Source organism: Paraburkholderia sediminicola, assembly GCF_046026675.1.
GTDB lineage: Bacteria > Pseudomonadota > Gammaproteobacteria > Burkholderiales > Burkholderiaceae > Paraburkholderia > Paraburkholderia sediminicola_F.
In genome coordinates this window covers 1-115,343 of record NZ_JAQQEY010000001.1, presented here as the reverse complement: position 1 = coordinate 115,343, position 115,343 = coordinate 1, and the positions used below count along the sequence as shown (strand labels likewise).

The window sequence follows — 115,343 nt, the reverse complement described above, 5'->3', positions numbered from 1 at the left end:
GGCTGCATCGGCTTCGGCTGCTGCGTCGGCACCCACGGCTATGACATCGCCGGCTGCGGCTGCTGCTTCCGCATCCGGTGCAACCAGCGCGTCGGCGGCCGCCACCGCCAAGATTCCGGCGCCGCGTAAATCCGGCGTCCCGCACAAACCCCGCCCGAGCAGCGAGTCGGTACCGACTGCCGCCGCTCCGTCGCGGGATGACAAGCCTACGTCGCCACGCCAGCCGGTTTCCGGCGGCATCGACGAGTAAGGAGAAAGGCATGCAATTCGACAAGCGCGCCTGGCTCGACCGCATCAAGCGGATGTTCGTGGGCTTCGACCGTCCGCTCGCTCTGATCGTGTTTCTGCTGCTGTGCGTCGGCATCATCACGCTATACAGCGCGACGCTGGACATGCCCGGCCGCGTGGAAGATCAACTTCGCAACATCATGCTGACGTTCGTGCTGATGTGGGCGCTGGCCAATGTGCCAGCCACCACACTGATGCGCTTCGCGGTTCCGCTCTACACGTTCGGGATCGCGTTACTGGTGGCCGTGGCGCTGTTCGGCCTCACGCGCAAGGGCGCGAAGCGCTGGATCAACGTCGGCGTGGTGATCCAGCCATCGGAAATTCTGAAGATCGCCACCCCGCTGATGCTCGCCTGGTACTACCAGCGCCGCGAAGGCGTGATGCGCTGGTACGACTTTCTGGTCGGCTTCCTGATCCTGATTGTGCCGGTCGGTTTGATCGCCAAGCAGCCTGACCTCGGCACGGCCGTGCTGGTGTTCGCGGCCGGCTTCTTCGTGATTTACTTCGCGGGGCTGAGTTTCAAGCTGATCGTGCCGGTGCTGATTGCCGGCGTGATCGCCGTCGGCTCGATCGCGGCGTTCCAGGACAAGATCTGTCAGCCGGAAGTGCAGTGGCCGCTGATGCACGATTATCAGAAGCACCGTATCTGTACGCTGCTGGATCCGACTTCCGATCCGCTCGGCAAGGGTTTCCACACAATCCAGGCGGTGATTGCAATCGGCTCGGGCGGCCCGCTCGGCAAGGGCTGGCTGAAGGGTACCCAGGCGCACCTGGAGTTCATCCCCGAGAAGCACACCGACTTCATCTTCGCGGTGTTTTCCGAAGAGTTCGGGCTGGCGGGCGGGATCGTGCTGCTCACGCTTTATATGCTGCTGATCGCGCGCGGTCTGTATATCGCCGCCAATGGGGCGACGCTGTTTGGGCGGCTGCTGGCCGGATCGCTGACGATGGCGTTCTTCACCTATGCGTTCGTCAACATCGGCATGGTGAGCGGGATCTTGCCGGTGGTGGGCGTGCCCTTGCCGTTCATGAGCTACGGCGGCACTGCGCTGACTACACTGGGGGTCGCGATCGGCCTGATCATGAACGTCGCGCGGCAGAAGCGGTTGATGCAGAGTTAGAGCGGGGCTGCGCATAGGACTCAAGGTGCAGACTGCGGAGCCGAAGGACGCAGAGCCAAACGAGGCAAAGTCGAAGCAGACCACAGCGGACCCGATAAAGAAAAAGGGCGCACCGTCAGGAGCGCCCCTTTTTCATTTAATGCGGTCTCGTTTACTGCGGTTTCACTTCCTTCTGATCCCGCAGCTGCGCGCTCAGTTGCTGATACTTGAGCTTCGCCGCCGGATCGCCCTGTGCCGCCGCAGCCGCATAGTATGCGCGTGCCACGTTCAAGTTCTTGTCCACGCCGTCACCGCCACGTTCGTAGAACGAGCCGGTCACGTACTGCGCAGTCATGTCGCCACCTTGCGCGGCCTTCTTGTACCAGACGAACGCCTGCTGGTTATCGCGAGTCGTGCCGCGGCCATCGAGGAACTGATTGGCCAACGCAAGCTCTGCCTGCACGTGCCCCTGCTGCGCGGCCTTCAGGAACCACCGGTGCGCCTCGACCGGATCACGCCCGACGAATTCGCCGTCGTCGTACATCTTGCCGTACACGTACTGCGCGTGCGACATGTTGGCATCGGCGGCTTTGCGCAGCCACTTCTTGCCTTCGTCGACATTGGCAGTGGTGCCTTCACCGTTGAGCAACATCATCGCGTAGTTGAACTCGGCAAGCCGGCTGCCGCGCTCCGCGGCTTTACGGAACTCCGCAAGCGCCGCACCCAGATTGCCGGCGTTGTAATCGGCGACCGCAGTTTGCGTCTCCGGATCGTTCGACTTCGCGACGCGGTTGTCCTGCGCATACGCCGTCACATTCGCCATCAACGCCGCTGTAACCGCCAGACGCACCACGACGCACTGCACCATCCCCTTCATGTCCTCACCTCCTGCAACGCCTGGCGGGTTGCGCGCAACATCCACATGACGTCGGCGGCCAGGGCGATAAAACGAAAACCAGCATCGCGATGCTGCTTTGCGCTCGCGACATCCATAGCGAAAATTCCCGCGGCGATACCGGCCTTGTCGGCGGCGCTGACAATACGCGCCATCGCCGCCTGCACGTCGGTATGCTTCGAATCGCCGAGGTGGCCGAGACTCGCGGCCAGATCTGCCGGTCCGACGAACAGACAATCGACGCCCGGCGTCGCCGCAATCTTCTCCACCTCCTGCAGGCCGCGCGCCGACTCGATCTGCACAATGGTCGCGATCTGCGCGTTGGCGGATTGCACGTAGTCGCGCCGCATGCCGTACGCAGCCGCCCGCACCGCACCGGCCACACCGCGCTGACCGTCGAGTGCATCGGCGGTCGGATACTGCGTCAGGCGCACGGCCTGTGCCGCCTCTTCCGCGGTTTCGATATTCGGGAACATCAGCGTGCGGGCGCCGGCGTCGAGCACGCGCTTGACGAGCCACGCCTCGCTGGCAGGCACGCGTACGACCGGCTCGCTCGGCAGATGCGCCGCGGCGATCGCGCGCAATTGCGATGTGACGTCGCCGCTATCGTTCGGCGCATGCTCCATGTCGATCAGCAGCCAGTCGAAACCGGCGTGCGCGAGCGCCTCGGCCGCTGAATCGCTACCGAGCGAAAGCCACAGCCCGAACAGCGTATCGGCTTCTTTCAGACGTTGCTTGAGGGGATTTGTGAAGGTGCTCATTGCCGCGCTCCCTGGCGACGGGATATATCGCCTGAAACACGGGTGAGGATGGCGCAACCGAACAGGCCAACGCCCGGGCCGTGACGGCCTGAATGCCTGCTGCGACGCAATGCGGTGACCGGCATGTCTCGCTCCATGTGGTTATCGGAGCGATCATACCGTGACAATAACGCGGGGGTTGGGCCGCGGGCTCGAGTCGCGCGGCCCTGAACTTAATCGCGGACCACGTCGGCCCAGCAGTTCGGCGTCTCGAACAGACGCACCTTATGCAAACGCAGATTAACGCCGTAATGCGCGTCATAGACGTTCGCGAGGATATCGAACGCAACGGCAGCGAGATTTTCAACGGTCGGGATGCGATCGAGCACGACCGTCTTGTGTCCCGCCATAGTTTCCAGAAAACCGCGCACCTGCGTGTCGCCTTCGTAGACGAGGAACGCATGGTCCCACTTGTCGACCAGATGCTCGACCGCGAGCGACTTCACGTCGGCGAAGTCCATCACCATGCCGCGATCCGGCGCGCCTTCGGTATCGACCAGGTCGCCTTGCAGCGTGATTTCGAGCACATAGCGATGGCCGTGCAGATTACGGCACTGGCTGCGGTGATCGGGGATGCGGTGGCCCGCGTCGAATTCGAGTTTTCGTGTAATCGTCAGCACGGCAAATCAGGGAATGTTCAGATACTTGTGGGTCTGCATCGACAGGCGCCATTGCGGATGGCGTTTGCACCAGTCGATCGCGAGCTTGGTATTGAGGTCGCGCGACGGACCGTCCATCGGTTGGACGAGGAAATACTCGAAGTCGAGCTTCGCATACTCGGACAAACGCTGGTTGTCCTGCGGAATTACGACCTTCAGTTCGTTGCCCTTGGTAACGACGAGCGGCGCGTCGGCCTTCGGACTCACGCAGATCCAGTCGATCGTCTCGAGCACCGGCAGCGAACCGTTGGTTTCAATGGCGATTTCGAAACCGGCGGCATGCAGCGCGTCGACAAACGGCTGATCGATCTGCAACATCGGTTCACCGCCCGTGCAAACCACGAAGCGTTCGCCCTCACCTTCCGGCCATTGCGACGCGATCATCTGCACCAGCTCTTCGGCGCTGCGGTACTTGCCGCCGTTCTCGCCGTCAGTGCCGACAAAGTCCGTATCGCAGAAACGGCACACCGCATCCGCGCGATCTTCTTCACGGCCCGACCACAGATTGCAGCCGGCGAACCGGCAAAACACGGCCGGACGCCCGGCATTCGCGCCCTCGCCCTGCAATGTGTAGAAGATTTCCTTGACCGCGTAAGTCATGCTGCTTTCTGCCTTGTGTTCCTGAAAATAATTGCCTGCGCGGCGCCCGTTCGCACGGTGCGCCAGCGTAAAACTTTGGCGAGAGCGTCAGACCGGCTCGGTCACCTTCTCGCCGGCCAGATACGCTTCGTAACCGCGCTTGCGCAAGCGGCACGCCGGGCATTCGCCGCAGCCGAAACCCCATGCATGCAACTCGGCACGCTCGCCAACATAGCAGGTGTGCGTTTCGACGCGCACCAGTTCGACCAGTTCGTCACCGCCCAACTCGTGTGCGAGACGCCACGTATCGGCCTTATCGAGCCACATCAACGGCGTTTCGAGCAGAAAGCGCGTATCCATGCCGAGGTTCAGCGCGACCTGCAATGCCTTCATCGTGTCGTCGCGGCAATCGGGGTAGCCCGAGAAGTCCGTCTCGCACATTCCGCCGACCAGCACCTGCAAACCGCGCCGATAGGCGATGGCCGCGGCGATCGTCATGAACATCAGATTGCGGCCCGGCACGAACGTATTCGGCAAACCGTTCGCAGTGGCGTGAATCTCGATTTCGCGCGTCATCGCGGTATCGCTGATCGAGCCGAGCACCGACAGATCGATCATGTGATCTTCGCCGAGGCGGTCGGCCCACGCCGGAAATGCTCGCGTCACCGCGTTACGAAACCCTTCGCGGCATTCGAGTTCGACTCGGTGCCGCTGGCCATAATCGAAGCCCAGCGTCTCGACCGTTTCATAATGTTCGAGGGCCCAGGCGAGGCATGTGGCGGAATCCTGGCCGCCGGAAAACAGCACCAGAGCGCTACGTTTAGCGTCTTTGCGGATCACCGTGAAACTCCGTGAATGATGAGTGCCACGTCGCGCTGCGCGAGGTGCGCCATGCAAGCAACGCGGCGCGACGCGTGCCGGCACTGCTGCCGGCCCAAAGCAGTATAGGCCGCGCCTTCCGCATGCAGAGTCGCTGGGCGCTTATACCGTTAATCGTCGGGCGAAGGGTTCGGCACCTGTCGCGGCCTTGCCGTGTTGCGGCAGAGTGCGCAAAAGGCGCCGCTTCAGGGTACGAAAAGACGCATTTGGTGCGGTGGCGCGCCAGTGGAACGCCGGCAGCACCCTCGCATGCAAGTCCTTGAACTGGCGCGATTTTATCACGCGACGCCCAATGCCGCCGAGCACACGCACCATGGTGGCAAGCAAGCCATACCGCCACACATGCCCATCAGAAAAGGAAAAGCCCCAGGAATCTTGCGATTTCCTGGGGCTGAATCCTGGTGGCCTGGGACGGAATCGAACCATCGACACGCGGATTTTCAATCCGCTGCTCTACCAACTGAGCTACCGGGCCAACGAAGAACGAAATGATATCAAAGGGCCAGCAGCACGGCAAGCCCCCTCTCGAAAAAATCTGCCGGGCCCGAACCTGCGCGCTTTGCGCGGCCGTTCATTCCCCTTTGTTCTTACCGAGATCGACACCGAGCTGTTTGAGTTTGCGATACAAGTGCGTGCGCTCGAGACCGGTCTTTTCCGCGACGCGCGTCATGCTGCCATTCTCGCGCGCGAGGTGATACTCGAAGTAAGCACGCTCGAACGCATCGCGCGCATCGCGCAACGGGATGTCGAACGAAATCGACGCCGTTTGCGCAGCCAACGCGCCGCTGCCCATGCCATCCGACGACAGCATCGGCAACGCAGCCGCCGATGCCACGGCCGAAGCGCTGACCGGCAACACCGGCTTGGCGACCGCGCCGCCCGGCGCACCTGCCGCATTGCCACGGGCGAGGCCTTGCTCAACCGCCTTCAGCAGCTTCTGCAACGCAATCGGCTTCTCGAGGAAATTGAGTGCGCCGATCTTGGTCGCTTCGACCGCCGTATCGATAGTTGCGTGACCGGACATCATGATCACCGGCATGGTCAGCTGCCCCTGCGCGGCCCATTCTTTGAGCAAGGTCACGCCGTCCGTATCGGGCATCCAGATGTCGAGCAGCACCAGGTCCGGCGCCTGGCGCAAGCGGAATTCGCGCGCTTCCTGCGCGTTTTCCGCGGCCTCCACGACATGCCCCTCGTCGCTCAGGATCTCCGAGAGCAATTCCCGGATGCCCATTTCATCATCTACCACCAGGATGGTTGCCATTTACGCTGCCCTTGTCTGCACTGTTGCTTTTGTCGTTCCCTGCGACGCATTGCCATGCGCCGGCCGCGACCCTACTCCAGGTGCCGCGGCATCGTCTGCCAGTTGAAGGAAGAGGATCGATATCTGCGCGCCTTCAATCACATCGCCCGCTTTCATGCGGTTGCGAATGTCGATGCGCGCACCGTGTTCGTCGACAATCTTCTTGACCATCGCAAGACCGAGACCCGTACCTTTGGCCTTGGTCGTCACGTAAGGTTCGAATGCACGTGTCAGGATACGCGCGGGGAAGCCCGGTCCGTTATCCGACACTGTCAGACGCACCGCGACGTGTACTTTGCCTTCCGCGTCGGGGTCTCCGTATTCTACTGTCCTCGTCTCGAGCAACACACGCGGTTGTTCGACGTCGGCCACGGCATCCTGTGCATTCTGCAGCAGGTTGTGAATCACCTGTCGCAATTGTGTCGCGTCGCCGCGAATCGCCGGCAAATCCGCGAGCTCTACCTGAATCGCGCCCTTGCCTTCTTCGATACCGTACAGCGTGAGCACTTCGCTGACCAGTTCGTTCAGTTGCAGATGCGCGAGCACCGCCGGGGGCGTGCGTGCATAGTCGCGGAAATTGTCGACCATTTGCTTCATCGCCGCGACCTGATTGACGATGGTGGTCGCACCGCGCTTCAGCACATCGGCGTCCGATGGCGACAGCTTGTCGGCGAGTTTCATCTGCAAACGCTCGGCGGACAGCTGGATCGGCGTGAGCGGGTTCTTGATCTCGTGCGCGAGACGCCGCGCCACCTCGCCCCAGGCGATCGAACGCTGCGCGGAGATCACATCCGAAATATCGTCGAACACGACGACGTAACCGGAAGTCTGCATGTCTTCCGCATCGCGGTCGGTGGCGGACACAAGACGCGCGCCGCGCACGAGCAAGGTGAGCGGCTCGGTTTCGCCCGGCACCTGCACCGAGAACTGCTGCTGCCAATGGCCGCGGTCGTCGTGACCGTCGCCGCTTGCGGCTTCACGATCGGCAAACGCCTTGCGCACCATGCCGCCGAATTCGCTCAACACGCCAATCTGCTCGAGCGCCGAACCCAGGACCTCCTGGAACTGCTGACGGAAAATCCGCTCGGCGCCGCGGTTTGCGGTGGTGAGACGGAACTGCCGGTCGAACACGAACACGCCCGCGGTCAGGTTCGCGAGAATGCTTTCCAGATAAGCTTTCGAATGCTCGAGCGCGATCCGGTTGTTCTCGACCGCCGCGCGCGCTTCGGACAGCTGCCGCGTCATCGCGTTGAACGACTGCGTGAGGAAGCCCAGTTCGTCACGCGATTTGATTTCGCGCTTCGGCGTGTAGTCGCCCTCGGTCACTTCCTTGGTGCCCTGCGCGAGCAGGAACAACGGCCGCGCAAGCTGATTGCCGAGCGCGAGCGCGAGCATCATCGCGATGAAGGTGGCGAGGAACAACGCGAGCGTCAGCGTGCCGATGTACATCTTGCGCAAGCCGGTGCGGCCCAGCGCCTTCTCCTGATATTCGCGATAGGCCCGCTGCACTGCGTCGGCGTTCCGCGCGAGCGACGGCGACACAGGCTGCGTGAGCTGCAGGAAGCGCTCGGTGGGCTGCAGCAGCGACGCGTTCGAATCGGGAATGCGCTGCACGACGCGCAGCCGCAATGCGCCCTTGCTGCCGTGCGCGCGCGGATCGCCGTCGACTTCCCCTTCGATCGCCGCATAGCCGCGGCCACGCGCCTGATCGATCATCAACGGCGTGGGCAAGTCATTCGACACGAGCGTCGCGTAATTGCCGGACGCCTGCGCGACCACGTGCATGTCCGGTGTCGCGCCCGACATGCTGCGCGTGGGTTCGACGATCGTCGCGTCCTGCACGCCGAACTGATCGCGCAAGCGCAGCAGCGTGAGCGTGGTGCCGGCGGCATCCGCGCTCGCCAGCTGCTCGGACATCAGGCGGCCTTTGGTCTGCAGATCGGACAGCGACGCGTCGAGCATGCCGCGGCCGAGATTCAGGCCCGAGGTCAACGCGGTTTCGACGTTCACGTCGAACCACGACTCGATACTGCGCGATACGAACTGATACGAGACCACGTAAATGATGCCGCCTGGCACCACGCCAACCAGCGCCATGAAGAACGCGAGTTTCGCTAACAGCCGGGTGCCGAACTTACCTTTTCTAAGCCGCGCAATGATGATGATGACGAGCGTCGCCACCACCAGCAAAAAGATCATCGCGACCACGAGGTTGGCCGCGTACAGCCACTGGTAATAGCGATCGAAAAATTCGGTATTCGCGCTCGCCGCTGCAAGCAGCACGAGCAGCAGCACGGCCGTCACAGCGACCGTGGACACCAGCACGCGCACGACGATGCTGCTGACGCTGGTGGCTCGGCGCACTCTATTTAGCACGTTCGGTCACCGTGAAGGTAAAGCGTTTCCACTCCGACGAGAGGCTCCAGTCGCGGTTGTTCACCGCGTCGATCTGGAACGGCTTGGGCATCAGCGCGATATCGAGTTGCATGCGCACCGACGCGTTGTACGTCTCCCCGACATGCACCTGATTGCGGTCGATCACGTGCCACGATGTGATGTGCTTGATCACCGCGAGCGCATCTTTCAGCGTCGTGAAGCCGAGCTGTAAGCCCCCCGACGACACGCTCGACACACGATATTCACGCGTGAGCGGCTGGAACGACAGGCGGATGCTCTGTGACACGCTCACCGGCTGTTCGTCAAACCAGTACCAGCGCGGCCGGCTCAGTTCGAAGTCTGTCGTGAAGTACAGCGGAATGCCTTTGTTGACGGCGTCTTCGAGATTGCTGTTCAGGTCGAAGTCGAAACGCGCGTCAATGCTCCAGCCGGTGTTGTCCGATTGCAGCGACGCGCGCTGCACCGCGATCGAATCGGCATACGCCGCGCCCGGTACGGCAAGCCACACGGCCAGCACGATCCAGAGCACGGCAGCGAGCCGAAGCGGGAAGAAGCGTTTGATGGTCACCGTTTCTGAAAGCGCGCGTAGAAAAATCCGTCGTGGTCTGAGTTCGAGCCGGCGCTATCTTCAGCGGCATGTTCGGCATGGGACCCGGCCGATGTGCCGGCGGGCGCGCGGGCAACTGAGGGTAAAAGTTGCCCCGGCGCGTCCAATCGTACCGCATCCTGGTACTTGTTTCCAAACCACTGCGCCTGCAACTCGCCTTCTTCGGGGAAGATCGAACACGTAACGTAGAGCAACTCGCCGCCTGGCTTCACAAGTGGCCATAGCGCCTCGAGAATGCGGCGCTGCTCGGCAACCAGCGCAGGAATATCCGATGCGCGACGCAGCCAGCGAATATCGGGATGACGCCGCACGATGCCCGAGGCCGAACACGGCACGTCGGCCAGAATGCGGTCGAACGGCTGGTCGATGTCGTCGTGCCATTTTGCGGGCGCACCCGCGTCGCCGATACGCACTTCCGCTTCGAGCTTGAGCCGCTGCAAGTTTTCACCGATGCGGCGCGCGCGCGACGCGTCGCTTTCGAGCGCCACGAGTTGCAGGTTGGCAAGTTCGAGCAGATGGCCGGTTTTGCCGCCAGGCGCCGCGCACGCGTCGAGCACACGCATGCCGTCACGCACGCCGAGTAGTTGCGCCGCGAGTTGCGCGCCGGCGTCCTGCACCGACACAACACCGTCGTTGAAGCCGGGGATCCGGTCGACGGACATCGCCGTGGCGAGCTTGACGGCGTATTCGCCGGCTCTGCTCGCGGGAATGTGACAGTCGTGCAGCACCTGCAGATAGGCGTCGACTGTCGAGCGGCGCGCGTTGACACGCAATGTCAGCGGACCTTGCGTGTTGCCGGAGGCGAGCACGGCTTGCCATGCGTCGGGCCACGCGCGCTTCACAGCATCGATCCACCACGCCGGGTAGTTCCAGCGCGCGACTTCGTCCGCTTGCGCTGCGCTCAGCAGTGCCTCACGCTCACGTAGGAAATTACGTAGCACGGCGTTGACCAGACCCTTTGCGAACGCGAATTCACGACGCGCGGCGATGGCGCTCACCGCCTGATCGACCACCGTGAACGGCGTGTAGGCGGCGTTCGCTTCATCGTCGACTAGCAAAGCGAATGCGCAGGCGAGCACATGACCGACGTGCGGCGGCGGCGCCTTCTTCACCAGCTTCGCGATCAGCCACTCGGCGGTCCCCAGACGCCGCATGGTGCGGTACGCGATGTCCTGCACCGCGCCGCGCGCAGCGGCGGCGCTGCCTTCAGGCGCGGATACGAATACGGATTGCAACGCGGCCGGCAAGGCCGCGCCGAGGCGCACGGCGCCGACTGCCTGGCCCGCGCAGTCGAGCGCGAAACCGAGCGATTCGGGCGCGAGATGCAGCATCGTCAAACGGGATTCGCGCGGACGCGTCCATGGGGAAGCAGAACGCGAAGAAGGCTTTGGAGTCATGAAAAAGGCAAAGGCAGGCCGTGCGGTACGCGCGGCGCAATCAGCACACATTGTAGCGTGGCGCGGGGCGGAGGCCGCCGAGGGCGGACCGGCGGTGGCGCTTGAACAAAAAAGGCGAGCCCGCAGACTCGCCTTTCGTCACGCGGGATCGCCGGGTTAATGCACCGTTACTCGAAGCGCCCCGTGCGCGCCATTTCCATCAAACGCGCGACGCGTTCCTCGGTGGCCGGGTGCGTCGAAAACAGATTCGCGATGCCGCCGCCCGACAGCGGATTCATGATCATCATTTGCGCCGTGGCCGGATGCTGCTCGGCCGTGGGGAACGGAATGCCGCTCGCGTAGCGATGGATCTTGTCGAGCGCCGAGGCGAGCGCCTGCGGATCGCCGGAAATCTGAGCGCCGCCACGGTCCGCTTCGAATTCACGCGCACGCGAAATTGCCATCTGAATCAGCGCGCCGGCGATCGGCGCGAGCAAAGCGACAGCAATGCCCGCGATCGGATTCGTCGGACGGCCGTTTTCGTCACGGCTGCCGAAGAACATCGCGAAGTTGGCCAGTGCGGAAATGGCGCCTGCCATGGTCGCCGAAACCGTGGAGATCAGAATGTCGCGGTGCTTCACGTGCGCCAGTTCGTGCGCCATCACGCCGCGCATTTCGCGCTCGGACAGCACACGCAAGATGCCGGTGGTGGCGGCGACCGCCGCATGCTCCGGATTACGGCCGGTGGCGAACGCGTTCGGCGCATCTTCGTTGATCAGGTAGACGCGCGGCATCGGCAGGCCGGCGCGCGTGGAAAGCTCGCGTACCATGCGGTAGAACTGCGGTGCACTGTTTTCGTCGACTTCCTGCGCGTTGTACATGCGCAGGACCATCTTGTCCGAGAACCAGTACGAAAAGAAATTCATCCCAAGGGCGATCACGAGCGCGATCATCATGCCGCGCGACCCGCCGATCATCCCGCCGATCACGATGAAAAGGGCCGTGATCGCGGCCATCAACATCGCGGTTTTGACCCAATTGAACATGTCTGCTACTCCTTGCCCTGACGCGGGTTCATATCTGCGCCGCGTGATCGCGGCGCCCGATTGTAAGCGAAATGTTAGATATGGGCGCGTGAGGAAAATTCAATCATCTTGATGCGGTGGCGAGCTTGATGCCCAAGCCGACGAATGCGCTGCCGACGCCGCGATCCAGCCACCGCTTCACCAAAGGCTGGCCGGAGAAGCGCTGGGTCACGCTGCCGGCAACCCACGCGACAAAACTGTTCCAGATCATGCTCATCACGACGAACACCCCGCCGAGCGTGAGGAACGCCAGCGCCTTATGGTCGCTGCCCGTTGTGACGAACTGCGGAAAAAACGATACGAAGAACAGCACGACCTTGGGATTCAGCACATTGGTCCAGAAGCCTTGCAGGAACAACTGACGCAACGATTTCGGCGCGCCGGCCGCGCGCGCTTCGCCCACCGCCTGATCTGCAGCCGGTTTGACGAAAATCAGGCGCACGCCGAGATACATCAGATAAATAGCACCGACGAACTTGATGACGGTGAACGCGGTGGCCGAAGCGGCCAGCAGCGCCGTCAAGCCAAACGCGCAGGCAAGCGAATGAACACAGCAACCGGCGGAGATGCCGAGCGCGGACATCAGACCCGCGCCACGCCCCTGCGCGACGCTGCGCCCGACGATGTAAGCCGTATCGGGGCCGGGCGTCACGTTCAGCAGAAAGACCGCGACGACGAAAAACTCGAAATGGGTGATGCCAAACATGGGGATCCTCTAAACACGGCCTGTTGCATAGAGGATTCTAACGCGCTGCAGACTTGCAGCGGGGCTCTTGAACATCGGCCGAACGGACGATGTTCAAGCTATGCACAAGGCGGTTATTTTGCTTCAGGAAGCTGGAAACGCTGACCCGCGACCAGCGTGGCGCCGGCCAGGAATTCGCGCACCGGCAAGCGCTTGCCGCCGGGTTTTTGCAATTGCGTGAGACGCAAAGCACCTTCGCCACAGGCAACTACGACGCCTTCCGGAAAGACGTCGGCGATCGTACCGGGCGCTGTGTTGCCTTGCACCTCGACCGGGACCGCTGCCCAGATCTTGATCGACGTGCCGTCTTCCAGCGTGCCCACGCCACCGGGGAACGGGTCGAAGGCGCGCACCTGACGCGCGAGGACCGCGGCCGGCTTACGCCAGTCGAGCGCGGCCTCGTGCTTGCCGATCTTTTCCGCGTAAGTCACGCCGTCGGCCGGTTGCGGTGTAGCCGCCAGCTTGCCGCTGCGTTCGAGTTCGATCAGCGCTTCGACGATCAGCTTCGCGCCGTCCTGTGCGAGGCGGTCGTGGAGGGTGGCCGTCGTGTCGTCGGCGGAAATCGGTGTGCGTGCTTCGGAGATCATCGCGCCGGTGTCGAGACCGACGTCCATCTGCATCAGCGTGATGCCGGTTTCCGCGTCGCCCGCCTCGATTGCGCGGTGGATCGGTGCGGCGCCGCGCCAGCGCGGCAACAACGATGCGTGAATGTTGATGCAGCCCAGCGGCGGAATATCGAGCACTTCCTGCGGCAGGATCAGACCATAAGCGGCCACCACCATCACGTCGTGCGGCGTGGCGCGCAGTTGATTGATCGCCTCGGTGGCTTCGGCCGGATACTTGCCGGCGCGGCGCAGCGAAGGCGGCTGCGCCACGGCAAGCCCATGCTCCTGCGCGTAGCGCTTCACCGGACTCGCCTGCAATTTCATCCCGCGTCCCGCGGGCCGGTCGGGCTGAGTCAGCACGAGCGGCACCGGAAAACCGGCGCTGTGAATCGCGGCCAGCGCGGCCGCGGCGAACTCCGGCGTACCGGCAAAGATGACGCGCAACGAATGACTCATGAAGGGGTGCGGTTGAGGATGTGGACGCGCATTACATTGCGTGGGCGAGCTTCTTCATCTTGCTCTTGATGCGCGTCTGCTTGAGCGACGAGAGGTACTCGACGAACACGCGGCCCATCAGGTGATCCATTTCGTGCTGGACGCACACGGCCAGCAACCCTTCGCAATCCAGCTCAAAGGTTTCGCCTTTCTCGTTCAGCGCACGCACGCGCACTTTCTCGGCGCGCTCGACATTGTCGTAAATGCCCGGCACCGAGAGGCAGCCCTCTTCCGACACTTCCTTCTCGTCGCTCGACCAGATGATTTCCGGGTTGATAAGCGCGAGCAGTTCGTCGTGCGTTTCCGACACGTCGATCACGATCACGCGTTCATGCACGTCCACCTGGGTCGCCGCGAGGCCGACGCCAGGCGCGGCGTACATCGTTTCGGCCATGTCGGCGACGAGCCGGCGGATGCGGTCGTTGACCACTTCGACCGGCTTCGCAATCTTGTGCAGACGCTTGTCCGGGTAATTGAGAATGTTCAGTAAAGCCATGATCTTGAGTGTGTTTTTTCGGCGCCGCTGACCGGTGGAAGGCTAGCGTTGGCCATTCGGCCAGGTTGTGGGCACATCGCGTTACGCAGAGGATAGAGGCTGTCGAACCGGTTCGATTCAACGCGCCACGTGCGCCAAACGACGAGCCCGCGCGGGTGGGCGCGGCGCTGCAGTTATTTCGGATGATGAAAATTTTAGCATGGCGCCCGCCTGCCCGCTGGCCCCGTAAGAGGATCGACCGTCAATGCATACCTTGCCCGCAACCGATATTGAACTCTCCGCCTGGCTGCGGCTTTCGCTCGCGCCTGGGCTGAAGCCCGCTGCCCTGCGTCTACTGCTGGGTGCTTTCGGACTGCCGGAAGCGATCTTCAATCAATCGCCCGAGGCGCTTGCCGAGATCGCGGGCGAGGCCGCGGCGCGCGCCGTGCTGGCGCCGTTCAGCCCGGATTTCGATGCGCGACTCGACGCGGTAATGGCATGGCGCGAGCTGCCCGGCAACCATGTGGTGACACTCGACGATCCCGCCTACCCGCCCGCGCTACTGACCATGCCCGATCCACCGCCACTACTATATATAAAGGGTCGGCTGGATCTCTTGCATACGAGGGCGGTCGCTCTGGTGGGCAGCCGCAGCGCGACACCGCAAGGCGCTGAAGACGCGGAGCGCTTTGCGCGTGAGCTTTCGCAGGCCGGTGTCACAATCGTGTCGGGACTGGCACTGGGCATCGACGGTGCCGCGCATCGGGGCGGCCTGGAAGGCGTGGGTGGTACGGTGGCCGTAATCGGCACCGGAGCGGACCTCGTGTATCCGGCCGCGCATCATGCGCTGGCGCGGCAGATTGCAACACAAGGCGCGATCCTTTCGGAATGGCCGCTCGGCACGCCGGCGCGCGCCGCCAATTTTCCGCAACGTAACCGCTTGATCGCCGGCCTCGTCAGCGGCGTTGTGATCGTCGAGGCCGCCATGCGCTCCGGCTCGCTGATCACGGCTCGGCTCGCCAATGAAATGGGGCGCGATATCTTCGCGTTGCCCGGCTCGATCCATGCACCGTTGTCGCGCGGTTGTCATCGCATCATCAAGCAGGGCGCCAAGCTGGTGGAAACGCCCGATGAGGTGCTGGAGGAATTGGGCGTCGCGAGGCCAGTGGCAACGAAGGCCGCCAGCGGGCAAGCCGTTCTTTGGGACGGCGCGGCGGACCGCCGGAATTCCTCAACGGGGCTGGCGTCAGTGGCAGATCAACCGGATTCGGTAGCCGCGTCAGCCCCAGCCGCGACCCGGCCAAAATTGTCGACGGCGCCGGCAGCCTCCGCGGCCCCGCCGGCCATGAGCGCAGAGGCGTTGCAACTCCTCGACGCACTCGGTCACGCCCCCGCCACGCTTGAAATTCTTGCCACCCGTACCGAGATGGGGGACGCGGCATTGCAAAACACGCTGCTGCAGCTCGAACTCGCCGGCCAGGTGACCGCGCTGCCCGGCGGCCGCTTCACGCGAGCCACCCACGGCTGACCCCGCACGGACCATGGGTTGACCACCATTCGGGATCGGCCATGCTACATTCGCGCCAAAGCACCTGACAAAAGTACGCAAGGAACCACAATGCCCGCGCTGAATCTCGACACCGACCAAGACCGGATCGCCGAGCGCGTCAACGAACCCGACACGCTGTTCGTGGCGTGCCTGTGCGCGGAGTGGTGCGGAACCTGTCGTGAGTATCGGGATGCCTTCGACCGGCTAGCGGACAAGCATCCGGAAATCTGTTTTGCATGGATCGACATCGAAACCCATGCGGACCGCTTCGACGATCTGGATGTCGAGAATTTCCCGACCATCCTGATCGAAGACTCCGTAACGACACGTTTTTTTGGCACGGTTTTGCCGCAGGCGGCGATTGTGGAGCGGATGTTGTCCGATCTGACGGCCGTGCCCGGCGTCAGCGGCGCGCCCAAACTGCGGCCCGCGCTCGCCGTCGCGTGAATGTGGCCGCCAGCCGCTGAACCTTGCGGCACGGGCGTTGCGAGCGACGCACAGCGCGTTTTCCGCAGCTTGCCCAGTTACTGAGCGCGCAATTATCATGGCGCGCTTTTTATGGCACTTGACACGCCGCGCTCGCGCCGTGTGCTATAAAGCGGTCGTTATTGGGTCGCAAAGGTCGCAAACGAGGGTCGCGCTAATAAATGCGCACTCAAGGCCATCAACCCGGATCTACCAACCTCACATCGAGTCATGTCCAAAGCACTGATCATCGCAGAAAAGCCTTCCGTCGCGAACGACATCGCGAAGGCTTTGGGCGGCTTTACCAAGCATGACGAATACTACGAAAGCGACGACTACGTCCTTTCCTCGGCAGTCGGCCACTTGCTGGAAATCGCCGCGCCCGAAGACTATGAAGTCAAACGCGGCAAGTGGAGTTTCGCCAACCTGCCCGTCATTCCGCCGCATTTCGATCTGAATCCGATCGCCAAGAGCGAGTCGCGCCTGAAGGTGCTGACCAAGCTGCTCAAACGTAAAGACGTCGATCGTCTGATCAACGCATGTGACGCGGGGCGCGAGGGCGAGCTGATTTTCCGCCTGATCGCGCAGCACGCGAAAGCCAAGCAACCGGTACAGCGCCTGTGGCTTCAGTCGATGACAGCCGGTTCGATTCGCGACGGCTTTGCGCGTCTGCGTAGCGACGAAGAAATGCAACCGCTCGCGGATGCGGCGCGCTGCCGCTCGGAAGCGGACTGGCTGGTCGGCATCAACGGCACGCGCGCCATGACGGCGTTCAACAGCAAGGGCGGCGGCTTCTTCCTGACCACGGTCGGGCGGGTGCAGACGCCCACGCTGTCGATCGTCGTCGAACGCGAAGAAAAGATTCGCCGCTTCGTGCCGCGCGATTACTGGGAAGTGAAGGCGGAGTTCGTCTGCGCGGCCGGTTTCTACGAAGGCCGCTGGTTCGATCCGCAATTCAAGCGCGACGAGTTCGATCCTGAAAAGCGCGATTCACGCCTGTGGGCACTGCCCGCGGCCGAAACGATCGTCGCCGCCTGCCGCGGCCAGATCGGCAAAGTAACCGAAGAATCAAAGCCGTCCACGCAACTGTCGCCGGCGCTGTTCGACCTGACCAGCTTGCAGCGTGAGGCCAACGGCCGCTTCGGCTTCTCGGCGAAGAACACGCTGGGCCTCGCTCAGGCGTTGTACGAAAAGCACAAGGTGCTGACCTATCCCCGGACCGACGCGCGCGCGTTGCCGGAAGACTATATGGATACGGTCAAGGAAACGCTTGGCATGCTCAAGGAGAGCAACAACTATCTCCCATACGCCAAGCAGGTGCTCGATAAAGGCTGGGTGAAGCCGAACAAGCGCATCTTCGATAACTCGAAGATCAGCGACCACTTCGCAATCATCCCGACAGCGCAGGCGCCGAAGAATCTGTCCGAGCCGGAACAGAAGCTCTACGACCTGGTCGTGAAGCGCTTCCTGTCCGTGTTCTTCCCGGCCGCCGAGTACAAGGTGACGACGCGGATCACGGAAGTGGTCGGCCATCACTTCAAGACCGAAGGCAAGGTGCTGGTCGAGCCGGGCTGGTTGCAGGTCTATGGCCGCGAAATCAGCGGTGAAGACGCGAACCTCGTGCCGGTGCAGAAGGACGAAAAGGTCAAGACGGACAAGATCGCCGCCCAGCAACTGGTGACGAAACCGCCCGCACGCTACAACGAAGCGACCTTGCTGTCGGCCATGGAAGGCGCGGGCAAACTGGTCGAAGACGACGAATTGCGCGAAGCCATGGCGGCCAAGGGACTCGGCACGCCGGCCACGCGCGCCGCCATCATCGAAGGGCTGCTTGGCGAAAAGTATCTGATCCGCGAAGGCCGCGATCTGATTCCGACCGCCAAGGCATTCCAGCTGATGACGCTGTTGCGCGGCCTCGGCGTGAAGGAACTGACCGCGCCGGAATTGACCGGCGAGTGGGAATACAAGCTCTCGCAGATGGAGCGTGGCAATCTGCCGCGCGACGCGTTCATGCAGGAAATCGCCCGCATGACGCAGACCATCGTCAAGCGCGCGAAAGAGTACGATTCCGACACGATCCCGGGCGATTACGCGACGTTGCAGACGCCGTGTCCGAATTGCGGCGGTCAGGTGAAGGAAAACTACCGGCGCTTCGCGTGCTCGAAATGCGAGTTTTCGATCTCGAAGATTCCGGGCGGCCGTCAGTTCGAAATCCCGGAAGTTGAAGAGCTGCTGCAGAACAAGACGATCGGACCGCTGTCGGGTTTCCGCAGCAAGATGGGCCGCCCGTTCTCCGCGATCCTCAAGCTCTCGCTCGATGACGAGATCAAGAACTACAAACTCGAGTTCGACTTCGGTCAGGATTCGGGCGGCGAAGACGGCGAACCGCCTGATTTCTCCGATCAAGAGGCGGTTGGCGCGTGCCCGAAGTGCAAGGGCCGCGTGTTCGAACACGGCATGAGCTATGTCTGCGAGAACTCGGTCGCGAATCCGAAGACTTGTGACTTCCGCTCGGGCAAGGTAATTCTGCAGCAGGAGATCGCGCGTGAGCAGATGGCGAAGTTGCTCGAGGAAGGACGCACCGACCTGTTGACGAACTTCAAGTCGTCGCGCACCGGCCGCAACTTCAAGGCGTTCCTCGTCAAACAGAACGACGGCAAAATCGGCTTCGAATTCGAGAAGAAAGAGCCGTCGGCCAAGACCGCAGCGAAGACCGCTGCGGCGAAAGCGGCAGCCAAGGCAGCGCCGGAGTCGGATGACGAAGACGCACCGGTCGCAGTAAAAGCGGTGCCCGCGAAGAAGGCCGCGGCGAAGAAAGCGCCGGCCACGAAGACTGCGGCAGCGAAGACCGCCGCTGCCAAGAAGGCGCCGGCCAAGAAAGCCGTCGCGCGCAAGACGGGCTCGTAATTCGGACGGAAGCTGGAGGGCATTCGGCTTCCCGCCTGCTTCGAACTTGCCGATAAAAAAGGCGCAGTCACTTTTGTGACTGCGCCTTTTTATTTGTCGGCCCGACTGCGCTTACCTCAAACGCTGCCGGCACCCTCGCCCGACTAGTTACAGCGGCGACAGAGCGGTGGGCCGCGGACGATTCGTTGTCTTTGCCAAAGTCTTCGGCAGCGGCGATAACTCGCTATCCAGCAGCCGTGACAGCGGCTCAGCGCCATCGAACGCTTCCGGCGGCATGGGGTCCGCGGAATCAAGCGCGGCGGACGTGGCGGGCCTGCCAAGCCCGTCCTTGATCCACTGCTCGCCGAGCAGACTGTTCGGCGTCTGGCTGAAATGCTCGACCAGATGATCGATGAACGTACGCACCTTCGCCGGCAAGTGACGGCGGCTCGGATACGCGATGTTGATCTCGACCTGAGGCAAACGGAAATCGCCGAGCAAACGCACGAGCCTGCCGCGCGTCATGTCGCGGCCAATCAGATAGCTCGGCAGAATCGCGATGCCCATGCCGAGCAGCGCGAACTGCCGCAGCATTTCCGTGTTGTTCGCCACGATGACGTTAACCGGCCGCACGCGCACTTCGCCTTCCGAGCCCGTGAAGACCCGCTCGTCGCCCCAATACTCGGACGGCAAGCTCAGGCACGGGTGCTCGAGCAGATGCTCGGGACGCGTGGGCGTGCCGTGCTTTTCCAGATACGCAGGCGTCGCGCACACCGTCATGCAACCGGTAGTCAAACGCCGCGTGACAATGCTCGCGCTGCGCATCTGCCGCGTGACCACCACACCGACGTCAAAACCTTCTTCGACCAGATCAACCTGACGGTCGACCAGCGTGACATCGGGAATGACTTTCGGATAGCGCTCAGCGTACGTCTGCAGCACGGGAGCCAAGTTATGCAACCCGAACACGACCGGTGCGACTATTCGCAACGTGCCGACGGGTTCGTGATTGCGCGCGACCACCATCTGCTCGACGTCTTCCAGTTCGTCGAGAATCTGGCGCGCACGCTCGAGATAAACCTGACCGGATTCGGTCAGAGACAAGCTGCGGGTTGTGCGATTGAGCAGCCGCGTACCAAGACGGCCTTCGAGATCGGCAACGTGACGGGTGGCAACTGCGTTGGAAATATCCATCGCGCTCGCAGCGCGGGCAAAACTGCCGAGATCCGCCACTTTGACGAAAACTCGCATCGACTGCAAATGATCCATAAGACAACTCCTGCCGTGTTACAGCTTCCTGACAATTAGTGAAAACCAGTGAAGCGAACTTGGAATTCTCCTACGACTCGCGAAATCGTGCAGAAGTTGCCCGTGAAAGACGAAATATTGTCGATATTTGTGCGACTGTGTTCCCCAGTGTGGGGCGCGACCGTCGATTGTTCCGACAAGAGCAACAATCTGCTGCACCGCAGCTTGCACTGTCTTTTTTGTTCGAACAGATGCAAAGGTCGTCTCAGTATTGTGAAATCAGGAAAAGTCGCGATGCGGGGTCGGACCTGCAAAGAAAAACCGCCCGAAGGCGGCTTCTGTGCGAAGTGAATACTCACCTTATCAGGCTGCGAGCTTTCCTTCGAGTGCGAGCTTGGTCTGCGCCAAAGCCGGTGGCAGACCTTGCTGCAATGTGTCAAACAGCTCGGTATGGAGTGTGAGTTCGGCGCGCCAGGCTGCGTCGTCGACCGAGATCACCTGCTGGAATTGCTCGCGGCTGAAATCCAGGCCGCTCCAGTCGATGTCTTCATAATGCGGCGACACACCGAACGCGTGTTCTTCACCTTGCGCCTTGCCTTCGATGCGTCCGACCATCCAGCTCAACACGCGCATGTTCTCGCCGAAGCCCGGCCAGACGAACTTGCCGTCCGCGCCCTTGCGGAACCAGTTGACGCAGAAGATCTTCGGCAGCTTCGCGTTCAGTTTCTCGAGACGCTCGCCGGTTTTCAGCCAGTGCCCGAAGTAGTCGCTCATGTTGTAGCCGCAGAACGGCAGCATTGCGAACGGGTCGCGGCGCACCACGCCCTGCTGCCCCGCCGCCGCCGCGGTCGTTTCCGAGCCCATGGTGGCCGCCATGTAGACGCCTTCGACCCAGTTGCGGGCTTCGGTGACGAGCGGCACGGTGGTCGAACGGCGGCCGCCGAAAATAAACGCATCAATCGCGACACCCGCCGGGTTCTCCCAGTCGGCATCGATCGACGGACATTGCGAAGCCGGCGCCGTGAAGCGTGCGTTCGGGTGCGCAGCCTTGCGCCCGCTCTCCTTCGCGCTCGCCGGCGTCCAGTCCTTGCCCTGCCAGTCGACCAGGTGCGCGGGCGGCTCGTCAGTCATGCCTTCCCACCAGACGTCACCGTCGTCGGTCAGCGCGACGTTCGTGAAGATGACGTTTTCCTTCAGCGTGGCCATTGCGTTGAAGTTGGTCTTTTCGCTCGTGCCCGGCGCGACGCCGAAATACCCCGCCTCCGGGTTGATCGCGTACAGGCGGCCGTCCTTACCCGGCTTGATCCATGCAATATCGTCGCCGATCGTCGAGATCTTCCAGCCGTTCAGACCTTCCGGCGGAATCAGCATGGCGAAATTGGTCTTGCCGCAAGCCGACGGAAACGCAGCCGCGACGTGATGCTTATGTCCTTGCGGCGACGTCACGCCAAGAATCAGCATGTGTTCGGCGAGCCAGCCTTCGGCACGGCCCATCGTGGACGCGATACGCAGCGCAAAGCACTTCTTGCCGAGCAATGCATTGCCTCCGTAGCCCGACCCGTAGCTCCAGATTTCGCGCGATTCAGGGAAATGAACGATGTATTTGGTGTCGTTGCACGGCCACGGCACGTCTTTCGCGCCCGCCGCGAGCGGTGCGCCGACAGAATGCACGCACGGCACGAACTCGCCGTCTTCGCCCAGCACCTCGTACACCCTGCGACCCATGCGCGTCATGATGCGCATGTTGGTCACCACGTACGGGCTGTCGCTCAACTCGACACCGATGTGCGCGATCGGCGAACCGAGCGGCCCCATCGAGAACGGCACCACGTACATGGTGCGGCCGCGCATGGCGCCATCGAAAAGGCCGTTGAGCGTCGAGCGCATCTCAGCCGGTTCAATCCAGTTGTTGGTTGGCCCGGCATCTTCACGACGCTGCGAGCAGATGTAGGTGCGGTCTTCGACACGCGCCACGTCCGATGGATCGGACCATGCGAGATAGGAATTGGGACGTTTGGCGGGATTGAGTTTCTTGAGGGTACCGGCTTCGACCATCTGGGCGCACAGCCGGTCGTACTCTTCCTGTGAGCCGTCGCACCAGACGATTCGATCGGGTTGGGTCACGGCGGCAACGCGCTGGACCCACTCGATCAGTTTTCGGTGTTTGACCCACTCGGGCGCCCCTGCGGACGCCTCGATAGTGGGCTGTCCTTCGAATGAGGGATGATTCATCGACCTGTCTCCGTTTTGAAAGCAATAGAAAAACGGTACAAGCCCAGTGACGCTGCATGCGAGAGGCGTTCAATTCATCGCGACGACATTCCTGCAAGCCGACGCGTAATTTGTGCAGGTCATCATGGGCTACACAGCGTGTTGCGCGGAGGTTTCCGCCGACGGCCTTCTGCAACCGTCTGTAAAGCGACTTGCCTCAACGTGCAACAAACTGTTAAAAACGATGTCAATCGGCCTTGCCGTGGCGCTGCCGTCTACGCGGCAGCTTCTACGGTAAGGCATTCAGCCAGACCGGCATGTGACCTAGGCCACATGGTGGGACAGTCAGCATAACACTCGGTTCCGCACCGCTATGGTGCGCCGCAAGACACATACCATGAAGATTGCCATCCTCGACGATTACCAGGACGCCGTCCGCAAGCTCGACTGCTTTCAATTGCTGGCCGACCATGAAGTCAAGGTTTTCAACAACACCGTCCGCGGTCTCGGCCAACTGGCGAGCCGTCTTTCCGAAGTCGACGCACTCGTCCTGATTCGCGAACGCACCCGCATTAGCTCGCAACTACTCGATAAATTGCCACGTTTGCGCATGATCAGCCAAACCGGCAAAGTCTCCAGCCATATCGATCTGGCAGCCTGTACCGAGCGCGGCATTGCCGTCCTGGAAGGCAGCGGCTCACCGATCGCGCCGGCCGAACTGACGTGGGCCCTCATCATGGCCGCTCAACGCCGGATTCCGCAATACGTAGCAAACCTTAAGCAAGGGGCCTGGCAGCAGTCCGGTTTGAAGACATCGGCGCTGCCGCCGAACTTCGGTTTGGGCCAGGTACTGCGCGGTCAGACGCTGGGGATTTGGGGTTACGGCAAGATCGGCCGGTTGCTTGCCGGGTACGGCAAGGCATTCGGCATGAACGTGCTGATCTGGGGTCGCGAACATTCGCGCGAAGCGGCGCGCGCGGACGGCTATGCCGTGGCCGAGAGCCGCGAGGCGTTGTTCGAACAAAGCGATGTGCTGTCGTTGCACCTGCGACTGCATGACGACACGCGCGGCATCGTCAAGCAGGAGGACCTGATGCGGATGAAGCCGACCGCGTTGCTCGTGAATACGAGCCGGGCCGAATTGCTCGACGACAACGCACTCGTCAATGCGTTGTCGCACAACCGTCCGGGGATGGTCGCGATCGACGTCTACGAAAGCGAGCCGATTCTGCAGGGCTACAGCCTGCTGCGCATGGAGAACGTGATCTGCACGCCGCACATCGGCTACGTGGAACGTGAGAGCTACGAGTTGTATTTCACCGCCGCATTCCAGAACATTCTGGCTTTCGACGCCGGCGACACGTCCAGCGTGGCGAATCCGGAAGCGTTGCAGGGCGGGCGTCGGCGCTAGGCGGTCACCTCAGCGCACTTCGTGCGCGCCGGCTTCCAGCAGATCGGGCATGCGTTCCAGAAAGGTCTCGCCGTCAGCGCGGCCGAGGTTGTACGCGTGCACCATCTGCGATGGGCTCGTGTAATCCCAACTCGAAATCGGCACCTTGCGCGACGGCTGCACGTAGAGCCGTTGCTGCACGCCGTGTGGCACGACGAACATCTGCGGCCGCGGATAAAGGCGCGTGACCATCACCAGCACGTTGCCGGGCGCATCGGCGTCCAGCGCGCCGACCGGCACGTTGTCGACCATCCCGCCGTCGAGCACCGGCCGGCCATTACGCCGTAAGACCGGCGTGAACGGCGGCGTACTCGACGATTGCAGGATCAGATCGGCGAGATCCTCGACGGTCGCGCAATCCTGCGCTCGCACGAATTCCGGATGAAAGCCGAGCGTCTGACCCAAGGTCGGATGCAGCGTTTTGCGCACGTACTTTTCGATGTTGTACGCGATCAGACCCGCGGCAACAGCGCTGCGCGCGCCAAGCCAGCGCGGCAGGTGCGACACGCCGATGCGGATTTCCGGCGCGTCGGCAAGCGTGGAAAATTTGTCGCGGTAGATATCGAGCAGCGCTTGCCGGTAGATCCGGTAATGCGGAAACACCGATTCGCCACGCAGCAGATTGCCCCAGTAGGCATTGCGGGTGTTGTGGCGCAACGCGTCTTCGTAATAGCGCATGACCCAGTCGGAATCGCGCGTGTAGAGCATGCACGCGGTGGCGGCGCCGGCCGAAATGCCAGCGATGACGCGCGGACGGATATCCAGCTCCGGCTGCACCACGTCCCAGAATCCCGCCTGCCACCAGCAGCGATTGCCGCCGCCGGCGAATACGACCTGATCGAACATCTTGGCTTTTTCCTCTAACACAGCTTGCTGGCCCGTTTCAGGTGTCAGTCGAGCAGCGCGTAGGTGGTGGTGGCGTGGACGGCCATGTTGCCGGCTTCGTCGAATAACTCGACTTCGCCGAACACGAGATTGCGACCCATGCGCAGTACGCGCGCGGTGATCAGCACGTCGCCGTTGCGGACCGCGCGCATGAAACTGATGTTGAGCGAGACGGTACTCATCGGTTTGAAGCCGCCAAGCGCGGCCGAAATCGCGACGATCATTGCCGTGTCGGCGGCCGCCATGAAGACCTGGCCGCAGATCACGCCGCCTGAATGACGTAGCCCGCCGGAAAACGGCAGGCGCAACGTCGCACTTTCTTCGTCGACCTTGACCGGGGTCAGCGTGAGCGCGCGGACCCAGGGCGCGAGGATGCGGTCGAGCAGCTCGTTAATCTCTTTGTCATCCATGGCGGTCCCCGGTCGAAAGCCGCGCGACGCTTCGCGCGGCAGGTGTCCGCGACATGATACCGGGACGGTGAGCCGCGCGCCGTCCCGGTGCGTAGCGGCCGGCAGCGCGGGTGCCGGGTCGCCGCCCTTCTCAGATTTTTTAAGAAATCTGCTAAAGGGGGTTGGCAATCTCGGAAAGTTACTGCATAATTTCGCTTCTGTTTGGGGCGTTAGCTCAGCTGGTAGAGCAGCGGACTCTTAATCCGTAGGTCGACAGTTCGAATCTGTCACGCCCCACCAAAGATTCAACAAAAAGCCCGGTCCTTGCGACTGGGCTTTTTGCTTTGCGGCGCCGGCTCAGTGTGAGCAAATCGACTCCGCATTCCCCCGACACCATCGGGACCCAAGATTCGAAGCGCCGGAGCCTCGCTATGTCCAAATCAAAACTCAACCCCGCCGATCTGGCTACGCCGCTCTCCGAAGAAGAGTTCGACGAACTCGATGAGTTCCTGATTTCCGACGTAACGTCGGAAGAGACACTGACGATCGAGGGACTCGACGGCTATCTGACCGCGCTGGCCATCGGGCCGACTACTGTGCCGCCGAGTTACTGGCTGCCGGGCGTCTGGGGCCCCAGCGAGAATGACGCGCCTGCGTTCGAAACAACGGATCAGGCGCAGCACATTCTCGGGCTGATCTTGCGGAACATGAACGGCATCATTACCTGCCTGGAAGATGACCCCGATGAGTTCGAACCGGTGTTTGGCTTCATCCGCGTTGACGAGAGCGGCCGCGAATACATCGACGGCGAAGCGTGGGCTTTCGGCTTCATGCAGGGCCTCGCGCTAGTTCGGGCAGATTGGCAACCGTTGTTCGATAGCGAGCAGGGCCGGGCATGGCTGGATCCGCTACACCTGTTGGGCTCCGAGGAGTTGACGCTGGAAGAGGCGCAGTTGAGCAACACGCCGGAAAAGCATGAAGCCCTCACCAAACAGATTCCCGCCAGTGTCGCCGCGATCTATCGTTACTGGCTTCCGCACCGCCAGGCCGTGCATGAGCGGAAGCTCGCCGCGATGCAGCGCACCGAACCCAAGGTCGGCCGCAACGACCCGTGTCCTTGCGGCAGCGGCAAGAAATTCAAGAAGTGCTGCGGCGCTGCGGCGACGCTTCACTGAAAGTCATTTCCTTCAATACGCCCCACCCCACTGCCCGATACCGTTGAGCGTCGCAAATCCTGCGCACTCACGTATCGAGGCATCAGATGACCGTCTTACTCTCCATGGCCGCCTTCGCGTTGGCCTCGTCGATTTCTCCCGGGCCGGTCAATGTCGTCGCGCTTAGCGCCGGCGCACAGCATGGGTTCGCAGCAAGCATGCGTCATGTAACCGGCGCGACCGTTGGTTTCACGCTGCTGTTGTTGCTCATCGGTCTCGGTCTGCATGCGCTGCTCGCGCATTTCCCCAATCTGATCGATATCGTTAAATGGGCCGGCGTCGGGTTCCTGCTTTACATGGCCTACAAACTCGCCGTCGATGACGGCAAGCTCGGCGCAGACAAGCCCATCCGCGGACCCTCCTTCGCCTACGGCGCAGCGATGCAATGGCTCAATCCGAAGGCGTGGCTCGCGTCGCTAGCCGGGATGGGTGCCTACGCGGCCGATGGCGATGGCCGGCTCGTCTGGCAATTCACCGTCGTGTACTTCGTGGTTTGCTATCTGTCGATTGCCAGCTGGGCGTATGCCGGCACGTTCCTGCGTCGATACTTGCAGGAGCCGAAGCGCGTGAGATTGTTCAATCGTGTGATGGCGACTTTGCTCGCAGCTAGCGCGTTGTATCTGCTGATAGCGTGACGCGAAACACGCGTCCGCAATTCAACTGCGATACTGCCCCGGCGTTGCCGCGACCAGCCGCTTGAACGTCCGCTGCAAATGCGCCTGATCGGCGAAGCCCGCATCGAGCGCGACATCCGCGATCGGGTGGCCGCGCCGGAGTTGCGCGCGGCTGAACTGGATGCGTCGGTTGATTAGATACGCGTGCGGCGTCATGCCGTAACGCTGTTTGAACGCGCGGATCAAGTGCGATGCGGAAAGCTCAGCCGCCTCGCAGACATCCTCCAGCTTCAGCGGGCGGGTGCAATTTTCGGCGATGAATTCCGCAGCTCGCGCGAGTTGACCGCTCGCGTCGTGATCCGGCAAGGGCGCCGGATTCAACTTCTGCTGGACTTCCGAGAAGAACGTGAGCGCAGCGCTTTCCTTGCGCATGGGCTCGCTGTTGTCGTCGACGAGGATCGCGTAGAGACGGTTCAAACCGTCGAACAATGCCGGGTCCATCGTCATGGTCTGTGAGAAAGCGCGAAACGCGTGGTTGTCGCTGAAACCCAGGTCGTGCTGCAGAGCCGTAAACCAATCGATATCCACATGCAGCATCCGATACGACCAGCGCTCGTCGGCAACCGGGTTGCACGCGTGCACGTCGTCCGGATTCATCATCACGACCGCACCGGCGCCGATCCATTCACTCGCTTGACGATTCACGTACACGCTACGCCCGCCGGTGACCGCGCCGATCGAGAACGTCTCGTGCGAGTGCTTGGCATAGCAGACCTCGCGGCCGTCTTCGATGGAACGCGCCTCGATGAACGGCAACGCGTCATTACGCCAGAACTTCGGCGCCGCAGCCATCACCGCTGCATCACTCCTGTCATTCGTCCCGCTCATCGTGTGCTCCTCGGTCATGCGCTTTATTCCCTCACAACTTCGTCGCCTGTGCACAGTCGGCGCGAACCCCATCGTAACGGTCCAAACCGCCACGGACCAGAGCCAGAAGCATCGCGCCCGCAGGAACCCCCGACATTCCGCGCTTGCCAATCTCAAAACACATAGTTATATTATGACTAGATCAACAAAGACTAGCCTGCAGCCACTTTAACTATGGTCCGCCACTCTCCGCTCGCTCTCGCCGTCCTCGCCATGCTTACCGAAGCGCCGATGCATCCGTACCGGATGCAGCAGCTCATCAAGGCACGCGGCAAAGACGAGGTCATCAACGTCGGCCAGCGCAACAGCCTGTACCAAACCATCGATCGCCTGCTGCGCGGCGACCTGATCGCCATCCGCGAAACGGAGCGCGACGGCGCGTTCCCCGAACGCACGGTCTATGAAATCACCGAAGCCGGTCGCGACACCGGCCGTCTGTGGCTGCGCGAGCAGCTTGCGCAGCCTGCGCGCGATTTCCCGGCCTTTCCGGCCGCGCTCTCGTTCCTGCCACTGCTCTCGCCTGACGACGTGTGCCGTCAGCTCGATACCCGCGTCGACGCGCTCGAACGGGAATTGGTCCGGCTCGATGAAACCTCCGCACAAGCCACCGAGATGCAAGTGCCGCGGTTGTTCCTGCTCGAAGGCGAACTGGTGCGTGCGCAACTGGTTGTCGAACTGGACTGGGTTCGCAGCGTGGTGGCTGATCTGAAAACCGGCACGCTGACTTGGAGCCAGGAATGGCTCGAAGAAATTGCTCAGCGTTTCACGCTGCCGGCCGGCGAATACAAGTACAGGCCGGCGCAACCAGCCACAAAGAAAGAGGCGAAGTCATGAACCGTGAACCCATGAATGTGATCGTGATCGGAGCCGGCACCGGCGGCCTCTGTCTGGCGCACGGGTTGAAGCGCGCCGGCATCAACGTGAATGTCTACGAACGCGACCGCACGCGCGCGGACGGTTTGCAGGGCTATCGCGTCGGCATCAATCCGCACGGGCTCGCGTCGCTGGAATCGTGTCTTCCGCCGGAACTCTATGCGACCTTTCTCGCGACCTGCGCGCGCACACCCGGCCGCTTCAACATCCTGACCGAGCGCATGACTGAATTGCTCACGGTGCCACTCGAAGACGAATCGATGAGCGGCGGCAAATCGGTCAGCCGGATGACGCTCAGGCAAGTCCTGCTGACCGGTCTCGAAGCGCAAGTGCACTTCGACAAGACATTCACGTCGTACGAGCAGAACGACGACGGCAGCGTCACCGCGCATTTCGCGGATGGCACGCACGTGACTGCCGATCTGCTGGTCGGTGCGGACGGCGCGCGTTCGAAGGTGCGCCGCCAACTTCTACCGCACGCGCGGCTTGAAAACACCGGCATCGTCAGCATCGGCGCGAAGGTGCCGATGGACGAAACCTCACGCGCGCTGCTGCCGCCCAAGGTGCTCGACGGCATGACGCTAATCAACGCGCCGAAGGGCTATGGCGGCATCATCCATGTGATGGAATTTCCGTGGCGCGCGGACGGCGGCGGAATGAAAGAAGGCATCGGCAGCAGCGACGGCGAGTTGCTCTCGCGCTGGCCCGGATTGCTCTACGACAACACGCGCGACTATCTGATGTGGGGCGTCTGGGGCGCACTGCACAACTTGCCGGCCGATCCCAAACCGCTCGGACCGGCCGCATTACTCGCGCTCGCAACGCAGATCACCGATGGCTGGCATCCCAATCTGCGCGCCCTGATTCGCGCATCGGATCCTTCCACCACCTTCAGCGTCGACGTGCGCACGTCGGTGCCTGTCGACGCATGGCCGACCACCAACGTCACGGTCCTGGGTGACGCAGTGCATCTGATGACGCCGGGCCGCGGCGTCGGTGCGAATACCGCGTTGCGCGATGCCGCGCTACTCGCTGCGCGTCTCGCCGACGCACAACAGGGCAAGCTGTCGAGCCACGACGCCGTAGCAGGTTACGAAGAGGAAATGCGTCGCTACGGTTTTCACGCGGTCGCGGAATCGCGCAAGCAGTTCGACGCGCGCGGCGCGTTGCATCGGCCGGTGGTCGGACGAATGGCGTTGAGCGCCATGCGCACGAGCTTGCGTGTGGTGAATAACGTGCCGATGCTCAAGCGCCGCATGATCGACGCCGAGAACGAATTTCGCGGCGCCGATCGTCAAGCGGCACCCGCCGCACACAGTCACTAATACGGTCAATAAGTTACTTCGGCGTGATGTCGATATTGCCGAGATACTTCGCGGCCAGCGTCTTCACGGTGCCGTCGGCCTGGACCTTCGCGATCGCCGCGTTCAGCTGATCACGGAGCGCGGTGTCGCCCTTGCGAATCCCGTAGGCGATGCCGCTGCCGAGAATCTTGTCATCGCGCACCGGCTGCCCGACGAACGCGTAGTCCTTGCCGGTAGGCTTCGACAGAAATCCCGTCTGGCCGGCCGGCGCAAGAACGAGCGTTGCATCGAGTCGGCCCGCCAGGAGATCCGTGTAGACCTGGTTCTGATCCTGATACGGCACGACAGTAACGCCCTCCGGTTCCCAATGCGCCTTCGCGAAGGTTTCCTGAATCGACGCCTGCAACACGCCGACGCGTTTGCCCCTCAACGATGCCGGCGTCGGCAGCAAACCGCTGTCGCGCTTCGCGATCAGTTGCGTCGGCACGCGATACACGACGGTCGTGAAATCAATCGCCTGACGGCGCTGCTCAGTGGCGTTCATGGCCGAATTGATCGCGTCGAACTTGCGGCCTTGCAGCGCGGGAATCAAACCATCGAACGAGGTTTCAACCCATTTGCATGTCATATGCGCAGCGACGCACACGGCATTGCCGACTTCAATGTCGAGACCTTGCAACTCACCGTTCGGCCCTTTCGATTCGAACGGCGGATACTGCGCCTCGAGTCCGAAACGCAGCGTCGAGGTGTCGGCGGCGATCGCGGCTGACGATGCAGCAATCGACGCGAATGCGCAGGCCAGCGCCAATAGAGGCTTGAGCAATTTCATAACGGGTCCCTTTTCCTTCGATATTGTTGTAACGCAGCATGCTGCGCGCTGATGCGTAACGACGTGACCGCGCGACGATCATACTGCTGTCAAAAATGCTGCCGGTTCACGCGGCCGTTGATCTGATCGTGTCCTTCTGCGATCAGATCAGGTCTTCATGCAGTCGACGCGACAACCTCGCGCGACCGGCGAATCAGATTTCGCACAAACGCCGCGCGCCTTCGATCAAGGTCGCGTCGTCCTTCGAGAAGCTCAAGCGGATCAAACCGGAATCCGTGCTGTCGGTGTAAAACGCCGACAGCGGAATCGTCGCGACACGCGCATCGCGAATCAGGCGCAGCACGAAGTCGCTATCGCTTTCTGCGGAGAAACCGCGGAAACGCGCGAGCATGAAGAAGCTGCCTTCGCTCGGCAACAACTCGAAGCGCGACTCGCGCAGCGCATGGGCGAGCAGATCACGCTTCTTCTGATAGAACGCGGACAGGCCGAGATAGCTCTCGCGATTGGCCAGCGCATCGACAAACGCGTACTGCATCGGCGTATCAGCAGAAAACACCATGAATTGATGGACTTTACGAATCTCGTCCATGAGCGCGGCGGGCGCGAGGCAATAGCCGACGCGCCAACCGGTCACGTGATACGACTTGCCGAACGACGACACGATCACGCTGCGTTCAGCGAGTTCAGAATCGCAGGCCATGCTTTGATGTTTAGCGCCGTCGAACACCACGTGTTCGTAGACTTCGTCGGCGAGAATCACGATGTCGGTGTTGCGCGTCACCGCCTTCAGTCGCGCAATGTCAGCCTCGCTGAACACCGTCGCGGTCGGGTTGTGTGGCGTGTTGATGATGATCATGCGCGTCTTCGGCGTGATCGCGGCGGCGACCTCGTCCCAGTCCACGCGGAAATCGGTGAGCGACAGTTTGATCGGGATCGGCGTTGCACCTTGCAGGCGAACGATCGGGCCGTAGCTATCGAATGACGGCTCGAAGTAAATCACTTCGTCGCCCGGATGCACCAACGCGCTGATCGTCGAATACAGCCCTTCGCTGGCGCTGGCAATCACCGTGACTTCGCTCGACGGGTCGTAGCGCACGCCGTACAGCGTCTCGACCTTGTCGGCGAGCGCTTCGCGCAGGGCGGCGATGCCGGCCATCGGCGCGTACTGGTTGTGCCCGGCGCGCATGGCTTGCGCGACACCGTCGATCAGTTTCGCGTCGGGCGCGAAATTCGGCGCACCTTGCGACAGGTTCAGTGCATCGTATTGCGCGGCCAGTTGGCCGATCACGGTAAAAATCGTCGTGCCTACATCAGGCAGTTTTGAGCGGGCTTGCATGGCGCTCTGCATAAGGCTTTCTCCCTTTCTCCATCCGGCAGCGGATTCGCGGACTGCCCACAGCGCGGCGGTCCCATCCGGTTCGATGATTAGGCATCAGCCAAAGAACCGTCACAATCGAAACTTTGTCATGCGCGGCATGCGTTTACGTCATGGCGCGCGCAATGCCGTGCTGGAGCAGGCTAAGGCAATGAAATCGGGGGGTTAGCGGGAGAAATGCAGGCGCGCGGGACGCACGGAAAACAGCCGAGGTATGACGTAATGTGATGCGGGGCGGTGATGTGAAGTTGCGATTTGCTGCTATTTGCTACGACAGCGCGCAGTGGTGCTGCAGACCAACCCGGCTGCGACCAGGCGGTCGCAGCCGTCAAAAGCAAACCGATCGACGATCAGGCGTCGTCCATCATGCGGACTTTGACCTTCTTGCCCTTCACCTTGCCCCCGCTGAGCTTGCGCAATGCTTCGCGCGCGACGCTGCGCTCCACGGCCACATAGGTGGACATTTCGGTCACGTTGATCTTGCCGATCTGCGAACCGGCGAAACCTGCTTCACCGGTCAGCGCGCCGAGCACGTCGCCCGGACGAATCTTTTCCTTCCGGCCGCCGAGAATCTGCAGCGTTTCCATCGGCGGCAGGAGCCGCTCGTTGCTCGCCGGTTTGAGATCCGCCAGCTTGTGCCATTCGACTTCACGCTTCTGCGCCTGCTCGAGACTGCCCACGCGGCCCATCTCGTTCATGCTGGCGAGACTCAGCGCCCAGCCTTCCTGATCGGCGCGACCCGTGCGGCCGATGCGGTGCACGTGCACTTCCGGATCCGGCGTCACGTCGACGTTGATCACCGCTTCCAGCTCCGCGATGTCCAGACCGCGTGAGGCAACGTCCGTGGCGACCAGCACCGAGCAACTGCGGTTCGCGAACTGGATCAGCACCTGATCGCGTTCACGCTGATCGAGTTCGCCGTGCAGCGCGAGCGCATGAAAACCCTGCGCGCGCAGCACGTCGAGTAGATCGCGGCACTGTTGCTTGGTGTTGCAGAACGCCAGCGTGCTCACCGGACGATAATGGTTCAGCAGCAAACCGACGGCATGCAGACGCTGGTCTTCAGTCACTTCATAGAAGCGCTGACGAATCTTGGTGTTGTCGTGCCGCTCGGCGAGCTTCACTTCCTTCGGATTACGCAGGAATTGCTGGCTGAGTTTGACGATGCCTTCCGGGTACGTCGCGGAGAACAGCAGCGTTTGCCGCTCTTTCGGGCATTGCTTCACGACGGTCGCGATATCGTCGAAGAAACCCATGTCGAGCATGCGGTCGGCTTCGTCGAGCACCAGCGTGTTGAGCGACTGCAACGGCAGGCTGCCGCGCTCGAGGTGATCCATGATCCGGCCTGGCGTACCGACGACGATATGCGCACCGTGTTCGAGGCTGGCGGTCTGCGGACGCATCGGCGTACCGCCGCACAGCGTCAGCACCTTGATGTTTTCTTCGGCGCGCGCGAGACGGCGGATTTCCTGCGTGACCTGGTCGGCGAGTTCGCGCGTCGGGCACAGCACCATCGCCTGCACGGCAAAGTTGCGCACATCGAGGCGGTTGAGCAGCGCCAGCGAAAACGCCGCCGTTTTGCCGCTACCGGTCTTCGCCTGGGCGATCAGATCGTTACCGGCCAACGCGATCGGCAGGCTCGCGGCCTGAATCGGCGTCATCTCGACATAGCCGAGCTGCGTCAGGTTGGCAAGCGTGGCGGGCGGTAGCGGTAGCTGGCTAAACGGCGCGCCAGCTTGGGTGGGAGTGTTCATAGGGTGAGGGCTCGCTATCGACTGAAGAGGCTGCAGAGACTGAAGGCCAGGGACTATTCGGCCATGGGGCCGGTGGCGGGACGGCCTTCGATCTGCTCGTACAGCACCGTGCCATCTTCCGCGTCGAAACGTTCGACGTAGTTGCGCGCGCCGCACATCGGGCAACGGAACAGGAGTCCCTGCCCTTCATTCTTGATGACGACGTCCGACATTTCCCACTGCTCGCCGCAGGGCTGGTTTCTACAGGTAAACACGTTGATTCTCCAACTGGATTCGATTGTTTATTGGGTAGGCCGGATAAATGGCCCAGCCGTGAATGCTGTCACTGTCGTGGTCAACGCCGCCGGCAGTACGGGCAGAGCGCGTCAACCCAGATGCGTATGCCGCGCACGCGTGGCGCTCACGTCCATTTCGGTGAGGCCCTGGACGATGCCGCAGTCTTCAACGGCCTGTTCGCCGTGGCATTGCTCGCGCAGCGTGGTCAGCTGCGCTTTCAGTTGCTTCAATTCGTCGATACGCGTGTCGACGTGCGCAATGTGCTCGTCGATCAAGGTATTGATGCCACCGCAGCCGTCTGCCGGTGCGTCTGTTAGACGCAGCAACGCACGGATTTCGTCGTGGGTCATGTCGAGCGCGCGGCAATTGCGGATGAAGCGAAGCCGTTCGACGTGTCTGGCCGAATAGCTGCGGTAATTGGCCTCGGTGCGCTCCGCTTCGGGCAACAGGCCCTCTTTTTCGTAGAAACGGATGGTTTCGGTCGTGCAATGGGCGATTTTCGCCAGTTCGCCAATTTTCATGGTCCCTCCGGAATACGGCCTTGACCTTGTAGTGGCTTCAGGGTGTTTACTAGACCACAAATCGAACCAGGAAGCCACCTATGCCTCACGCCAACCTCGCCGAAGCGGACCGCCCGGAACGGACCAAAGCCTGTGCCCACGGGCATGACGGGCATGTCCATGACCATGCCGACGAAAACGCCGATGGCCACGGTCATAGCGAAAGCTGCGGTGCCGGCCATGAAGCGGGTGCTCGTGAAGGCGCCCACGAGCACGGTGAAAGCTGCAGCCATGGCGACGCAGCGAACGACCACGGTCACGCACACGCCCACAGCCACGGCGAGGCAGCCTGCTGCGGAACGGCGCACACCGCAGCCGCGCCGGTCAAGCTCCCGCAATCGGAAGCCGTCGGTAGCGACCTTCGCACCGCGATCCGCATCATGCAGATGGACTGCCCGACCGAAGAAGCACTAATCCGCAAGAAATTCAGCCGCATGCCGTCCGTGCGCAGCATGGACTTCAACCTGATGCAGCGCGTGTTGACCGTCGTGCACGCGCCGGACGCCCTCGAAACGATTCTCGCCGCGATCCGTTCGCTCGACTTCACGCCTGAACTGGCAGACGCGAACCCGGACACGGCAGCCGCCGCCCCTCACGCGCCGGCCAAGCCGTGGTGGCCGCTGGCGCTCGCAGGCATCGCTGCGGTGGGCTCAGAGGCCGCGGGCTGGCTTGGCGCCCCCGTCTGGCTGGCAGCGGGTCTGGCGCTCCTCGCGATCGCCTCCTGCGGCCTCACAACGTACAAGAAGGGCTGGGTCGCGATCCGCAACGGCAACCTCAACATCAACGCGCTGATGAGCATTGCCGTAACCGGCGCGCTGATCCTGCAGCAGTGGCCGGAAGCGGCGATGGTGATGGTGCTCTTCACGATCGCCGAACTGATCGAAGCGAAGTCACTCGACCGCGCCCGCAATGCCATCCAAGGCTTGATGCAGCTCACGCCCGAACAGGCGAGCGTGCAGCAGGCGGACGGCAGCTGGCGTCTTATGGACCTCAAGGCGATCGCGCTCGGCGCGGTGGTACGCGTGAAGCCAGGTGAACGGATCGCGCTCGATGGCGAAATCGTCGCGGGTCGCTCAAGCGTCGATCAGGCGCCGATCACCGGTGAAAGCCTGCCCGTCGACAAGACCGTGGGCGACGCGGTGTTCGCCGGCACGATCAACCAGGCCGGATCGTTCGACTATTGCGTCACGGCCGCGGCCAGCAACACCACGCTCGCGCGCATCATTCACGCGGTCGAGGAAGCACAAGGCACCAAAGCGCCGACGCAGCGTTTCGTCGATCAGTTCGCGCGCGTCTACACGCCGATCGTGTTCGCCGCCGCGCTCGCCGTGGCGGTGCTGCCGCCGCTGCTGTTCGGCGGACAGTGGCACGAATGGGTCTACAAGGCGCTGGTGATGCTGGTGATCGCGTGTCCGTGCGCCCTGGTGATCTCGACGCCGGTGACGATCGTCAGCGGCCTCGCGGCTGCCGCGCGCAAAGGCATCCTGATCAAAGGCGGCGCCTATCTCGAACAGGGCCGCAAGCTGAGCTGGCTTGCGCTCGACAAAACCGGCACGATCACGCACGGCAAGCCGGTGCAAACCGAGTTCGAAATGTTGGCCGACATTGACGTCGTTCGTTGCAGGACGCTCGCGGCGAGCCTTGCGGGCCGCTCGGATCATCCCGTGTCGATGGCGATCGCGGCAGCGGCGAAAAGCGACAGCATCGCTAGCGCCAGCGCCACGGTCGAGGCGTTCGAGGCATTGGCCGGACGCGGTGTGCGCGGCGACATCGACGGCTTGCCGTATTGGCTCGGCAATCATCGGCTGGTCGAAGAACTCGGACGCTGCTCGGCGTCGCTCGAAGCGCGGCTGGATACGCTCGAGGGACAAGGCAAAACCGTCGTGATGCTGGTGGATGCCGAACGCGTGCTCGCGCTATTCGCCGTCGCCGATACAGTGAAGGACACGAGCCGCGCCGCCATTGCCGAGTTGCAGCGCCTCGGCGTGCGCGCCGCCATGCTCACCGGCGACAACCCGCACACGGCCGCCGCGATCGCGCGGCAAGTCGGTATCGACGAAGCGCGCGGCAATCAGTTGCCGGAAGACAAGCTGAACGCGGTGGCGCAGTGGTCGCAGGAAGGCGCGACGGTGGGCATGGTCGGCGACGGCATCAACGATGCCCCCGCCCTGGCGCGCGCCGACATCGGTTTCGCGATGGGCGCGATGGGTACCGACACCGCGATCGAAACCGCCGACGTTGCCTTGATGGACGACGATCTGCGCAAGATCCCGCAGTTCATCCGACTGTCGAAGGCGACGCATTCGGTCTTGGTGCAGAACATCACCTTGGCGCTCGGCATCAAGAGCGTCTTCCTTGTGCTGACGATGATGGGTCTGGGCACGATGTGGATGGCCGTATTCGCCGATGTGGGCGCGAGCCTGCTGGTGGTGGCGAATGGCTTGCGGCTGTTGCGCAAATAGCGTCCCGACGCCGGCACGCTCAATGTGCGAACAAGTACGCGCGTTCGTCGAGGCGTCCGTTGGCGGCCTTCAAGGTCTCCGACGGACGGACGCCGAACAGCTTCCGGTAGTCGGTTGCAAACTGGCTCAAATGCCAGAAGCCCCACGCTGCGGCGATATCCTGAACCGAACGTGATTCGCGCGACGCGTTGCACAGATCGCGTCGCGCGCCGTTCAGGCGGATCGTGCGCAGATACGTGGCGGGCGCCATACCGAGTATGTCCTGAAAGCAGTATTGCAACGTGCGGCGGCTGACATGCAAGCGCTCGCACAACTCCGGCACGTTGATCGCGCGCTCGCGATTGGCCAGCACATACTCGCGCGCTTCAGCCACGATCGACTGACGTCGCCCACGCGTGGGCATCGCAACCTGCTCGGCGGCAGGCAACGCGCCCACATCGAATAGCGACGCCAGCACCGACGCCTGCAAATTGTTGCGTGCGAATGAGGACAGCGGCGCGCCGTTCTCCGCGCCGTCGTCGAGAAGCTGGCGCAGCGATGCGCACAAGCGCTCCTTGCGAGCCGTGCCGATCTGCACGACTTCCGTGTTCGGCAGATGGTCGGCCAGACCGACGCGCTCCACTTCGGCTGCGTAGCGGCGCAGCACTTCACCCTTCACCACCACACCGAAAATCTCGTAGCCCGCCGAAGTCAGCAATTCGAATTCGATCCCACCAGGACGAAATGCGAGCGCATCGGCCGCGATCACCTGCGTGTCGATACGACCGGATCCCTCGGGGCAAGTCGGAATGCCGAACCAGTAGGCGTCCTCCTGCACCTCGCAGGTCTGCCGCAGCGTATGGCTGGTAGTTTCGACGAACACCTGCATGTGGTCGAGGCACAACTCCGTCAAACCGCCGACGAAGCGGCCCGCGGTCAGCTGGTCGTAGGTCTGGCTCCAGCCATGGAGGTTGCGCGCCTGCTCGTCGGCGTCGTAGGCGACGCAGGTCTGCACGCAAAAGCTCGGCTGTTGCGCGTACGTCGGTGCTGTCAGGCCGTCGGTTCGGAAGTCAATCGTCATACCGGATCTACGAAATCGAAGTATTGAGCAGATCTGGAAGGCAATTCCCATGCCGAACGGATTCGCGCCTTACATTCCTTTGACCGCGACCGCACATGCTCACGCCCTGTTCAATTCATGAACAGGGCTGCGCACACTGATCAGAAACGAGACGTTCATCGTTTGACAAGGTGAACAGGTCTACGCGCCATGCCTGCGGGCGTGCCTGCTGCGCGTGCACAACTCACCAGCGCGGTGCATTGGCACAGTTCTGGCTCTAGTCTGTCGCGGTCAGCGAAATATCGCGCCGAATATAGCCCATTCAAACATGTGAGGAGCACACAGATGAATCACGCAGAGATGCAGTTTCTGACTACCGAATTCCCCTACAAAAAACAGTATGGGAATTTTATCGGCGGCGAATGGGTGAAACCGGTGGGCGGCGAGTACTTCGACAACGTCTCGCCGATCACCGGCGAGCCGTTCACGTCGATCCCGCGTTCACGCGAAGCCGATATCGAACTCGCCCTCGACGCCGCACATCGTGCGAAGGCAGCGTGGGGCAAGACGTCGACTACCGAACGCGCGAACATCCTGAACCGTATCGCCGACCGGATGGAAGCGAATCTGCAACGCATCGCCGTGGCAGAAACGATCGACAACGGCAAGCCGCTACGCGAAACGATGGCGGCTGATATCCCGCTAGCCATCGATCATTTCCGCTATTTCGCCGGCGCCGTGCGCGCACAGGAAGGCTCGCTCTCCCAGATCGACGACGACACCGTCGCGTATCACTTCCATGAGCCGCTCGGCGTGGTCGGCCAGATCATTCCGTGGAATTTCCCGATCCTGATGGCGGTGTGGAAGCTCGCGCCTGCACTGGCCGCCGGCAATTGCGTCGTGCTGAAACCGGCCGAGCAAACGCCTGCGTCGATTCTCGTGCTGCTCGAACTGATCCACGATTTGCTGCCGCCAGGCGTGCTGAACGTGGTGAACGGTTTCGGCCTCGAAGCCGGCAAGCCGCTCGCGTCGAGCAAGCGCATCGCGAAGATCGCGTTCACGGGCGAAACGACGACCGGCCGCCTGATCATGCAGTACGCGAGCCAGAACATCATTCCGGTGACGCTCGAACTCGGCGGCAAGAGCCCGAACATTTTCTTCGCCGACGTGATGAACGCGGACGACAGCTATTTCGACAAGGCGCTCGAAGGCTTCACGATGTTCGCGCTGAATCAGGGCGAAGTGTGCACGTGTCCGTCGCGGGTGCTGATCGATGAAAAGATTTACGACCGCTTCATGGAGCGCGCGTTGAAGCGTGTGGCTGCGATTACGCAAGGCCATCCGCTCGACACGAAGACGATGATCGGTGCACAAGCCTCCCAAGAACAGCTGGAGAAAATCCTCTCGTACGTCGATCTCGGCAAGCAGGAAGGCGCGGAGTGTCTCATCGGCGGTGAGCGCAATACGCTCGGTGGCGAACTGAGCAAGGGCTACTACGTAAAGCCGACCGTATTCCGCGGTCACAACAAGATGCGCATCTTCCAGGAAGAAATCTTCGGACCGGTCGTTTCCGTGACGACTTTCAAGAACGAAGAAGAAGCGCTCGAAATCGCCAACGATACGCTCTACGGTCTGGGAGCCGGTGTGTGGACGCGCGACGGTACGCGCGCCTATCGCTTCGGCCGGGACATTCAGGCGGGCCGGGTGTGGACCAATTGCTATCACGCGTATCCTGCGCATGCTGCGTTCGGTGGCTACAAGCAATCGGGCATCGGCCGCGAAAATCACAAGATGATGCTCGATCATTATCAGCAGACCAAGAACCTGCTCGTCAGCTATAGCGATAAGCCGCTCGGTTTCTTCTGAGCGTAACAACCCTGTACGAGTGGGCCGCATTGCGCGGCTCGCTCTTTTTCAACGAGGGCATGTGATGGCTGATGAGAAGGAAGTAGCCCGCGTGATCGCCACGCCTGCTGCGGTCGAGTTGATCGATAAGCTATGCGCGGAACACGGGGCCGTGCTGTTTCACCAATCCGGCGGATGCTGCGACGGCAGCGCGCCGATGATGTTCCCTCAGAGTGAGTTCATGGTCGGCTCGTCCGATGTGAAACTCGGCACGATTGCCGGCGTGCCGTTCTATATGAGCGAATCGCAGTTCGAATACTGGCAGCACACGCAGTTGATCATCGATGTGGTGCCGGGGAATGGCGGGATGTTTTCTTTGGAACGGCCGAGCGGGTTGCGGTTTTTGACGCGCTCGCGACTCTTCGAGGATGAAGAGAACGCGTGGTTGGGGACGCATCCGGTGGAACGGGCGGATGCTTAGCGTGTCTGTATCGTGCCTAGTTTGAGTCGTCGCCGACTGCGGGCGTTGTCGGCGTACTCGCTAGCAGCGCGTCGCTATCGTCTTTCAAACCAACGCCCGTGAGACTCAGGCGTCTTGCGTGCGTCAGCAGATAGTGCAACTTGTGTGCCGCTGACTCGTAGTTAAGACCTTCAGGCCGCACGTTGGAAATGCAGTTACGTTGCGCATCGCTGCAGCCCACTTTCGGCGCGTAAGTCAAATAGATGCCGAGACTATCGGGCGAACTCAAACCTGGTCGTTCGCCGATCAACATCACAATCAACTTGGCGTTGAGCAGTTCGCCGATCTCGTCGCCGAGCGCGACTCGGGCCTGGCGCGCGACTACTACGGGGCCGATCTTCCAATCCGTGAGTTTCGTGCAAACGGCTTGCAGCAGCGGAATCGATTGCTTCGATGCGGCGAATGCAGAGAGGCCATCGGCGATCACGAAGACCACTTCGGGTGAATCGACTGGAAGTTGCTTCAGCGTCTCGCGGCTCTCATCGCTCAACCGCCTGCCGAGATCCGGACGCCGCAAATAATGCTCGCGATCGGGCGCAGCGCTATGCACATCCAGTGTGGTGAAACTTTGCGCGCGCAGTTGTTCGTGCAGCACGTCCGTATCGAGCGGATGATGCACTGCGTCGCGCGCCTGCGCGTGCGACAGGTTGAACGCGAGCAACGGTGCGGTCGGCAAACTGTTGCCCGCACGGCCCAACGCGATACGAGCATTGGTGAACTGCCGCAACGCGTTCCATGGATTCTTTTCGAGGAAGTCGCTCATGCGATGCCTATCCAGTCATTCGCGCCTTGCAGCAGCGGTTGCTGTGACGATGCGCTCAGCAACGCGCCGCGCGCGTCCGTGATCTGCATGGACTCCAGCCATTCTTCGAATTCCGGAGCGCGGCGCAGGCCGAGCACATCGCGCACGTACAGGGCATCGTGAAAGGACGTGCTTTGATAATTGAGCATCACATCGTCCGCACCCGGAATGCCCATGATGAAATTGATGCCCGCCACGCCGAGTAGCGTGAGCAGATTGTCCATATCGTCCTGATCGGCTTCGGCGTGATTCGTATAGCAGATGTCGCAACCCATCGGCACGCCGAGCAGCTTGCCGCAGAAGTGGTCTTCAAGACCAGCGCGCGTGATTTGCTTGCCGTCGTACAGATACTCTGGTCCGATGAAGCCGACCACGGTGTTGACCAGAAACGGATTGAACTTGCGCGCCACTGCGTAGGCGCGCACTTCGCACGTCTGTTGATCGACACCAAAATGGGCATCGGCCGACAAAGCGCTGCCCTGACCGGTTTCGAAATACATCAGGTTATTGCCGACGGTGCCGCGTTTCAGCGACAACCCCGCTTCATACGCTTCCTGCAACAACGCAAGCGAAATACCGAAACCCGAGTTCGCTTTCTCTGTCCCGGCAATCGACTGAAACACGAGATCGACCGGTGCGCCTTTCTCAATTGCCGCGATAGTGTTCGTGACGTGGGTCAGCACGCACGATTGCGTGGGCACCTGATAGCGTTGGCGGAAATCGTCGATCATCAGCAATAGCTTGGTGATCGCGGCAAGATTGTCGCTGGCCGGATTGATGCCGATCATCGCGTCGCCGCAGCCGTACATCAGGCCATCGAGCATCGATGCCGCGATACCTTTGACGTCGTCGGTCGGATGATTCGGTTGCAGACGCACCGACATGTGACCGGGCAAGCCGATCGTATTGCGAAAGCGCGTAATCACCGGACGTTTGCGCGCCGCCGCGATCAGATCCTGATTGCGCATCAGCTTCGAGACTGCAGCGACCATCTCCGGCGTGAGGCCGGTGGTGATACGCGTGAGCGCGTCGGCATCGGTTGTGCTGCTCAACAGCCAGTTGCGGAAATCGCCGACCGTCAGATGCGAGATCTCGGCGAACGCTTGCGGCGAGTGATCGTCGATCACCAGGCGCGTGACCTCGTCGCTTTCGTACGGGATCAATGCTTCGTTGAGAAACGTGCGCAGCGGCACCTGCGCGAGCGCCATCTTGGCCGCGACGCGCTCTTCTTCGCTTGCCGCCGCGACGCCCGCGAGCTGGTCGCCGGAACGCTGCGGACTGGCCTTCGCCATCAAGGTTTTCAGGTCGGCAAAGCGATACGTGCGGCTGCCGATTGTCTCGGTGTAGCTCATCTCTACGACTCCATCGCCGCTTGCGCAGCGGCTCGATCCGTCACTCTTCGAGCAAAGCGTCTGCCGGTGCTGCCTCGCGTTGATGGCGCGTCAACAGGAAGTAGACGTAGCCGAGCGCGAGGAAAATCGCGAACACGACGGCCACCAGGAAATTGAAGTAGACCATCGTTGCCAGACAAATCACCGCGGCCACCAGCGCGAACGCCGGAAAGAACGGAAACAGCGGCGCGCGGAACGGGCGTTCCATGTTCGGATCCGAGCGGCGCAGCTTGAACAGCGACAACATGCTGATGATATACATCACGATAGCGCCAAATACGGACATCGTCACGATGTTCGCTGTCAGCGTCTGGCCGCCGAACTGGATCAGCTCATCACTATAAATCGCGGCGATGCCGACCACGCCACCCGCGATGATCGCGCGATGCGGCGTCTTGAAGCGCGGATGTACCTTGGAGAGCCACTCCGGCAGATAACCCGCGCGGGCCAGCGCGAAGATCTGCCGCGAGTATCCGAGGATGATGCCGTGAAACGACGCGACGAGTCCGAACAGGCCGAGCCACACCAGCATATGCATCCAGCCGCTATGTTCGCCGACAATGAACTTCATGGCCTGCGGCAACGGGTCGTTGATGTTCGACAGCTTGGTCCAGTCGCCAGCAGCGCCAGCGAACACCATCACGCCGATGGCGAGCACAACCAAGGTCAGAATGCCGGCGACATAGGCGATCGGAATCGAACGCTTGGGATTCTTGGCTTCTTCGGCGGCCATCGCCACGCCTTCAATCGCGAGGAAAAACCAGATCGCGAAGGGAATCGCTGCGAACATGCCGTGGAACGAGCCCATGCTGAAGGTGTCCGCGCCGGACCAGCCGCCTTTCGTGAAATTCGCCCACTGGAACCCCGGCGACACGACGCCCATGAACACCAGCAATTCGAAGATCGCGAGCAGCGTCACACACAACTCGAAGGCCGCAGCGATCTGTACACCGACGATATTCAGCGCCATGAAGACGAGATACGCGCCCATTGCAGCGTGTTTCGGTTCGAGACCTGGAAACTGAACGTGCAGATAGGCGCCGATCGCGAGTGCAATTGCGGGTGGCGCAAAGACAAATTCGACTAACGTCGCCGCGCCCGCCAGATAGCCGCCGGTTGGGCCAAAAGCGTGGCGCGCATAGGCGAATGGGCCACCCGCATGCGGAATCGATGTGGTGAGTTCGGTGAAACTAAAAATGAAGGTGGTGTACATCGCGGCAATAAAAACCGCCGTGATGACGAAGCCAAGCGTGCCGGCGCTCGCCCAGCCGTAGCTCCAGCCGAAATACTCGCCGGAGATGACCAGACCGACCGCGATCCCCCACAGTTGCCACGTCCCGAGCGTCTGCTTCAACTCATGATGCGTGACCTTACCGACGTGCTGACTTTTGGACTCTGATTTCATCGGGCGCTCCTGATGTTGCCGCTTGCTCGGCGCTGCAAGGTTTTGCGGTGCATGAGCGGACAGGCTTCAGCCGATGGTAGTGAGCCATTATTCGAGGTGTTATCGAAATTCGGCAAAGTTCGGGCGCGATTGTGTCAGTGGGCGCTTAATTCCGTTCACGCGCGATGTGTGAAGTTCGCAGGATTTGGTAAATGGGGACGTGGTACTTTGGTTCGCATCCCTTCAGCAATCTTCTCTTTGTTGGCCACTTAGTCATGAACCAATCGGACAATCGGGCGCGCTACGAAACTCGGCTGGGCCGCGTGCTGGACCATATTTACGATCATCTCGACGAACCGCTGGATATCGATCGTCTCGCGCAAATCGCCTGCATGTCGCCGTATCACTGGCATCGCATCTTTCAGGCGATGTATGGCGAGACTGTTGCGACGACCGTGCGGCGTTTGCGGTTACATCGCGCGGCGGGATATCTGGCGAACGGTTCGATGCCGATCGCTGAAATTGCCGATCGCTCGGGCTATAGCAGTTTGCAGTCTTTCACTCGCACCTTCCGCACGGTTTTTGGCATTCCGCCGGCGCAGTATCGCAAGCAGGGTACGCATAGCCGGTTTCGTCCGGCACTTTTAGGAGACGATCAAATGACGATGCGTGAAGTGGTGATTCGTCACGTGGAGCCGATAGAGGTTTTGTCGGTGGATCACGTCGGGCCGTACATGCAGATCGGCAAGGCGTTCGATGGGCTGTTCGGCTGGTTGGCGAAACATAATTTGCTGGCGGGGCAGATGCGCATGATCGGGATTTACTACGACGATCCTGGTGTTATTGCTGAGGATGAGTTGCGGTCGAAGGCTGGGGTGTTGTTGCCGCATCCGGTTCAGGCGTCGGTGACGGTGAGTTCGCCGGTTTCGGTGGCTCATGTCAAAGGCGGGGAGTACGCGGTGTTGCGGCATAAGGGACCGTATAGCGATATGCGAGCGGCTTATGAGTGGTTGTATGGAACGTGGCTCGTGCAGTCGGGGCGTGAGGCTGCGGATGCGCCGGTGTTCGAGGAGTATCTGAATAGCCCGAAGGAGACTGCGCCTGCTGAGCTGCTGACGGAGATTTGTTTGCCGTTGGTTTGATGGTTTTGGCTTGGTTCTGTTTGTTCTGCCTGCTTTGTGCTTGCTTGTGCAGCGGGGTTCGCGGTTGCCTCTCTGGTTTTTATAGTCTTTGTATATGTATACATAGTAATAGTTAACAAGCATCGCACTTGGCTGTGGATAACTTGGATCTTCGTTTACAGATCAAGGGACTGCGGAATCGATAACCCTGCGGAGCGTGGGCGAACAGGAACAAGGAGCCAGGGAAAACTTTTGACTGACCAAGCGAGATCGCCGGTTTATCAAAGTTTCGCCCACAACGTGTCAGGTGGCTTGTACAAAAGTTGTCCAGAGGGGGCTGTGGATAAGTGGGGCTACTTATGTAGCGCTCAATCCGCTAACTCGTACGACGTGCTGCGGCCCGCCGCTGCTGATTTTTTCAACACTCCGGATGCGACGAGTTCGCTGATGTCGCGCAACGCGGTATCTGGTGAACACTTCGCAATGGCAGCCCACTTGCTGCTGGTCAGCTTGCCGTCAAAACCGTCGAGCAGACGACTCAACAGCTTGACTTGCCGCTCGTTGAACGGCGTGCTTGCCCACCGTTGCCAGAAGCGCGCTTTAGACAGCACGACATTCAGCGTGAGTTGCGCGTGATCGACTGCGCGATGCAAAGCATCGAGGAACCATGCCAGCCACTCGGTTATATCGAGTGTGCCTTTTTGTGTCCGCTCGAGAATGTCGTAGTAGTCTTTTCGCTCACGCTGGATCTGTGCCGACAAACTGTAGAAGCGCTCTGGGCTGCCGTCAGCGCGCGCCAGAAGAAGATCACCAATGGCCCGTGCAATGCGGCCGTTGCCGTCATCGAAAGGATGCAGCGTAACGAACCAGAGGTGAGCGAGCCCCGCCTTGAGCACCGAATGATCTGCCGTATCGGTATTCAGCCACGCTAGAAACCGGTCCGCCTCCATTTCCAGCCGTGTGGCAGGCGGCGCCTCGAAGTGGACTTTCTGACGCCCGATCGGACCGGAAACAACTTGCATCGGACCTTTGGAATCGTCGCGCCAGTTGGCAACGCTGATCCGGGACATACCGCTGAACCCGGTCGGAAAAAGCGCCGCGTGCCATCCAAACAGGCGCTCTTTCGACACCTCAGCCGAGCAATTCAGGGTGGCGTCGAGCACCATCTCCACGACGCCTTCGACGTGGCGGTCGACTGGCGCGAGCGCGCCAATATCGACGCCGAGCTTACGTGCTATCGACGAACGCACCGATGCGACATTGAGCTGTTCGCCCTCTATCTCGCTGGTTTTGACGACGTCTTCGGTCAGCGCGACAAGACTGGCCTCGCTTCGTAGCGCCAGCCCGACATCGGCAAGACGCCCGAACAATAGCCCTTGGGCGCGGGACACTTCCGCGAGCGGACACGTTCAGCACGGTGGTGGACGAGCAGGTCAGCGAGACGATCGTCTGGAGTAGCCGGAAGGACGGCGGCGAACAGCAGACCCGGCAGGCGAGCCTGCCACGAGTCATTTTCGTGAGATAAAGATGTTGGAACAGGAACATGACGCAACGGCCTCGGCGCACGATCTGTCGAGCCTACTGATTCCGTTGCTTAGCTTCATCCCATCCGGCTTGGACGACAGCCGGTGTGATCCACTTTGCGCAGATGTCGGTCTCACTCAGCGATTTCTTGGTCATTGTGCTCTTTTATATTGGCCTTGACGGGTAACTGTATCAACGTTTTCAGCCAATCTACGGGATTTTTACATTCTTCGAAAACTTTCCCCCGGCATGCGCCCACTGCCGCGATAGGACCTAAATTTTACAGAAAAGTCTTCTGGACCCTTTTCCCGCCCCTCCCTTCAAAAAGCCCTATCAACTTTGCCCCTTTATATCAGCAGGAATCCCCCCTTTGTGCCATTCCATCTTCAGAAGCCGGCGTAACATCGAATAGTTCCCCGCTCGAACGCGTCGTCGTGTTCACCATCGTCTTCGCAGCCGGTGCGCTGTGGGCCACCAGCTTCAACAAGTATGTCGAGAAGATCTGTCGGGAGGCGGTTAACCAGATATAACCCGTTTCAGCATCGAGAGCCGTTTGACCCAAACGACATACAGATGGCCGGCGAAATGCATGAGCCCTTCGAGCCCAACTTCTTCCATTAGCGGCTTTTGAGGAATACTGCTTTGGCTGGTTCGAAAGTTGCCTCGAGAGTATTCCCCGTTGGGGCAGATGCCAATGGAATAGCTCGGACAGCGATGGAAAAAACCCCGCGAGCCTTGTTGGTTGCGGGGTTTTCGGACTTTCTTGGACTGCTTTGAATGTGTTTTTGGTGGGAGCAGGAGTATCGAACTCGCGACCTTCCGCCCCTCAACTGCACTTGTATCCCGTCTTGAATCAAGTCACTCAAATGTGAATGCTCTCAATTATTCTGGGATCCTACCGTAGGGCGCCAGAAAAGGTGCACCTGCACTTCCCGGGAAATCAATCACTTGCAAATTGCCGCGCCACAAAGACCGGTTGACCCGTGTCTAAGTTGGTGAGACTGGGCTACAACCGCGCCACAGTAAGTGCAATCATCGATTTAATACACAGTTAAATCATTAAGCAGTGTTTTATCAGCATCGAGAGCAGCCTCATTGATGGTCGCTCGAGCTGCTGGCGCCCGCCCAATGCAGTTGCGACATGAAGCACCATCATGAAATCGTCCCGACTTTGCCTTGCCTGCGGCAATCCGTTTCATCCCCTTTTGCGGGTCCCCAATCAACGGTACTGCTCGGCCGCGGCGTGTCAGCGTGAACGCCGGCGCCGCTGGCAACGACGGCGACTTCGCGTCGACGCCGACTACAGGGAGAACCAGGCACGGGCGCAATCGAACTGGCACGCTCGTCACCCGGACTACTGGCGTCAATACCGCGCGACGCACCCGGCCTATCGGGAGCGCAATTGCGCGATGCAACGGGAGCGGAATGCGCGAAGAAGTTCCAGTCCGATTGCAAACATGGATGCGTCACCGCCTTTACACCCGCTCGCATCAGGCTTCTACATATTGCGCCGTGCAGTCGAAACAGGCATTGCAAAGATGAACGCGTGCACCGTCCACATCGCCGTGCTGTCGACGCCAAACGGGCCACCCATACGTGATTGCAAAGAGATGACGTGATCGACTTCCGCGCCACGCCTGCTACCTTTGCCTTGTACCCGCTCTGAATCAGACACCACCGCAGTTGCGACTGCGGTTGCGTTTCGAAAGTGACGATCTGCGTTTCCGGCGCGAAGCCGGACGCGCAAGCTCAGGGGAGCGAGGATTCGAAGCAGCGGGAGCAGGACCGTGTCACTCGATTACATAGGCGATACCGTCGTCGCGCAGGCCCCCTCGGTACGGGCGGCCGAATACGTTCGGATGTCGACTGAGCACCAGCAGTACTCGACCGAGAACCAGCGCGACAGGATCCGGGAGTACGCCGTGCGGCGCGACCTCGAGATCGTTCGCACCTACGCTGACGAGGGTAAAAGCGGTCTGCGTATCGACGGGCGGCAGGCGCTTCAGCAGCTGATCAAGGACGTTGAAAGTGGTCGAGCGGATTTTCAGGTGATCCTCGTCTATGACGTGAGCCGCTGGGGGAGATTCCAGGACGCGGATGAAAGTGCGTACTACGAGTATGTCTGCCGGCGCGTCGGCATCCAGGTTGCCTACTGCGCCGAACAGTTCGAAAACGACGGCTCGCCGGTATCCACCATCGTGAAAGGAGTGAAGCGGGCAATGGCCGGTGAATACAGCCGGGAACTGTCGGCCAAGGTGTTTGCCGGCCAGTGCCGGCTGATCGAGCTCGGCTTCCGGCAGGGGGGACCGGCTGGATATGGCTTACGCCGCGTGCTCATCGATCAGCACGGGATCATGAAAGGAGAACTTCAGCGAGGCGAGCACAAGAGCCTGCAGACCGATCGAGTGATCCTTATGCCAGGGCCCGAGAGCGAAATCCGGATTATCAATCTCATCTACAACTGGTTTATCGACGGGTCGTTAAATGAATACGAGATCGCGGCCCGGTTAAATGGTAGCCGAGATGCAGTTGGGAGTCTGCACTCGTGCTATAGAGCTGCACCCGATTCTGGCCAGTCGCATCGTCCATCACCATCTGGTTGTACCCGCTGCCCTGGTATTCCTTGGACTTGTAGCCTGAGAGAATCCCGTTCGAATGCCAGTCGGGAGTCTTCCCACCGTTATAGACGCGCCCGGTAACGAGCGGCTTGTCGCAGTCGCCATCGAGGAAAGACACAATGACTTCTTCGCCGATGCGCGGTACGTGTACACCGCCGTGCCCACCACCAGCATGCGATTGCGCGACGCGCATCCAGCACGACGCGTTTTCATCGCCGGGGTTCAGCCGGTCCCAGTGCATCTGCACCTTGACGCGGTTCAGCGGATCCGTGAAGACTTCCTCGTTCGCAGGGCCAACCACGGTTGCAGTCTGCATGTGCATCTCGGGCTTCTGATGCTCGAGTGGGCTTCGGAACGGGGCGGCCTTGCGCTGTGCTTCGACCATCGCCATGAAGAAACCTTCGCTACCGTCTGCCGCTTTGACCACTAGCGTTGGATTGTTTGCGTGCTGCGCGCGGGCCGCGGCGATCGTTTGCTTCAGGCTATGCGGGAAGTCCGTCGTACCGCTTGAGGCCGGCAGGTTGTTCTCGATGACCCACTCGACAGCGATAACGGCAAACTGCCGGTCCTGCTGACTACCCGTGCTGTGGTCGGGATGGTCGGCCAGTTCGAACCAGCGCCCCGTATCGATGCGGCGTACCGCGCCCACACCGTGGAAACGCTTCGCGCGCGACTCCCACTCCTCCATCCTCACCTTCGAGAGGTGGTCGCCGCGGTCCTGCTGTCCGTACGTATACGCGCCCGTGTACTCGTACACTTCAGCCTGCTGCGGCAGGTTGCCCTGCGTGGTCAGCGTGGGAACCGTCGTGCCTTTCGGATTCGCACCCGTTGACGGCGACTTGTAGTCGAACGTGCGTGTCGTGAGAGTGGTGCTCTGCAGTGTGCGCGTGCCGCTCCACTGCACGAAGGCATCCGTTTCACTGTTCGTACCGGAGCGGTAGAAATCCACCGTCTGCGGCGACAGGGGCTGCAGGCTGCCGATAGCCCTTTAATTTTCATGGTGGGGGAAGAGTTACTTGAACTCTCGGCCTATGGACAATCGACCAGTTCGAAATGCCCTCAAACGCGCGTCCCAAGCCCGTTGAAGACTGCTATCGGGCGAGAGCGGCATGAAAATCTAATCATCCCTGCTCATTCGAGTCCAGCTAACCCAGCTCTAGTCCAGTGATTTCCGTTTCCCTGCAGTAGGCCAGTCGCATTAACTCCGTCCCACAGTCTCAAAATTGTGGCGCCAGTCGCACTTACTCTGGCGCCCTACGCCTACACTGTGTAGCGACACTCAAAACGTGAGATTTTTGCGCCCGCCAGACAAGGCCCTGCAGACTGTGGGACGCATCGGATGAGATTTGGGGAAGCATCGCGTGAGATTTTTTTGCACGCAGCTGAACCGGCATGACAACGGGGTACCTTCCTGGCGAAGCTCTCCCATCGCCATCGCCCATAGGGCCGTCGTGAGCGACTCATCTCGATGCACGCCGGCGGTCAAGAAATGTCCAAGTTTCTGAGACTGGCCTACTCACGCGCCAAGCAGACAGCGATGGCTGTTTAACGAAGCAACTACCGAGTTAAACCCCTCTCTATTTCGTCTCAGGCCAGCCGTTTCAGTGACTGGTCGAGGCGTCGGCGTCTGCCCGTCGCAACCCGACCTCGAGGGCACTCATGAAATCCCCCCGCCTCTGTCTCGCGTGTGGCAACGCGTTCGTGCCGCTGGTACATGTTCCTCGTCAGCGCTACTGCTCGTCGGAAGCTTGCCAGCGCGCCCGTCGACGCGACTGGCAGAACCACCGGCTCCGTATCGACCGCGACTATCGCGACAACCAGGCCCGGGCCCAGGCGAGATGGCGCGCAGGCCACTCAAACTATTGGCGCGAGTATCGAGCTGCACATCCGGCGTATCGAGAGCGCAACAGCAGCATGCAGCGGATGCGCAATGCACGACGGAGTTTCAAGCCGATTGCAAAGATGGATGTCATCGAACTCCCTCGGCCGCTGGGCTCTGGCTTCTACGTGCTGCGTCATGCGGATGATGCCGGCGCTGCAAAAATGGACGTGTGGACCGTCCACATAGCCGTGCTCTCTGCGCCGACAGCACCGCCCATATGATTGCAAAGAGATGACGTGATACACATTGGCGTCGGGCCTGCTACCTTTGCCTTGTCACCGTTCGTTTTCCAACGCTACCGCCTGATGTGAAGCCGCGGCGTTCGCATTTGGGGCTGCCCTTGCGCTCGGTGCCTACCGCGTGTTTGTGTCTGAGTTGCGGAGCGGAGAATGTCATTCAATAACGCGGGTGCAGCAGTCGTAGCCGGCTCCCTGGCAGGACGGGCAGCTGAGTACGTCCGCATGTCGACCGAACACCAGCAGTATTCGACCGAGAATCAGCGCGACCGAATTCGAGACTACGCAACCCACCGCGGATTCGAAATCGTGCGCACATATGCCGATGAGGGTAAAAGCGGTCTGCGAATCGACGGTCGCCGGGCACTTCAGAATCTCATCTCCGATGTGGTCAATGGCAAAGCGGATTTCGGCGTAATCCTCGTCTATGACGTGAGTCGCTGGGGGCGATTCCAGGATGCCGACGAGAGCGCGTATTACGAGTACATCTGCCGCCGTGCCGGCATCCAGGTTGCGTACTGCGCCGAGCAGTTCGAAAACGACGGGTCACCTGTCTCGACTATCGTGAAAGGGGTAAAGCGGGCAATGGCTGGCGAGTACAGCCGCGAATTGTCTGCGAAGGTTTTCGCGGGCCAGTGCCGTTTAATTGAGATGGGCTTCCGACAAGGAGGCCCAGCCGGATATGGGCTGCGCCGCGTATTGGTCGATGAGCACGGACTCATGAAAGCGGAGCTGTGCCGGGGCGAACATAAAAGCCTGCAGACGGACCGGGTAATACTCATGCCGGGGCCGGATAGCGAGGTGCGAACTGTCAATCTAATCTATAACTGGTTTATCGACGAGTCGCTCGACGAATACGAAATCGCAGCTCGCCTGAACGGCATGCACGTCCGGACCGACCTTGACCGGGAGTGGACTCGAGCCACGATACGGGAGGTATTGACCAACGAGAAATACATCGGCAACAACGTCTACAACCGGGTGTCGTTCAAGCTGAAAAAGATGCGAGTGACCAACACACCGGACATGTGGATTCGAAAGGAGGGAGCATTTCAGGCAATTGTGCCAAGCGAAACGTTCTACACGGCTCAGGGCATCATGAGGGCAAGAGCGCGTCATTACTCGAACGAGGAGCTAATCGAGCGACTGCGCAACCTGTTCCGCAGTCGCGGTTTTCTGTCCGGCGTAGTGATTGATGAAACAGATGGCATGCCTTCTACGTCGGTCTATGTGTACCGATTCGGCAGTTTAATTCGTGCCTATCAGACAGTCGGTTTTACCCCCGGCCGAGATTATCGATACATTGAGACCAACCGCTTCCTGCGACAACTGCATCCGGAAATCATTGCGCAGACGGAGAGGAAAATCTCGGATTTGGGCGGCACGGTGATACGCGACCCGGCAACCGACCTCCTGACGGTCAACGACGAATTCACGGCGTGCATCGTGCTCGCGCGCTGCCAGGCGCATGACAATGGCCGCAATCATTGGAAAGTGCGCTTCGATACGAGTCTCCTGCCAGATATCACAGTCGCGGTGCGGCTCGACCAGACGAATGCATCGGCGCTGGACTACTATCTTTTGCCACGTCTGGATTTTGGACAACCGCGTATTCACCTCGCCGACCAGAATCCAGTCGAGTTTGAGAGTTATCGCTTTGATACGCTGGACTACCTCTATGGCATGGCCGAGCGTGCGCGCCTCAGGAGAGTAGCGTGAACGCGCGGCAGCAGCCCGGAGAAATCCGGATGGTCCCCATCTCCCAGATTGAAGTCATCAATCCGCGAGAACGCAATGGCCGGGTTTTCAATGAAATCGTCGACAACATCAAGACCATCGGTCTCAAGAAACCCATCGTGGTCACGCCGCGAGCAACGGCCGGCGGCATAGAAAAATACCTGCTCGTGTGCGGCGAGGGGCGATTGAAGGCGTTCCGCACGCTCGGAGAAGCGACTATTCCCGCACTCGTGGTGAGCGTCAGCGATGAGGACGCGTTCGTCATGAGTCTGACGGAAAACATCGCGCGCAGACAGTGTCGCCCACTCGAACTGCTCGCCGGCATTCGGCAATTGCAGGAACAGGGATATGCGCCGAAGGTCATTGCCGAAAAGACAGGTCTTACGGCGGCTTACGTTCATGGCATCCTCGCGCTGCTGCGGCAGGGAGAAGAGAGACTTGTCGTTGCGGTGGAGAAAGGCGTCGTTCCCCTGAATGCCGCCCTCATGATTGTTGGCGCCGGCGACGACGACGCCGAAATACAAGCAGCGCTCCAGGAGGCTTATGAGTCGGGAAAATTGCGGGGCAAGCAACTGATGAGCGCTCGTCGCGTCATCGAGCGCAGAAAAGCACTTGGGCGAAGCACGGCGCACAATATGACAAGCAAATCCGCCGCTGTCACCACATCGAGTCTCGTGCGGACGTATGAGCACGAGGTAGAACGTCAGAAGTCCATGGTGAGAAAAGCCGAGTTTACGCAACAGCGGTTGCTATTTGTGGTCGGTGCATTGAGGCAACTGTTTGCCGATGAGAACTTCATCAACCTGCTGCGCGCGGAGGGATTGGCCAGCCTGCCGAAGTATCTTGCCGAACGCGTTTGGCCAAGCGGGAGTGTCACATGACTGGCGTAACTCTTGGATTCATCCCCGAGCCATTGTCGGTGCCGGTCTCCAGTATCTTGCCATCGCGGAGAATACCGGCGTCCGTGGTCCAATCGCGCAAATTTCGACAGATACGAACCTCAATTGAGGAGGTAGGCCTTATCGAACCGCTTTCCGTAACGCCAGCGGACCAGTCTTCAGGGCAACATGTTCTGCTGGATGGGCATCTACGATTACTTGCCATCCAGGACTTGGGCCACGAGCGGGCTGCCTGCCTTGTCGCGACCGATGACGAAAGCTATACCTATAACAACCGGGTCAATCGCCTGTCGACAATCCAGGAGCACTATATGATTCGGCGCGTAATCGACAGAGGCGTATCACCCGAACGATTGGCAAAATCTCTTTCCGTGGACGTATCACAAATTATAAAGAAGGCGTCGCTGCTCGACGGCGTTTGTCCGGAAGCGGCTAAACTTCTCGTCGACCGGCAGTTCTCGCCGGAGCTTGTTCGCGCTATTCGCAAAATGAAGCCCACGCGGCAGGTCGAATGCGTTGAGCTGATGGTGGCCGCTAACAATGTGTCAGTCTCCTACGCCGAGGCATTGTTGGTCGCTACCCCTGCAGCGCGCCTTGTGGAGGGCAAGAAGCCACGCAAACTGACCGGCGTTAGCCCGGAGCAGATGGCGAAAATGGAGCGGGAAATGAGCAATCTGCAGGGGCAGTACAAGCTCGTGGAACAGACTTACGGTCAAGACGTGTTGAACCTGGTGCTTGCGAAAGGGTATCTCGCCAAGCTCCTCGAAAACGAATCTGCACGGCAATACATTGCCCAACACCACCCGGATTTGATGGCGGAGTTCGAGTCCATCATTGCAACCATTTCCCTCGACCAGCAGCAATTCGGCACAGTCGTTTAGCCGAACCCTGATGTCATGCCTCCAATGGCGGCAGCGCGTTCCGACGGCAGAGAAAGACCACAACTTCAAGCTTGAGCCATTGCGGTCGACGCCGAATTGCCGCAAGCGGCCTCTATCTCGGTCGGCCATACTGGCTCCCGGCTTGTCAGTTGCGCAATGTAGTGCAGTATCGACAGCATGAATATTGGGCCCGACAGCAGTATGGTAAGAAGGCGCATGGCAACGTTCACGCTGCCCACAGCCCCGATGCCGTAGAACCAGACGCTCATTGATGCGCGCAGAGAGGGGCCTCGCGGAAGATACCGCTCGACCTTCGGTAGCGCGCCCGGACCCTGCTCCATGTAGCGCCGGATGAACTCGAAGTTCGCCTGAATCTGATAGAGGACCTGTTTGCCAATTGGAGTGGCCTCGTCAGCGCCGTTGACCGTACGAGCACCGAAGCTGAACGTGTTCACGATTTTCTTTCCGGCATCATCGAGCACAAAGCAGCGCATAAGGGTTGGTGCTCCCCCGGCCAGCCCATTGGAAGGCAGCCTGTGCGGGTAGAAAAACGCCTTGTCCCAAGGTACCGAGATAACTCCCCCCGGCCCGTTGTGCCGGAAGGCGTAGACCATGCGCGTCTGGCGATTGAAGCGCACGGCCTTGTGCCTGTAGTTGAAGCAATCGCGCAGCAGTATCACGACGGTGAGCACGCAGCACAATACCGTAATCGCGACGAAAACCCACATGCCGGCACTGAACATCCCCTGTTCGCCGTTCCTGACCATGGCCGGCGTGTCGACGACTGCGCTCTGAACACATTCTATGGTGAGGAAAGCAAATGCTGGGAAACAAAGCAGAAAACCAAGAAGACCCCAGCCAACCTGCGAATACGAGCCGTCACAAACCTCCAGGTACACATCGTTCATGCCAAACACGGTATTAGCGTCGGCAGCCTCGTTCGCGACCGGTTTGCGAACGTCTATGCGCCGTGCCGCTTCATCCTCGTCAACCGAGCGGTTCAAGGCCACCCGGGTCATGTAGTCATACGCCATATCTTCTCGCTTACGATGTCAGAGCTTCAAGCTGCTTGCGTTCATCCTGCTCGGAGAATTTTTTCTCTCCCGCATCGAAGATGCACTTGCGCAACCCTCTCTAAATACTTCCGTTGCACGATGAGCTGAGAAGCGATGCTTCAGACCTTCACCGGTTCGACTATGCCGGTCCCTTGGCACTCCCGTAAAACGTCGCTAGGCCAAGCGGGCTGGCGGCTTGTAAGCTGACCGATGTAATGCAGAATTGCCGTAATAAAAACAAACCCGCTTAACATTCGGACAAGGCGATGCGCCTGAGGACTGCCCTCACGCAGCAATTCCCGGTCCACACGAGTCCAGATGTTGAACGAATTGGCAAGAGAAACGTGCGTCGGGACGAGCTCCGGTCCTGGGAGCGCCGTCGGACCTTTCTCCATGTATTGGCGGATATATTCAAACTGGTCGGAAAGACCCTGGACGATGTCGCGCCCGGTAGGTGTGGATTCATCCAGAAAACTGGAGACCCCTCTACCAACGGAGAAAGACCGAGCTACGTTGCTGTTCGAGTCGAGGACGTGACACCGGATAAGGTATGGCGTCACTCGCGAGAGTGTATCTTTACGGCGCTTCTCAACAAAGAAAAATGCCTTGTCCCAAGGCACTGCGATAACTCCTCTTGCGCCGGCACCTCGATAGGCATAGACCATCCGATTCTGGCGATTGAAGCGAATCGGGGTACGCGTCCAAGTGAAGTTTTCTTGGAGAAGCCCCCAGAATGTGGCGAACAAGAGGACGACAATCGCGACGAGTATTAAGGCCATGCCTACCATAACCGCATTCAGTGTTGCGTCGCGCGCGACAGTGTCAGGGATATGCGTCATGTCATAAACTTGTCCGAACAGCATGTAAATAAAAAGTGGAATAAGGAATACGCATCCGTAGGTGAGCATGCCTCGCTGCTCGAAAAGCGCGTTCGTACTCTCGAGAAACACATCATTCATCGAAAACACCGAGAAGTTATCCCTCGGCGTTTCGCTGGCAGGCACATCCACGCGCAACCGGCGCTGTCGCTCTTCATCTGTCAGGGGGCGATTGAGCTTGACCCAGAGATTTCCTTCCCATGCCATAGCGATTCCTCTCAAGTTCCGAGGTCGCTCGCGAAACGACTCGGCGGGCAGCAGCGGTTCACCCTAGTCGCGCCACGTTGTCCACGTCTTATCGACCGCCGATTCTCTTTGAATGAAAACTGTTAAGTCGACGCTAGACCGCGATAAGCTGACGCCAATCAGGATGTTAATGAGCCCATGGTCTGCGACGCCACCAGTTTCGGTAGAGGCTCGCATTTGCACTGGCACAAATCGTTCTCGAGCGCGACCTGCTTGCCCATGACACTCATCGTATGAGGCAAGCCATCGCTGACGATGATGCCCTCGGTGTTGCACGTGTGGCACAACACAGGTGCCCCAAGATAAGCTAGCGGCCGGCCGCCGAACGATGAACCGACGATGCCGTCGAGCACCACACCGTTATGGTCAGTCTTGTCGTCTTTCAGAATGAATCTGCGGCTCATGGTAAGCCCCCCTTTCCGCTACAAATATCACATGGCTTCAACGTCGCGTCGGTGATGTCGCGATGCTGTGACCATGATTTGGCTGTTTGACGGCGCACCAGGCCTAGCTGCCGCTCTGCGCCGATTTGCGAAGCGCCTTCGCCTTCTCGATATCCTGCTTTTCCAGCGTGCGCAGTCCCGTTACGACGGCATTGTCCGGGCCAAGATGGCTCTCAAGCAAACCGATGGACATCACGTGCGTGGCGCAATCATGCAGCCTCGCTTTGAGTGTGCTCTCATCCAGCGCGTCTTTGCCATCATCGGTCTTTGCGTCCGACCATACATCGCCTGACGACCACGAACCACTTGCCCCATCCTGTTGGATGCGGGCGTGAATAGCGTACTGCCCCGGCTTGAGCCCAATTCGCGCGGTCCAAGGCTGGTCGGCGTCCGGGAACTTGATGGCACACTCCTGCACGGCCGCGTCATTGCTATCGAGCTGGACCCACTGGGCATCATGCGGGGCCTCCGTCTTTGCAAGCGTGGCGGCTGCGCGAGCGAGTGGGCTGTCTGATGCGCTGTGACAGGCGGTGAGGAACATCAGCGTTGTGGCGCAGATGAGAAGACCGCGATTCTTTTGCATCGGATGTATGGCGAAAGGTTGAATATAGACGTGCTTGCGCGCGCGACTAGAGCCCGGAAGGGCGTGACGTTACGAAGACGGGCCGACACGCTAACCTCGCCCACGACGCTGGCTGCAGTTCAGGCGATTCGGAGCCCGGGTCAGCGAGTTCGGACAGCAAAGTAGACTGCAATCCCAGGCTTGAGCCATTACGGTCGACGCTGAGGTGCCGCAGGCGGCTTCATCCTACGTAACCGGGTGATTTAAGGCCACCCGGGCCACGCGGCCATTCGTACACACTGGACATCACTTTTACGCCCGAACGGGTTCGGCAAGTGGGGACTGCCCGCATTCGCTTTCCACCCCCGGAGGCCACACGGGCTGCCGGCTGGTCCGTTGTCCGATGTAATGAAGCAGGGCCGTAAAGTACGTGAAGGGGCTCAACGCCAGGACAAATAACGTTGTAAAAAAATTGCGCTCAGCCAGAATCGCTTTATCGGTTCGCCCCCAGATACGCATCGAGTTGGCTAGGGAAACCTGAGTCGGCACCAGGTCGGGATAAGACAGGGTGCCCGGTCCCTGCTCCATGAAACGCCGGATATATTCGAACTGACTGCTAAGGCGGTTGACGATAGACCGGCCATTTTCCGTGTTTTCATCGGAGATGGTGACCACCCGACTACCGACCGAGAACGATTGGGCGACAAGCCCCCGTTCATCGAGGACATGACATCGGATGTTGAATACATACGCGCGCGAAATAGGGTCTCGCGGACGCGGTTCAACAAAGAAAAAAGCCCTTTCCCATGGAACCGATATCACGCCCTTTGAGCCAGCGCCTCGAAAGGCGTGGACCATTCGTGTGCGGCGGTTAAATCGCACTGGAAAGCGCGTCCAGGTGAAGTTCTCCTGAAGCAGTCCCCACAGACCAACGGAGACAATTGCCAGTGAGACTATTAGAAAGAAGGTCGCGCCCGTGTAGGCCACTGCCAACTCTGGACCCTGCACGCTCCCGTGCCCCGGGGGATTCTGCAAGCACCAGAGCGCAACCCATGCGAGAAACCCTGCCGCCGCGACAATCGCGACGCAGCCGTACGTGAGCAGCCCTCGCTGCTTGAACGCCGCGTTGGTGCTCTCAAGAAAGACCTCGTTCATCGAGAACACGTTGAAGTCGTCCTTCGGCGTTTCGTTGGCGACCACGTCCACTTTTAGCTGGCGAGCCTTTTCTTCGTCAGTCAGTGGGCGCTTCAGCTTGACCCAAACGGTGCCATCCCACGCCATAGTTACGCTCCAAGTCCGTTGTATGCCTTGTGTTCCTCGTCGAACGAAGTATACCGAGCGTCTTTCTTGTTGGTCCCGAAATAGCTACGGCCGAGAAACTCCTTTAATTCGCGCTCCTTGAACCACATGATGATGAGCCCTATGACAATCAAAAGGATGGTGAGCGGGAGAATCAGGGACGTCAAAACATTGAAAGTTACACAAATCGCGAGCAGCAACCCCGCCGTTGCAGACGAAAAATATGCAAGAAAGAGCCCGACATGCCCTTCCTCCCATGCGGTCTTCGCGTTAGCGCCGTCGTACCAGACACCGATAAATGCGGCCGGTGCGGCCAGGAGTCGCCCTGCAATAAGAATTTTTTCCGATAACTCCGCTGAAAGCGCTTTAGGTAGCGTGAACTGCAGCTTGTGCGCGGCCTCCAGAGTGTTTCCTGCAACGGATACGACACCGCCTGCCAAAGCACCTATGGATGCGTGGAACTTGAGCCGGGTCTCCTCACTATTGAAGTGCGTTGACTTCTCAAACTCCTTCGCCGCGAAGAACACGTTTATCGCGGCGAATACGGCGCCGATACCAGAGCCTGCGACCTCGCCTCCCCTAAGCTTGCGAAATGTGGGGACGAAATCCTTCTCTATAACCTCGTCAGTCAACATCAATTTGTTAGCCGGATTGACGATACTCCCGGCTTTCTCCTTGCTTGTCACGCCCGCCACCTGGAAATTCTGCAACCCGTCGCGGTCCACAATGATGAACTGGGGCACCTCGGTAACGCGACCTTCCGGGCCCTTCTTGGTGAACTGAGCGGTAATCGAGGCCTTTATATCCTTCATCCGTGGACGCTTGTCCGCCGGCATCATCTCCCACATTTGCCGCGCAAAATAAGTCACCCACTGGGCTTGGCTGCCCGAGACAGGCGCCGTGATAACAACTTTGCCGCTACGAGCGGCAACGACGACGACTGCTGCTTTGGCTGCAACGTTGTCGATACCCTCCGAGAGCAATTTCGCAACCGGGGCGCCTATCTCGTAAATCAGCTTCGAGCCGCGTTTATAAAAATCGGCGAAGAAGCGTGGCGCTTTGGTTTCTAGTCCCTTCATGGCGTTAAACCAGGTGTCAATCGCCTTGGCACAGGTCTCGCGCAATTCAGGATAGGGGAAATCGCCGGCGGCGAGAATATGGTTAGCGTTCACCTTCTGGTTGAGGGTTACCGCTCGCAGCAGAAGATTCTTATGGTCGTCTGGTTTGCCCTGCAGCCACTTATGCATGATGTCCAGCGACTCCTTGCGAGCCGAGGACCCCGCGATGCAGCCATGAAATGCGTCCTCATAGCAGGTTCCACTGAGCGGGTCCTCGTCGTCGTGGTCGTACTGAAATACATGCGCGAGATTCGGAGAGCTCAACCATGCTGTGTGGTCGCGCGACAACGGCGTCCAGGTATTTTTGCCTTCGTTGTCAATATCGGCTTTCGCCTTGTTTCGATATTCGGCGGCTGCTGTCTCACTGACAGCGGTTGCGTAGTCCTTCCACGCCTCTTCGCGCACTTTGGGAAGCTCAGTAATCTGGCGGTTACGCATGTCGCCGAGGTCCTTCTCCAGACGCTTCCCACCATCGAAGAGGGCACCAAGCGCCTGGGCTTCCATCATCTGGCCTTCGAGCATCTGCTCGGCGACCTGGTCGCTCTGGGCAGCGCCGGCCTGCACAACTTCTTTCACATTATCGACCATGTCAGCTGACCAGGTTCCCCACTGGTGTTCAGCCATCACCACGCCATACGCGTACTTGTTTTCAACATTCAGTTCCTGTGTGATACCAATCGGGTCCCACAGTGCGAATATCGCCCCTTTGTGAGGGGCAAGATGGTCCATCGCCGCGTTGAGTGCTGCTGTTTCAGAGCTCCTATCCCGATAGGGGAACGGCGAGGTCAGGAACGCCTTCTCCGCGCCGCCCCTGTATTCGGCGACGAGCTTCTGGACGTCGGTCGGCCTGGCCGCATGTAGAGCATTCGCCCCCGGGCTAGCAAACCATCCGGACGCATCAAACGCCTGCATACGTTTGGTACGACAGCCCTCGAAGTCCATCGCATAGCGTGCACGAACTGTTCTCGTCCACTGGACCGTACTGAAGGCGAGGTACACCGTACCCGCCTTCTCGGCGTTCTGGATAGTAATGCATTGCGCAAGCTCGGGGTGGCCGGTCTGAGTGCACGTAAAAGGCCCTTCCGTCGAACGGTCAAGCACCGTGTCCAGGGGGTAGTCGTAAAGATTTCCCTCTTTCGTCACGGCATAGCATTGCCACTTCGAAGTCTTCGGGTAGAACACATAGACAAAGCCGTAACGAAGCGAGCGCAACGTGTATTTCGTCTTTCGCGATGCGACATCCATCACGTGGGCACCAAAGTGACCGCCCATCAGGAGGGGAACGTTTTCAAGCCCGTGTGCGCGCGTTGCAGCAACGGCTGAATACCTTACCGGCAGTATCGGCAGTCCCTTTTTTTCGCACATCTTGCACTGCGTGACGGGCGCTCCGCCCGCCATAGCGACCTTTGTGAGGTCTGAGATACTTTGGTAGCCCGAATCCAGCAGCATGAGCGTTCCCTAATAATTGATTTGGCGAGTTATGACTAGTACTGGTATTGCGTGCTCTCTCGTGCGATGCGCGACCAGTCATCATCGGTCCATTCCGCCACCGCCTCTGCGTAGGGCATCTGCCCGACATCTGCGAGAATCGATTTCACCTGTGGGTGCTGGTCGAAGTTGGGCGCAACGAAGACCCCGTGTAATGCGAACGGAACACGGTCCTCGTCTCGAAGGCCATAACGTTCCGCCTTGACCAGTTGACGGTCCAAGAGCCGCGGCAGGTCTTCGGGTATCGCAACGTTTTTGGCCGCAAGCGGCTCAAGAGCGCGCTGGACAAAGGGAAGTCGACCCAGTTGCCTGAACTGGTCTTCGGTGACCTGGAGGCGGTGAGCTGGAAGTCCCTCCGAAGGTATCTCGACCCATGTCCCGGCGCCGGACAGGTAGGTCCACTTTGTTGTCGGTCCCATAAGCGCGAGGAACTGCTGCGTATCAAGTATCCACCTCAGGTGCACAAACACGCGTGGGTCGTAATATCGAAATACAACGGTGCCCGACGTTGGCTCGCCAAGCACCAACGACTCGGCCAGGTGTTGTCGTATGGTGTCGGTATCGGCGGCCGTGTCAATGAAGCAGCAGACAAGCGGGGGGCGTCCTTCGCTTCGGTGGTTCTCGGCCATCTCCTTCACGCGGGCCATTTGACGGTCCCTGTGCTCAAGGCGATAAAGTAATGGCGCAACGCCCTCCAGCTCGGGACGGGACGTTGGCACGAGTTCCCCAATCTCATATGGGTTCGGCGCGGGTTGGATGTCGAATTCCCCGTTGCTGGGCTCGACAATGACGTAGGTGGAAATAGGCATGTCAATTCCGGTGAATCTCAGCCAACCAGCGCTGAGCCGCTCTGTGCGGCAGACGCGAACTGCGATGCACATGACGCGGAAGCCGGCACGGCGTTGGAAGCAGACTCTCCCTGCGGACCCGCGAAACTGTGGGATGCGCCTTTGAAGTCGAGTGCGCCGGGTGCGTGCACGGAGATATTCCCGCCAGATATCCTGATTACCGCACCTCCGGCCGAGAGCGTAATTTCCTTTTGCGCGACGACCGACACGGCATCAGAGGTTGAGATAACTTTGACCGTCTTATCCGCTGTTAGCTCGATATTGTCGGAGAGCGCCATGACCTGGACTTTCCCCTTGCCAGCGAACAGCTTTATCCCGGCCGACTGGGCGAAGAGGCTGATTTTTTCGCCGACGCTTGCGATGAACGATTTGGTGGCCGCTACGTGTGTGTTCGCCCCACTGACCAGATTGACGTGGTCGGTGGCTGCAGCGTGAATGGACTTCATCGAAGTAAGGCCGATGCCGACGGGGCTGCCTAACAGCATGACGGGTTCGGAAAATCCGTTGGCTGCGCCTGTCCCGCCTCCGGCCGTATTGCCGCTGGTTGCACTGCCCGAGATGTCCTGCTTCGTCGCATTCGTAAAGGCTTGCAGGTCGGAGTGAGCATCCGTTAAATCTTCAGCCTGCACCGCTTTGGCAGCATCGGAGCGAATCTCAACCACGTTTGTCGATTCGGTCAGATGCTCATTGGCCTCGCTAACATCGAGCGGCTGGCTGGCAGAGCCGCCTCGAGCGAAGGTCGACACGAAGATGCCTTTGCCAGCCCGCACCGCGCCATACGCCTCGGTTTTGAGGTCAAATCCATTTCCCAGAAATGAGCCGCGCGAATTGCCTTGCTGGTCGATGAGGTAACCGAGATGTAAGTAGCTCTGAGCTGTGCTGCTGAATAGCTGTGCACGGTTCTGGCCCGTCGAATCGTCCATGACAAGCTGGTTGTAGCCTGTGCCCTGGAATTCCTTCGATTTGTAACCCGACAGCAAGCCGTTGGAATGCCATTGCGGCGTCTGCTGTCCGTTGAATAGACTGCCGCTGACGACCGGTCGGTCACAATCGCCGTCCAGGTAGACGATTCCCACTTCATGTCCCACACGCGGGACAAATACCCCGCCGAGCGTCCCACCGGCATTTGGTGACATGACGCGCAGCCAGCAGGAAGCCTTTTCATCGCCGCCGTTCTGCCGGTCCCAATGCATCAGCACTTTGACCCGGTTGAGGCTGTCCGTAAATACTTCCTCCTGATTCGGGCCGACTACCGTTGCGGTCTGGGTATGCATCAGGGGCTTACGGTGTTCGAAGGGACTGCGAAACGGAACGGTGCGTCGCTGCGTTTCCAGTTCGACGAGGAAGAAACCTTCGCCACCCAACGCGTCCTTTACATTGAAGACGTCGGACGAACCCGCGTGATATGAGCGAGCTTCAGCAAGTTGTGACTGCAGGCTGTGGCGGAACTGTGTTCCTGTCGAAACGGGCAGGTTGTTCTCGACGTACCAGGTCACAGCCAGAATCGCAAACTGACGATTTTCTGCGCTGTCGGTTGCGAGAGCGGTAGCGCCCTCGAGCTGGAACCAGCGTCCCACATCGGCTCGCCGTACGCTGCCCGTCGCAAAGAAACGCTTCGCGCGGGACTCCCATTCCTCCATCCGGGTTTTTGACAAAGTGTCGCCACGAGCACTGTCGCCGTAGGTATACGCGCCTGTGTACTCGTAGACCTCGGCCTGGTCGGGCAGGTCGCCTTGCTTGTCAACTGTCGGCGTGGACAGCTCTTTATTAAACGTTGGATTCTTATAGTCGAATGTGCGCGTGGTGTAGCTCACGCTCTGCAACGTGCGCGCTCCGCCCCACTGGACTATCGCATCTGTTTCACTTCCAGCGCCTGCACGATAAAACGACACGTCTTGCGGAGCAAGGGCTTTAACGGTGAAGAGGTCGTCCGTGATGACCAGCGTGTGCGCTTTGCCGTCATCCGCCTGTTCAAAATAGCCGAAGAGACCTTCCGCTTCCATAATCCGGTGCACGAAGTTCCAGTCGTCTTCATATTGAACGCAGAACGACCGCGGAGGTAGCTGGTTACGGAGGTCAAAGCGATAAGCGCCGCTTGACTGAGGATGCTCGTTGAATACCGCCGAGATTATGTCCTCTGCCGTCTTGTCCTGAAATATCCGCGCATCGCTGCGAAATTTCAGGAAGTGCAACCACGACGAAAAGCTAATCTGGTAAAGCTGAACGCTGCCGTCGGAGCCCAGAAATCGCGCAGTATGAACGTAGCCATGACGCGGTAAATACGACGAGTCAGTCTGTTGAGTCCAGAGCGTCACCGGTTTCGCGATGAGGGATTTGAGCTCGATAGAATCTTTTAGGGAAGCGACATCGACAGTGAAGTCGTAGTTGCGTCCAATGCGTGAAGTGCCGACCACGCGGACTGGCACCAGCGTATTTCCGCCCAACGCAGTATCCAGCTTCAACAAGCGTCGAGATTGGTCCATCCCCGCGCCCAGCACCGTTGCCAGGTCATTTACCGTCATTTTCAGACTCCACCCCAGATTGCCACGCAGAATAATATGATGAAAAACTTTTCCAGACAATTTTTGTCAACGAACGCGTGCAATTAGCTTGCGATTCGGAATTATTTGCAGGTACGAGCATGAAAGGTAGCTTTTTCCGCTTTGGCGTTTATCTGCGCGTCGGGAGATATTTTTACTATGCAATGAACAGGCTGCGTTGATTGTCGTACCAATCTCCCGCAAAAATTGAAATATCGAAGTGTCCGAGTCATGGACAAACACAAATAGCGCCCATACCGAGTACGCGCCGCGCTCCGACTGACACGCCATTTACGTTCCCAGCCAACATTCATTGCCCCATCCCGCACTTTATGGAAAAACAGTTTCCCGGGGCAACTGCCGATGAATGACGCATGATGTTCAGCTAGGCATCACTGTCAGATTGTTAAATATTGCAATCCACGGCAGCGATTTTCGTTTTGGATTCATAGTGCCTATGTTTTCAGCGGGTCATTGACAACAAAACTCCACAAGATTGAAAACGAGTACAACGCGTATAGATTTCATGGGCCAGCACCAGAATCAGTCGATTTGCGATTTTTATGCCAAATGAATAGAAAGAGAGGCGGTGCTCGCTATGTATCCACTAAGACATCCGCAAAGGCCACGCTTCTACCACCGACGCTGGAAGCTGTCCGTTCGCTTTCACTACGCAATCACCTTGCGCTCACCGCATTACGAGCAGGCAGTGGAAACGGGCACCTGCTAAGCGACCTGATACGTGCGCTGTACCTAGCCTGGTATCTTCGTGAAGCAGGCTTCGGAACGATTCACCACGCATCTTTTCCTGAAGCCGCAGAGGCGCTCGAGCGCAGCGCGGCGCGGGCGACAGCAAACAATGTCTGGCAGGTCAGTCCGGACGAAGCGGCGATTCTCGAACGGCTGCTGGCACTTCATGACGAGCAACTGGCGAATACGCCTGTCGGCGTCATGCTCGGGGCACAAAGGCGGCTATTGCGATTCGCAACGAGTGACCGGAAAACACCGTGGCAAGAGGCCGGCCGGTGACCGGGGAAGACGGGCGCGTGGCGCTCACGCGCGCTTCTCCGACCTGTCCGCAACAGCCGCTAAAATCAGCGTATCGAGAAGGACGGGGAAAATCATCATGGCTGCAAGAGGCGCTTCCGGCGCGATGACGCTTATAACGGAATACGACGTAGCGGGCAGCCCAATCCGCGTGCTGCGACTGGAATCTGCGACCAATGGAAGAGCCGTTCTGCTGCTGGAAGTCGATGAGCGCAAACCCGGCATACACCGCGAGGTGAGGCACGAGATAACGCCGTCGGAACTCATTGCCGTCATTCGAGCAAACGGGGCAGCGCTGCCAAGCAAACCGCACAACGACCGTCTCATCTCCGACCCGATGTGAGCGCCCTCCATGGGCGATAGGTACGTCGTTCAACTCAATCTTTATGTCATGGCGGTGGGCGAGTTCAACAATCTAGTGCTTGCGAAAAGATATCTCGTCGAGCTCCTCGAAAACGATTCTGCGCGGCAATACTTTGCTCAACGTCATCCGGATTTGATGGTGGCGTTCGAGTCCATCATTGCAACCATTTCTCTCGACCAGCAGCAATTCAGCGCGGCCCTTTAGTCGAACCCTGACATAGCGGCGGTCCACACTGCGTGCGACGCGCCGCACCGCGAGATAAGCGCCATCGCTTCGACTTCTGCGCCCCGCAATGGCGATGTCGCATCCTTCTTTCGTTTTTGCAAAACCGCGCGCCCGTTTCGCGCCGAACCACGCAGCAACGATGGCCAACGGCCTCATGAACAGCTCCCAGTCAAGCTTTCGGCCCTCACTCATGAGGTCCCGGTGTTTTTCGTTGGTACCCCGTTCTACGTTTGCTGTCATTGGTCTCCCACCTGGTGAATCGTCATTTTTGGGCTTCCATGCAAGAGATTCGTCTTGCGATACATCGTGAAAATTGTGAAAGCCATGTCTGGTCCGCGCAGAGTGTCTGCCCATGCCGGGGTAAGACAGTTGACCACACGGGCGAACGAGACATCAGACAGTCCAATCAGTCCGTAATCGGACAAATTCCATCTTGATTCAAATTGTTTTCGGACAAGCGATGGGCAAGGGGCCGGTAATTCAGATAATTTTCGGCCAAACGTAGCGCCACATTGTTCCGGCGTACTGAGTACGTTCCGGACAGTTCGGCGTATCATTTCGCTAATTTACGGACAAACTGGTCATCTCGGAACGGACGATGACGCTAAACTCGGACGTGAGCACGGCAGAGGTCTTCTTTTCCGGGGAAGACGAGGCTCAAGCGCGCGCGCTGCGCCGCCAGGTAGCGAGTGGCGCGTTCAGGCGCATTTACCCTGGTGTCTTCACGCAAAACCTGGACAGTCCACTCGAATCGGTCGTTACCCGAAACTGGGCGGCAATTGCAAGCCACCTGCTTCCGGGCGCAGTGATGGCGTACCGGTCTGCGTTGGAGCATCGTCCGGTTGACGGTGTCATCCACGTTCGCCGCGGCCGCGCGCGCCGCACGCTCGCGCTGCCCGGACTCCTTGTCGAGGTGTATCCGGGAGCGGGACCGTTGCTCGAACCGCCGGCGCGGGACGTTCCCTATCGCGGCATTTATTTGCCGAGCGAGGCACGGGGTTTCCTCGAGAACATGGCAACGGGACGCGGAGCTTCAGAGCGGGTGATGCCTCAGGAAGCGGTCGAGCAACGGCTCGACAACATTCTCACCATCAGGGGCAAGTTCAAGCTTAACGACTTGCGCGAGTGCGCTCGGGTGGTCGCGGACAAGCTGGACATGGAACCGGCTTTCAAGCGTCTTGACGGTCTTATCGGCGCGCTGCTGGGCACACATGAAAAGAAAAAACTCAAAAGCAAACAAGCCTTAGCGAGAGCAGCCGGCAAGCCATATGACCCTGAGCGGCTCGACCTCTTTGATGCGTTGTTCGCGCAGTTGACCGCGAATGTGTTTCCACACGTCGCAGACCCAGCGGCAGAAGGCACGGCCATGGAGAATTTTGCTTTCTTCGAGGCATACTTTTCGAACTACATCGAAGGCACAACTTTCGAGGTAGCGGAAGCAGAGCAAATCGTTTTCGAGGGCGCCATTGTTCAAGACCGTCCTGAGGATTCCCAAGATATTCTCGGAACATTCCATGTTGCGACTTCGTCTCCGTGGAGAAACAGGACCGCGCCGAACGCCGACCAGTTTCTTGCCTGGCTCAAAAACATCAATGCAATTGTGATGTCGGGCCGCCCCGACAAGTTGCCGGGACAGTGGAAGGAGCAAGCAAATCAGGCAGGGAACACGTATTTTGTCTCACCAGAACTGGTGCCGGGGACATTGAAAGAAGGGTACGAGCGTATTGCTGCGCAGACGGACCCCGTGGCACGAGCGCTGATGACGATGTTCGTAGTGACGGAGGTTCATCCGTTCAAGGATGGCAACGGCCGTACGGCGCGACTGGCAATGAACGGCGCCTTAACGGAAGCCGGCCTTTGCCGCATTATTGTGCCTACCGTTTATCACGAGGACTACCTGCTTCCCTTGAAGCGATTGTCAAATGAACGGGACGCGGGGCCATACATAAGGTCGATGACGCGTGCACAAGACTGGACCTCGCGATTCGACTATCGCCAGCCGCGGGCAGGCCTGAAGCAACAGCTCGAACTGAGCAACGCGTTTCAGGAAGACCTGAAGAACTACAGGCTGATTTTCCCTGAAAACACGACTACGCCATAACTGAGCGAAGAACATAAACGCTGCTGAGAAAAGCCCGCAATATCGACCAGAGCGTTGTGCGAAAAACTGCCCGTAAAACGAGGAAATTCTGGCGGATTCCGTGAAGAAGTGGTGTCCACACGTCTGGCGGACATGAGGAGAGCACCGCAGTGAGGATTGAGGCGGTAACGGGATACGGTTGCTCAGAATCGCTACCGCGCTCTGGAGTCAGCGTGAACGCTTCGGAATCGCTTTACGACGGTGTCCCTGTTGCGAGGAGGTCCTTCCGACGAGCAGCAGCACGTGTTGAACGAGTCGCTATTAGGGGGCGCCAGCCAATTGAATAATACAATGCTCGAATTGATACTCAGTGCGGCGCCTTCTAGCCCTATACGGTTCTGCAGCGCATTCGTGCATGCCCGCCGAGTCATCGCGCCGCCGGACATGAGGGCCGCCCAACCCGACTGGTTGGCTTCGGTGGCACGGACGCAATGCCGCTTGCGTGAACGGGGGCGGAATCCACCGGCAGCGCGCAGGGGAAAGCCGAGACTGCGGGGATTAGCGTCTGAGATATCGGCAACGGGATGGCGAAGCTAGCGTCCCGGAGGGCGCGTACAGGCTGGCGGGCGAGGCGGCTCCATACCGGGGAATCGGGTGGAGAGGCTGAGTGGAAGGCTTTCCCGGGCGTCAGTGCCGTAGGGAGGGCTGGGCTCAGCCTCACCACCCGGGGACTCAGAACCAAGCGATGCTTAGGGCTGAGCCTTTTCTAAAGAGTATCGAATAAGTACGTTTGCCGAACCGATATAGAAAAACGTGGAATCGGGTGAGGTCGATGTACAGACGAAGCAAAGTCACCCCTGCGACTCTAGCCTTCGAGTTGAGTCTCGTGGCATTGCGGCCGAGGTCACGCGTTAATGGAATCGCATCCGTGGTCAAACCATGTTTAAGCATCTGAGGTCACACTATTCGACCGCCGCCGAGGCCTCGCCTGACGTGCTCTTTCGTCTCATGCTATCGGGATGAGCCGTCAGCGTCGTAGTCGCTGCCGATAACGCTACTATTGATTTCCGAGACCGGTGAAAAACCCTCTGCACCAACGAAACCAACCAGCGCCGAACAGAGAGGATATTTTCGGACTAAACTAAACAGCACTTTCCTTATGCGCCTTGCTGCCTCGGATTCAACGACCATCCATTGCTCGTCGAACTCCAGGACTACCACTACCGTGAACGCATCTAGCTTGCCCTGACTGACCTCGGCATACCCTTGAGCCAAAGCAAACTCTATGGAGCGCCGGAGAGGAGTTCGCTCGAGCGCTTTGATAAATCTAACTTCATAACCGTGCGCCCCTTCGTCCGTATCGACTCCCAGGATGTCGGGGAAGCCGATTGCTTGTGCGGAGTAGTCACCTTCTTTTTCTTTCTCCAGCCACTCAAGGAACGCGAATTTCGCCCACTCTCCGGCCTGTTCTACGGGCGAACCAAGATGCGTCACGCCTTCTCTCTGCCGGATACCTCGATGACTCTGTTCCCGCGCATGGGATATGTCTTCAACCTGGGTAACAGCTTGCTCGGACACCTCGGCCCCAAGGTAACTCGCAGCGTGCTTCAGCAATTGGTCGGCCGAGTACATCCAGAAATGTTCTACGTCCGATATCGCCTTAATTTCTCTAACAAGCTCGGGGCGCGGGCCGAGAGTCCGCCCGTGTTCCTCCCACCACCAATCTTCCTTTCTATCGGACGTGATGAAAAGAATCAGCTTTGTCTTGTTCTCTTTTGCGTGGTTCAGCAACTGACGCCAAATGATGAGGTCGCCATATTGCCGCTCATACTTCAAGCCATCAAAAAGAAAGTATGCATCGGCAGGATTTTTTCCTTTCCCGGCGTCGCGGTAGCCTGGGGGTATCTTGTCGATGTACCGCTGTTCGCCATCCTTGATGAGCGAATTCAGGCTCTCCTGATTTTCTGGCGCGAGACCCACGCAGCCGTCGCCTAAGAGGTCATCCAGAGCTGTTCGAACGGGGTCGTGAGACGAAATATCCATTTGCTCGTTGTGTGCCTTGCGCACTGCCTCAACGATTTTGGTATTAGCTGTCTCAAGTTCCCTGAGCATCTCGTCCACGTCGACGTCGATTCCCCTTTTCTCGAGCTCCAATCGTTGAAGCTTCTTTCGCGCGTCGTCCACTGTAGCGCTGAAACTTGCGAGAACCTTCTCCGTCTCCGACCGTTCGTTCCATATAGCCGAAAGACGTCGACGTTGGTATTCGAGGGCTACGTGGTGAGGAATCCAGAGCCGCCCCTTAAGACGAGCTAATGCCGCCAGGAGAGCATCACGACCCAGTTGTGGAAGACGATACAGGTCGAGCAGGACATTTGTGTCTAAGACGATGGTTCCTTCCAGCCAAAGCTTCGAGAGCTCGTCTGCCGTTGGCGGGTAATATCCTGCAAAACTGGAGCGCATTTCTTTTCTGTTAAGTGGCCAAGTCTGATACTAGCAGCAAGTAGTTTGACCCGGCGAGTTGAATACCCTGTTGCGCACAGCTTCCGGCGCGGCCGCGACATTCGTTGTTGCAAACCTTTTCGGCACCAACCAACTTCTTCGCCGGCGTCCGACCAGTTGAACCCCAGGGACTACAGCATGACGTCCCTTCCGATTTAATCCTGGTCGTCTCCGTCGGCTTCGTACCATTCAAGCCGTTCATCAAATTGCCCCACGCCGAGTGAGGCAACTGCAGCAGGGCCCCAAATCTCCGCGGCAGCGCTTCTGATTTGCGCGACGCGTTTACGGCAATTGTTCATGCCCCAGTGTGGTCGGTCCATCAAGTTGCCACGATAGTCCGCGTTTGCAAGCAACTCGTTGAAAGACACCTTGCGCTGCGCTCGCATCCAAGAAAGTTTTTCCGTAAACGGCAGATTCTTCATCCCGCGATTATCTCGAATCGGAAGTACGGTGATGTTCCCAAGATGGTGAAGCCAAGACGCCATACTCTGCTTGTGCCGTCGCCCATCACGGGTATCTCTGTCTTCGGCGTTTTGTGGATAAATATGCTCGATGTCCCAGTTCTGAAACGACACTTTCCCGTCTTCCTTCCCGAACCACGCCGGGTCCTGAAAGGGTGTTATGTCTTCGCGCGTGTGTTCGCCCCACGCCTCCGATTTCGGCAGGAACACACCGTATTTCCAGAAGAGATAGTGGGCAACATGCCCATATTCTGTGTAGAAGTGCGCACTATCCAATGCCCCATCGGGAAAGACTTGAGCGGCAGCTTCTTGCTGGGTTAGGTCGTAGCCGAAATCAACCGCCTCCTGTGTATCCCAAAACGGAGTGACGTGCCAGTAGACCTGATGGACGGCATCACGGGCGCTCGAAATCAGAGCACCTGACGCATCGCACCAATCCCCCTTGTAAAGCTGCCGGGCCACACGCCATTTATACGAGCGGCCTCGGTTACTGTTGCGCTTCCCCAAGGCGCTTCTAAAAGAACAAATCTCGCAAATTTTTACCAGGTCGGTTGCAGCATCGCGCCACCTGATGATAGCCGCGACAATCAGCGGTTGGAATTCACCGTGCCGGTCCAGACGTGCAAAGTCCAATAGCGCTTTCCGTAACGACGCGCCATAATTCGTCGGCATCGATTCAAAGGGGCGTTCGACCGCCGCCCAGGTTTCGGTGACTTCGACCAATGAGTTCAAGTAGTCCTGAATCCACTTCAAAACGCTTTTCGACTCCTGAAACACCTCTGATAAGTCATCGTTGACCTTTTCCAGCACTCGGTCTGAACTTTTGAACTGCTTATCTGTGAACAGAATCCAGTGGGTACGCAAAAGCCTGTCCGCATTGAACGGCTGAGAGTCGTGCCTAGGGTCCAAACGTTGGTAGAGTGTGTCGTACCTTTCTGTGATGAACTCCTCTAGTCGGCTCCGCGACTCGGGTTCGCACTCCACACCGACCCACTCAATCAACTTGTTCTTCACCAGGTCAAACTGGGAAACATCCTTGCCGCGCAAGTTGATGCGCTCGAACAGGCCGGTTGCACCGGCCAGCGATGGTGCGACATAGACAATGACTTGAGCCTTGAGCAACGTATCCAATTCGAAACTCTCATTGGAGTGCAACTGGTCGAATGCAGCCGACATTTTTTTCTGGGACAGTGTTCGTTCGCTTTCACGACTCGACGCAAGCATTGCCCGACTAAAACCAATATCTGCGACGCGCGGCGCTACCCAAAGGGTCGACAAATGGCGTGCGTCAGAGCGTAGCACCCGACCCACAGCCCCCTTCGCGGCGATGGCTAGCATTAGAGTCGTGAGTCGCTGTTGCCCATCCACAATGGCGTAACTATTGTCTTTGTCCGGGCAAAGCACCACGAGGCCTAAAAAGAGCGGCACTCCTTTTCGTTCAGCCTCGTGGAGGTCATTCATCAGGTCGTTGACCTGCGCATCCTCCCAGTCATACGGACGCTGAAAGGCAGGGATTCGGAAATTCATCTCAATGAGCTGTTCAACCGTGGCGAGGCGCGATTGACCGGGCTCTATTGTAAATAGCGGCATTTTCTCTTCTCTATTCTTGGTCGAAACTCGCAGGTGCTCAACGTAGTCTGTCAGACGACGCGCGCCTAGCGTACTTGCCTCTCTAGTTCGTGGCCGCATTAGTCCTGACTGCACCTGGTTCGCCGGTCTGCCTGAACATGTCGTCCATCAAGTCCTGGACGACGCCATCGGCGTTTGGAAACTGATGCAACACGGAGTTTTTCCAGTGCCCCGACGCGATAAGGCCGCCGCTTGGCGCCTTGTAAAAGCGGATATCCATCGAGCGCAGGTACATGACGATGTCCCAAAACCAGCTGTCGGTGTAGGTGACGTTCATGTCGACTTTGTCGCACGCGGGTGCAACTGAAACCGACACACCGTGGTTTTCCAGGTTACGTTGGATTGCAGCGTCCATATCAGCCGATTTGCCGCCGTGCGCGGTCAAGCACGCGGTCGTCATCGCCGGGCCTTTCGCCTGCGGACCAGCAGTGACACTTTGAGTTGTGGAGCATCCGGAAAGGATGACCAGCGCCGAGGCGGCCGCAGCGGCGGAAAACAGAGTGCGCATTTTATTTTTCCTGTTTGAATGCAAAGACGGCACTCTGAATATCGGCTGCTACGTTGCGAACTTGAGCCAGCGGGAACCCTGTTCCGTTCACTGTTCGACTGTTACCAAGTCGATTACGCGCTCAAATCTGGCTACGCCGTCTGAAGAGGCGAGCAGCTGCAGCAACTCTCGCGTCTCAATAACGGCTTTCTAACGGCTTTCGTGCGCTCATGTGGGGTCGTCATCATCAGCTCCGTCAAGCAGACGTTCGGTGACGTCGGTGTACGACGTGACCTCGTACAATTCGCACCACCTCATCCAGACGTATTCAACATTCAACGACCAGCCTTTCCTGCCGACCAACTCATAAATACGTCCCGTCTGAGTCTTACCCTGCAAGGTGGCCGGGTCGAACGTTACTATCGGGGAGCTGACGCGCGCCGACGAGTCAAACATATCTACACCAACGAAATGCCGGGTCCCATCCTCCGTCTCGAATATGCGCCATCGAGATAACGGAATCTTCGGCACTTCGGAAGCGGGACGTGGTTTCCAGATAGGCATCGCAGTCTCCTGGTGGTGGAAAGTCATACCCTTCGGTTCGGTCGTATGGACCTGGCGGCACTACATGCGAGCCCAGCTATGTCCCGACCGGCGCATACATCGCCGGTCGGGACACGCAATTGGTTCGACTTATCGCTGGCCCTCTCATGGCGTCAACGATGCGGGCACAAACAGGTCATGCCCTGCTCTCGCACCGATAACTGCCAGTCGCCCGAGGTCTGCGATGCGGACCAGGCCGCCCCGCATCGCGCCATCCGGAAGCTGTTTCGCACCGACCAGTTCGACGCCGCGTAACAAGCGCGACAGCGCCGAGGACTTTGTACCCATGGCACGCGCCAGGTCTGCCAGCGGAACGTAGGCTTGCCGGAACTCCAGCAACTGGTGCGGCAGCACGACGCGACAAGGCTGGCCACGGCGCTGAATCCGTTCCGACGCCAGCAGCCCTTCGTCCACCCAGTTCTGGATTGACTCCCATTTCCATCCGGTCGCTTTAGCCAGTTGCTGAATCGACATGCCGGCCTCGAGCAGTGGCGTGCCGAAATACTGCGACACGTCCGTCCTCAGGAAGGACATCTGGCCCAGTGTCCGACCATGCGCGACGGCTTTCACCTTGCCGCTTGCGATGGCCTGCATCAGCGCCTCGATGGCCCGTCGGTCACCCATGCGCCGGCTGGTCATCTCCGCCCATGTGAGCGTCGAATCATCGGCCACCGCAGCGGGTTGAGCCCAACGGTTCACATGCTCGTGTAAATCCAGTATGGATTGGCGCTCAACCGGACCTCCCTTCATCAGGTCTTCGCGCCAGCGCACGTCTGACCGGATAATGCCGGCTGCTTTCACGCGTTCGAGCACGACGGGTGGAACGCCCGCAAGTTCGCAGGCATCGATGTCGGAAATCCATTCGGCACGTTGCCGCTGGATGCGCTCAACCTCAGCGCACGGAATTTCGAACACCTGGCCACGCGTGCCAGTGCGTCGTGCGCGGTGCTTGCACTCGCCAGCGACGATGGAGTCATGCAGACGTGACACGCTGATGCCGATGGCCCTGGCGGCATCCGGCGCGCGCGTGTATCCGGTCGCATCCTCGGCCATTTCTTTGGCCGAATCCAGGCCCAGGACACAATCGGACTTCCGGGCAGCGACGTCGATGATGATTTGAAGCAGAAGCTCGAGCGTCGTGCCCTGGCAAAGCTTGCGTAGACTGATGTACCAGTCGCCGAGCAACGTGTTCAGCGTGCGGGCATCCTTGCGACCGGCGGCAATGCGCTGCTCGACGTGATTGCGGAAACCCGTTGGCCAGTCGGCCAGCAAGGCTTCGACCGGCGAGAGAAATTCGACCGCTTCGTTGACGAATTTCGGCAATGCCGCGCCGCGCGGCAACCCGAGGCGCGTCGGGTCCGCATATTGGCAGAGCGTGCGGATGACCTTCACCAGCACATTGATGTCCGCGCCGTGCAGAAGCGGTTTCACGCTGCCAGACTGCTGCCCGTTGCTCGCAATCAGCGTCGACAGCCATTGCTGACCCTGGGTCGCCGGCACACGCAGCAGGGTGCTCAGGTCATGACCGCACGAGCACAACCCAATATAGAGCCGTTCCGTTGATAGGTGCTTCCCGCAGGCGTTGCACTGGTCGACCAGCAGGATTCGATGTTGCGGACATGCCGTGACATAGGCGTGCTCCCATTGGTGTCGCAGGTAAGGCGATTCAGCCAGACACGCAGGACACACGGAGTCAGATTGCGCACGGTGCAGACGCCCCCAACCCCGGCAGAGCTCCTCTTGCTGGCGGGTGAATTCGGTCCACGCTGGTTCCAGGCCGAGGTTACGGACCACGTCGTCCGTGCGCGTCAACAACGCACGGCGGTTGCGCTCGACACCGGCCGCACTCGCTAGGTCACGCCAGCTGAAAAGCGCATTGTCTGCGGCAAGGCGTCGGTAGTAGCCCATTCCGGACTCGTCGTCCTTGGGCGCATAGGTGAGAATGAGGCTCATTGGTTATCTCCCGATTTTTTACGAACTGGTACGGACGCCGCGTTACTGGTCAGGACATGCACGTATGCCTGTTTCAGCGCCGCCGGCTCCACGCCCGCGTCGTCGATGCCAGAGTTCTGAAATGCCAGTCTGTTCGGTGACCCGGCATGGTTAACGGATTTAGTCGCTTTCTGGCAGTCTGCGTATTTAATGGCCCGCGGAGCTTCGCTTTTCATCGCACGAGCCAATTCACGCATGAAATCAGCGAGCACTCCAATCAGGCCGCCAGTGAGCAAATAGCATTGCTGCGTCAGCACACGGGTGGGTACGTCAATCGGATAACCCGCAGCCGCGAACAGGCGCGCATAGTTCACAACGCACGAGACGTAGGCTGTCATCTCGTCAGCATCGCTTGCGTCGTACGGCCAGAAATTGAGCGAAGGACAGGCGCGGCTGCGCAACTGTTCGTTCGCCAAAAAGAGCCGCTCAAGTCGCGGAATGCCGAAGAGAATCAGCGTCATGCCGAGTGTGTCCGAAAGGGTCTTGAGCCAGTCGCTAGCTGCGCGCAGAGGCACCCGTGACCCTTCGTCAACGAGGTGCGAAATCTCATCGAAAATCACGACGCGTGTGCCGGCCAGGCGAAGCTGCTCCACCATCAGGTCGAACATCGCACCCGCGGTCATGTTGCGGGGAACCTGGATGCCCAACGAACCCAGCACACTTTTGGGAAGCAGTTTGGCCGTTGCGGAGGCGGGCACCGCAACAACCAGTACTGGCACATGGCGCCGTCCGTCGATGCGGTTGGCGGGATAGTCACGCGACAGGCTCGCGATGAGCGAGGATTTGCCCGCGCGACTAGGACCTGGAACGCGAACGATTTTTGGCGCAAACCCAACGAGGGCGTCATCGATGCGCTGTTTAAGCGCAGTGAGGTGCTCCAAGAACATGCGGTGAGACAGTTCGCACTCCTCGATGTCCTTACGCAATAGTTGAGCTGGCGTCACAGCAGTTTTTCTCCAGTGTTTCTGTTTACGATGTTCATCGACGGCACCTCGTCGTATGAAATTTCACCGTGCTGAAAATCTTCCGTCGGCAAAGACGGATTGGTCGAAGGTGCGGGCCCAAACGGGGCTGACGCTGAAAGCGGCCGGTCGTTGGCCCGCTGGACGGCCGAGTTGTCTTTGGCGCGGCGCACCGTTTCCTTGTTTTCCTCGCGCTTGCCGCGGGTCTTGCGCTTACTGGCTTTCCCGCTTCCGGTGACCGCCTCGTCCATCTCCCGCTCGAATTGGACTTTTTCTTCCGGGACCGTCCAGTTAGCCATGCCTGAATCGAACTTCTTTTTGGCTTCAGCGAAGGTCCACGCCGGCGTGTCCGGACGAACGTGGTGGTGCGTCAGTGTGACAAGCGGAAGGTCATCGCCCTCGTACACATACACCTGACGGAAATCGTCGGGGTTATAGACCACACGAAGGTCCGCATGGTCACCGTACTTGGCCAGCAGATACGACATGGCTTCGCCGGTGTACCTGAAACCACGTTCAATCGAGATGCCGGTTTTGGCGCTCAAGGTGCACATCTTGTGTTCGAAGAGCGCGGCTATCCATTCATGACGCGGTGGCGGCAGGGAGATGGGTTGTCCCAACTCCTCAAGCTGGTGAGTCAGGCGCTCGCTCGGTGTCTTTCCCTTAACCGAATCGACCAGAAGTTCGTCCCAACGCAGCCGGTCCAGCGGGGTGTTGACCCAGACCACATAGAGCCATTTCACAACCCACTTCTCGAGCGCTTCGATGGTTATCAACTCGTCGCCCAGCGCCGCCGGGTCGCGCACGCCATCTTTTCCCTCGAAGCGCGTGCAGCCTGGGAGACGCTGCAGTGCTTCCTTGAGCGACCTGTTCAGGCGCTCGATGAACGGCTTGCCTTGAGCTTCCTTTGCTTTGCAGTGCTTGACATCCATTCCTAGCCGCTCGAGGCGGACGATTCGTCCGCCCTTCGTCTCCGGGCCATTGTCGAAAATGACCTGTACAGGCGTGCCATAAACGTTCAGCGCGTGAGCGATGCCGAGCTTTGCGAACCGAGCTGCCTTGGCGGGCGTCAGATACATCTCAAGGCACGACAGCGAATCCATCTCGCGCGGCGAACCGATGACGAGATGCCATCCAACCGGGTATCCGGTGCAGACATCAATCGCCAGCACCAGATAGACTTCCCGGGCGATGTCGTCGCCATTGCGTACAACGAATGGCAGGTGCACAGCATCCTGTTCAATTCGGGCGAATGGAAACGCCGCGCGGATACGCTTCTTCACGAACGATTTACCGGCGACCCTATCGAGCGGGTCCATCCGGTCGTATTCGGCATCGACGGTCAGGTCATCAATCCTGGCGCACACGAACTTGCGGCTGATGTGGTGCCCGGCAACAAGCAGGCCAAGGCTAACGGCCTGACGGTTAATATATTTGGTGAGGTCGAGGACCGTCCACCTGGATTCGGTGACCAGAAATAGGTTCTCGATTGCCTCTTTGACGAATTCGACAAGGTCTTTTGAATACCTGGCCGTCGAATTGCCTTTATTTTTGTCACCCCTGAGAACTGGCAGACCGAGCAGTTGATTCCTGTGTGCGCGGTACAGGGTTGCGCGCGATGGAAACAGGCAGACAAGGGGCTTGTCCGCGTTCTCCATCACATAGGCTTCACGGGCCAGTGGAATCGCTGCGTTAAACGACAGACCCCGTTGGTCCCGGATGGCATCTATGCGCCGCAGTGTGTCGTTCAGCAGGCTGACTCTGCTGTGCAATTCCGGATTGTCGTACTGGGCGGCAATGCTGACACGCGGCATCCCCTTTCGATGCAGGACCAGACTGCCTTCCGAAATCCGGGCGCGGATGTCGTCGTACTCGACATACTGGTCCGCACGTTTCTCGGCATCGAAGAGCTGGATGGTGCCAGCATGCAGGCGACTGTCCCGCACCTCGAAGTAGCTTTCCGGTTTGCCTGGGGGCGCCAGCTTGTCTCCAGTGCGCAGGTCGGACATCATGGCCGCAGCTCCTCAATCAGACAGAGGTGGCTCAGGTCGCCATACGCGGCCGACAGTTCCAGTGTGGCGCAGATATGGTGATGCGTGAGGTCCGCCTGCAGCACGCCCCGGGCGAGCAGCGGTGGAATCAGGCCCGTCGGAATCTCGAGGTCAGCGCACAGCGCGCGCTGCAGCACCGGGCCCGATTCGCAATAGCTTTCGACCCGGTCGATGATGTCGGGCGTCAGATATTCGCGGGCACGCACCATCGCCGGTTTCAACAGTTGTGCGTTGACGACGACCGGGTGCCGCTCATCCGCAGGCACGACTACCGTGGATAGCGGATAGCAGTACGCCTCCATGATTGCCCGGGCCCGCTCGACCTTGGCCCAGTACCGGCCGTCGCCCTCGAAGCCCTGAAGTTTGACCTCGTATGCGCGCTGCAGGCCGTCGGCCTGAACGGTGGCGAAGTCGGGCGTGTACTCCGCCTCCCCGGCGCGACCACCACGCGCTTTACGCGCTTCGGACAGTTCCTCACGCGTGAACAGCAGCCGTTCGTCGACCAAGTCGACGGTGAACGGCTGCTGCCTGAAAGAGCGCACGCGCGGGTCAACGCACAGCATGTGCGCTACCAGGCGTTCCGCGTCGGAGTCGACGGTGATGTGGCCGTCGGCCTTTTCGGCATAGGTGCCGATGCGAGCCTTGCCATACGTCCGGGCCGTGAGCCGAACACCGGCGTTCGCAGCACTCCGGCGACTACGGACGCCATAGGACGGTGCGCTTCTCATTTCGCGCCTCCGTCCTGAGTCTGCAACTGGCTGGTCGTCTGCGGCGCAGTTGCGGCCCGTCGGGCCGGCAAACTGGCTTGTAAAGTTATTGTCAGCATTCTGTCCTCGCAAAAAAATGGCTTGCTAAGGACGTGTAGAGCGCTTGCTTCGAAATCAGTCGTATACGACCGAAAATACCCGTGAGAGAATCGCGGCACCAGAAAAGCAGAGGCTCGAAAAAGGTCGAGGGGGAACGATGGAAGGACTGCCGCACAAGCGTGGTCGGCTGCCGGCTGAGCCGTACGGGCAGTGGGAAGAAGAAGCGAAGGGGTTGATAGAGGAAGAGATGATGCGGCGCGACATTCGCTACAAACAGCTTTCGCGGATGCTCGAGAAGCTGGGCATCTACGAGTCGCCGGACCAGCTCAACCGCAAAATCAATCGCAAGCGGTTCTCGGCAGCCTTCCTCATTGCCTGCCTGCGTGCCATGGGCGCGGAGACCATCGCGCTCCATCAGGTCACACCGGGACAGAACAAAGAGGGGTAGTTGACTGGTTACCCACGTCGCCGAATTCGTCCGCAGCCAGACCTGTTTCATCGCCTGCTCCCGCCGTACCCTCTCATAAAATGGGGCCTGACCTGGCGGGCGGTCAACGCGACGAATAAAGGCTCATTCCTGGTAATGCGTGCCGGCATTGCACCGGCTTGGGTTTACCAACGTAGGCAATAGTGGGGGGATTTTCAAGTAGGCCAAAAATTCCAACGGCTCGGCGCCCAGCGACTGGCCACCCACCTTAGAGCCCGGGTATGGACGCCAGACGACGTCCCCGGTTGCGTCCGGAAATCAGGAAGGTACTGCGGTGCAATCACGGCATACCGACTTGCTGGTCGGCTGTCAAATTTGTCGTGGGAGAAAAAGACGCTGGTCATCCTCAACTCGTCAGCGCCGCCGCTGGCAAAACGAGAATCGCTGGTGGTGTAAAAGCCAAAGCTGCGCCGCAGTATCAGCGCCCCCAAACGGGAGCGACATGGACCGGCCAACTGTCACTTGACGCGCGAGCCCCCAACGCGGCGTCGCTCATGGTGCTCGAAGAGCGGCAATCTCTGATGGCCGCTCGCGAGCGACGCCGTACAAGCAATAGGCTTTCCCGGCTTCCTGCGAGTCGATACGGGCGAAGGTGCGCACGGTTATGAAGTTACATTTGTCAAAGCGCTCGAGCGAACTCCTCTCCGGCGTTCCATAGAGTTTGCTTTGGGCTTAGGGGTATGCCGAGGTCAGTCATCCCGACGTTCGTGGGCATTTTTTTAAACTCTGCATATCGATGTGAAATGGCGTTGTGTAGAACTTCTCCCGCGACCAATCCCGCCCCGTCTGGACCTATCAATCGCCCTGAGCTCGTACTTCCTGGCGAAGCTGCCGGTACACCTCATCCACCAACAAATTGGCCAGCCCTTTGAATACTGTTTCATGTCGCAAGGCTTGGTCGGCCATCGCACCGTGATTTTCCAAGGCATCTACCACGGCATTATTCAGCTTGGTTTCATAAGCCCCGTTGCTGAAAGCGTCCACCGTATCGTTCGCCTGTGCCTGTTCTTGGAGCGTCATGTCATCTACCAATTTACCAATGAGCGTGGTCGCGTAACCCCGGAAATCTGCGTCAGGAAAATTCCCGGCAAATACTTCGTTCATTTTCTTGATGATGGCGGACAAGCGGTCTTCTGGGTCTTCCCAAGGTTGCCCGCCGCCCGGTCCCATGGGCTTCATGGCTTCGGCCTTTCCGGCCTCCATGCTCAAGGTATGTTTTTGCTCGTTGACCAACCTGTACCCCGCTAATCGCACCAGTTGGTCCAGAGCTTCATCGCCGCCGGCCTTCCCTTGCAGCCGGGGGAGCAACATACGACAGAAGGCATGCAGTCGCTCCAGGTCCGCATCGTCATAGGACACAAGCTGCGACAAAAAGTCGTAAGCGCTGATGTAGGACGACACGTCACCACGGAACAGGTCTTGCACCTCTTTAGGCTGAGCCTTGAATCGCTCATGCGCCTTTTTCAACGGCGATTGGATGGTGGCTTGTTTGCCCTTTGGGTCAAAGTAACCCTTGGCGAAGTCCAAAACTTCCTCCCAAAGGTAAATGCCGGCGACGTCTAACTTCTGGCGCAGGGTATGGACCAAATTACGGTCCGTGATGCCCGACATTTCGGCCGTGCGGTAATACGGCATGAAGGCTTTCAGAATGTCCTTGGGGTCATTACGGAAATCCAGTACAAAGGTGATTTCCTTGCCCAGATAGGTACGATTCAGACGCGACAAGGTTTGCACTGCCAACACTCCATCTAGGCGCTTGTCCACGTACATAGCGCAAAGCTTCGGCTGGTCGAACCCGGTCTGGAATTTGGATGCCACGATAAGCAATTGATAGGCGTCCGTCTTGAATGCCTCCTTGATGCCGTCATCGTGTTCCTTGCCGTCGTTTAGGTCGCCTTCTTTGGCCTTCAAGACCTTGGATTCTTCATCCGTGACATCGCCTGAATACGCTACCAGCGCCTTGCAGTCGGTATACTTCATCTTGCTGATGTAGGCGTCGAACGCCTTCTTGTACCGAACCGCCGCCACGCGGCTATCTGATACCACCATGGCTTTGGCCTGTCCGCCCAAGTGGTGCATGACGTGGGTACGGAAGTGCTCCACGATGACCGTGACTTTTTGGGCGATACTCGTGGGGTGAAGGTGTGCGTATCGGAAAAGCTTGGCTTTTGCCTTACCGGCTTTCACTGCCTTGTCGTCGCCTTCCTGCTCCAACTTGAAAGCGAAATCATAGGTGGTATAGCCCTTCAATACGTCCAGGATGAATCTTTCTTCGATGGCTTGGCGCATCGAATACACATGGAACGGGACCGGCGTGCCATCAGAACCCGTGCGCCCGAAAAGCTCCATGGTTTTGGGTTTTGGAGTCGCGGTGAAAGCGTAGTACGACACGTTTGGCGGTCGCTTACGCGATGCCATGATGCTGTTGAGAATGTCTTCGTCGGTCAGCTCTTCATCGGCATCGGTCGCGGTAGCCTCCGTGCTCGCAGTAGATGCAGTATCGGTATCCGTATCCGTTTTCTCTTTGGTCAACACCTCGCGCAGCTTGACTGCGCCTTTGCCCGACTGACTGGAATGAGCCTCATCAAGGACGAGAGCAAAACGCTTGTCACCTAAGCCGCTCACCTTATTCAACACCCACGGGAATTTCTGCAGGGTGGTGATGATGATAAGTTTGCCCTTGTCCAGCGCTGTCGCCAGTTGGGTACTGTTTTCGTCGATTTTCTCTACTACGCCCCGCTGGTGGTCGAACTGGTAGATAGTGTCTTGTAGCTGGGTATCCAACACGCGGCGGTCCGTAATCACAATTACACTGCTGAACACCTTCTGGTCCTTGGCATCGTGCAACGATGCAAGGCGATGCGCCAGCCATCCAATGGTGTTCGACTTGCCTGAGCCTGCCGAATGCTGCACAAGGTAGGTCTGTCCCACGCCTTCCTTTTGGGTGGCATCCAGGAGCACGTTGACGGCATCCCATTGGTGATAACGAGGGAACAGGAGTGAGGCGGTGAAGACCTTCTTGCCCTTGTCATTCTTGTGCTCGGACACCTCTACGGACAAGAACTTACCCAAGACGGCCAGCCAAGCATCCGGTTTAAAAATCTCATGCCACAGGTAGCCAGTTGAATAGCCTAATTTGTCATCGGGTGGATTACCAGCGCCTGCTCCCCCCATGTCATCGGGGGTACCTCGATTGAAGGGTAAAAAACGCGTTGCTGCGCCAGATAGCCGGGTAGTCATACGTACTTCGTCGGTACTGACGGCGAAGTGGACCAATGCTCGCTTGCCAAACGACAGCAGCGGTTCGGGCTGCTTGGTTGCTACGTCAATCGGGTTGCGGTCATATTTGTACTGTCGTACCGCCTCTTCGATGTTCTGGGTTGTGTCGGTTTTCACCTCTATGGTTGCCAGCGGCAAGCCATTGAGGAAGAGCACCAGGTCAATGCAAAGCTGATTGTGTAGCGAATAGTGCAACTGCCGAACTACGCGCAGCCGATTCTTTTTGTAGTGCGCCCAAGTAGTAGGGTTTTGTTGGTTGCTTGGTGCGAACTGCGCCATGCGGAACGTGGCATTGATGTCCTTGAATCCCTTACGCAATACATACAAGCTGCCCCATAGCTGCGGTGTTTCCTTCTTGATTGTTGGGCGGTCACGGTCCAGCTCTTCCGCCAGCCGTTGGATGAACACCGCCTCGGGGTGCTTGGTGTGGTTCTTGGCGAACTTCTCCCACGCATCTGGCTGCGTTTCCTTCACCCAGGCAATGGCGTCTTCAGGGTACAACGCCGTGCGGCGGTCATAGCCTTTGTCGTAGGCAAAGCCTTTTTGATACGGTAGGGGCCCCTCGTACAGCCATCCATTCGCTTTGAGGACTGCGCATACCTCATCTTCAAATTGCTCTTCGGTGTGAATGGCTGCCATGGGGTTTCTCTGTATTGTTATTGCTTTATGGTGCGGACGTCGACACGCCCGAGAACCGCGTCCGCGATGGTTGCAGCGCGAAGTTCTTTCAGTAGTGTGATTTCGTCGTTGGTATGGGTGATGAGGTCGTCAATCTTGGCGGTCTCTACGGATAGCCGTGACGCGATTTGCTTCTGCTCACTCAATAATGGCTTAGGAACTTCAAATCGCGACAGGTCTTCACAGGTCAACGCACCCTTTGTTCCGCCTTGTCCGTCACTGACCATGCGCAAAGCCGCGTACATGCCGGTCAAGGTCCAGAACAGATATTTCTCGTCGAAATGCTCGCGGTCCAAATCAAGATAGGCTAGATGCTGGTTAATGGTTGCTTGAATACGCAGGATGGCAACCTGTCCACGGGTCTTGCCCTGACCGGTAAGTGCGACCAACAGAGAATCGGGCTCAACGATAGGGAGATGACAAGTCCGTAATGCTTCCTCTGTCACATATTCACTGCCTTCCCGAACCTCATCCCGATTTACAACGGCGCTGTTAAGCCATGGAAAAGTGCCGCCCTCCCAATATCGGGCGTTATCTTTCAGTGGCGTTGAGCCGTTCCCAATCCTGGCGTACTTACCAAGGCGGACCATCGTCCAGTCAGCAGGAATTTGGGGAAGGTGAACATTGCCTGTGGGTTTCTTTCCGCCCGGATGACTGACCCCTGCAGTGAAATCAGCGATAACCGTCTGCCGCCACTCACGTAACAACGTAATCAGTTCATCCTTCTCGCGTATCAACTCGTCGATACGGGCGGTCTCGGTGTCCAAGTAGTCGGCAATGGCTTGCTGTTCTGCGAAAGGTGGCACAGGGATGTTGCCATCTGACAAGGCTGCGGTACTCAATCCGTATCGCGTAATCCCTCCTGCGCTCAGAGAAAAATGTAGATTTACCTGATAACAGCGAAGTGCCCATGCGATGAAACGGCCATCTGCACGGAGCGGTTCGACCTTGGCCAAATGATATCCGCAAACAAGCCCTTCGATATTCTCAGAAATGACGGTGGGTACTGCAATGTCCCAAGGTGATTCCGAGTCTTTCGTTACTACTACGTCTCCCTTTTTTAGGCCAAGTCGGTCGATTTGTTCTTGGGTTGCAGATGCTGCCATGAACTCTATCTCGTTAGTAATGCGTTCATTCTTATAAACGTCAACGTAGTTGCATAGCTTCACTGGAGCCTGACCGTCAATCGTCAACTTATCGATGTTACTTGGACGAACACGGCAAAGTTCTTTGAGCCGATTGACATCCCAATGACCGGGCACATCCCCGAGCCACGGTACACCTGAAGGCCTGTAGTTCGGGTACGGTTTCACTGGCTCCCCCCCCCTTTGATGCCCCGTAGCAACTTCATGAACTTGTGCTCCTTGGCCTCGATGTCCGCGGCAATCGCCTCGCGACTACGCGGTGGCGTGTACACGTAGAACTCGCGATTGAAGTTAATTTCGGTGCCCACCACGCCAGTCTTCTCGTCCTTCGCATCGGTGACTTCGAAATTAATCCAGGCATCGCGCCAGTGTGGGACAACCTCCCGTTGAAAGTACGCTTCAATATCCTCATTAAACGGCATGTACTCGGCATCCCGTAGCTCGGAATCGCTCAACACGTCACCTTTCTCGTTGGTGGTAGGCTCTGCCGCCTTGTCCTTCGTGCCCATGTATTTGCGAGCCAACTCGTAGGACTTCGCGCCCAGCTTCGCGGCTTTGCCGGTCCACTCCCGCTCTTTTGCTACCTTGGATGCTGCTTTGCTCATAGCTTCGCGGAACGATTCGGCATCCATAGACACTGACTCCACGTCCATGGCCTTAACAGTTTCCGTCAAGAGCTGGTACTGGTCATTAGGCAGTTTTTCGAATGCCTTGTCCTTGAACAGCGACTCCATGCCCGCTTGGGTCACTTGGAAGCGCATGCGCAAGGGGCGCTCAATCGTCACTTTGCGATAGAAAAAGTGCTCTCGGTCGAAGACCTTGGCCTTCAACACCCGCCCCGATGTCCCAGTGGAGTCCTCCTGCCACTCCATAGTTTTGAAGTCGGCATACGCTTTGGCGATGCGCTCCACGCAATCGGCGGTGAACTCGCGGCGTTTCTTGCCCAGGTTCTTTTTCATGAGCTGACTCATGCCGCTGGCATCAATGAGCAGCACCTTCCCCTTGCGCTCATCGTGCTTTCGGTTCGTCATGAACCACAGGTAGGTTGTGATGTTGGTGTTGTAGAACATGTCCGTGGGTAGGGCCACGATGCAGTCTAGGTAGTCATGTTCCAAGATGTGGCGGCGGATTTCGCTCTCGCCACTGCCCGCGTCCCCAGTGAACAAGGGCGAACCGTTGTGGACTACACCCACTCGGCCACCGCCGCGCTTGTTGTCTCGGCCACTCTTGCCAGCCACCACGGGTTGCATCTTGGACAGCAGGTGCATGGAAAACAGCATCTGCCCATCACGGATGGCAGGCAGCCCGGGCCCGAAACGCCCTGCCGCGCCTTGAGCGTGCTCCTTCCTCACGGCATTTTCCGCTGGCTTCCACTCCACGCCGTAGGGTGGATTGGCGGCTTGGTACTCGAAGGTCTTGCCCGGATGCTTGTCGATTTCAAGAGTATCGCCGTTGGCGATGTTCGCAGGGTCTTGCCCGCGAATTAGCATGTCCGCTTTGCAGATGGCGTACGTTTCGTCTTCCAGCTCCTGACCGAACAACTTGAGCGTGGCCCGGTCATTGAAGCGGCGCAAATACTCCTCGGCCACGCTAAGGATGCCGCCGGTGCCTGCCGTAGGGTCGTACATGGTTCGAACCACGCCTGGAACTGACAGGATTTCATCGTCACCACTGAACAGCAGCGTCACCATGAGTTCAATTACATCGCGTGGTGTGTACTGTTCACCCGCCGGGGATACGTCATTGAACTTGCGCAACAGCTCTTCAAACGCCTGCCCCATGTCGTGGTTGGTGACTTTGGCGGGGGTCAGGTCGGTTTCAGCAAACCGCTGCACTACGAGGTACAGCCGGTTTTTGTCGGCCAGCTTGTCGAGCGTGCCGATGAACTCGAACTTCTCGAAGATATCGCGTACGTTCTGGGAAAAACCGTTAATCATGGCTTCCAGGTTGTCGCGCACATCGTCCGGGGTTTCGGCAATGTTGGTCAGGGTGAATTTGGACGTGTTGAAAAATGGGTAGCCACTGACAGGTGTCAGCATTTTGTCCAAGTCATAGCCCTTGTCCCGGATGGCCTGATAGCGGGCCGACACCGTTTCGCGGGTAGGCTGCAACACGCAGTCCAGCCGGCGCAGTATGGTGAAGGGGAGGATGACTTTTCGGTATTCGTTTTCTTTGTACGCGCCACGCAGCAGTTCGGCGTTTTTCCAAATAAGGTCGGCAAGCTTAGTCATTGGGGCTTTCGAGGTTTGTTCTTATTAGTGACGGTGGGGTCGTCGCTAGGGCGGATGCCTTCGCTCTCTGCATACACATGAATCATGTGCTCGACCATGGATGCCAAGCTGCGATGCTCGCGCTCAGCGCATTTCGCAAGCAGCACCTTCGCGTCGGGGGTCATACGCAATGATAGAAGCGCGGATTTAGGTTGAGTCATCGCGATATACATTGTGGTCCGTTTGTATTACAAACGGTATCAGGCCCCATCCCACTACGTCAATTGAAGTTCAAAATTTCCGCGAGGCCGCCCAGTCATAGAAAGGTTTAGGCCGGACTTTCCGTATGACGTGGCGCGGGCATGGGGCTCGCCACGCCCGACCGGTGGGACTGGATTCAGCGGCTGGCCAGGGACGGCAGTAGCCACCACTGTCGTTGACGGCTCAGCAGCCATTGACCGCGCAGCGCGAGACTTGCGCTTGAAATCGGGTATCCGTGGCGATTTTCAATTTTCAAGGGAATAGCGAGCATTCTTTTGCAATGTTACGGAACAAGAGTGGCACATCGCCAGCCCATTCGAAGGTAATTGGTATCGGTTCCCGACGTCCCGGGTCTGCGTCCGAGTTGGTTTTCGGTATTGCCGACGCCGAGTAGCTGAGGACGCGAATCTTCGGGACGTGCCCCTTCCGCAAGTTCTTCCGGAAGGGGCAGTGAAACTCACTATAGCCAACCACGCCTCTCGTGGCCTCTGGCCCGACCCGAACTGGAAATGGCTCATCTGGCGATTCGATGACTCGAAAACTTGCGGTCGCAGCCGTAACGTACTCGGGCCCGACAAAATTCTTATCTTCGTCGAACACCACGAGCATCGTGACGCCCACTCTGTCCAAGGATATCGTGCCGTCAACGTCACGCGGCCGGATATATAGAACGCAGATGCCATTGTCTGGCGCACCGCACGCATCAGAGGTCTGCAGCATAACGCTTGGTTTGAAGCGGTCGCCGGTCCAGGCGGCGGCGCAGAGCAACGCGAGACTAAAGACTATCGGCGCGAAGGACGAATAAAAAAGTGACATGTCGTCGTCGCGTGAACCGGACGTTCCCAGACGCCGCCCGTGGCGGTTGGCGAGCTGCGTCCAGGCACCGCTCGTAACGTACGTGAAGAGCAATACGCCAAAGCTGAGTAGGACGTCGGACGACGGGTCAAATCCTTGCTCCCTTGCAATCCAGACTAAGACGGTGACCGGAATCGTCACAACCGAGTATCGAAGTAGGCCGAGCGATACGATGAAACACGAAAACACTAGCTGTTGGCGTCGACTCACCCTAGCCGACCGGCGCCAGACGCCAAGAAATGCAAGCAAGACAAACGAGAGGAGCGAGAGAACGAAGGCAACGCCTGCAGCAACTGTCTGTTTAGTCGGCGTTAGGCTGTTGAGCCTAACACGAGGCATTGCCGAAGCCCATTCCTCGGCAATCCCTTGTGCGATTTGGTCAACCCCGTGATAACCCAAGGAACCGTGGCTTGTATCCAGCACATTGAGATTGAGCGACAGTAGCAAGATGGAGGAGGTCAGAATAGCCAAAGCCCATGCAAGTACCGCGAAGTTCCGACACCGAAAGATTGGTTCGGAGACGAGGTTGATGTCCTCGAAATGAGCTAGGTGACTCGCCCACTTGTAGGTTGACCATAGTCTTTTCGCCTTTTCGAATACATCGGATGCAAGGTGGGGAAATTCTTTGAGGTCCACGATTATTGAAAGTGAAGGTGCACGTTAAGTGGGAGGGCCGAAGCTCGACGTTAGGTGCGCCAATTCCGTTTGCCGCCGACACCTCGGTTCAGGTTCGGTTGATGGGCGCATTACATCGTCACTTTACGGACGCAAATGACAACTTCGCGAGCTGTTGAACGATACTGTCGGTGGTCATTGAATAATTACGGAAAAAATACGCAAAACTTTAATAGAGCGCCGTTTTCTCATGCATTTCGATGCGATAAAACCTGCCACTCTCTCGGCGCACGCCGTCAACGTAAATGCATCTGCCACTACCGACATTCAGATAGCAAAGTAGCTCGGCTGGGCCGTTACCGTCGCCGTTCCGTTTGTGCTTACTGCTGTGCTCTTCGTTATGTGAAAGGTCCCGCTGGCAAAGACTCGAAGGCGGTGCGCGCAACTTGTGCGGCCGACAGGCGCCGGGCGTCAACGATGCGAACAAGGTATGGTCATTCGCGTCTTGTTCCCGTGCCGCCTAGGGCCATGACTCAGGTTTGCGCCCGAAGGCGAACCAGCGCATTCCACACAGCCCCGTTGTCACTTATCCGCGACTCGTCGTATATGGTTTCGAGGGTCCTGCAAATTGTCACCCTCGCGGTCCTCCAGACCGCCGCTATGCCCGTGAACAGCTCAGCGATACTGGCGTAGGCCAGAGAGGTATCATCGCTGCGACTGAACGTGATGCAAGCCTCTAGCAGTTCGTTGAGCTTTCGTGCACGTTCGTCTACCCCATCAACATTAACGGCTGTCCCGTTACCCTTAAATCGGTCGCCAAGCGCTTCGGCAAGCTGTAACAATTGCGCTGTGAAGGCTGCTTGAGTATCACCATTGCCTAGTAGCCTTACGCAACCGGCAAAGCAACGCCAGGCGATGAGGACGTCCGTTCCGAGCTCAGCAAGAGAAATTAGCCGAGCGTTCGCCACTATCTGGACGAAGCGTTGCCGGTTAGCCGCGCTCAGCCCCATCCGAGCCAACGTGTACAGGTGAACCCACAGCATCGGATTGTCGGTTGAAGTCTCGAATGCCTGAATTAGTTCGTTTTCAAAGTCTTCAGAGAGCGTTGACGGCAAGTCAAACGACTCCACGCGAACCGTCGAATCGACGCGCAAGAACGATTCAAGGCAATTCGGTGACAACTCGCGTGATGCAATGAGCCAGGGGTTGGCATGGTTGTTGACTCGGGTCAACGTAAGAGCCTGCTCCCGTTGCTCCGCCGAAAGCAGCGAGTCGCCTTGTGCGCCTTGCAACACGTAGTTCATGCCGCCGTAAAACAACACTACGCCAACAAAATTATTGGGAGACGCACAATCCAAGGACCGAGTGAGCCCGCCGAAAGCGGTAGCCGACATTGCGCCGCGCGCCTTCGCAAAGTGCTCACGAATTTGCGTTTCCATGTCGAGATTGCGGTTGAGTATGCACATCAGGCGCGCCGCATGGTACCAAGTCGTGACCAACTGCTCTTCGACGGTCTTGCTTCGCCACTCCTGCATCTCATGCGCGTGAGTCTCCGACCACATTAACAATGGGCCCATTGCGTCGGCCAAGCCGTTCCAGCGCGACAGCACGTCGGTTGCCATACGTGAGCCCAGCGCTCTAACGTCGGAGGGCAAACCTTCGCATTTCAGCAATGCGAATGCGTGAAGAAAATGCAGTGGAGAGCGTGCAGCGAGTTCGGCGAAACCTGCGTATGCAGACCTCTGCGTTTCGGGCGGACTTGCCCCAAAACGCTCGACAAAAACGTTCGGCAATGGCACGGGGAGACAGCCCAAGCGAAGGAACGCTTCCTCAAGCCCGCAGTCCGTCAGCAGAGCGTCCGCTGCTATAGCCCACCTCTCCGAAAACCGCGCATTGCCTGCCTCGAGGCGTAGGTGTCTGAATACTTGCTCCGGCCGAGGGGGGATGCATGTTGCGAGGGGAACGCTGTGGTTCTCGTCGAGTTGGTCTTCAATTTCCTTGTAGCGGAATGGAAGACTCTGCCTTCTAGCTTCGTCGAGCGCCTCGTATCGCTTAGCCTCGGACTTGATTTCAACAATCGCTTCCATGGCTGCTTCACGCTCTGCCTGGCTGCGGTCGAACCAAGCGAGGTGTTCGTTCAGAAACGAGCGGATTTCGCTTTCATTCCTGCACTCAAAAAGAAGAAAGGCACGGTCGTTGATTTGAGCGGTCTTTTCCTTGCACTTGATTGCGACGGCTCCTGGGGGTTCCATGGGTTGGAACGTGACTATATCGGTTGATTCGTGCGCCTTTGCTCGGGACTTGCCATGTTGGATGGCTCGGCGAACCGCCGGGATAAAGCGGTCCTGCTGCAGTTGGATTTCACCTATATGGACGACTTTTACGATTTTAGTCATCAGGCTCCGCTGCAAGCTGGAGTCAGCGAGCAGTCGGTCACGGAGTTCCTCGGGCAGGAGGTCGAGCGCCTGACGAAGATAGGCGGCGACAATTTCGTTCGAATACTGCTTGTCTTTCGGTGGCGCATCGGGTGCAAGGAGGCCGACGAGCAAAATCGTGAATTGTGCGACGAGATGATTGGCCAGCAGTTGGTCAGCGTGAAATCGGTTCTTGATAGCACAGTCACTGAGCCACTGCGAGTATGCCTTTTTTCGCGATTCCGAATGTCCAATCGCGAGCTGTATGATGGTACTCAAGGCAGCACTGAAAGTGACCGCAGTGAACGTTGCCAATGAGTCTTGGTCCCTCTTGATTGACGGATGGTCGCCCAACGGACGTTCCATCCGAAGCTGTGACCAAATCCACGTAGCCCAAGCTATGCATTGCTCGTCGGTATCCGTTTTCGACGGCCACACCTTTGTTAGGCACTCGTCCGTGAGACGACGGGTCGCAATGAAGACATTTATCTCATCGGGCCGGTCGCTTTTGATAGCCGGAAAGTCGCCAACTTTCAGGCGGCATTCCTGAAGAGCAACGCGAGCGAAGTACCGTCTGAGGACAGACAACGCATGGGTTTCTACAACCTGGCCATTGACGATGGCTGCCCGCACAAGGTGGAAAAGGACCTCCTCCGCCTCTATCGGCAGGAACATTGCGTTGGCTCTGCGCAGGTGAAGCAGCTTCGCGAAGTAGTCGGAGTCCGAAAATGCGCGCGACTTTCTGAGCTCTCGTAGGAGTTCATAGATGCCGACCACTGGGGCCACGCCAAACCTTGGATATCCCGAAACAAATCGGTCATCGCAGCAAAACACTGCGTTGATATCAGGCTCACAACGGAGGAACTCGAGTAGCCCGCGAATCTGCATGGAATAGCTTGCGTACGTTTCCTCGTTGTTCTCGGCGTGTCCTGCGCGCCCTTTCGCCGTCTGGTAGCTGCCGTCCAGGAATCGATTTGCTATGTGGGCTCGGAGTTCGTTAACCACTTTCAGCACTTCTCGCCGCTCATGCGCGGCACGGACGTTTTGCGCGAGCACAGTCGCGAATTCGGCGTCAACTTGGACCGCGAAGGTCTTCAGAACCATCTGTAGCGAGCACTTGAATGCAAGTGTACCGAGCGTGCCCGCGCGAAAGTGCAACCGGGCGCCTGGTGGCGGAACCGGCAACTCCGCCTCAACCGGACCAGCGTCAAAAACTGCATCCTCGAATTCCGCTGCGTCAATCTGACCGGCTTGCCGGAGCCCTTCCAAGACGCTTGTGAGTGTGGCGCGTTGACTGCCCTCCGGCACGGATTCTGAGTCGTCCGCAACGACAGTCCATGTGCCAAAATCATCATCGGAGGGTAGCAGCTTGGAGCCAGCATTCTGCGGCTGCGTCCAAATGCCGATAGAGTCAGTTTTCAGGGCTTCGGCGATGGCCGCCTCGACTTCAAGCCTCTTGGGTTGAGGATGCTCCAGCGAATCGGCGAAGGTCAAGAGCTGTCTCTGAACGCACTGCGGGACAATCACCACGGCGACCGCAGAATCAATAGCCTCCAAAACCCCCAGCTGCTTTGCCAGCAGCAAAGACGAGACGTCGATGTAGAGGCGCCAATCCTTAAATGTTATCCCGGTATCGAAATCGACAGTCCGTGCGCCGTGCCGAATCATTAACGGCGGCCGCTCATCGTTGTCTTGCGAGGCCACCGAGCCGATGTAATACCGTCCACTGAAATCAATGTCGGCGGGCTGCGCCGCGACATGAAATGGCATTGCGCCATCAAGATAGGCGTTCCATAGGTTGAACTGAGTCTGAGCGCGCGCAGCTTGGAGTTGTCGAAATTCCTCGAAGGTCATCATCCGAAACCGACCGTCGTTCGACTTGGCCATCAGCGTGGCGATTGCGGACTCGAAGACAGTGGCCTCTCTATCCATTCCGAGTCGAATAGCCTGGACGTGAGCCTCAATGGCGAATTCTTCGGGCACACCCATCGCTCCAGCATGTTTCAGCAGCTTACGGGCTAAGTCCCTGTCTTCGAGCGCTACCACGCGAGCCCAGCGAAGAGCATCACTGGGCGGCAATTCGTTCTTCGATATCTCATCACGGATGACTGGAAGGGCACCACGTATATCGCCAAATCTCAGCCGGATATCCGCGGGCAACATACGCTCCCGGATTCCGTCGAATTCCGAGGACAACGTTTCTGCTGCCTTCAGGGCCTGTCGGTGCTGCCCCTGTTCAGCAAGGGAATGAGCTTCAATAGTGGCCAGATTTCGGGGAAACTTCCGATGAGGGAAAGCTGCCCGATTCGTTTTCAGTACAGTTAGTGCCAACGCCGCGTTTCCCGTGTTGAACGCTGCGTGTGCTGCAATTTCAATGGCTGATGCCGTCTCAAACTTGGTGAGCAGTTGGACGTAACGACCGAGAAATTCCCAGCGACTCGCAGCAGCGAGCCGTGACGCCGCTGCGAGCAACGCGACTGAACGTGCATCCCGGGTCGCGAGACTGGAAAACAGCGATTCAAGCTCTTCCCAGGCTAAACCGTCCGATACATCGCTGACCATTGCAAAGATTCGGCGCTCAACGCTGGCACTGTCTTGGCCCGATGTAGCGCCTGAATCGGTCGAGGACGGCTCGAGAAACTCTAAACGCGCGTCGTATGCTACTCGTTGCGCTTCTTTCTTGAAGAGCTCGCGGTTTGACTGCAACACTTCCTTTGCGCCAAAGTCGTCCGAATCAAGTGTCAAAAGCCAACTGTAGGCCAGCACATGAGCAGCATCTTTGTGGGTTCCCTCCGCGACAACACGTAACGCCTCACGACTACGTTCCTGGTCAAATTTCAGGCCACGCGTGAGAGCCCAGCTGATGACCTCAGGGCTTCCTGGGTCAGCGTCGAGCAGTCGGTCGCAACGTGCTTGCGCCGAGAAGAAACCTTCGACCAGGTTGCATTCACACGCCAACGCCCACAATTCATCGTGGGAGCCAACAGGTGACTCTCGCCGCTCGATGGCGAGACTGTCAAATGTTGCCAACGCTTCGCTGAGGAGCGCTTGGTTCGCGTCGTCTTGGCGCACAAGTTCGGCTGCTATGGGCGCTGGGTTGGCGAAGTGCTCCTCCCCCACGACCTTTGACAACGCATTCGCGTAGCGAATAATCGCACCGGCGCGTCTCACAATGAACCAGCGAGGCGCACGCGCTTCCGCTCGCCGTATCTCTGCCAGAGCGGCAGTGCGTTTCCCACGGAACAGCAATAGAAACGCACGTAACCTCGACGCTTCGATTGTGGGCATGCCGTCAACGGGCGGGAGCCGGTCGAGGATGTGCTCAGCGTCATCCAGACGCCCTGCCTCGAGCAACAGTGCTACCTTCATCTCCTGGGCGTCTGATACAGACACGTGCTCGAGAAGCTGAAGTGCTTGTTCGTGGTCCCCTTGGTGGGCCGTCAAGAGCGCCTTGAACGTCACGGCGCCGTCGGCGGAAATGGCGTCGGCCTCGCTTGCGAACACCGTCGCCGCGCCGATATCTCCCTCCTGGAGCTTTGCAGACGCCAGATACCGTAAGCATTTGCTTCTGACATGTGGTGCGATGCTCGACCAATGGGCACTGGTCCTCATCTTTTCGAGCTCAAGGGCAATGCCGCTTGGGTTTTCTTCGCGCAGTCGCGCCTTTAGCGAATCAAGTTTGCTATCTACCTCCGAGCTCAAAGCAGAGGCAAGGGGCGCTACAGTGTTCGTGACCAGGTCAAGGACCGCACTCTGGTCGGCAGCGACCGCATTGGCGCCTACAGGGACGTCACCACAGAGGACGTTGGCCCAATAACCGCCGAGAAACTGCGTGACGATTCCGCGTTGGAATCTGAGCTTTTCTTGGAATTGGCGCGGCCCCCAAACCTCGTATTCCATTCCCAAGGCGTGGAAGAGCTTTTTCTGCGTAAAAACGGTGTCGGAGGTGCCGCGCCCATGAACGGGCGACGCAACGGCGAGAATGAAACGTCGGACATTCCGTTCTTTCCAGAACGATTCATGATGCTTGAGGAAGTCGTCCGACCAATTTCTAATCTGGCTCGCGATGATTTTTCCGTAGCATTTCGATGAAGCGACGGCTATCGCAAATTCGCCCCGAAGGTCGCCGTACGAATCCGCACCAAACTGCTTCTCGCCGTCCTCATGAAACAAATCCGCGGTTTTGATGTCGGGTTCATGACCCAGTACGGCACATGTCAACTCTTCAAACTGCTTCGATTCCATCTTCGAGAAGTCTGGCGGGTCTCCACGGTTTGTGCTCGGGACGATTGTGGTGCGGGAGGAGTCTTCGGTCATCCTGGTGTCAGGGCGGGTTGTCTTTCTTCGATGGATATTAAACGACACCGTCGTCTTTTACCGCAACGCGTCGTCGAAAGCACTGAAAATAACTAGGACGTTGCCGGGAGCACTTCTGTCCCAGCGCCCCTCCCAGTACAAACCAAGGTTGTATGCGTCCGGCTGGTGTCCAAGCCCCAGTGCCTCGGCGCGCATATCCTCATCCATCATCGAGACATGGCATCAAACGTCCTAATCCCGTGGTTCCGAGCGATGCGCACCTGTTGGGTCGTGGTCGGGCTCGCTTGTTTTTCGTCTTGCTCGTGCGGCTCGCGCTGTCTGGGCTCAAACTAGGAACCTTTCGGGACATGACGAAAGTCTACTTTGGCTTTCGAGCAGATTCGTGATGGCTTCCCAGTACTGAATCAAGGAACGCTCGACCGGTCCCGCGTCACTGGTCCAGTTTGTCCGGTTGACTATTTCGGTTGTCTTTGTATATATCTTCTTCATTTCCCAAAGTTGAACGAGCGGCGCAGGGCCCCTAACCAGAGCAGATTGCGCTCTACTGCTTCATGTGCGCCGTCGTCCTCAAGAATTCGAAGTTCCATAGCCGCCTGCGCAAGGCGTCGGCTCCTGGCCAACGAATGCATGGAAGAGAAGTGCCGCCGCCTCAGCGGGACTAAGCGTGCCTTTACTCCGTATCGAGTCGTGCAGTCGGATATGCGCGATAGCTCGTTGCTCCGGCGACCATGCCTGCCCTGCGGCGCCGGTGAGCAGAGGAGTCGTGCGGAACCAGTCGTGCTTAATGCAATCGAGCCACTTGCCCGCCAAACGCTCCAGAACGTCGCCGGGATTTCTGACTCCTCCCACAGACTCCGCTAGCTTGACGGCAACGCTCCTATGCAGCATTACAATGGATTCGGAAGCACAATAGCTGTCGCGCGCGAATCCGTTGTGTCTCGCGACCTTGCACAGCGCGATATCGTAATTGACTTCAATGCCACGCCACTCCCTAAGCGTCACACCGACATTCGGCATAGCGTCCACTATGAGTGTGTCATTCAGGACTACTGCAACGTGCGTGTAGTGCGCCGGTCGCATTCGTTTGATGGACTGCCCGAACTTAATGGCGGTCGCACTTGCTTTGTCACGACTGTGAAGCAACAGAATATCACCGGGGGTGACGTGAAAGTTCCAACGAGCTAGATGTGCGTTCAAGGTTCAGTTACCTTCCATTTGCCAGCAGTTGCTGCGAATGAGCGTTCGTAATTCGATAGCGAAACTCGACAATCTTGACACCCCAAGCGATGTGTCTCAGAAAAATCGATGCCGGCGCTAGCGCAGAACTACTGCATCTTTTCCAGGCAATATCACAGTCCGTTCATTGCCGGGAAATTTCACCAGCCATCGATTTCCTAGAGAATTTAGTAGTTCGACATTCGTAAGCAAGCCGGTGCCGTCTGGGCGGCAACTGAAACTCGTCAATGGATGCAATATGGCTTCCGCTTGGCGGCAGGAGGCCACTGGTATAGCAATAGACACGGGCCGTTGCTCGGCAATACCAATGACGTTCGCTATGAGCCGGAACGGTGCCGAAACCGAGTGCATAATGAACATTACCTGAACGCACGCGACGGCTCCAATTGCAACCTTCAGGACAACATCTCTCTTTCGAAAGCCTGCTTGCATGGCGCCGGTCACAATGACAAGTCCCGCCGCACCGAGGAGTCCCCACCAGTCGTTATCATTGTAGTGCGGAGTTGTTGCGTAAAGGGTATACAGCATTGCTATGGCAATAAGCGAAAAGAAACCTATCAGCACCACCGATGCAAAGAAGATTCCGCGGCCCTCAGTTGCCTCTGAGCCTCGTATCAGGGGGCTGGTCAAAGTAAATACCGCACTGAAAATCATGCATATCACGGCCACACCAAAGCCTAAGTCAAGTTGCATTCCATATTCGGGGTCGTGTCTAAAAGGATAGATAGCGCATACGGCAAAGACACAGAACCAGAAGACCTGCGACCAGAGGGCGCGCGCATGAAGAGACCTGACAGCGGCACTCCGCACTTTGCGCGCAACGTCATCGGTGTTGATGTCAAGTAAATGATAGGTGATGGCAGGTCCGGAAATGGAGAAGCCTAAAAGACCAAAGATTAATGTCCCCCACAATGCTGCCTGAAAAGCAACAAAGGCGCTTTGCCCGAGACTCACATCAGGGGTAAACCTCAGTCCAGCGTAGTAGCCGCTCAGAAAAAATAGGCCAGTTGCAGAAAATTTACCCAGCATAGAAAGAGCTTTCTTCGGGTCGGAAAGCTCCGTTTCAATGTGCCGCTTAATTGTTGAAGAACATGTTTGCTGCATGCTATCGAGGTGCCTTGGGGAGAGGTGAAGGTCCCGACCATCGGCTGCGGCCTTTACAATCAGAAAGTAGGCGACAGAAAGTTCAGGATTCGCAGCGGTCGAAATTTGGTTAGCAGCTAATCTGAGTTAAGTGGGCCAAAGGCTCACAAGTCCCGTTGAAGTTCAGCTGCATTTTTTTCGAAACTCGCGAGAAAACCGGTGGGGGCACCTTGTTCGGAGTCGGCTATAGGCGGTCTCTTGCATTCGCGCGTACGGAGCCGCTCGACGTATGCCATCATTACCCGTAACGGCAACGCGGACGAAAACTTGAGAGTCAAAGCATGGCGGACTACCAAACTCATAGCCTCGCCTAGAGGGCCCGGACGGTCGCCGAGAAGTCGTTGCCGATGAAGCCGGGATGCGACCTCAATGCGTTCCGGGAAGAAGAAGCCGGCTTCGTCGCGGCCGACACGACTACCGAGTGTCGCTGGGTCGCTAGCTTTGCGCAGCTCGCGACGCAGGACAGTCCGTCCGGCCATCGTATTCGTGAGCTCGTCATCCCTTGAAAAGGCGACGCTAGGGCGAATGGAACACTGTCTTTACTGCCCTTCTGATGGCCGTATACAGAAGTGTTCTCAGTTTGGGAAGACGAACAAGTATTTGCCCTGGTATCAAACATGGGGCGAAAACAACAACAGCGTTGACCTCGCAGTTGCACCCGACCTAATCTGTTTTCCTGCAATCCCGATGCGAGTTCGATTATGGAAATTTCACGAGAGGAATATCTAGCTTCCGGTATGGTCCCCGGCTTCGTAGCGTTTTTTGGCAAACTGCTGTCAGGAAAGGAACCTCTATCGCTCACGTTGGACTTTACAAACAGCCGGCGTCTTCCTGCCGATTACGACACACGCCTTGGTCGTAGAGTGAAGGTGACCAGCCTTCAGCAATTGTTCAAGTCGTATTGGTGGGATGGCGGTTACCTCGAAGACAACAATGCCCGGCTGCGTGTCATCGACCGTAAGATTTCACGAGCCGTCCGAGCGGATTGCCAGGCCTGGGAGTGGCTCTGGTTGCGTGCAGCACTGTTCGCCACAGTCGACTGGGCGTTCGGCGGTCGACAATCGCGTATCGACCGCTTTATGATGCAGGCGAACAACTCTAAGCATCTCCTGCTCACCAATCTGCGCGCGGCCACAGAGGCGTTGCTGATGGACAAAGTAGACCTCTCACTGTTTGGGCAGCGTGAACGGTCGGGACTTACGATGAATGCAACATGGGTCAAATTTTTTGCTTTGGCGTGCGCGGGCGTCATCTACGACGGACGAGTTGGAGCAGGCACGGGCTATCTGGTCCGCTTATATCTTGAGTCTTTGCCAGAAAATGAACGTTCATCGTCGGTTCCTGACGAACTTCACTTCCGTTGGGCCGCGGGTGAAGGTCGCCGCAATCGTAACCCCTCGTCAGGTCTGTATCGATTCGCGAAACTGACCCACAGCGCCTCTGGCGCAATTCAATGGGCAAGATGCGCCGTGCAACTCAACTGGATTATTGCCGAAGCAATCAAGGTCTCTGACGCCAGTTGGTGTAGTGGCACAGAAGGAAAAAGGAACGTCGAGGCTGCGCTCTTTATGATGGGTTATGACATGCCCATTGAATATGCGCCGCGGAGGTCCGACCAGGTGAATCTCGTTTCACTTCATTGGTGAACTGACTCAACGGCTCTCCATGAATTTGGGTACGTCAATAACACTGTGCCGGCCGCGATTGCCACAGACACAAATAATTCTCTACAAGGTGAAGTAAGTTGGGTAAATCTCGGGGGCTATTTGATACAGCATCGTCCGAAGGACTGAACGAGTCCGAACAACATTTAACAGCTATCGGAAGACGAGCCTTCTTAAAGCTGTGGTGTCACGCGAATCTCTACACGGACAAAGACCCAAAAAGTGGAAAAGAATTCGCTGACCTTCTATTAGTGTTCGGCAACGACGTCATTATTTTCTCGGATAAGTTAAGCGAGTATGGCTCACACCCCGACCCTGAAGTTGCGTGGGGACGTTGGTGTAAAGTTGCCTTGAGGAAATCTTTGAATCAATTGAAAGGTGCGCACCGATGGGTTAGGTCATATCCACAACGAATCTTCCTTGACGCATCTTGCACACGGAAGTTTCCATTTCAACTACCTACGGGCGAACACGTTAAATATCACCTAGTCGCAATCGCTAGTGGCATTGAAAAGAGCATGGAGAGTAGCCAGTCCGGGGACATAGTTCGCTTGCGCACTGACACGCGTCTTCAAGAAATTCACAACAAATCTAACCGTCTTACGGTCGGGCTCCCAGTCGAAGACGGCTTGTTTTTCCATATTTTCGACCAACAGGGACTAACCAGCGCTATCGAATTCACTAGCACTGCACCGGACTTTATAAAATATCTGCTTCATCGTGAAACATTCCTGAAAAATTTCGCACCCGGCGTGGTCGTCCCAAACGAAGAACATTTGCTCACCGCATACTTTATTAGCCAAGGCGCACGGACCGGAGATTTCATTCCCGACCTTGCATTGATACTTGAGCCGAAGGTGAACGCTCGTCCATTTGAAGGGTATTCGCCAGCCAGATTAATCAATAACCCAACGTATCAGAAGCATCGCGAGCGCATGCTGGAGAGTGAGCGGTGGGAAAGGGTAATCTCGCGCCTAATTGATGGCACTCCACCAGGGGTTCTCAAGTATGCCGAGGACTCGGAAATACGTATTGAGCACGCTTTGCGGTTATTAGCTGCGGAGACACGTGAGGGCCGCGTTCTTATTGTTGATACGTGGAAGTCATTCGCTCAAAGAGAACTGGCTAGCGACCTTTATTACGTTAAACGCATCCAGTCACTCACGCATGAAAGCACAATTTATATTCTGATGACAGTGCCAAGAACACCAGGCATCTTATACGAGCAGTACCGTGAAAATAGAACAAACGAGATGCACTTCCGCTGCCTGCTAGCCAAGAAGCATTCCCCAGACTTCACTAGATTCGTAGCAATAGCGTTCGAAGGAAAGGATTATGGAAACGACGACGTCGATTTTGACCTTGTCTATTTTGAATGCAATGAACTTGCTGAACATCAGATGGAAGCCGCCCGTCAGTTCGAGGAATCATTGAAGTCCAGAATGTTGTGAGCGGTGCCTGCGATGATGATGCCGACCGACGTGCTCCTCGTTCGCACACGAGCACGGAGTGCACGTGTCCAAACAGGCCAGCAGGGGCGAGGTCGGCATCTAATGTCCAAATTGTTTGCTGGAACTATCAGCTACTTTAGATGCGCAATCCGTTCACTGAGGCATAGTTCTGAAGTATCATCAATTGACTGAAAAAAGCAAAAAACTTTCTGAGGGGCGACATTGGCGGTCTACGTAGACAACGCTCGCATTGCATGGCGAGGTCGTCAGTGGTGCCATCTGGTAGCGGATTCGCTGGATGAGCTTCACAGGTTTGCGACATCGCTCGGGCTGAGACGCGGTTGGTTTCAGGCCCAGGCGTCGTTGCCGCACTACGATGTCACCGTCCAAGTTCGAGACATTGCGCTATGTCGCGGCGCCCAGCTCGCTGACCGGCGGACCTTGGTCATGCGCGGACGCCAGTTGAAGCTGGAGCTTCAGGCGCAAATGGCAAGTCAAAATAGACAGCTTAGGTTGTTTGAGTGACTTCGCGAAAGTTATAACAGGACGTGATGTTATTGCTGTCGGCAACCGAGTGTGGTCCATAAGAAGCCAATCATGTATCTGAGCGCCGAAACTCTGGACGACCTGCTAATCAAGGTCTACAAACGCCTGCTGAGTCGAAGGGGTTCATATGAAATCCATCCGAGAAAAGGTCCAGCGACAGAAATATTTGGCGGGCTGCTTCAGATAACCAATCCTCGGGCACGATTAAGTCGAACAGAACTGAAGAGCACCTTCTACAGTTGTATCGGTGAATTCCTATGGTATCTGTCCGGCACCAACCAACTCGATTTCATTGACTATTACATCCCGGGTTACGGGAAATACTCGGACGATGGAAAAACCATCTACGGCGCATACGGTCCGCGACTCCTCAATCTGAACGGGATTAATCAGCTCGACAACGTCGTACAGACGCTGAAACGTTGGCCCGATTCAAGGCGCGCAGTCATCCAGCTCTTCAAGGCCGATGACCTTGCCGCTGACCTGGAGTCGACGCTCAAGGACATGCCGTGCACCTGCACGCTGCAATTTACCGTCCGCAAAACGCAACTGCAATTGCTGGTCTCGATGCGCTCGAACGATGCGTACAAGGGCCTTCCGCACGACGTCTTCGCTTTCACCATGCTGCAGGAAATCATGGCACGAAAGCTCGAAGTAGAGGTTGGAACGTACAGGCATGCAGTCGGAAGCTTTCATCTCTACGCGGACGATGCCAAGAAAGCCGCCGAGTACCTGGAAGAAGGTGTTCAGGCGCGCGTTCCGATGCCGGCGATGCCACTCGGTGACCCGCACGAGTCCATCGAGATGTTGCTCCAGGCCGAAGACAGCATCAGACAGGGCAAAGGAACGAGTTTCAAGCGAATGCATCCTTATTGGGCGGACCTCGCCAGACTGCTTCAGGTCTACAGCTGTTCGATTGCCCCCACCAAGGCGCATCGGGAGCAAATCACGCGCATCAAGAAACAGATGCACTCCGATGTGTACGAAATCTATATCGAGAAACGAGAGCGTCGCAAGGCGCCCCCGATTATCCCCGTGCCGCAAGAGCTATTTGGGCCCGGCGGACTCGATACGCCACCGCCGTCCGGCGCCAGTCAGTAAGAGGCGGATTGAGCAGCGCCAGATACACTGAACATCTCCAGCATCCGTCAAATTACAATGGCTAAATACGACCGAGAACTTGCAGCGCGCCTTGAGAAACAGCTACGTGACTATCGGGTAAACGGACAACTTTTGCCCGGGATTGCGAATCCGGTGGCGTTATCCACGCTGGTTGAGCAGATGGTGGAGAGCGTCCATCGGGTAGATTTTGTGAAACGGATTCGTGACAAGAAAGACAAAATATCCGAGCGCAGAACCGACCCGAAGGACGATATGTTTGACCCTATCCGGGCAGCCGTATGGCACATGGACAAGGGAAATATCGACGAGGCATTCTGGATAGTCTTCCTGTTCGTCGCGTGCGGTCGCAACCTGAAGACGGGTTACGGTCTACTTCGAATGGTGTACGGTGCATTCAGGGACAAGTTCGTCTGGACGTGGGAACAGTACAACAGAGAAAAAGACGGATTTACTCTTTGGCTGCACGACCGCTTGCCGGCAATCGAGAAGGAAAAGGCTCGTTTCAAATTCGGGAACCATCGCCAGTACGAAAGTATTAGGCACCTCGACAGTGTCTTACAGAGCTATGCTGACTGGGTCGGCCCGGAACGCTCCCATGTCGCACTGATTGAGTCGGCGAAGGCGGCAGTGGGCGATGACTCCAAGAAGCTTTTCGCTTACTTCTATAAATCCATGGACGCTGTTGCTCGGTTCGGGCGACTGGGCAAATTCGACTACCTGACGATGGTCGGCAAAGTTGGCTTGGTCGATATCGAACCGCCGTCTGCTTATATGATAGAGGCGACGGGGCCAGCCACGGGCGCACAGCTACTGTTCGGAGTGCCGGGGATGGGGCAAAAGTCCCGCAAAAAAATGGACGAACTCGCCATCGCACTGGACGGCGAATTGCAGGTCGGAATGCAGGTTATCGAAGACTCGCTCTGCAACTGGCAGAAAAGCCCCGACAAATTCCTCGCTTTCCGTGGATGATTCTCAGCTCCACGTATACCGGGTCTTCAGCTTGTTGAAGTGCTCGCGCTTCACGAGGCCGTGATGCTGCATTTGACCAACTACGACTCCCTTGGATACGCCAGCGTCGCGGGCTAGTCGTGCGATACCGAGCATGGACTTCGCAGCCTCGGGCATACGCTGCTGGAACACCCGCGGTATTAGGTGCTCGGCAGCAAACTGGTTCGCCTCTTTTTCCATTGGCGATTTCGGCCCATCCGCAGTCGTCTCGAGAATCAACGACTGCGTGTCGTAGTGCAGTACGAGGTGGCCTGCCTCATGGAAGAACGAAAACCAGAACTGGTCATCGCTCAGATAGCGGACAGACAACAGCAACACCGCCTTCGTCGGCGTCGCGAAGAACGTCGCCCCGCTAGCCCTGCATCCCGGAGGCGCCTTCACGATAACGACCGCCACGCCGGCTTCCGCACATAGCCGCTGGAGCTTCGGTATAAAGTCGGCAGGGTTCGAAAGTAACGTGAGTTCTCGGACTTTCGACAGTTGCTTCTCGAAGAGCTCCGGGTTCCATTTTTCGCAATCAGTCCGGTCAGCCAAGACCTCGCCTTGCCTCAGCCACGCCGCCGTCGCTGGTGCGCTTTCGACGTGCGCGTCCGTTGTCCGGAATGCAGCCGCTTCTCTGGTCTCTCCGTAATTGCGGTTCCATGCGTCCAGATTTGGCACCCCGAAAAATTCCAGACAACTGCGCAGCTTCGTCCTCTTGTCCGCGGCTTCGTCTATCCAACCGAAATCGACCATTTGCTTGAACGGAAGACTTTTGAGCCAAGCCTTGTAGTCGGCGTCATCCGGGTCAACGTCTTCAGTCAACTCTGCCAGCTGCTCGCGGTACTGCTCTTCACGACGCAGCCAGAAGGCGGCTGATGCACCGAGTACAGCCTCCAGTCGGGTCGCCACGGGAGTGGTCAGAGTGCATTTGCCCGTTAGCAGGTCGTCGAACTCATCGACCGACAGGTCCAGAGACTGCGCCACCTGCTCCGGAGGCATCCTTTTCGACGCCAGCAGGTCGGAAATGGTCCGGCCAGGCGGAACTGCCCACGTGGGTGAAAAATCGGTTTCAGTTCTCATTGGCGCGCTCTATGGACAGAATTTTCAGGCGTGTGACTCGCTTCCAGTCAAGCTGGTCGTCTTCCAACCGCGGCTCTGGGCGGTTGTTCACGGTTGCAGTGACAGCGTAGCCACCTTCAATATAGATAAAAATCCGGACATCCGAGCCGCTGTCAAAGGCAGCGAGGCCCAAATTCACTAAGTCGACAGGCGAGGTGCTCGCGCAAAGGTCCGCGAGGCGTGTGCGCAGCGAGTGTGCCGCATCTTCCCCCAGACTTCGCTTTGCGGATAGCGAGCTCTCGCATATCTGGCGAAGCTTGACAGTTTGGAAAGCCAGTTGTATCGACATCAGGGCGTCTGGATACGCAGCTGTCGTTCAGCGACGCCTCGAGCTACTCTCATGTCGAGTGCATCACGACTTTGTTGTTGGCGGGACGTGGAAGCGCTGCGACTCTCACGCCAGTGGCAAAAATTGCCCGTCCGAACCCTATATTAGCAACAAGTTGAACCTGAGGCAGGCCACGAAAGACACGCCGCGGCTAGCGGACGATTGTAGCGAAACCGAAAGCACTGCGGGCGACCTCACGGGTCACGTAGCATCAAAGTGCTGCGCGAAAACCGAACTGAACGGACGACAACATGCCCGAAAGAAATACAGACGCCGATGCGATGCTATCCAAGAAATTCAAAGGGCTTTGGTGCCGCGCCCTCAAGCTCCCGAATTTAAGCGACCTCAATGCCGAAACAATCGCAGCGTGGGCGAACGAGGCCGGGCTTGATGTCCAGGAAGTGGTCGAGAAGAAAGTTGGGGCTTTTCGACCCATCCCAGCGGTAGTGTTAGCCGTCGGGGGCAAGACAGCATACTTCCCGACTGTCTCCGCGACCGATGACCCTATCTGGCTCGCAAACAGGAAAGCACACGAACGTCTTGCGGCCCTTTGGTCCAAAGTGGAATGGTTCGAGCCCCTCTGGGTTAACCGAGGGCAGACCGGCCCCTTGTTGGTCGCTGTCGAACACCGCTCGAAGGAGGAAGCCATAAAACAATTCGACTACCATACTTCCACGATATACACGCTCGCATTTCAGGCCGTCTGCATCGCGCAATTCATCTCGAAGTCGCGCACTCTCGCCCCGTTCTATCCGATTGCTAGAGAGGCATATCTGGCCTTCTATGCCGGACACCGGGCATCGAGCATCGCTGCGCTTATTCCGGTCATGGAGGGCGCGCTCCAGCGCATCTCAGAGGAAAACGGAAAGTTGCCTGTGGCGGACCAGATTGACCGTGTAATCGACCGAGCGTGTGCACTTGCTGCACACGTGCATTTCGACCACAACTGGGTGCCGAGCGAGTTCAGCACTGCAGAGTATCTGTATGGACAAGACGAGCGAGTTTTCATCTTTGAAACCTTCCGTCAATGGCTGAAGGAGGTGTTCTTTCGCAACACCGACAAGTATGACGGAGTAACCTGGCTGAATCGCCATCTGTTCGCTCACGGGACTTCGACGGATTGGGCAAACGACGGAAATTTCCGACGCCTGGTCGTTGCCCTCGCCACCTTCGGCGTTATTGAATCCTGGCACGATGAAAGCAATAGCGTGCCACTGTTTCTGCCGGAAATGAATGACGACAGTGTTCTACTCTGGCAGCAGGCGCAACTTCAGGCGCAGGGACAGTTGGCGCTAAGACTGCTTGAGCAGCAAAACTACCAGAAATACGGTCAGATAGTCCCGCCGAGGCCCACCGACGATGGTGCACTCCTGCGCAAGGCGCATCTGACGGAGGAGTGCATCAAGGACCTGGTACGGCCGCTCAGAGACGCTGGATGGGACGTAGAGATGCTCGAACCAGATGAGCAAGCGCTTCAGGTGAAAGTCATAGCCAGAAGTGGCAGCCAGGAAATGCACGTGGGCCTCCTCTTCAACTGCGCGACTGACCCCGAGATTTATCGAGAACTAGCCAAGAGCTGCTTTGCAATCCTCTACCTTGGCCCCCCCGACAAGCAGAAGGAGTTCACGCAAGGCATCGATGTCCATGTCGGTCCCGTTGCAGGCTGGCAGCCGCCACGTGCCCCCGGTCGAACCTGAGTGGATTGTCTTGTTTGCCGCGTGAGCTAGTTGAACTTGTTCGAGGCGCGGGAAGGTCTGCCATGGTGCTGCGCGCTATTCCAGCGCGAAAAATTCCGGCGACCTGGGCGCGGAGCGACCACGCCGTGCGCGGCCCGCGCAGCCCCTACGGCGAGAGCATCCGCGCGTTGTATCAGAGCACCTCTGCCCGGAGCTGACTAGCTTGGGCCGGATTCACCGAGTCGACGTACCCCAAGATGGCTTGGTGCCGATGGGGATTCCCGTCTTCACGCATCGCGTCGAGAAACGCGTGCCACCTGTCAGGCAATACATGCAGAGAGTTCTGCGACAACTCGATATTGAAAGCGCTGATTTTGTCGGCCGGTCCCTGCTCTTTCTTTTGATTTAAATCGAAACCGCTCTTCTCGGCCACGTTCTTAACATCGGCGAAAATCTCTTCCGCCAGCGCCTGGTCGTTCAGAGAGATGATTATGTCATCGACATAGACGCTCACCTCAATGCCGTCAGTCACAGAGAGCTGCTTCAGGTAATTGCCGAGTGCGCTTTTTCGCAGGCAGACGCTTGCTAGTAAAGTGGACTGAACAAATCCATACGGCAGTATGTAGCGTTTTTCCGCGTCCTCAGGCAATCTGACCGTCGAGAGATTTGCGATATCTCGAGCTTCTGCGTAGCTGTACATCCCTTTCAGGACACGAGTTACCCGGCTGCGGTTGATACGCTGAAAGAAATTCTCGATGTCGACGTGGATAAAACAGGTCTGCCCAAGGTGCGCCTTCAACGCTGCAACGTGGCCTCCGTCACGAAGATGGTAGTAGTACGCAGGCGCCTTCCACCGTGGGCGTAGGTCATCTTTGATTTTTCGTCCAAGCTCTATTGTGTCGCCATTGGGAACGAAGACCCACTTCCCTGGCTTCAGCTCAAACTTGGAATCCCACCGAGGTTCCATAATTTTTATAATTAATGGTCACGTTCTTGATGATTTCTTCTGCCAGCCGAACGAGTTCGGTCGCGAAAATAATCAATGCAAGAACTAGACGCTGTACGAACGTGAATTTCTTCATAGCAGCTTTCTCCATTCAATCCCGGCTTGTCTAGCGCTTTGCGCAATGACCACAAATCAAAACTGATATGCATATAGGAAATATTATCCGCAATGCTATATCGCGATATCACATAGTGACGCAATGGAGGATAGGCGCCACCAGAGTGCCTATCGCCGGGAAAAAGCACATTACCAAACTCAAGTGAGCTACGCAAGTAAATATGACGTGAGAAATCGTAGTTCGGTAAAAATGCGTAATTTCCAGCGCGGGCGGCAGATTGCCCACACGGGAGTTAGGCCTGTCGTGCTGTAGGTGAGTCACCGCTCGGGTCTCGTGGCGTCCTCTTGACTCGACGGCGACTTCCCGGAGCTGGCGCGTCGCGAAGGCGAAATCGCGGTGCCGGGTGCAAAAAAGGGGCGCTTGAAAATGCTCCAGCACCCCTTGGACATTAATTCTGGTTACCGTTTGCCAGGTAAGGCTCAGCGGCCGGGAAGAGCCACGTAACCAAAACTAAATCGAGGCTTAGTAACCGAAATTAATGCACCTCAGCATGCAGTCGTCACCGCGTTAGGGAGCACCACCGTCACCGACTTCGCCAGATTCCACCTTTTGGCGACATCGGACTGAAAGATGTACCGCTCCCCGCTTTGAACCCTTTTCGAGACGGCGGACGTCAATGAGTTATCCGTTAATTCGAGCTATCAAGAAAAAAGACCCATAAGTTTCTCGGCTTATGGGTCCCAGATTCTCAGGTTATGCGTTCAGCTACACACTGCATCAAACATCAATATTCCCCGCCCGCAACGCATTCGACTCAATAAATGCCCGCCGCGGCTCCACATCATCCCCCATGAGCGTCGTAAAGATGCCATCAGCCGCAATAGCATCCTCAATCTGCACACGAAGAAGACGACGCACAGTCGGATCCATCGTAGTCTCCCAAAGCTGCCCAGGATTCATCTCGCCCAAGCCTTTGTAACGCTGCTTGGAAATATTGCGTTCAGCATCAGCCAACAACCACTTCATAGCGCTCTTGAAGTCGGTAACAGCCATACTCCGCTCGCCACGTTTAATGACAGCGCCCGTCCCAATCAACCCCTTAAACGTATTTGCGGTATTGATCAGCTGTTGGTAATCAGCGGTCAGCTGAAAATCCTGATCCAGCACAGAAATCTTCTGATTACCGTGATGAGTCCGCGCGACGCGCAGCGAGCGCAGCTCACGCACCGGGTCATACATCGTCGTGACCTTAACTTCAGGCTTCAACGGATCATCCCGCAGCTTCGCCTCAAGCGCCTTCGCCGAACCCTCAGCCGCTTCCTCGCTAGACAGGTCAATCACAACCCCATCCATCACAGCCTCAAGCGCCCCAGCGTCATACAACCGGCTCAGACGGTTAACAACAGCTTGAGCCAACAAATAAGCCCGAGCCAACTCACCCAACGCATCCCCAGTAATCGGCGTAGCGCCTTCAGAAGCCAGCAGTTCAGACCCCTGCAACGCCAGCTTCAGAATGTGAGCATTAACCTCAGCCTCATCCTTCAAATACCGCTCATCCTTACCCGCCTTGATCTTGAACAGCGGCGGCTGGGCGATATAGATATACCCACGCTCGATCATGTCCGGCATCTGACGATAGAAGAACGTCAGCAGCAGCGTACGGATGTGCGCGCCGTCCACGTCAGCATCGGTCATGATGATGATGCGGTGATAACGCAGCTTGTCGAGGTTGTAGTCTTCCTTGCCGATCCCGCAACCCAGCGCCGTAATCAGCGTCACAATCTGCTCCGAAGAAAGCAGCTTGTCATAGCGCGCCTTCTCCACATTGAGCACCTTGCCGCGCAGCGGCAAGATCGCCTGAAACTTCCGGTCACGCCCCTGCTTCGCCGAGCCGCCTGCCGAGTCGCCCTCGACGATATAAATTTCCGACTTCGCCGGGTCCTTCTCCTGGCAATCCGCCAGCTTCCCAGGCAAACCAACGCCATCCAGCACACCCTTACGACGCGTCATTTCACGCGCCTTCCGAGCCGCATCGCGCGCCCGCGCCGCATCAACAATCTTGCCGCAAATGATCTTCGCGTCGTTCGGCGTTTCCAGCAGGAATTCTTCGAGCGCCTTCGCGACCACATCCTCCACCGGCGCGCGCACTTCCGACGACACCAGCTTGTCCTTGGTCTGCGCGCTGAACTTCGGCTCCGGCACTTTCACCGACAGCACGCACGAGAGCCCTTCGCGCATGTCGTCGCCGGCCGTCTCGACCTTCGCTTTCTTCGCGACTTCGTGATCGGTGATGTACTTGTTCAACACGCGCGTCATCGCCGCACGCAAACCGGTCAAGTGCGAGCCGCCGTCGCGCTGCGGAATGTTGTTCGTGAAGCACAGCACGTTTTCGTTGTAGCTGTCGTTCCACTGCATCGCGACTTCGACGGCAATGCCGTCCTTCTCGCCGGCGACGTGGAAAATGTTCGGGTGCAGGACGGCTTTGTTCTTGTTGATGTACTCAACAAAACCCTTCACACCGCCCACAAACGCGAAATCTTCTTCCTTGCCGCTGCGCAAGTCGTGCAGGCGAATCCGAACGCCGTTATTCAGGAACGACAGTTCGCGAATCCGTTTGGCCAGAATGTCGTAGTGATATTCGACATTGCCGAAGATCGTCTCGTCGGCCATGAAGTGCACTTCGGTCCCGCGGTTTTCAGTGTCGCCCAACACCTGGATCGGCGACACAGCCACGCCGTCGATCTCTTCGATGATACGGTTCTGCGGCACGCCACGGTGGAATTCCATGAAGTGCTTCTTGCCGTCACGGCGCACCACAAGGCGCAGCCACGACGACAGCGCGTTCACGCACGACACACCCACGCCGTGCAGGCCGCCGGACACCTTGTAGCTGTTCTGGTCGAACTTGCCGCCGGCGTGCAGTTCGGTCATCACGATTTCCGCGGCGCTGCGCTTCGGATCGTGCTTGTCGTCCATCTTGAGACCGGTCGGCACACCGCGGCCGTTGTCGGTGATCGAAATCGAGTTGTCCGCGTGGATGGTGACCTGGATGTCGTTACAGTACCCGGCCAACGCTTCGTCGATCGAGTTGTCGAGCACTTCGAACACGAGGTGATGCAGGCCGGTGCCGTCCGATGTATCGCCGATATACATCCCGGGACGCTTGCGCACAGCCTCCAGACCTTCAAGGATCTGAATGGACGAGGCGCCATAGCCGCTATTGTCGGGTTGCGAATTGTTCGTTTCAGTCATGGATTTTTTCCGGTTCTGCGTTGCTGCTGGGTTGCTGCTCGGGACTTTTCAAAACACCATAAAAACGCCAAAGGGGCGCTGCGCCCCTTGGTGTGTTCTTGGTTTTTGGACGCGTTAGATGCGCATCGGCATCACGACGTATTTGAATTCGTCGTTCTCGGGAATCGTGATCAACGCGCTGGAGCTGGCGTCGCCAAGGCTCACTTGCAACATGTCGACCTTCAGGTTCGCGAGCACGTCGAGCAGATACGTGACGTTGAACCCGATATCGACGCTGTCGCCGTCGTACGCGATTTCCAGTTCTTCCTGCGCCTCTTCCTGATCGGCGTTGGTCGACATGATCTTCAACTGGCCCGGCTCGATGATGCAGCGCACGCCCTTGAATTTGTCCGACGTCAGAATCGCGGCACGTTGCAGCGAGCGCTGCAGTTCTTCACGGCCGATCAAGAACTGATTCTTGTGCGACTTCGGAATCACGCGCTGGAAGTCGGGGAATTTGCCTTCCACCAGCTTCGACACCAGTTCGACCTGGCCGAACGTGAACTTCACCTGCGTCGGCGCGATGTCGATCTTCAGCGTGTCGTCGATGTCTTCCAGCAGACGCTGCAGTTCGAGAATCGTCTTGCGCGGAATGATCACTTCCTGACGCGCAAACGAGCCTTCAATCTTCATCGACGAGAACGCCAGACGGTGGCCGTCGGTTGCGACCGCCATCAGCTGGTCGCCGTCTACCACCAGCAGCATGCCGTTCAGGTAGTAGCGGATGTCCTGCTGGGCCATCGAGAAATGGACCATGCCGAGCAACTGGCGGAACGTTTTCTGGGGAACCACCAGGTTCGCGCCGTAGTCTTTAGCTTGAGCAACGGTCGGGAACTCGTCGGCCGCCAGCGTTTGCAGCGCAAAGCGGCTCTTGCCGGATTGCACGGTCAAACGCTTGTCGTTCAAGGTCAGCGTGACCTGCCCGTCGGGCATCGCACGCAGAATGTCGAGGAGCTTTCTTGCTGCCACCGTGGTCGCGACCGAATCGCCGCCCACGCCAAAATCGGCACGCGTGGTGATCTGCAACTCGAGGTCGGTCGACAGGAACGACACTTCAGGGCCGTTCTTGGTAATCAGCAAATTGGCGAGGATCGGCAACGTATGGCGGCGTTCGACGATGCCGCTCACGGTTTGCAGCGGCCTGAGGAGGTTATCGCGTTCGGTCTTGACCAGTTGCATAGAGTTCCTTCGTTGATATGACGGCCTGCGCGCCTGACTTGCCAGCCTTACAGCGCGCACCCGCGGCTCCCCGCCGGCGCCACGCAGCGCCTGTCACGGCGTGAATTCCGCCCGCGGCCGCCGGGCGGTTAAACCTGTATTGTGCCTGAAAACGGAACCGCTCCACTAAAATGGGGGCGAGTTCCGAAATAAACAGATCGAAATTTCCTTCCAGGCTGCTTAACCTTTCAGCGTTTGCTCCAGCACGTGCAGTTCGTGGTTCAGTTGGGCGTCCGTGCTGCGCTCGGCAGCGATCTTGCGCACCGCGTGCAGCACTGTGGTGTGATCGCGCCCCCCGAACAGCTCACCGATTTCCGGCAAGCTTTTCTGCGTCAGCTCCTTCGCCAGATACATCGCGATCTGCCGCGGCCGCGCAATGTTCGCCGGACGCTTCTTCGAATACATGTCCGCGACCTTGATGCTGTAGAAGTCGGCCGTGGTCTTCTGAATGTTTTCCACCGAAATCTGCCGGTTCTGTACCGTCAGCAGGTCTTTCAGCGCCTCTTTCGTCACTTCAATCGTGATTTCGCGGCCGTGGAACTTCGAATACGCGAGGATCTTGCGCAGCGCGCCTTCCAGTTCACGCACGTTCGAACGCAGATGCTTGGCGACGAAGAACGCGACGTCTTCATTCAGGCTTACGAACTCGGATTGCGCCTTGCGCATCAGAATCGCAACGCGCATTTCCAGCTCGGGCGGCTCGATCGCCACCGTCAGGCCGGAGTCGAAGCGCGAGATCAGGCGGTCGTCGATGCCGGAGATTTCCTTCGGATACGTGTCGCTGGTGATGATCACCTGCGCCTTGTTCGCGACCAGCGCCTCGAACGCGTAGAAGAATTCCTCTTGTGTGCGCGACTTGCCTGAGAAAAATTGAATATCGTCGATCAGCAGCAGGTCGAGCGAGTGGTAGTAGCGCTTGAAGTCGTCGAACGCCTTGCGCTGGTAGGCCTTCACCACGTCGGACACATACTGTTCCGCGTGGATGTAGCGAATCCGCGCGCCGGCCTTGTCCATTAGAAGCTGGTTGCCGATCGCGTGGATCAGATGGGTCTTGCCCAGACCCACGCCGCCGTACAGAAACAGCGGGTTGTACGAGATGCCGGGGTTGTCAGCGAC

General features: G+C 58.5%; 86 protein-coding genes, 2 tRNA genes and 3 pseudogenes (1 of these 91 running past the window's edge). 31 read left to right on the top strand and 60 right to left on the bottom strand.

Going from position 1 to position 115,343, the window contains the following annotated elements; all coding sequences use genetic code 11:
• Together mrdA and rodA are read left to right on the top strand one after the other, a co-directional pair.
• Window positions 1-250 carry the final stretch of a penicillin-binding protein 2 gene (gene mrdA / locus PQQ86_RS00455; protein WP_408264071.1) on the top strand. Its footprint begins 2,072 nt before the window's first position, so 250 of the gene's 2,322 nt are visible here — the last part of the coding sequence; the start codon falls outside the window, past its left edge; it ends in the stop codon at window positions 248-250.
• A gap of 10 nt (window positions 251-260) precedes the next feature.
• On the top strand, window positions 261-1,409 hold the full coding sequence (rodA, locus tag PQQ86_RS00450; RefSeq protein ID WP_408198938.1) for a rod shape-determining protein RodA: 1,149 nt from the start codon (window positions 261-263) through the stop codon (window positions 1,407-1,409).
• Window positions 1,410-1,560: 151 nt separating this feature from the next.
• Here the strand turns inward: rodA and PQQ86_RS00445 are convergent, their stop codons facing one another.
• The 14 genes from PQQ86_RS00445 to def all read right to left on the bottom strand — a co-directional run bounded on the left by PQQ86_RS00445 (window position 1,561) and on the right by def (window position 14,306).
• The gene (locus PQQ86_RS00445; RefSeq protein ID WP_408264068.1) at window positions 1,561-2,265 is read right to left on the bottom strand and encodes a tetratricopeptide repeat protein; all 705 of its coding nucleotides are present in this window, start codon (window positions 2,263-2,265) and stop codon (window positions 1,561-1,563) included.
• Complete coding sequence (locus tag PQQ86_RS00440) at window positions 2,262-3,044, bottom strand: HpcH/HpaI aldolase family protein (protein WP_408264066.1); 783 nt, start codon at window positions 3,042-3,044, stop codon at window positions 2,262-2,264. The genes PQQ86_RS00445 and PQQ86_RS00440 overlap by 4 nt, the downstream gene beginning before the upstream one ends.
• 212 nt (window positions 3,045-3,256) lie before the next feature.
• On the bottom strand, window positions 3,257-3,700 hold the full coding sequence (gene queD, locus PQQ86_RS00435; RefSeq protein WP_093634683.1) for a 6-carboxytetrahydropterin synthase QueD: 444 nt from the start codon (window positions 3,698-3,700) through the stop codon (window positions 3,257-3,259).
• 9 nt (window positions 3,701-3,709) lie between these two features.
• Complete coding sequence (gene queE, locus PQQ86_RS00430) at window positions 3,710-4,342, bottom strand: 7-carboxy-7-deazaguanine synthase (protein WP_408264064.1); 633 nt, start codon at window positions 4,340-4,342, stop codon at window positions 3,710-3,712.
• Window positions 4,343-4,429: 87 nt separating this feature from the next.
• Window positions 4,430-5,161: a 7-cyano-7-deazaguanine synthase QueC gene (gene queC, locus PQQ86_RS00425; RefSeq protein WP_408264062.1), complete on the bottom strand. Its 732-nt coding sequence runs from the start codon at window positions 5,159-5,161 to the stop codon at window positions 4,430-4,432.
• A gap of 438 nt (window positions 5,162-5,599) precedes the next feature.
• A tRNA-Phe gene (locus PQQ86_RS00420) sits at window positions 5,600-5,675 on the bottom strand.
• 96 nt (window positions 5,676-5,771) lie between these two features.
• A complete protein-coding gene (esaR, locus tag PQQ86_RS00415) occupies window positions 5,772-6,461 on the bottom strand; it encodes a response regulator transcription factor EsaR (RefSeq protein WP_172164662.1) in 690 nt (229 codons plus the stop codon).
• A complete protein-coding gene (locus PQQ86_RS00410) occupies window positions 6,462-8,876 on the bottom strand; it encodes a sensor histidine kinase (RefSeq protein ID WP_408264059.1) in 2,415 nt (804 codons plus the stop codon).
• Window positions 8,866-9,465 carry a DUF4390 domain-containing protein gene (locus PQQ86_RS00405; RefSeq protein ID WP_054037187.1) on the bottom strand — a complete coding sequence of 200 codons (600 nt, stop codon included), beginning with the start codon at window positions 9,463-9,465 and terminating at the stop codon, window positions 8,866-8,868. Before PQQ86_RS00405 ends, PQQ86_RS00410 begins: the two co-directional genes overlap by 11 nt.
• Window positions 9,462-10,901, bottom strand: a complete 1,440-nt coding sequence (gene rsmB / locus PQQ86_RS00400) for a 16S rRNA (cytosine(967)-C(5))-methyltransferase RsmB (protein WP_408264057.1) — start codon at window positions 10,899-10,901, stop codon at window positions 9,462-9,464. The genes PQQ86_RS00405 and rsmB overlap by 4 nt, the downstream gene beginning before the upstream one ends.
• Window positions 10,902-11,068: 167 nt before the next feature.
• The gene (gene htpX, locus PQQ86_RS00395; RefSeq protein ID WP_408264055.1) at window positions 11,069-11,926 is read right to left on the bottom strand and encodes a zinc metalloprotease HtpX; all 858 of its coding nucleotides are present in this window, start codon (window positions 11,924-11,926) and stop codon (window positions 11,069-11,071) included.
• Between the two features lie 103 nt (window positions 11,927-12,029).
• The gene (locus PQQ86_RS00390) at window positions 12,030-12,671 is read right to left on the bottom strand and encodes a LysE family translocator (protein WP_408264053.1); all 642 of its coding nucleotides are present in this window, start codon (window positions 12,669-12,671) and stop codon (window positions 12,030-12,032) included.
• 113 nt (window positions 12,672-12,784) lie between these two features.
• Window positions 12,785-13,771, bottom strand: coding sequence for a methionyl-tRNA formyltransferase (gene fmt, locus PQQ86_RS00385; RefSeq protein WP_408264051.1), 987 nt, complete (start codon window positions 13,769-13,771; stop codon window positions 12,785-12,787).
• 31 nt (window positions 13,772-13,802) lie between these two features.
• Window positions 13,803-14,306 carry a peptide deformylase gene (def, locus tag PQQ86_RS00380; RefSeq protein WP_408264049.1) on the bottom strand — a complete coding sequence of 168 codons (504 nt, stop codon included), beginning with the start codon at window positions 14,304-14,306 and terminating at the stop codon, window positions 13,803-13,805.
• Window positions 14,307-14,550: 244 nt separating this feature from the next.
• On the opposite strand from def, the gene dprA reads away from it, so the two are divergent.
• The 3 genes from dprA to PQQ86_RS00365 all read left to right on the top strand — a co-directional run bounded on the left by dprA (window position 14,551) and on the right by PQQ86_RS00365 (window position 19,206).
• Complete coding sequence (dprA, locus tag PQQ86_RS00375) at window positions 14,551-15,813, top strand: DNA-processing protein DprA (RefSeq protein ID WP_408264047.1); 1,263 nt, start codon at window positions 14,551-14,553, stop codon at window positions 15,811-15,813.
• 90 nt (window positions 15,814-15,903) lie between these two features.
• A complete protein-coding gene (locus PQQ86_RS00370; RefSeq protein ID WP_097390883.1) occupies window positions 15,904-16,281 on the top strand; it encodes a thioredoxin family protein in 378 nt (125 codons plus the stop codon).
• A gap of 249 nt (window positions 16,282-16,530) precedes the next feature.
• On the top strand, window positions 16,531-19,206 hold the full coding sequence (locus PQQ86_RS00365; protein WP_408264044.1) for a DNA topoisomerase III: 2,676 nt from the start codon (window positions 16,531-16,533) through the stop codon (window positions 19,204-19,206).
• Window positions 19,207-19,353: 147 nt separating this feature from the next.
• Here PQQ86_RS00365 and gvmR read toward each other — a convergent pair whose 3' ends face one another.
• A complete protein-coding gene (gene gvmR, locus PQQ86_RS00360; RefSeq protein ID WP_097390881.1) occupies window positions 19,354-20,454 on the bottom strand; it encodes a transcriptional regulator GvmR in 1,101 nt (366 codons plus the stop codon).
• A gap of 342 nt (window positions 20,455-20,796) precedes the next feature.
• Window positions 20,797-22,665 (bottom strand): phosphoenolpyruvate carboxykinase (GTP), encoded by a 1,869-nt coding sequence (locus PQQ86_RS00355; RefSeq protein ID WP_408264042.1) that lies wholly within the window; start codon window positions 22,663-22,665, stop codon window positions 20,797-20,799.
• Window positions 22,666-23,041: 376 nt separating this feature from the next.
• On the opposite strand from PQQ86_RS00355, the gene PQQ86_RS00350 reads away from it, so the two are divergent.
• On the top strand, window positions 23,042-24,055 hold the full coding sequence (locus PQQ86_RS00350; protein WP_408264041.1) for a D-2-hydroxyacid dehydrogenase family protein: 1,014 nt from the start codon (window positions 23,042-23,044) through the stop codon (window positions 24,053-24,055).
• 9 nt (window positions 24,056-24,064) lie between these two features.
• Here PQQ86_RS00350 and PQQ86_RS00345 read toward each other — a convergent pair whose 3' ends face one another.
• Both PQQ86_RS00345 and PQQ86_RS00340 read right to left on the bottom strand, forming a co-directional pair.
• Complete coding sequence (locus PQQ86_RS00345) at window positions 24,065-24,940, bottom strand: patatin-like phospholipase family protein (protein WP_408264040.1); 876 nt, start codon at window positions 24,938-24,940, stop codon at window positions 24,065-24,067.
• Between the two features lie 44 nt (window positions 24,941-24,984).
• On the bottom strand, window positions 24,985-25,389 hold the full coding sequence (locus PQQ86_RS00340; protein ID WP_028197697.1) for a PaaI family thioesterase: 405 nt from the start codon (window positions 25,387-25,389) through the stop codon (window positions 24,985-24,987).
• A gap of 203 nt (window positions 25,390-25,592) precedes the next feature.
• Here PQQ86_RS00340 and PQQ86_RS00335 point away from each other — a divergent pair.
• The 3 genes from PQQ86_RS00335 (at window position 25,593) to PQQ86_RS00325 (ending at window position 27,217) form a co-directional block, all read left to right on the top strand.
• Window positions 25,593-25,668: transfer RNA gene (locus PQQ86_RS00335), tRNA-Lys, on the top strand.
• A 131-nt stretch (window positions 25,669-25,799) separates the two neighbouring features.
• The gene (locus tag PQQ86_RS00330) at window positions 25,800-26,543 is read left to right on the top strand and encodes a UPF0149 family protein (protein ID WP_408264037.1); all 744 of its coding nucleotides are present in this window, start codon (window positions 25,800-25,802) and stop codon (window positions 26,541-26,543) included.
• A gap of 86 nt (window positions 26,544-26,629) precedes the next feature.
• Entirely contained in the window at window positions 26,630-27,217 is a 588-nt protein-coding gene (locus PQQ86_RS00325; RefSeq protein ID WP_408264035.1) for a LysE family translocator, read from the top strand.
• Between the two features lie 21 nt (window positions 27,218-27,238).
• Here PQQ86_RS00325 and PQQ86_RS00320 read toward each other — a convergent pair whose 3' ends face one another.
• Window positions 27,239-28,084 (bottom strand): AraC family transcriptional regulator, encoded by an 846-nt coding sequence (locus tag PQQ86_RS00320; protein WP_408264034.1) that lies wholly within the window; start codon window positions 28,082-28,084, stop codon window positions 27,239-27,241.
• A 213-nt stretch (window positions 28,085-28,297) separates the two neighbouring features.
• Between PQQ86_RS00320 and PQQ86_RS00315 the strand changes: the two genes are divergently transcribed.
• Entirely contained in the window at window positions 28,298-28,957 is a 660-nt protein-coding gene (locus PQQ86_RS00315) for a PadR family transcriptional regulator (RefSeq protein WP_408264033.1), read from the top strand.
• Window positions 28,954-30,321 carry an FAD-dependent monooxygenase gene (locus PQQ86_RS00310; protein WP_408264032.1) on the top strand — a complete coding sequence of 456 codons (1,368 nt, stop codon included), beginning with the start codon at window positions 28,954-28,956 and terminating at the stop codon, window positions 30,319-30,321. The genes PQQ86_RS00315 and PQQ86_RS00310 overlap by 4 nt, the downstream gene beginning before the upstream one ends.
• 13 nt (window positions 30,322-30,334) lie before the next feature.
• Here the strand turns inward: PQQ86_RS00310 and PQQ86_RS00305 are convergent, their stop codons facing one another.
• The 5 genes from PQQ86_RS00305 to cadR all read right to left on the bottom strand — a co-directional run bounded on the left by PQQ86_RS00305 (window position 30,335) and on the right by cadR (window position 35,055).
• Window positions 30,335-31,129, bottom strand: a complete 795-nt coding sequence (locus PQQ86_RS00305) for an ABC transporter substrate-binding protein (RefSeq protein WP_408264031.1) — start codon at window positions 31,127-31,129, stop codon at window positions 30,335-30,337.
• A 193-nt stretch (window positions 31,130-31,322) separates the two neighbouring features.
• Window positions 31,323-32,477, bottom strand: coding sequence for a pyridoxal phosphate-dependent aminotransferase (locus PQQ86_RS00300; RefSeq protein WP_408264029.1), 1,155 nt, complete (start codon window positions 32,475-32,477; stop codon window positions 31,323-31,325).
• A 377-nt stretch (window positions 32,478-32,854) separates the two neighbouring features.
• Window positions 32,855-34,258 carry an ATP-dependent RNA helicase DbpA gene (dbpA, locus tag PQQ86_RS00295; RefSeq protein WP_093634610.1) on the bottom strand — a complete coding sequence of 468 codons (1,404 nt, stop codon included), beginning with the start codon at window positions 34,256-34,258 and terminating at the stop codon, window positions 32,855-32,857.
• Window positions 34,259-34,311: 53 nt separating this feature from the next.
• Window positions 34,312-34,512 (bottom strand): hypothetical protein, encoded by a 201-nt coding sequence (locus PQQ86_RS00290; RefSeq protein WP_408198982.1) that lies wholly within the window; start codon window positions 34,510-34,512, stop codon window positions 34,312-34,314.
• 111 nt (window positions 34,513-34,623) lie between these two features.
• Window positions 34,624-35,055, bottom strand: a complete 432-nt coding sequence (cadR, locus tag PQQ86_RS00285) for a Cd(II)/Pb(II)-responsive transcriptional regulator (RefSeq protein ID WP_054037094.1) — start codon at window positions 35,053-35,055, stop codon at window positions 34,624-34,626.
• Window positions 35,056-35,135: 80 nt separating this feature from the next.
• On the opposite strand from cadR, the gene PQQ86_RS00280 reads away from it, so the two are divergent.
• The gene (locus PQQ86_RS00280) at window positions 35,136-37,556 is read left to right on the top strand and encodes a heavy metal translocating P-type ATPase (protein WP_408264026.1); all 2,421 of its coding nucleotides are present in this window, start codon (window positions 35,136-35,138) and stop codon (window positions 37,554-37,556) included.
• Between the two features lie 19 nt (window positions 37,557-37,575).
• Here the strand turns inward: PQQ86_RS00280 and PQQ86_RS00275 are convergent, their stop codons facing one another.
• Window positions 37,576-38,616 carry a helix-turn-helix domain-containing protein gene (locus tag PQQ86_RS00275; protein WP_408264024.1) on the bottom strand — a complete coding sequence of 347 codons (1,041 nt, stop codon included), beginning with the start codon at window positions 38,614-38,616 and terminating at the stop codon, window positions 37,576-37,578.
• A 324-nt stretch (window positions 38,617-38,940) separates the two neighbouring features.
• On the opposite strand from PQQ86_RS00275, the gene adh reads away from it, so the two are divergent.
• Both adh and PQQ86_RS00265 read left to right on the top strand, forming a co-directional pair.
• Window positions 38,941-40,461 carry an aldehyde dehydrogenase gene (gene adh, locus PQQ86_RS00270; protein WP_408264022.1) on the top strand — a complete coding sequence of 507 codons (1,521 nt, stop codon included), beginning with the start codon at window positions 38,941-38,943 and terminating at the stop codon, window positions 40,459-40,461.
• A 64-nt stretch (window positions 40,462-40,525) separates the two neighbouring features.
• Window positions 40,526-40,921 carry a DUF779 domain-containing protein gene (locus PQQ86_RS00265; RefSeq protein WP_408264020.1) on the top strand — a complete coding sequence of 132 codons (396 nt, stop codon included), beginning with the start codon at window positions 40,526-40,528 and terminating at the stop codon, window positions 40,919-40,921.
• Window positions 40,922-40,937: 16 nt separating this feature from the next.
• On the opposite strand, the gene eutC is transcribed toward PQQ86_RS00265, so the two are convergent.
• Genes eutC through eat form a run of 3 tightly spaced genes read right to left on the bottom strand, consistent with a single transcriptional unit; the run spans window position 40,938 to window position 44,558 of the window.
• Complete coding sequence (eutC, locus tag PQQ86_RS00260) at window positions 40,938-41,723, bottom strand: ethanolamine ammonia-lyase subunit EutC (RefSeq protein ID WP_408264018.1); 786 nt, start codon at window positions 41,721-41,723, stop codon at window positions 40,938-40,940.
• The gene (locus tag PQQ86_RS00255) at window positions 41,720-43,114 is read right to left on the bottom strand and encodes an ethanolamine ammonia-lyase subunit EutB (RefSeq protein ID WP_408264016.1); all 1,395 of its coding nucleotides are present in this window, start codon (window positions 43,112-43,114) and stop codon (window positions 41,720-41,722) included. The genes eutC and PQQ86_RS00255 overlap by 4 nt, the downstream gene beginning before the upstream one ends.
• Before the next feature lie 40 nt (window positions 43,115-43,154).
• On the bottom strand, window positions 43,155-44,558 hold the full coding sequence (gene eat, locus PQQ86_RS00250; RefSeq protein ID WP_408264014.1) for an ethanolamine permease: 1,404 nt from the start codon (window positions 44,556-44,558) through the stop codon (window positions 43,155-43,157).
• Window positions 44,559-44,812: 254 nt separating this feature from the next.
• Between eat and PQQ86_RS00245 the strand changes: the two genes are divergently transcribed.
• Window positions 44,813-45,679, top strand: a complete 867-nt coding sequence (locus tag PQQ86_RS00245; RefSeq protein WP_408264012.1) for an AraC family transcriptional regulator — start codon at window positions 44,813-44,815, stop codon at window positions 45,677-45,679.
• 347 nt (window positions 45,680-46,026) lie between these two features.
• Here the strand turns inward: PQQ86_RS00245 and PQQ86_RS00240 are convergent.
• Window positions 46,027-47,061: pseudogene (locus PQQ86_RS00240) on the bottom strand (Fic family protein); the annotation flags it as partial.
• Window positions 47,062-48,969: 1,908 nt separating this feature from the next.
• Here PQQ86_RS00240 and PQQ86_RS00235 point away from each other — a divergent pair.
• A pseudogene (locus tag PQQ86_RS00235) lies at window positions 48,970-49,698 on the top strand (recombinase family protein); the annotation flags it as partial.
• Here PQQ86_RS00235 and PQQ86_RS00230 read toward each other — a convergent pair.
• Window positions 49,697-50,767: pseudogene (locus PQQ86_RS00230) on the bottom strand (type VI secretion system Vgr family protein); the annotation flags it as partial. The pseudogenes PQQ86_RS00235 and PQQ86_RS00230 overlap by 2 nt on opposite strands.
• Window positions 50,768-51,459: 692 nt before the next feature.
• Between PQQ86_RS00230 and PQQ86_RS00225 the strand changes: the two are divergent.
• The 4 genes from PQQ86_RS00225 to PQQ86_RS00210 all read left to right on the top strand — a co-directional run bounded on the left by PQQ86_RS00225 (window position 51,460) and on the right by PQQ86_RS00210 (window position 55,435).
• Window positions 51,460-51,903 (top strand): hypothetical protein, encoded by a 444-nt coding sequence (locus tag PQQ86_RS00225; RefSeq protein WP_408264010.1) that lies wholly within the window; start codon window positions 51,460-51,462, stop codon window positions 51,901-51,903.
• Window positions 51,904-52,071: 168 nt separating this feature from the next.
• On the top strand, window positions 52,072-53,637 hold the full coding sequence (locus PQQ86_RS00220; protein ID WP_408264008.1) for a recombinase family protein: 1,566 nt from the start codon (window positions 52,072-52,074) through the stop codon (window positions 53,635-53,637).
• Complete coding sequence (locus tag PQQ86_RS00215; RefSeq protein WP_408264006.1) at window positions 53,634-54,536, top strand: plasmid partitioning protein RepB C-terminal domain-containing protein; 903 nt, start codon at window positions 53,634-53,636, stop codon at window positions 54,534-54,536. The genes PQQ86_RS00220 and PQQ86_RS00215 overlap by 4 nt, the downstream gene beginning before the upstream one ends.
• On the top strand, window positions 54,533-55,435 hold the full coding sequence (locus PQQ86_RS00210) for a plasmid partitioning protein RepB C-terminal domain-containing protein (protein WP_408264004.1): 903 nt from the start codon (window positions 54,533-54,535) through the stop codon (window positions 55,433-55,435). Before PQQ86_RS00215 ends, PQQ86_RS00210 begins: the two co-directional genes overlap by 4 nt.
• A 65-nt stretch (window positions 55,436-55,500) precedes the next feature.
• On the opposite strand, the gene PQQ86_RS00205 is transcribed toward PQQ86_RS00210, so the two are convergent.
• The 8 genes from PQQ86_RS00205 to PQQ86_RS00170 all read right to left on the bottom strand — a co-directional run bounded on the left by PQQ86_RS00205 (window position 55,501) and on the right by PQQ86_RS00170 (window position 65,894).
• Window positions 55,501-56,469, bottom strand: a complete 969-nt coding sequence (locus PQQ86_RS00205) for a DUF6708 domain-containing protein (protein ID WP_408264002.1) — start codon at window positions 56,467-56,469, stop codon at window positions 55,501-55,503.
• 140 nt (window positions 56,470-56,609) lie between these two features.
• Complete coding sequence (locus PQQ86_RS00200) at window positions 56,610-57,575, bottom strand: DUF6708 domain-containing protein (RefSeq protein WP_408264000.1); 966 nt, start codon at window positions 57,573-57,575, stop codon at window positions 56,610-56,612.
• 158 nt (window positions 57,576-57,733) lie between these two features.
• Complete coding sequence (locus PQQ86_RS00195) at window positions 57,734-58,018, bottom strand: PAAR domain-containing protein (protein ID WP_408263998.1); 285 nt, start codon at window positions 58,016-58,018, stop codon at window positions 57,734-57,736.
• A gap of 103 nt (window positions 58,019-58,121) precedes the next feature.
• Entirely contained in the window at window positions 58,122-58,598 is a 477-nt protein-coding gene (locus PQQ86_RS00190; protein WP_408263997.1) for a hypothetical protein, read from the bottom strand.
• Window positions 58,599-58,931: 333 nt separating this feature from the next.
• A complete protein-coding gene (locus tag PQQ86_RS00185) occupies window positions 58,932-59,900 on the bottom strand; it encodes a DUF6708 domain-containing protein (protein ID WP_408263995.1) in 969 nt (322 codons plus the stop codon).
• A gap of 2 nt (window positions 59,901-59,902) precedes the next feature.
• The gene (locus PQQ86_RS00180; protein WP_408263994.1) at window positions 59,903-62,485 is read right to left on the bottom strand and encodes a T6SS effector BTH_I2691 family protein; all 2,583 of its coding nucleotides are present in this window, start codon (window positions 62,483-62,485) and stop codon (window positions 59,903-59,905) included.
• A gap of 35 nt (window positions 62,486-62,520) precedes the next feature.
• Entirely contained in the window at window positions 62,521-63,333 is an 813-nt protein-coding gene (locus PQQ86_RS00175; protein ID WP_408263992.1) for a DUF4123 domain-containing protein, read from the bottom strand.
• Window positions 63,334-63,350: 17 nt separating this feature from the next.
• The gene (locus PQQ86_RS00170) at window positions 63,351-65,894 is read right to left on the bottom strand and encodes a type VI secretion system Vgr family protein (protein ID WP_408263990.1); all 2,544 of its coding nucleotides are present in this window, start codon (window positions 65,892-65,894) and stop codon (window positions 63,351-63,353) included.
• 492 nt (window positions 65,895-66,386) lie between these two features.
• Here PQQ86_RS00170 and PQQ86_RS00165 point away from each other — a divergent pair, with 492 nt between their 5' ends.
• Together PQQ86_RS00165 and PQQ86_RS00160 are read left to right on the top strand one after the other, a co-directional pair.
• Window positions 66,387-66,941: a hypothetical protein gene (locus PQQ86_RS00165; RefSeq protein ID WP_408263989.1), complete on the top strand. Its 555-nt coding sequence runs from the start codon at window positions 66,387-66,389 to the stop codon at window positions 66,939-66,941.
• Between the two features lie 97 nt (window positions 66,942-67,038).
• On the top strand, window positions 67,039-67,302 hold the full coding sequence (locus PQQ86_RS00160; RefSeq protein WP_111932177.1) for a hypothetical protein: 264 nt from the start codon (window positions 67,039-67,041) through the stop codon (window positions 67,300-67,302).
• Between the two features lie 72 nt (window positions 67,303-67,374).
• Here the strand turns inward: PQQ86_RS00160 and PQQ86_RS00155 are convergent, their stop codons facing one another.
• Entirely contained in the window at window positions 67,375-67,788 is a 414-nt protein-coding gene (locus tag PQQ86_RS00155; RefSeq protein ID WP_408263986.1) for a hypothetical protein, read from the bottom strand.
• A gap of 358 nt (window positions 67,789-68,146) precedes the next feature.
• Here PQQ86_RS00155 and PQQ86_RS00150 point away from each other — a divergent pair, with 358 nt between their 5' ends.
• Window positions 68,147-69,649 carry a Fic family protein gene (locus PQQ86_RS00150; RefSeq protein WP_408263984.1) on the top strand — a complete coding sequence of 501 codons (1,503 nt, stop codon included), beginning with the start codon at window positions 68,147-68,149 and terminating at the stop codon, window positions 69,647-69,649.
• 990 nt (window positions 69,650-70,639) lie between these two features.
• Here PQQ86_RS00150 and PQQ86_RS00145 read toward each other — a convergent pair.
• The 8 genes from PQQ86_RS00145 to PQQ86_RS00110 all read right to left on the bottom strand — a co-directional run bounded on the left by PQQ86_RS00145 (window position 70,640) and on the right by PQQ86_RS00110 (window position 81,040).
• Window positions 70,640-72,088 (bottom strand): PIN domain-containing protein, encoded by a 1,449-nt coding sequence (locus tag PQQ86_RS00145; RefSeq protein WP_408263982.1) that lies wholly within the window; start codon window positions 72,086-72,088, stop codon window positions 70,640-70,642.
• A gap of 194 nt (window positions 72,089-72,282) precedes the next feature.
• A complete protein-coding gene (locus PQQ86_RS00140) occupies window positions 72,283-74,178 on the bottom strand; it encodes a DUF262 domain-containing protein (protein WP_408263980.1) in 1,896 nt (631 codons plus the stop codon).
• 82 nt (window positions 74,179-74,260) lie between these two features.
• Window positions 74,261-74,725, bottom strand: coding sequence for a hypothetical protein (locus tag PQQ86_RS00135; RefSeq protein ID WP_408263978.1), 465 nt, complete (start codon window positions 74,723-74,725; stop codon window positions 74,261-74,263).
• A 207-nt stretch (window positions 74,726-74,932) separates the two neighbouring features.
• On the bottom strand, window positions 74,933-75,268 hold the full coding sequence (locus PQQ86_RS00130) for a hypothetical protein (protein ID WP_408263976.1): 336 nt from the start codon (window positions 75,266-75,268) through the stop codon (window positions 74,933-74,935).
• 144 nt (window positions 75,269-75,412) lie between these two features.
• Window positions 75,413-77,260, bottom strand: coding sequence for a TniQ family protein (locus tag PQQ86_RS00125; RefSeq protein WP_408263974.1), 1,848 nt, complete (start codon window positions 77,258-77,260; stop codon window positions 75,413-75,415).
• Window positions 77,257-78,243, bottom strand: a complete 987-nt coding sequence (locus PQQ86_RS00120) for a TniB family NTP-binding protein (protein WP_408263972.1) — start codon at window positions 78,241-78,243, stop codon at window positions 77,257-77,259. The genes PQQ86_RS00125 and PQQ86_RS00120 overlap by 4 nt, the downstream gene beginning before the upstream one ends.
• Entirely contained in the window at window positions 78,240-80,273 is a 2,034-nt protein-coding gene (locus PQQ86_RS00115; protein WP_408263970.1) for a TnsB C-terminal domain-containing protein, read from the bottom strand. The genes PQQ86_RS00120 and PQQ86_RS00115 overlap by 4 nt, the downstream gene beginning before the upstream one ends.
• Window positions 80,270-81,040, bottom strand: a complete 771-nt coding sequence (locus PQQ86_RS00110) for a hypothetical protein (protein WP_408263968.1) — start codon at window positions 81,038-81,040, stop codon at window positions 80,270-80,272. The genes PQQ86_RS00115 and PQQ86_RS00110 overlap by 4 nt, the downstream gene beginning before the upstream one ends.
• 235 nt (window positions 81,041-81,275) lie before the next feature.
• Here PQQ86_RS00110 and PQQ86_RS00105 point away from each other — a divergent pair, with 235 nt between their 5' ends.
• Window positions 81,276-81,566, top strand: coding sequence for a DUF6471 domain-containing protein (locus PQQ86_RS00105; protein ID WP_408263966.1), 291 nt, complete (start codon window positions 81,276-81,278; stop codon window positions 81,564-81,566).
• An 834-nt stretch (window positions 81,567-82,400) separates the two neighbouring features.
• Here the strand turns inward: PQQ86_RS00105 and PQQ86_RS00100 are convergent.
• From PQQ86_RS00100 to PQQ86_RS00070, 7 genes are all read right to left on the bottom strand, one after another.
• On the bottom strand, window positions 82,401-85,523 hold the full coding sequence (locus tag PQQ86_RS00100) for a type I restriction endonuclease subunit R (protein ID WP_408263964.1): 3,123 nt from the start codon (window positions 85,521-85,523) through the stop codon (window positions 82,401-82,403).
• Between the two features lie 17 nt (window positions 85,524-85,540).
• Window positions 85,541-86,824, bottom strand: coding sequence for a restriction endonuclease subunit S (locus tag PQQ86_RS00095; protein ID WP_408269987.1), 1,284 nt, complete (start codon window positions 86,822-86,824; stop codon window positions 85,541-85,543).
• Between the two features lie 47 nt (window positions 86,825-86,871).
• Window positions 86,872-88,938, bottom strand: coding sequence for a type I restriction-modification system subunit M (locus PQQ86_RS00090; protein ID WP_408263962.1), 2,067 nt, complete (start codon window positions 88,936-88,938; stop codon window positions 86,872-86,874).
• Between the two features lie 492 nt (window positions 88,939-89,430).
• A complete protein-coding gene (locus PQQ86_RS00085) occupies window positions 89,431-90,669 on the bottom strand; it encodes a hypothetical protein (protein ID WP_408263960.1) in 1,239 nt (412 codons plus the stop codon).
• 512 nt (window positions 90,670-91,181) lie between these two features.
• Window positions 91,182-97,379 carry a tetratricopeptide repeat protein gene (locus PQQ86_RS00080; RefSeq protein ID WP_408263958.1) on the bottom strand — a complete coding sequence of 2,066 codons (6,198 nt, stop codon included), beginning with the start codon at window positions 97,377-97,379 and terminating at the stop codon, window positions 91,182-91,184.
• Window positions 97,380-97,946: 567 nt separating this feature from the next.
• Complete coding sequence (locus tag PQQ86_RS00075; protein ID WP_408263956.1) at window positions 97,947-98,576, bottom strand: hypothetical protein; 630 nt, start codon at window positions 98,574-98,576, stop codon at window positions 97,947-97,949.
• Between the two features lie 117 nt (window positions 98,577-98,693).
• Entirely contained in the window at window positions 98,694-99,719 is a 1,026-nt protein-coding gene (locus tag PQQ86_RS00070) for a hypothetical protein (RefSeq protein WP_408263954.1), read from the bottom strand.
• Window positions 99,720-100,105: 386 nt separating this feature from the next.
• Here PQQ86_RS00070 and PQQ86_RS00065 point away from each other — a divergent pair, with 386 nt between their 5' ends.
• The 6 genes from PQQ86_RS00065 (at window position 100,106) to PQQ86_RS00040 (ending at window position 105,510) form a co-directional block, all read left to right on the top strand.
• Window positions 100,106-100,264 (top strand): hypothetical protein, encoded by a 159-nt coding sequence (locus PQQ86_RS00065; RefSeq protein WP_408263952.1) that lies wholly within the window; start codon window positions 100,106-100,108, stop codon window positions 100,262-100,264.
• A 195-nt stretch (window positions 100,265-100,459) separates the two neighbouring features.
• Window positions 100,460-101,404 carry a hypothetical protein gene (locus tag PQQ86_RS00060; RefSeq protein WP_408263950.1) on the top strand — a complete coding sequence of 315 codons (945 nt, stop codon included), beginning with the start codon at window positions 100,460-100,462 and terminating at the stop codon, window positions 101,402-101,404.
• Window positions 101,405-101,502: 98 nt separating this feature from the next.
• Window positions 101,503-102,873 (top strand): hypothetical protein, encoded by a 1,371-nt coding sequence (locus PQQ86_RS00055; protein ID WP_408263948.1) that lies wholly within the window; start codon window positions 101,503-101,505, stop codon window positions 102,871-102,873.
• 222 nt (window positions 102,874-103,095) lie between these two features.
• Window positions 103,096-103,398 (top strand): DUF4031 domain-containing protein, encoded by a 303-nt coding sequence (locus tag PQQ86_RS00050; protein ID WP_408263946.1) that lies wholly within the window; start codon window positions 103,096-103,098, stop codon window positions 103,396-103,398.
• A gap of 72 nt (window positions 103,399-103,470) precedes the next feature.
• Complete coding sequence (locus PQQ86_RS00045) at window positions 103,471-104,520, top strand: thymidylate synthase (protein ID WP_408263944.1); 1,050 nt, start codon at window positions 103,471-103,473, stop codon at window positions 104,518-104,520.
• Window positions 104,521-104,577: 57 nt separating this feature from the next.
• The gene (locus PQQ86_RS00040) at window positions 104,578-105,510 is read left to right on the top strand and encodes an alpha-glutamyl/putrescinyl thymine pyrophosphorylase clade 3 protein (RefSeq protein WP_408263942.1); all 933 of its coding nucleotides are present in this window, start codon (window positions 104,578-104,580) and stop codon (window positions 105,508-105,510) included.
• Between the two features lie 3 nt (window positions 105,511-105,513).
• On the opposite strand, the gene PQQ86_RS00035 is transcribed toward PQQ86_RS00040, so the two are convergent.
• Together PQQ86_RS00035 and PQQ86_RS00030 are read right to left on the bottom strand one after the other, a co-directional pair.
• On the bottom strand, window positions 105,514-106,611 hold the full coding sequence (locus PQQ86_RS00035; RefSeq protein ID WP_408263940.1) for an ImmA/IrrE family metallo-endopeptidase: 1,098 nt from the start codon (window positions 106,609-106,611) through the stop codon (window positions 105,514-105,516).
• A complete protein-coding gene (locus PQQ86_RS00030) occupies window positions 106,601-106,939 on the bottom strand; it encodes a hypothetical protein (protein WP_408263939.1) in 339 nt (112 codons plus the stop codon). The genes PQQ86_RS00035 and PQQ86_RS00030 overlap by 11 nt, the downstream gene beginning before the upstream one ends.
• A gap of 290 nt (window positions 106,940-107,229) precedes the next feature.
• Here PQQ86_RS00030 and PQQ86_RS00025 point away from each other — a divergent pair, with 290 nt between their 5' ends.
• Complete coding sequence (locus PQQ86_RS00025) at window positions 107,230-108,675, top strand: hypothetical protein (RefSeq protein WP_408263937.1); 1,446 nt, start codon at window positions 107,230-107,232, stop codon at window positions 108,673-108,675.
• A gap of 172 nt (window positions 108,676-108,847) precedes the next feature.
• On the opposite strand, the gene PQQ86_RS00020 is transcribed toward PQQ86_RS00025, so the two are convergent.
• From PQQ86_RS00020 to dnaA, 4 genes are all read right to left on the bottom strand, one after another.
• Window positions 108,848-109,621 carry a reverse transcriptase domain-containing protein gene (locus tag PQQ86_RS00020; protein ID WP_408263935.1) on the bottom strand — a complete coding sequence of 258 codons (774 nt, stop codon included), beginning with the start codon at window positions 109,619-109,621 and terminating at the stop codon, window positions 108,848-108,850.
• Window positions 109,622-110,495: 874 nt separating this feature from the next.
• Entirely contained in the window at window positions 110,496-112,970 is a 2,475-nt protein-coding gene (gene gyrB, locus PQQ86_RS00015; RefSeq protein WP_408263933.1) for a DNA topoisomerase (ATP-hydrolyzing) subunit B, read from the bottom strand.
• Between the two features lie 114 nt (window positions 112,971-113,084).
• Entirely contained in the window at window positions 113,085-114,188 is a 1,104-nt protein-coding gene (dnaN, locus tag PQQ86_RS00010; protein WP_408200302.1) for a DNA polymerase III subunit beta, read from the bottom strand.
• Between the two features lie 219 nt (window positions 114,189-114,407).
• Window positions 114,408-115,343 (bottom strand): chromosomal replication initiator protein DnaA (gene dnaA, locus PQQ86_RS00005; protein WP_408263931.1); only part of this gene is annotated, 936 nt, incomplete at its 5' end.

Bases quoted from the DNA above. Each gene is read 5' to 3' on its own strand.
- def (WP_408264049.1), bottom strand. From the start codon at position 14,306: ATGGCTTTACTGAACATTCTCAATTACCCGGACAAGCGTCTGCACAAG.
- PQQ86_RS00140 (WP_408263980.1), bottom strand. From the start codon at position 74,178: ATGCCGCTATTTACAATAGAGCCCGGTCAATCGCGCCTCGCCACGGTT.
- PQQ86_RS00045 (WP_408263944.1), top strand. From the start codon at position 103,471: ATGTATCTGAGCGCCGAAACTCTGGACGACCTGCTAATCAAGGTCTAC.
- adh (WP_408264022.1), top strand. From the start codon at position 38,941: ATGAATCACGCAGAGATGCAGTTTCTGACTACCGAATTCCCCTACAAA.
- queE (WP_408264064.1), bottom strand. From the start codon at position 4,342: ATGACTTACGCGGTCAAGGAAATCTTCTACACATTGCAGGGCGAGGGC.
- PQQ86_RS00035 (WP_408263940.1), bottom strand. From the start codon at position 106,611: ATGAGAACTGAAACCGATTTTTCACCCACGTGGGCAGTTCCGCCTGGC.
- PQQ86_RS00255 (WP_408264016.1), bottom strand. From the start codon at position 43,114: ATGAGCTACACCGAGACAATCGGCAGCCGCACGTATCGCTTTGCCGAC.
- fmt (WP_408264051.1), bottom strand. From the start codon at position 13,771: ATGAGTCATTCGTTGCGCGTCATCTTTGCCGGTACGCCGGAGTTCGCC.
- PQQ86_RS00315 (WP_408264033.1), top strand. From the start codon at position 28,298: ATGGTCCGCCACTCTCCGCTCGCTCTCGCCGTCCTCGCCATGCTTACC.
- PQQ86_RS00100 (WP_408263964.1), bottom strand. From the start codon at position 85,523: ATGGCAGCCATTCACACCGAAGAGCAATTTGAAGATGAGGTATGCGCA.
- PQQ86_RS00220 (WP_408264008.1), top strand. From the start codon at position 52,072: ATGTCATTCAATAACGCGGGTGCAGCAGTCGTAGCCGGCTCCCTGGCA.
- PQQ86_RS00060 (WP_408263950.1), top strand. From the start codon at position 100,460: ATGGAAATTTCACGAGAGGAATATCTAGCTTCCGGTATGGTCCCCGGC.
- PQQ86_RS00365 (WP_408264044.1), top strand. From the start codon at position 16,531: ATGTCCAAAGCACTGATCATCGCAGAAAAGCCTTCCGTCGCGAACGAC.
- PQQ86_RS00125 (WP_408263974.1), bottom strand. From the start codon at position 77,260: ATGAGCCTCATTCTCACCTATGCGCCCAAGGACGACGAGTCCGGAATG.
- dprA (WP_408264047.1), top strand. From the start codon at position 14,551: ATGCATACCTTGCCCGCAACCGATATTGAACTCTCCGCCTGGCTGCGG.
- rsmB (WP_408264057.1), bottom strand. From the start codon at position 10,901: ATGACTCCAAAGCCTTCTTCGCGTTCTGCTTCCCCATGGACGCGTCCG.
- PQQ86_RS00350 (WP_408264041.1), top strand. From the start codon at position 23,042: ATGAAGATTGCCATCCTCGACGATTACCAGGACGCCGTCCGCAAGCTC.
- PQQ86_RS00170 (WP_408263990.1), bottom strand. From the start codon at position 65,894: ATGACGGTAAATGACCTGGCAACGGTGCTGGGCGCGGGGATGGACCAA.
- PQQ86_RS00390 (WP_408264053.1), bottom strand. From the start codon at position 12,671: ATGTTTGGCATCACCCATTTCGAGTTTTTCGTCGTCGCGGTCTTTCTG.
- PQQ86_RS00205 (WP_408264002.1), bottom strand. From the start codon at position 56,469: ATGGCGTATGACTACATGACCCGGGTGGCCTTGAACCGCTCGGTTGAC.
- PQQ86_RS00105 (WP_408263966.1), top strand. From the start codon at position 81,276: ATGGAAGGACTGCCGCACAAGCGTGGTCGGCTGCCGGCTGAGCCGTAC.
- PQQ86_RS00370 (WP_097390883.1), top strand. From the start codon at position 15,904: ATGCCCGCGCTGAATCTCGACACCGACCAAGACCGGATCGCCGAGCGC.
- PQQ86_RS00225 (WP_408264010.1), top strand. From the start codon at position 51,460: ATGAAATCCCCCCGCCTCTGTCTCGCGTGTGGCAACGCGTTCGTGCCG.
- PQQ86_RS00150 (WP_408263984.1), top strand. From the start codon at position 68,147: ATGACGCTAAACTCGGACGTGAGCACGGCAGAGGTCTTCTTTTCCGGG.
- PQQ86_RS00135 (WP_408263978.1), bottom strand. From the start codon at position 74,725: ATGCGCACTCTGTTTTCCGCCGCTGCGGCCGCCTCGGCGCTGGTCATC.
- PQQ86_RS00245 (WP_408264012.1), top strand. From the start codon at position 44,813: ATGAACCAATCGGACAATCGGGCGCGCTACGAAACTCGGCTGGGCCGC.
- PQQ86_RS00185 (WP_408263995.1), bottom strand. From the start codon at position 59,900: ATGGCGTGGGATGGCACCGTTTGGGTCAAGCTGAAGCGCCCACTGACT.
- PQQ86_RS00020 (WP_408263935.1), bottom strand. From the start codon at position 109,621: ATGGAACCTCGGTGGGATTCCAAGTTTGAGCTGAAGCCAGGGAAGTGG.
- PQQ86_RS00040 (WP_408263942.1), top strand. From the start codon at position 104,578: ATGGCTAAATACGACCGAGAACTTGCAGCGCGCCTTGAGAAACAGCTA.
- PQQ86_RS00145 (WP_408263982.1), bottom strand. From the start codon at position 72,088: ATGCGCTCCAGTTTTGCAGGATATTACCCGCCAACGGCAGACGAGCTC.
- PQQ86_RS00445 (WP_408264068.1), bottom strand. From the start codon at position 2,265: ATGAAGGGGATGGTGCAGTGCGTCGTGGTGCGTCTGGCGGTTACAGCG.
- PQQ86_RS00320 (WP_408264034.1), bottom strand. From the start codon at position 28,084: ATGAGCGGGACGAATGACAGGAGTGATGCAGCGGTGATGGCTGCGGCG.
- PQQ86_RS00275 (WP_408264024.1), bottom strand. From the start codon at position 38,616: ATGACGATTGACTTCCGAACCGACGGCCTGACAGCACCGACGTACGCG.
- PQQ86_RS00115 (WP_408263970.1), bottom strand. From the start codon at position 80,273: ATGATGTCCGACCTGCGCACTGGAGACAAGCTGGCGCCCCCAGGCAAA.
- PQQ86_RS00190 (WP_408263997.1), bottom strand. From the start codon at position 58,598: ATGTTCCTCACCGCCTGTCACAGCGCATCAGACAGCCCACTCGCTCGC.
- PQQ86_RS00070 (WP_408263954.1), bottom strand. From the start codon at position 99,719: ATGCAGCAAACATGTTCTTCAACAATTAAGCGGCACATTGAAACGGAG.
- PQQ86_RS00025 (WP_408263937.1), top strand. From the start codon at position 107,230: ATGCCCGAAAGAAATACAGACGCCGATGCGATGCTATCCAAGAAATTC.
- rodA (WP_408198938.1), top strand. From the start codon at position 261: ATGCAATTCGACAAGCGCGCCTGGCTCGACCGCATCAAGCGGATGTTC.
- PQQ86_RS00160 (WP_111932177.1), top strand. From the start codon at position 67,039: ATGGCTGCAAGAGGCGCTTCCGGCGCGATGACGCTTATAACGGAATAC.
- PQQ86_RS00180 (WP_408263994.1), bottom strand. From the start codon at position 62,485: ATGCTGCTGGATTCGGGCTACCAAAGTATCTCAGACCTCACAAAGGTC.
- PQQ86_RS00345 (WP_408264040.1), bottom strand. From the start codon at position 24,940: ATGTTCGATCAGGTCGTATTCGCCGGCGGCGGCAATCGCTGCTGGTGG.
- PQQ86_RS00325 (WP_408264035.1), top strand. From the start codon at position 26,630: ATGACCGTCTTACTCTCCATGGCCGCCTTCGCGTTGGCCTCGTCGATT.
- PQQ86_RS00155 (WP_408263986.1), bottom strand. From the start codon at position 67,788: ATGACAGCAAACGTAGAACGGGGTACCAACGAAAAACACCGGGACCTC.
- PQQ86_RS00340 (WP_028197697.1), bottom strand. From the start codon at position 25,389: ATGGATGACAAAGAGATTAACGAGCTGCTCGACCGCATCCTCGCGCCC.
- htpX (WP_408264055.1), bottom strand. From the start codon at position 11,926: ATGTTCAATTGGGTCAAAACCGCGATGTTGATGGCCGCGATCACGGCC.
- eutC (WP_408264018.1), bottom strand. From the start codon at position 41,723: ATGAGCGACTTCCTCGAAAAGAATCCATGGAACGCGTTGCGGCAGTTC.
- esaR (WP_172164662.1), bottom strand. From the start codon at position 6,461: ATGGCAACCATCCTGGTGGTAGATGATGAAATGGGCATCCGGGAATTG.
- PQQ86_RS00195 (WP_408263998.1), bottom strand. From the start codon at position 58,018: ATGAGCCGCAGATTCATTCTGAAAGACGACAAGACTGACCATAACGGT.
- PQQ86_RS00330 (WP_408264037.1), top strand. From the start codon at position 25,800: ATGTCCAAATCAAAACTCAACCCCGCCGATCTGGCTACGCCGCTCTCC.
- PQQ86_RS00030 (WP_408263939.1), bottom strand. From the start codon at position 106,939: ATGTCGATACAACTGGCTTTCCAAACTGTCAAGCTTCGCCAGATATGC.
- PQQ86_RS00200 (WP_408264000.1), bottom strand. From the start codon at position 57,575: ATGGCATGGGAAGGAAATCTCTGGGTCAAGCTCAATCGCCCCCTGACA.
- PQQ86_RS00080 (WP_408263958.1), bottom strand. From the start codon at position 97,379: ATGACCGAAGACTCCTCCCGCACCACAATCGTCCCGAGCACAAACCGT.
- gyrB (WP_408263933.1), bottom strand. From the start codon at position 112,970: ATGACTGAAACGAACAATTCGCAACCCGACAATAGCGGCTATGGCGCC.
- PQQ86_RS00210 (WP_408264004.1), top strand. From the start codon at position 54,533: ATGACTGGCGTAACTCTTGGATTCATCCCCGAGCCATTGTCGGTGCCG.
- gvmR (WP_097390881.1), bottom strand. From the start codon at position 20,454: ATGGATCATTTGCAGTCGATGCGAGTTTTCGTCAAAGTGGCGGATCTC.
- PQQ86_RS00310 (WP_408264032.1), top strand. From the start codon at position 28,954: ATGAACCGTGAACCCATGAATGTGATCGTGATCGGAGCCGGCACCGGC.
- eat (WP_408264014.1), bottom strand. From the start codon at position 44,558: ATGAAATCAGAGTCCAAAAGTCAGCACGTCGGTAAGGTCACGCATCAT.
- cadR (WP_054037094.1), bottom strand. From the start codon at position 35,055: ATGAAAATTGGCGAACTGGCGAAAATCGCCCATTGCACGACCGAAACC.
- PQQ86_RS00265 (WP_408264020.1), top strand. From the start codon at position 40,526: ATGGCTGATGAGAAGGAAGTAGCCCGCGTGATCGCCACGCCTGCTGCG.
- PQQ86_RS00090 (WP_408263962.1), bottom strand. From the start codon at position 88,938: ATGACTAAGCTTGCCGACCTTATTTGGAAAAACGCCGAACTGCTGCGT.
- PQQ86_RS00440 (WP_408264066.1), bottom strand. From the start codon at position 3,044: ATGAGCACCTTCACAAATCCCCTCAAGCAACGTCTGAAAGAAGCCGAT.
- PQQ86_RS00355 (WP_408264042.1), bottom strand. From the start codon at position 22,665: ATGAATCATCCCTCATTCGAAGGACAGCCCACTATCGAGGCGTCCGCA.
- dnaN (WP_408200302.1), bottom strand. From the start codon at position 114,188: ATGCAACTGGTCAAGACCGAACGCGATAACCTCCTCAGGCCGCTGCAA.
- PQQ86_RS00300 (WP_408264029.1), bottom strand. From the start codon at position 32,477: ATGCAGAGCGCCATGCAAGCCCGCTCAAAACTGCCTGATGTAGGCACG.
- PQQ86_RS00175 (WP_408263992.1), bottom strand. From the start codon at position 63,333: ATGCCTATTTCCACCTACGTCATTGTCGAGCCCAGCAACGGGGAATTC.
- PQQ86_RS00065 (WP_408263952.1), top strand. From the start codon at position 100,106: ATGAAGCCGGGATGCGACCTCAATGCGTTCCGGGAAGAAGAAGCCGGC.
- PQQ86_RS00110 (WP_408263968.1), bottom strand. From the start codon at position 81,040: ATGAGAAGCGCACCGTCCTATGGCGTCCGTAGTCGCCGGAGTGCTGCG.
- PQQ86_RS00280 (WP_408264026.1), top strand. From the start codon at position 35,136: ATGCCTCACGCCAACCTCGCCGAAGCGGACCGCCCGGAACGGACCAAA.
- PQQ86_RS00305 (WP_408264031.1), bottom strand. From the start codon at position 31,129: ATGAAATTGCTCAAGCCTCTATTGGCGCTGGCCTGCGCATTCGCGTCG.
- dbpA (WP_093634610.1), bottom strand. From the start codon at position 34,258: ATGAACACTCCCACCCAAGCTGGCGCGCCGTTTAGCCAGCTACCGCTA.
- PQQ86_RS00130 (WP_408263976.1), bottom strand. From the start codon at position 75,268: ATGCCTATCTGGAAACCACGTCCCGCTTCCGAAGTGCCGAAGATTCCG.